General features: G+C 51.7%; 79 protein-coding genes and 1 tRNA gene (1 of these 80 running past the window's edge). 56 read left to right on the top strand and 24 right to left on the bottom strand.

Going from position 1 to position 115343, the window contains the following annotated elements:
- A protein-coding gene (locus FJM74_RS17130; RefSeq protein ID WP_187263857.1) for a glycoside hydrolase family 88/105 protein crosses the window boundary here: on the bottom strand, nt 1-1007 show its 5' portion. 163 nt of this gene lie to the left of the window's left edge; the window shows 1007 of its 1170 coding nt (coding positions 1-1007); the start codon lies at nt 1005-1007; its stop codon lies beyond the left edge, outside the window.
- A gap of 237 nt (nt 1008-1244) precedes the next feature.
- Complete coding sequence (locus FJM74_RS17125) at nt 1245-4244, bottom strand: glycoside hydrolase family 2 protein (protein ID WP_187263856.1); 3000 nt, start codon at nt 4242-4244, stop codon at nt 1245-1247.
- A gap of 599 nt (nt 4245-4843) precedes the next feature.
- Here FJM74_RS17125 and FJM74_RS17120 point away from each other — a divergent pair.
- From FJM74_RS17120 to FJM74_RS17080, 9 genes are all read left to right on the top strand, one after another.
- Nucleotides 4844-9019 carry a hybrid sensor histidine kinase/response regulator transcription factor gene (locus FJM74_RS17120; protein WP_187263855.1) on the top strand — a complete coding sequence of 1392 codons (4176 nt, stop codon included), beginning with the start codon at nt 4844-4846 and terminating at the stop codon, nt 9017-9019.
- Nucleotides 9020-9867: 848 nt separating this feature from the next.
- Complete coding sequence (locus tag FJM74_RS17115; protein WP_187263854.1) at nt 9868-12723, top strand: TIM-barrel domain-containing protein; 2856 nt, start codon at nt 9868-9870, stop codon at nt 12721-12723.
- Nucleotides 12724-13036: 313 nt separating this feature from the next.
- The gene (locus FJM74_RS17110; RefSeq protein WP_187263853.1) at nt 13037-16114 is read left to right on the top strand and encodes a SusC/RagA family TonB-linked outer membrane protein; all 3078 of its coding nucleotides are present in this window, start codon (nt 13037-13039) and stop codon (nt 16112-16114) included.
- A 19-nt stretch (nt 16115-16133) separates the two neighbouring features.
- Nucleotides 16134-17726 (top strand): RagB/SusD family nutrient uptake outer membrane protein, encoded by a 1593-nt coding sequence (locus FJM74_RS17105; RefSeq protein ID WP_187263852.1) that lies wholly within the window; start codon nt 16134-16136, stop codon nt 17724-17726.
- A 35-nt stretch (nt 17727-17761) separates the two neighbouring features.
- Nucleotides 17762-19144, top strand: coding sequence for a hypothetical protein (locus FJM74_RS17100; RefSeq protein ID WP_187263851.1), 1383 nt, complete (start codon nt 17762-17764; stop codon nt 19142-19144).
- 557 nt (nt 19145-19701) lie between these two features.
- Nucleotides 19702-22170, top strand: a complete 2469-nt coding sequence (galB, locus tag FJM74_RS17095; RefSeq protein ID WP_206684057.1) for a beta-galactosidase GalB — start codon at nt 19702-19704, stop codon at nt 22168-22170.
- Between the two features lie 469 nt (nt 22171-22639).
- Nucleotides 22640-25006 (top strand): T9SS type A sorting domain-containing protein, encoded by a 2367-nt coding sequence (locus FJM74_RS17090; protein ID WP_187263850.1) that lies wholly within the window; start codon nt 22640-22642, stop codon nt 25004-25006.
- A 1058-nt stretch (nt 25007-26064) separates the two neighbouring features.
- Complete coding sequence (locus tag FJM74_RS22700; protein ID WP_187263849.1) at nt 26065-29523, top strand: rhamnogalacturonan lyase family protein; 3459 nt, start codon at nt 26065-26067, stop codon at nt 29521-29523.
- 466 nt (nt 29524-29989) lie between these two features.
- A complete protein-coding gene (locus tag FJM74_RS17080) occupies nt 29990-32206 on the top strand; it encodes a glycoside hydrolase family 3 C-terminal domain-containing protein (RefSeq protein WP_206684056.1) in 2217 nt (738 codons plus the stop codon).
- Between the two features lie 329 nt (nt 32207-32535).
- Here the strand turns inward: FJM74_RS17080 and FJM74_RS17075 are convergent, their stop codons facing one another.
- Entirely contained in the window at nt 32536-32934 is a 399-nt protein-coding gene (locus tag FJM74_RS17075) for a hypothetical protein (RefSeq protein WP_187263848.1), read from the bottom strand.
- Nucleotides 32935-33261: 327 nt separating this feature from the next.
- Here FJM74_RS17075 and FJM74_RS17070 point away from each other — a divergent pair, with 327 nt between their 5' ends.
- Nucleotides 33262-34968: a hypothetical protein gene (locus FJM74_RS17070; protein WP_187263847.1), complete on the top strand. Its 1707-nt coding sequence runs from the start codon at nt 33262-33264 to the stop codon at nt 34966-34968.
- Between the two features lie 239 nt (nt 34969-35207).
- On the opposite strand, the gene FJM74_RS17065 is transcribed toward FJM74_RS17070, so the two are convergent.
- Nucleotides 35208-36143 carry an alpha/beta hydrolase gene (locus FJM74_RS17065; RefSeq protein WP_187263846.1) on the bottom strand — a complete coding sequence of 312 codons (936 nt, stop codon included), beginning with the start codon at nt 36141-36143 and terminating at the stop codon, nt 35208-35210.
- Nucleotides 36140-36688: an outer membrane beta-barrel protein gene (locus FJM74_RS17060; protein WP_187263845.1), complete on the bottom strand. Its 549-nt coding sequence runs from the start codon at nt 36686-36688 to the stop codon at nt 36140-36142. The genes FJM74_RS17065 and FJM74_RS17060 overlap by 4 nt, the downstream gene beginning before the upstream one ends.
- 403 nt (nt 36689-37091) lie before the next feature.
- Between FJM74_RS17060 and FJM74_RS17055 the strand changes: the two genes are divergently transcribed.
- From FJM74_RS17055 to FJM74_RS17045, 3 genes are all read left to right on the top strand, one after another.
- On the top strand, nt 37092-37718 hold the full coding sequence (locus FJM74_RS17055) for a YdcF family protein (protein WP_187263844.1): 627 nt from the start codon (nt 37092-37094) through the stop codon (nt 37716-37718).
- A gap of 170 nt (nt 37719-37888) precedes the next feature.
- Complete coding sequence (locus FJM74_RS17050; RefSeq protein ID WP_187263843.1) at nt 37889-38404, top strand: DinB family protein; 516 nt, start codon at nt 37889-37891, stop codon at nt 38402-38404.
- 397 nt (nt 38405-38801) lie between these two features.
- Nucleotides 38802-41309: a zinc-dependent metalloprotease gene (locus FJM74_RS17045; RefSeq protein ID WP_187263842.1), complete on the top strand. Its 2508-nt coding sequence runs from the start codon at nt 38802-38804 to the stop codon at nt 41307-41309.
- Between the two features lie 346 nt (nt 41310-41655).
- On the opposite strand, the gene FJM74_RS17040 is transcribed toward FJM74_RS17045, so the two are convergent.
- The 4 genes from FJM74_RS17040 to FJM74_RS17025 all read right to left on the bottom strand — a co-directional run bounded on the left by FJM74_RS17040 (nt 41656) and on the right by FJM74_RS17025 (nt 46491).
- A complete protein-coding gene (locus FJM74_RS17040; protein ID WP_187263841.1) occupies nt 41656-42651 on the bottom strand; it encodes a hypothetical protein in 996 nt (331 codons plus the stop codon).
- Between the two features lie 33 nt (nt 42652-42684).
- Nucleotides 42685-43491: a prolipoprotein diacylglyceryl transferase family protein gene (locus tag FJM74_RS17035; protein WP_187263840.1), complete on the bottom strand. Its 807-nt coding sequence runs from the start codon at nt 43489-43491 to the stop codon at nt 42685-42687.
- 71 nt (nt 43492-43562) lie between these two features.
- A complete protein-coding gene (locus tag FJM74_RS17030; RefSeq protein ID WP_187263839.1) occupies nt 43563-44645 on the bottom strand; it encodes a class I SAM-dependent methyltransferase in 1083 nt (360 codons plus the stop codon).
- A gap of 646 nt (nt 44646-45291) precedes the next feature.
- Nucleotides 45292-46491 carry a phosphoglycerate kinase gene (locus FJM74_RS17025; protein ID WP_187263838.1) on the bottom strand — a complete coding sequence of 400 codons (1200 nt, stop codon included), beginning with the start codon at nt 46489-46491 and terminating at the stop codon, nt 45292-45294.
- A gap of 677 nt (nt 46492-47168) precedes the next feature.
- Here FJM74_RS17025 and FJM74_RS17020 point away from each other — a divergent pair.
- From FJM74_RS17020 to FJM74_RS17000, 5 genes are all read left to right on the top strand, one after another.
- Complete coding sequence (locus FJM74_RS17020) at nt 47169-49871, top strand: D-alanine--D-alanine ligase family protein (protein WP_187263837.1); 2703 nt, start codon at nt 47169-47171, stop codon at nt 49869-49871.
- Between the two features lie 145 nt (nt 49872-50016).
- The gene (locus tag FJM74_RS17015) at nt 50017-50382 is read left to right on the top strand and encodes an endonuclease domain-containing protein (RefSeq protein WP_187263836.1); all 366 of its coding nucleotides are present in this window, start codon (nt 50017-50019) and stop codon (nt 50380-50382) included.
- Nucleotides 50383-50521: 139 nt separating this feature from the next.
- The gene (locus tag FJM74_RS17010; RefSeq protein WP_187263835.1) at nt 50522-51301 is read left to right on the top strand and encodes a PASTA domain-containing protein; all 780 of its coding nucleotides are present in this window, start codon (nt 50522-50524) and stop codon (nt 51299-51301) included.
- Between the two features lie 47 nt (nt 51302-51348).
- Nucleotides 51349-53178: a T9SS type A sorting domain-containing protein gene (locus tag FJM74_RS17005; RefSeq protein ID WP_187263834.1), complete on the top strand. Its 1830-nt coding sequence runs from the start codon at nt 51349-51351 to the stop codon at nt 53176-53178.
- On the top strand, nt 53175-53477 hold the full coding sequence (locus FJM74_RS17000) for a rhodanese-like domain-containing protein (RefSeq protein ID WP_187263833.1): 303 nt from the start codon (nt 53175-53177) through the stop codon (nt 53475-53477). The genes FJM74_RS17005 and FJM74_RS17000 overlap by 4 nt, the downstream gene beginning before the upstream one ends.
- A gap of 202 nt (nt 53478-53679) precedes the next feature.
- Here the strand turns inward: FJM74_RS17000 and FJM74_RS16995 are convergent, their stop codons facing one another.
- Together FJM74_RS16995 and FJM74_RS16990 are read right to left on the bottom strand one after the other, a co-directional pair.
- On the bottom strand, nt 53680-54969 hold the full coding sequence (locus tag FJM74_RS16995; protein ID WP_187263832.1) for a site-2 protease family protein: 1290 nt from the start codon (nt 54967-54969) through the stop codon (nt 53680-53682).
- The gene (locus FJM74_RS16990) at nt 54956-55588 is read right to left on the bottom strand and encodes an HAD family hydrolase (RefSeq protein WP_187263831.1); all 633 of its coding nucleotides are present in this window, start codon (nt 55586-55588) and stop codon (nt 54956-54958) included. The genes FJM74_RS16995 and FJM74_RS16990 overlap by 14 nt, the downstream gene beginning before the upstream one ends.
- A 103-nt stretch (nt 55589-55691) precedes the next feature.
- Here FJM74_RS16990 and FJM74_RS16985 point away from each other — a divergent pair.
- Nucleotides 55692-55765 (top strand) — tRNA-Ile (locus FJM74_RS16985).
- Nucleotides 55766-55880: 115 nt separating this feature from the next.
- Here the strand turns inward: FJM74_RS16985 and FJM74_RS16980 are convergent.
- Nucleotides 55881-56810, bottom strand: a complete 930-nt coding sequence (locus FJM74_RS16980) for a macrolide 2'-phosphotransferase (RefSeq protein WP_187263830.1) — start codon at nt 56808-56810, stop codon at nt 55881-55883.
- A gap of 609 nt (nt 56811-57419) precedes the next feature.
- On the opposite strand from FJM74_RS16980, the gene FJM74_RS22440 reads away from it, so the two are divergent.
- From FJM74_RS22440 to FJM74_RS16940, 9 genes are all read left to right on the top strand, one after another.
- On the top strand, nt 57420-59174 hold the full coding sequence (locus tag FJM74_RS22440) for a DUF7149 domain-containing protein (protein WP_241739221.1): 1755 nt from the start codon (nt 57420-57422) through the stop codon (nt 59172-59174).
- Between the two features lie 30 nt (nt 59175-59204).
- Entirely contained in the window at nt 59205-61253 is a 2049-nt protein-coding gene (locus tag FJM74_RS22435; RefSeq protein ID WP_317175578.1) for an Eco57I restriction-modification methylase domain-containing protein, read from the top strand.
- Nucleotides 61254-61491: 238 nt separating this feature from the next.
- Complete coding sequence (locus FJM74_RS16970; protein ID WP_317175577.1) at nt 61492-62568, top strand: DMT family transporter; 1077 nt, start codon at nt 61492-61494, stop codon at nt 62566-62568.
- An 873-nt stretch (nt 62569-63441) separates the two neighbouring features.
- Nucleotides 63442-63996 (top strand): hypothetical protein, encoded by a 555-nt coding sequence (locus tag FJM74_RS16965; protein WP_187263829.1) that lies wholly within the window; start codon nt 63442-63444, stop codon nt 63994-63996.
- A gap of 491 nt (nt 63997-64487) precedes the next feature.
- Nucleotides 64488-65489, top strand: a complete 1002-nt coding sequence (locus FJM74_RS16960) for a universal stress protein (protein ID WP_187263828.1) — start codon at nt 64488-64490, stop codon at nt 65487-65489.
- Nucleotides 65490-66294: 805 nt separating this feature from the next.
- Complete coding sequence (locus tag FJM74_RS16955) at nt 66295-67587, top strand: acetyl-CoA hydrolase/transferase family protein (protein ID WP_187263827.1); 1293 nt, start codon at nt 66295-66297, stop codon at nt 67585-67587.
- A gap of 131 nt (nt 67588-67718) precedes the next feature.
- Nucleotides 67719-68708: a 2-hydroxyacid dehydrogenase gene (locus FJM74_RS16950; protein ID WP_187263826.1), complete on the top strand. Its 990-nt coding sequence runs from the start codon at nt 67719-67721 to the stop codon at nt 68706-68708.
- Between the two features lie 431 nt (nt 68709-69139).
- Nucleotides 69140-70597 carry an L-lactate permease gene (locus FJM74_RS16945; RefSeq protein WP_187263825.1) on the top strand — a complete coding sequence of 486 codons (1458 nt, stop codon included), beginning with the start codon at nt 69140-69142 and terminating at the stop codon, nt 70595-70597.
- 270 nt (nt 70598-70867) lie between these two features.
- Complete coding sequence (locus FJM74_RS16940) at nt 70868-71761, top strand: universal stress protein (RefSeq protein ID WP_187263824.1); 894 nt, start codon at nt 70868-70870, stop codon at nt 71759-71761.
- Between the two features lie 680 nt (nt 71762-72441).
- Here the strand turns inward: FJM74_RS16940 and FJM74_RS16935 are convergent.
- Complete coding sequence (locus FJM74_RS16935; protein ID WP_187263823.1) at nt 72442-72621, bottom strand: hypothetical protein; 180 nt, start codon at nt 72619-72621, stop codon at nt 72442-72444.
- 688 nt (nt 72622-73309) lie between these two features.
- Between FJM74_RS16935 and FJM74_RS16930 the strand changes: the two genes are divergently transcribed.
- Both FJM74_RS16930 and FJM74_RS16925 read left to right on the top strand, forming a co-directional pair.
- Nucleotides 73310-74056: a ThuA domain-containing protein gene (locus tag FJM74_RS16930; protein ID WP_187263822.1), complete on the top strand. Its 747-nt coding sequence runs from the start codon at nt 73310-73312 to the stop codon at nt 74054-74056.
- A gap of 336 nt (nt 74057-74392) precedes the next feature.
- The gene (locus tag FJM74_RS16925; RefSeq protein WP_187263821.1) at nt 74393-75031 is read left to right on the top strand and encodes an SGNH/GDSL hydrolase family protein; all 639 of its coding nucleotides are present in this window, start codon (nt 74393-74395) and stop codon (nt 75029-75031) included.
- 555 nt (nt 75032-75586) lie between these two features.
- On the opposite strand, the gene FJM74_RS16920 is transcribed toward FJM74_RS16925, so the two are convergent.
- Nucleotides 75587-76186, bottom strand: coding sequence for a pseudouridine synthase (locus tag FJM74_RS16920; RefSeq protein ID WP_206684055.1), 600 nt, complete (start codon nt 76184-76186; stop codon nt 75587-75589).
- A 325-nt stretch (nt 76187-76511) separates the two neighbouring features.
- On the opposite strand from FJM74_RS16920, the gene FJM74_RS16915 reads away from it, so the two are divergent.
- Entirely contained in the window at nt 76512-76907 is a 396-nt protein-coding gene (locus FJM74_RS16915; RefSeq protein WP_187263819.1) for a response regulator, read from the top strand.
- Between the two features lie 265 nt (nt 76908-77172).
- Here FJM74_RS16915 and FJM74_RS16910 read toward each other — a convergent pair whose 3' ends face one another.
- On the bottom strand, nt 77173-79257 hold the full coding sequence (locus FJM74_RS16910; protein ID WP_187263818.1) for a VWA domain-containing protein: 2085 nt from the start codon (nt 79255-79257) through the stop codon (nt 77173-77175).
- Between the two features lie 238 nt (nt 79258-79495).
- A complete protein-coding gene (fabG, locus tag FJM74_RS16905; protein ID WP_187263817.1) occupies nt 79496-80242 on the bottom strand; it encodes a 3-oxoacyl-[acyl-carrier-protein] reductase in 747 nt (248 codons plus the stop codon).
- 335 nt (nt 80243-80577) lie between these two features.
- On the opposite strand from fabG, the gene FJM74_RS16900 reads away from it, so the two are divergent.
- Nucleotides 80578-81918: a peptidoglycan DD-metalloendopeptidase family protein gene (locus FJM74_RS16900; RefSeq protein ID WP_187263816.1), complete on the top strand. Its 1341-nt coding sequence runs from the start codon at nt 80578-80580 to the stop codon at nt 81916-81918.
- Between the two features lie 233 nt (nt 81919-82151).
- Here the strand turns inward: FJM74_RS16900 and paaD are convergent, their stop codons facing one another.
- The 4 genes from paaD to paaA all read right to left on the bottom strand — a co-directional run bounded on the left by paaD (nt 82152) and on the right by paaA (nt 85248).
- Nucleotides 82152-82637 carry a 1,2-phenylacetyl-CoA epoxidase subunit PaaD gene (gene paaD, locus FJM74_RS16895; RefSeq protein WP_187263815.1) on the bottom strand — a complete coding sequence of 162 codons (486 nt, stop codon included), beginning with the start codon at nt 82635-82637 and terminating at the stop codon, nt 82152-82154.
- A 1-nt stretch (nt 82638) separates the two neighbouring features.
- On the bottom strand, nt 82639-83394 hold the full coding sequence (paaC, locus tag FJM74_RS16890) for a 1,2-phenylacetyl-CoA epoxidase subunit PaaC (protein ID WP_187263814.1): 756 nt from the start codon (nt 83392-83394) through the stop codon (nt 82639-82641).
- A complete protein-coding gene (locus FJM74_RS16885; protein WP_187263813.1) occupies nt 83391-84029 on the bottom strand; it encodes a phenylacetic acid degradation b in 639 nt (212 codons plus the stop codon). Before FJM74_RS16885 ends, paaC begins: the two co-directional genes overlap by 4 nt.
- Before the next feature lie 232 nt (nt 84030-84261).
- Nucleotides 84262-85248 (bottom strand): 1,2-phenylacetyl-CoA epoxidase subunit PaaA, encoded by a 987-nt coding sequence (gene paaA, locus FJM74_RS16880; protein ID WP_187263812.1) that lies wholly within the window; start codon nt 85246-85248, stop codon nt 84262-84264.
- Nucleotides 85249-85938: 690 nt separating this feature from the next.
- On the opposite strand from paaA, the gene FJM74_RS16875 reads away from it, so the two are divergent.
- The 10 genes from FJM74_RS16875 (at nt 85939) to FJM74_RS16830 (ending at nt 94369) form a co-directional block, all read left to right on the top strand.
- A complete protein-coding gene (locus FJM74_RS16875) occupies nt 85939-86748 on the top strand; it encodes an enoyl-CoA hydratase/isomerase family protein (protein WP_241739220.1) in 810 nt (269 codons plus the stop codon).
- Between the two features lie 72 nt (nt 86749-86820).
- A complete protein-coding gene (locus FJM74_RS16870; protein ID WP_241739219.1) occupies nt 86821-87291 on the top strand; it encodes a sterol desaturase family protein in 471 nt (156 codons plus the stop codon).
- Entirely contained in the window at nt 87272-88156 is an 885-nt protein-coding gene (locus FJM74_RS16865; protein WP_187263810.1) for a MerR family transcriptional regulator, read from the top strand. Before FJM74_RS16870 ends, FJM74_RS16865 begins: the two co-directional genes overlap by 20 nt.
- Before the next feature lie 503 nt (nt 88157-88659).
- Nucleotides 88660-89175, top strand: a complete 516-nt coding sequence (locus tag FJM74_RS16860; protein ID WP_187263809.1) for an RNA polymerase sigma factor — start codon at nt 88660-88662, stop codon at nt 89173-89175.
- Between the two features lie 26 nt (nt 89176-89201).
- Complete coding sequence (locus FJM74_RS16855) at nt 89202-90692, top strand: phytoene desaturase family protein (RefSeq protein WP_187263808.1); 1491 nt, start codon at nt 89202-89204, stop codon at nt 90690-90692.
- A 70-nt stretch (nt 90693-90762) separates the two neighbouring features.
- Complete coding sequence (locus FJM74_RS16850) at nt 90763-91596, top strand: phytoene/squalene synthase family protein (RefSeq protein WP_187263807.1); 834 nt, start codon at nt 90763-90765, stop codon at nt 91594-91596.
- Between the two features lies 1 nt (nt 91597).
- Entirely contained in the window at nt 91598-92128 is a 531-nt protein-coding gene (locus FJM74_RS16845) for a hypothetical protein (RefSeq protein ID WP_317175576.1), read from the top strand.
- Nucleotides 92129-92827, top strand: coding sequence for a lycopene cyclase domain-containing protein (locus FJM74_RS16840; protein ID WP_187263806.1), 699 nt, complete (start codon nt 92129-92131; stop codon nt 92825-92827).
- A 6-nt stretch (nt 92828-92833) separates the two neighbouring features.
- Nucleotides 92834-93679, top strand: a complete 846-nt coding sequence (locus tag FJM74_RS16835) for a 4-hydroxy-3-methylbut-2-enyl diphosphate reductase (RefSeq protein WP_187263805.1) — start codon at nt 92834-92836, stop codon at nt 93677-93679.
- Nucleotides 93680-94369 (top strand): fatty acid desaturase, encoded by a 690-nt coding sequence (locus FJM74_RS16830; protein WP_187263804.1) that lies wholly within the window; start codon nt 93680-93682, stop codon nt 94367-94369.
- A 479-nt stretch (nt 94370-94848) separates the two neighbouring features.
- Here the strand turns inward: FJM74_RS16830 and FJM74_RS16825 are convergent, their stop codons facing one another.
- From FJM74_RS16825 to FJM74_RS16815, 3 genes are all read right to left on the bottom strand, one after another.
- Entirely contained in the window at nt 94849-95205 is a 357-nt protein-coding gene (locus tag FJM74_RS16825) for a heavy-metal-associated domain-containing protein (RefSeq protein WP_241739218.1), read from the bottom strand.
- 43 nt (nt 95206-95248) lie between these two features.
- A complete protein-coding gene (locus FJM74_RS16820) occupies nt 95249-97462 on the bottom strand; it encodes a TonB-dependent receptor (protein ID WP_187263803.1) in 2214 nt (737 codons plus the stop codon).
- 88 nt (nt 97463-97550) lie between these two features.
- Nucleotides 97551-97952: a hypothetical protein gene (locus tag FJM74_RS16815; protein ID WP_241739217.1), complete on the bottom strand. Its 402-nt coding sequence runs from the start codon at nt 97950-97952 to the stop codon at nt 97551-97553.
- A 352-nt stretch (nt 97953-98304) separates the two neighbouring features.
- Here FJM74_RS16815 and mraZ point away from each other — a divergent pair, with 352 nt between their 5' ends.
- The 6 genes from mraZ (at nt 98305) to mraY (ending at nt 105003) form a co-directional block, all read left to right on the top strand.
- Nucleotides 98305-98772, top strand: a complete 468-nt coding sequence (mraZ, locus tag FJM74_RS16810) for a division/cell wall cluster transcriptional repressor MraZ (RefSeq protein ID WP_187263802.1) — start codon at nt 98305-98307, stop codon at nt 98770-98772.
- A complete protein-coding gene (gene rsmH, locus FJM74_RS16805) occupies nt 98772-99677 on the top strand; it encodes a 16S rRNA (cytosine(1402)-N(4))-methyltransferase RsmH (protein ID WP_187263801.1) in 906 nt (301 codons plus the stop codon). Before mraZ ends, rsmH begins: the two co-directional genes overlap by 1 nt.
- 61 nt (nt 99678-99738) lie before the next feature.
- The gene (locus FJM74_RS16800; RefSeq protein ID WP_187263800.1) at nt 99739-100176 is read left to right on the top strand and encodes an FtsL-like putative cell division protein; all 438 of its coding nucleotides are present in this window, start codon (nt 99739-99741) and stop codon (nt 100174-100176) included.
- Complete coding sequence (locus tag FJM74_RS16795; protein ID WP_187263799.1) at nt 100166-102280, top strand: penicillin-binding protein; 2115 nt, start codon at nt 100166-100168, stop codon at nt 102278-102280. The genes FJM74_RS16800 and FJM74_RS16795 overlap by 11 nt, the downstream gene beginning before the upstream one ends.
- Nucleotides 102280-103743, top strand: coding sequence for a UDP-N-acetylmuramoyl-L-alanyl-D-glutamate--2,6-diaminopimelate ligase (locus FJM74_RS16790; RefSeq protein ID WP_187263798.1), 1464 nt, complete (start codon nt 102280-102282; stop codon nt 103741-103743). The genes FJM74_RS16795 and FJM74_RS16790 overlap by 1 nt, the downstream gene beginning before the upstream one ends.
- A 39-nt stretch (nt 103744-103782) precedes the next feature.
- Nucleotides 103783-105003 (top strand): phospho-N-acetylmuramoyl-pentapeptide-transferase, encoded by a 1221-nt coding sequence (mraY, locus tag FJM74_RS16785; RefSeq protein WP_187263797.1) that lies wholly within the window; start codon nt 103783-103785, stop codon nt 105001-105003.
- Here the strand turns inward: mraY and FJM74_RS16780 are convergent.
- Nucleotides 104996-105220: a hypothetical protein gene (locus tag FJM74_RS16780; RefSeq protein ID WP_187263796.1), complete on the bottom strand. Its 225-nt coding sequence runs from the start codon at nt 105218-105220 to the stop codon at nt 104996-104998. The two genes, mraY and FJM74_RS16780, sit on opposite strands and share 8 nt — an antisense overlap.
- 60 nt (nt 105221-105280) lie before the next feature.
- Here FJM74_RS16780 and murD point away from each other — a divergent pair, with 60 nt between their 5' ends.
- The 8 genes from murD (at nt 105281) to FJM74_RS16740 (ending at nt 115218) form a co-directional block, all read left to right on the top strand.
- Nucleotides 105281-106621 (top strand): UDP-N-acetylmuramoyl-L-alanine--D-glutamate ligase, encoded by a 1341-nt coding sequence (gene murD / locus FJM74_RS16775; RefSeq protein WP_187263795.1) that lies wholly within the window; start codon nt 105281-105283, stop codon nt 106619-106621.
- Nucleotides 106622-106652: 31 nt separating this feature from the next.
- The gene (locus FJM74_RS16770) at nt 106653-107807 is read left to right on the top strand and encodes an FtsW/RodA/SpoVE family cell cycle protein (protein WP_187263794.1); all 1155 of its coding nucleotides are present in this window, start codon (nt 106653-106655) and stop codon (nt 107805-107807) included.
- On the top strand, nt 107800-108912 hold the full coding sequence (gene murG, locus FJM74_RS16765) for an undecaprenyldiphospho-muramoylpentapeptide beta-N-acetylglucosaminyltransferase (RefSeq protein ID WP_187263793.1): 1113 nt from the start codon (nt 107800-107802) through the stop codon (nt 108910-108912). Before FJM74_RS16770 ends, murG begins: the two co-directional genes overlap by 8 nt.
- Before the next feature lies 1 nt (nt 108913).
- Nucleotides 108914-110323, top strand: coding sequence for a UDP-N-acetylmuramate--L-alanine ligase (gene murC, locus FJM74_RS16760; protein ID WP_187263792.1), 1410 nt, complete (start codon nt 108914-108916; stop codon nt 110321-110323).
- Nucleotides 110324-110423: 100 nt separating this feature from the next.
- A complete protein-coding gene (locus FJM74_RS16755; RefSeq protein ID WP_317175575.1) occupies nt 110424-111071 on the top strand; it encodes a cell division protein FtsQ/DivIB in 648 nt (215 codons plus the stop codon).
- A gap of 13 nt (nt 111072-111084) precedes the next feature.
- Nucleotides 111085-112404, top strand: a complete 1320-nt coding sequence (gene ftsA / locus FJM74_RS16750) for a cell division protein FtsA (protein ID WP_187263862.1) — start codon at nt 111085-111087, stop codon at nt 112402-112404.
- Between the two features lie 26 nt (nt 112405-112430).
- On the top strand, nt 112431-113951 hold the full coding sequence (gene ftsZ / locus FJM74_RS16745) for a cell division protein FtsZ (protein WP_187263790.1): 1521 nt from the start codon (nt 112431-112433) through the stop codon (nt 113949-113951).
- Between the two features lie 361 nt (nt 113952-114312).
- Nucleotides 114313-115218 carry an IS982 family transposase gene (locus FJM74_RS16740; protein WP_187263789.1) on the top strand — a complete coding sequence of 302 codons (906 nt, stop codon included), beginning with the start codon at nt 114313-114315 and terminating at the stop codon, nt 115216-115218.
- The last annotated feature ends 125 nt before the right edge of the window (nt 115219-115343 follow it).

Below are 115343 nucleotides of genomic sequence, written 5' to 3'. Positions count from 1 at the left end.
GCCATGGCATTCCAGGCTTTAGCGATAATCGGGTTGTAAACATCTGCATCAAGCAGGCCATTGTTCACGCCCCAGGCCATGCCGTAGGTAAAAAGGGCTGTTCCGGATGTTTCCTTGCCACCAAAATGCTCCGGATCTTCCAAGCTTACGTTCCAGAATCCGTCTTCGCGTTGCAGTGGCACCAGTGCCTTCATCATCTCCAGGTAGGTTTTCTGGTACTCATCGCGGTGCGGGCCATTTTTTGGCATGATATCCAAGACGCGAACCAGGGCCGCCACTACCCAGCCATTGCCTCTGGACCAGTAGATGTCTTTGCCGTTTGGCGATTGCACCGGCGGCACAAAGTCTTTGTCTCTCCACCACAGGCCGTCTGCCTGGTTGTAAAGCCCGCCACCAATCTTTGTTTTGGTAGCCATATACATGTCGTACATGCGCTGGTGGTAGATGTCGGCACTATCCGGGTAAATTTGAGCCAGCTGGGCATAAATAGGCATGGCCATCATCAGGGCGTCAATCCAATCCCAGTCGTCTACTTTGGAGCTGTTCACCATGTTGTCCATAGAGGCTTTAATGGAGCGGATGCGCTCTGGCTGCGGATCGATGTTGTAGAGTTCGATGTAGGTCTGGCCGCAGGTTTGGTAATCGGCATGGCGCACCTTGTCGCCTCCCGTCAGGCCCCAGTTGTGTTTTTGGCCCCAGTCAACGGCATAATCGTAATAGCGCTGTTGTTTATCAGCTTTGTAGAGCTCCATCAGGCCGATATAGTAGATGCCACGCGTCCAGATATTGCTTGGGCGGGTCTTGTTGGTTACGATTTCCTTGCCTGGGTCTGGCCACTTCTGCATAAAGTAGTCGTTGGTGAGCCGAAGGGTTTGAAGTACTTGGTCCTTCTCGGGCAACTTATTTTCGCCGGAAGTAGTTGATTTTTGAGAAGCACAAGCCGATCCGATTATGGCCAGCAAGCTTAGAAAGGAAATTCTCCAGTAAGAAACTGTTCTGTTTGTCATGTTATGGTTGCACGCTATTGATTGTTGAATTTCTAGTTTGTTCAATTGTTGGTTAAATAATTCTTCATGTTATTTAACCAGATTTATTCCCAGTTATAGACTGCATGATTTGATGAAGCAGTAAGGTTCAGGAAAAGCGCCTCTGATGGGTTAAGATAGAAATTATTCTAATAAAAATGGCCCTCCGGAGCCTTCTACCCTTGCTGCTGCTGCTTATGCAACATTAACATTCCGCATTTACTTCAAGGTAGAGCCTGTCAGGGGTTCGTGTGTTTCGTAGAACTCGATTTCATTTATGCCTAACGCGCCTTTTGCTTCGGTAGTGTTGCCTGCCGGCTCCTTTACACCGGTTATCTCAATAAACCCGAAGGCGTCGCCGTCGGTGTTGGCGCCAATGAGTTTTATCATTACGTTTTTGCCTGTGGTGGGCGGGAAAGTCACCGTGAAGTAGCCCAGGCTGCGAACGGAGTTGCCTTTAAAAACCTCTTTGCCGTCTATAGTGATCTGGATCGGGTAAACTCTGTTGCGCCAGTTGTTGAGCTTCATGGTGATCTCGCTTATCGGAGCGCTTCGTTCCAGTTCGTAACGTATCCAACCGGTTGAAAGCAATCCATCGTTTTCCCAGTTAGTCAGCTCATTGTCGTCGAAAGATTTGTTCGCGTCCTGCTGGTTTGTGCCTGCTGTTGCTTTTACAATGCCAACCGGTGTGCGCGACACAATGTAGGACTCGCCGACAGGCGTAGGGCCGCGGTCCAGGTAAGAGGGCAACTTGTCGCCCGGAAGCCTGGTGGCCAATCCGTTTTCCTGCTTAAATGGGTTTGACTTTACCGTGACTGTTGCTGATTTCAGCCCGGCTGCCCTCGCCTGCAATTTTATTTTGCCTGCTTTGGTCGTCGAGCGGATCAGCACCCGGTTCACGCCGCCTTCTACCGGCAAATTCTTAGAGAGGATATAGTTGTCCGGGCCCTGGGCAATGCCGCCGCGCCATTCGGCGGCACCCTCTAACTTAAAGTCTACCATGTTGAGGGCAGTAGGGCAGCGGTTGCCTTTATTGTCTACAACCTCCACTTCTACCAGCGCTAGGTCGTGGCCGTTTGCCAGTAAGCCTTCAGGCTGCTGCATTACCGTAAGCCGAAGCGCTTCTGGTTTTCCTGCTGTTACTTTCTGTGCTTCGCTTACTTTCTCGCCAGCTTCATTGTAGCTTACGGCTTTGATGGTACCGGGCTTAAAGCTGATATTCTTGAAGGTGAAGAGGAAGCGGTGGCTCTGCTCGCCTTTTCCTTTCGACTCGCCGTTGATGAACAGCTCCACGGCCTCCCCGTTCGACACTACAAAAATATCCTTCGTCACGCCAGGTTCATAGTTCCAGTGGCCCATGATATGCGTTCTGGGGTTTTCTGGTTCTACCCAGCCGTCCCACATTACCTGGTGGGCAAAGAAGCCATCTTTGGGAATGCGCATGGGGTCCACCTCGCCGCTTCTGCGGTAATTTTCTTCGCCCCGGTAGTGGGTGTTGGTATCGGAGAACACGATGTTTACACCTCCGGAACTCACCCGCTTGCCCGTGCCCGGTCGCTCGCGCCAGTAGTCGAACCAGCGGATCACGTTCTCTTTGGCATGCGAGTCCTGGTTGCGGTTGTAGTCGCTGGCATCCTGGCCTTTGTAGAGCGGACCAGCACCGTCTTTGTGGTAAGGCGGCGTAAATTCATCCCAGTACTTGCGCAGGCCTTCGTCGCGGGAGTACTCGGTGGCCCACATGGGTATGTCGGCGCTTTTGTTGATGTAGAGCATCTCGCCCCCGTACTCGGCTACCTCACTGTCCAGCATCTCGCGGGAGCCGATGGCGCGGCCGCCGTAGGGGTCATACTTATCGCGGATGGCCTTCATCTCGGCCATGTGCTCCTCGCTGATGGACTCGTTGCCCGACTCGTAGAAGATGATGCTGGGGTTGTTTTTGTTGTAGATGATGGCATCGCGCATAAGTTCGGTGCGCTGCTCCCATTGCCGGCCTTTGGCGTCTTTCTCGGCATCGCCGGCTGGCATGGCCTGTATCAAACCAACTCGGTCGCAAGATTCCACGTCCTGCTTCCAGGGCGTGATGTGCATCCAGCGCACCAGGTTGCCGTTGCTTTCTACCATCAGGCGGTTGCTGTAGTCGCTGAGCCAGGCCGGCACCGACATGCCTACGCCCGGCCACTCGTTGCTCGTGCGCTGGGCATAGCCATGCACCATGAGCACCCGATCGTTTAAGTAGAACATGCCATCTTTAAAAGCGGTTTTCCGGAAGCCGGTGCGGGTCTGCACTTCGTCCACGGGCTTGCTGTCTACTTTCAGGGTGGTGTACACGTTGTAAAGGTAGCCGTAGCCCCAGCTCCAGAAGTTCAGGTTGTCGACCTGGGCACTGGCATTTACTTTCTTCGTCTCGCCCGGAGCCAGTGTGGTTGGAGTTCCGGCAAAGGTCTTCACTTTCTTCCCGTCCAGGTCCTCTATCACCACTTCGTACTGAAACGTTTTGGCGCTGGCATGCTCATTTTTTACTTCAGACTCCGCTGTGATGGTGGCTGTTCTGGCCGGGATATCGATGTTGCGGGCGTAGATGTAGACACCGGTGGTGCCGAGGTGGGAGTAGAGCGGCAGCGTTTGGTAGAGCTTGTCCGAGATGTGCAAGTATACGTTTTTGGGGATGCCGCCATAGTTGGCGTTGAAGTTGTGGTCGCTCCACTGGTAGGTCGAGTTGGAGGATTTCTCGCGGTATTTCCAGTCGCTGTCGGTACGCACGGCTACTACGTTTACCGCCGGCGCTGGCTTTACCAACTCACTGATGTCGAAGCCCACAGCCATGGCGCCGTTTTCGTGGCGGCCGATGTGCTGGCCGTTCACGTAGAACTCGCCGCCCTGGCGCACGCCCTCGAACTCCAGGAACACTTTCTTGCCTTTGGCATCGGCCGGAAGCTTAAACTCTTTGCGGTACCAGGCTACCCCGGTGGTAAGACTATGAATATCTATCTTGTAAGCTTCGTCTTCATTCCAGGCCCAGGGGAGCGTTACCTTTCGCCAGGTAGCATCGTTAAAATTGGGAGCCTCGGCTCCGGCAGGGTCTCCTACCAGCACTTTCCAGCCGGGGTTGAAATTAAATTTGGTGCGTGGATTGGCAGAAGCGGCCGTGGCGGCGACTAAAAAAAAGATGAACAGAAGAAAAATTCCCGGTAAGAGTAGTCGCTTTTGATTCAAAGGCATTTTTAGACCCATTTTCACTTTTGGTTATTTATTAAAAATATTCACTTCCCGGTTTCTGCAACGGAAACACCTTTCTGACAGCCCCAATCAAATTATTCTAATCAAAATAGCCTTCCGAAGCCAAATAATAGACACAGGACCTTTTTAAAGAGTTTAGTGTTAAAAGTTTAGAGTTAAGAGAATATTTTTTGCATAGCCTGCAATGGCAATTCATCTTCAAATTTCCAGATTTCCAAATCAACCATTTAACAATTTAGCATCCAACAACCAGCAACCAAATTATTCGAATGGAAATGCCCTTCCGGAGGCATTGGTCGTGCTGTTCAGACTGCCCGGCTTCCCTTATTTATCAAAACTAGCCTTATTGCTCAATGTTCCTATCCTGCACTATCCTGCAAAAGACTCTGCTTGTGGCTACGCGTGTAGCGGTGCTTTCTCATTTTTCCGGGCTATGGAAAGGGAACGTCCTCATAAGCAGTGAGAAAGCGGATTGGTTGACTTTCCTATCCGGTTAATGCTTTGAAAATAAGATAACGAATGTTAATTTGTGTTTATCTGCATTTATACTTGTATATTTCCAGCAGGCCAACATGTGCGTTATGCGTTTTCTGAAGATCTTTTTGCTGGTGCTGTTATTCCCTATGCCGTTCTCAGGCCTTAAGGCGGCCCTGCCCGATCCGTTTAAATTTTCTTTACTGGATATGAACGACGGGCTGGCACATAACCAGGTCAATTGCTTCCTAAAAGACAGCAAAGGCTTTGTCTGGATTGGAACCAACGGCGGTTTAAGCCGCTACGACGGGCATCAGTTTACCAACTTCCGCCACGACTCCAAGAACCCCGCCTCGCTCTCTGAAAATGAAGTGCAAAACCTTTATGAAGGGCCTGACGGCTATCTTTGGGTTGTTTCGTATAACAGCCTTTCTATTTATAATCCCAGAACCGAGACATTTACTTCGGGAGACCTGACTGCCTTTATGCGCCGGTACGGGCTGCAAAGCACCAGCCTGGGGAGCATCTTTAAAGACAACAAAGGCTATTTCTGGTTTCTGCAGCCCGGCCAGGGACTGACGCGGTACAACCCGAAGAGCAAAAAAATACTGCGGCTGCAGCACGAACCGGGCAGAAGCAGCGGCCTGGGCAGCAATTCCATATCCGCCATGAGCCAGAGCAAGCAGGGCGACTACTGGGTGCTGCACCAAAACGGGCTGCTGGAACGCCTCAGCAGCCAGAGCCTGCAGGTGGTGGAGCGGGTAACCGATTTAGCAGAGTTGTATAAGGGAGCCACCGACAATTTCACCCTCCTCACCGACAGCGACAATGACCTCTGGATTTCCTCCGGTATCCGGAGCAGCGGTGTCTACCTTTACCAGACATTCACTAAAAAACTTCTGAATTTCAGCAAAAGCACCCCATCGCTGAGGCTGAAGTCGGATGTGGTGCGTGGGGTGGTAGAAGCCTCAGCCGGCAGCATCTGGATCGCCACCGACCATGGCGGGGTGAGCATTGTTAACAAGCAGACCATGCAGGCCGAATGCCTCCTCAGCAATATAAACGAGAAAAACGGCCTGGTCGACAACAGCGTTAATACGATCTATAAAGACAGCGATGGCATTCTCTGGCTCGGCACCTACAAAAAAGGGTTTAACATTTACCACAAAGATATGTTCCGGTTCAGGCATTTTAACAACCAGCCTGCCATAGCCGGAAGCCTGCCTTATAACGACGTGAACCGCTTTGCCGAAGACGGCCAGGGCAACCTCTGGATCGGCACCAATGGCGGCGGGCTGCTGTACTTTAACCGCACAACAGGGCAGTATACCCGGTATCTGTCAGACCCAAACGATCCGAACAGCATTGGCAGCGATGTGATTGTGAGCCTGCTGATAGACAGGCACAAGAACCTGTGGGTAGGTACCTATACCGGTGGGCTCATCAAATTCGATGGAAAGAAGTTTACCCGCTTTAACAGGCACACGTCCAACCTGACGGACGACAACATCTGGGAGATTTTTGAGGATTCGGATGGCGTGCTGTGGGTGGGCACCATGCGGCAGGGCCTGTTCCGGTACGACGGCGGCACCGGAACTTTCAGGCAGTATAGCATGCGCGACGACGGAACCGGGCTGCAATCCAATTATGTCTCGGCCTTAGCCGAAGACAAAGGCAAAAACCTGTGGATCGGGGGCAACAGCGGCATTGATGTGCGCGATAAGCGTACCGGCAAATTTACCAGATTCCGCAACGACCCTAAAAACATCCGGAGCCTGGCCAGCAACAGCATCCTGGATATTTATACCGACAGCCGCCAGAACACCTGGGTGGCCACGCCGGAGGGTTTGCTCCTGTACAGGCCCGCCGATAAATCATTTCAGTTGTTTAACCAGGAAAGCGGCCTGCCGCACAACATCATCCTGACCATTCTGGAAGACGACAAGCAGAACCTGTGGGTGAGCACGCTCCACGGCCTTTCTAATGTGGTGCTGCAGCAAGATGGAAATGGCACCCTGAAAGCATCTTTCCGGAACTACGACGAATCAGACGGATTGCAGGGGAGGACCTTTAATGAGAATGCAGCCTTTAAAACAGCCAGAGGCGAAATGATTTTTGGCGGGCCGAATGGCTTTAATATGTTTATCCCGGATGAACTGGGAAAGAACTATTCGGTTCCGAAAATGCTGTTCACCGATTTTCAGCTGTTTAACAAGAGCCTGAAGGTAGGAGAGGAGAGAGATGGCCGCGTGATCCTGGGCAGCGCACTCTCCGAAGCACCACACGTCACCCTGAAGCACAACGAAGACATCCTGACCATCGGGTTTGCCGCCCTGAGCTTTTTCCATCCGGACAAAAACAGCTACAAATATAAACTGGAAGGTTTCGACAAAGACTGGCACGAGACAAACCAGGGTACCCGGCAGGCCACCTACACCAACCTGGACCCGGGAGAGTACGAGTTTAAAGTGCTGGCCTCCAACAACGATGGCATCTGGAACAAGGAAGGCATCAGTATGAAAATTACCGTGCTGGCTCCGTTCTGGCGCACCACCACGGCGTATGTGCTGTACGGTTTGCTGGGTGTTGTGCTGCTTTATTTTATCAGGGAATATGAACTCCGGCGTAACAGGCGCAATTTCCTGCGGGAGCAGGAGCGGCGCGAGGTGGTGCAGATGCAGGAGCTTAACCTGGTCAAGATCCGGTTCTTTACCAACATCAGCCACGAGTTCAGAACGCCGCTGGCCCTGATCCTGGCGCCGCTCGAGAAACTGCTCAAAACCACTGCCGACCCCGAACAGCGCAAGCAGTTCGAGATGATGAACCGCAACTCCAGGCGGCTCCTGAACCTGGTAAACCAGCTCCTCGATTTCCGGAAACTGGAGGTGGAGGGCATACAACTGCACCTCTCCGAAGGCAACGTGATCAAGTTTGTGGAGACCTCGGTGCAATCGTTCATGGATCTTTCCGAAAAGAAAAATATTCGACTTTCCTTTCATTCTCAAACCGATGCCTGGTATGCCTCTTTTGATATGGACAAGCTGGAGAAGATCCTGTTTAACCTGCTCTCCAACGCCTTTAAATTTACGGATGAAGACGGAAAGATAGATGTGACGGTAGTTGTGCAGGAAGACAAAGTTACCCTGGGCGGTACCAAAGTGCTGGAGATACAGGTGCAGGACACCGGTATTGGCATTGCCAAAGAAAAGCAGGGAAAGGTGTTTGAGCGTTTTTTCCGGAGCGACGTGCCCACCAGCATGGTAAACCAGGGGAGCGGCATTGGATTGGCCATAACGAGCGAATTTGTGAAAATACACGGAGGCCAGATATCTTTGGAGAGCGAGCCTGGCAGCGGCAGCTGCTTTACCGTCCGGATTCCGATGCGGGAGATGGCGCCGGGCAGTACAGAGGCAGAGCCAACTATGGCCGAAGAAGAAATGGCGGTAGTCGACATGCTGACCGGAGCGCAAACAGGGGAGGAGAAGCCAGCTGCGCAAAGGCCAAAGAGCCGGCCGGTGGTGCTGCTGGTAGAGGATAACGAAGATTTCCGCTTTTACCTGAAAGACAACCTGGGCGTGCATTTCGAGATGCTGGAGGCAAAGAACGGCAAAGAAGGCTGGCAAAAGGCCCTCGCCCACCTGCCCGACCTGATCGTGAGCGACCTGATGATGCCGGAAATGGATGGCATTGCCCTGTGCACCAAGATAAAGCAGGATGCCCGCACCAGCCAGATCCCGTTTGTGATGCTGACGGCGCATAAGGCAGAGGAGTTGCAGCTAAAAGGCCTGGGCCTCGGAGCCAACGATTTCATCAGCAAGCCCTTTAATTTCGAGATCCTGCTCTCGCGCCTCCAGAACCTGATCGCCCAGCGGCGGCAATTGCAGGGCGTGTTTGAGCGGAAAATCAGTGTGGAGACCAGTGCCGTAGAAATTCAGTCGCTGGACGATAAGCTGATACAGCGCGCCATTCAGGTAGTGGAAGACAACCTCGATGACCCTGACTTTTCGGTGGAGGCCATGAGCAGGGAATTAGGCATGAGCCGGGTGCACCTCTACAAAAAGATGGTAGCCCTTACCAGCACCTCGCCCGTAGAGTTTATCCGCAAGATCAGGCTGCAGCGGGCCGCGCAGTACCTCGAGAAAAGCCAGCTGACGGTGGCCGAGGTGGCTTACAAAGTAGGCTTCAACAACCGGAAATACTTCACCAAATATTTTAAGGAGGAATACCACATCCTGCCCTCTGCCTATGCCGAGCAGCACAAGCCGGTGCAGGAAGTGGAGTGAGGGGTGTGTCTGAATCAGGATGTACAGGATTTTTAGTTTATCCTTATCCTGCCAATCCTCTAATCCTGTACATCTTGATTCAGACAAACATCCTTTCCAAAATACTGCTTCTCATGATGCTGCTCCAGCAGTACCTCTTTCAGGTAACCACCTTAACCCAGCAGCACCAGAAACAGCAGAACTCACCGGAAGGCAATTTTTATTACAATAATTTAAGTTGTGCGGTAGTTACTCTAAAGAAGGATTGCGTCGGGTAGCGACAAAGCAGATAATTTGCCAGGTGCACCGAATGAAAATAAACTGTTTGAGCGTTCAGCGAGTTCAAAATCGTCTTGATTTTTTTGGTTCTTTTTGTATCAAGACAAAAAGAACAAAGACACGGGCAATGAAACGAATTTCCTCTGCTGTCACCGAAAGAAAGCTGCTATGCTAATTTAGACTACCAAGCTAATAGCTTCTGCTTTTGCCTCTTGCCCACAAGACCCTTTCAGGATGACAAAAAGTGGGGCGGTGGAAATAGCCATTATCCATTATCGGCTGCCGCACAACTTGAGTTAGAATAATTGCTGATGGTTTGTTGCTGAAAGGTGGGTACAACACATTATCCGCGAAACAAATCATCCTGCCAATCCTAAAATCCTGTAAACCTTGATTCTGACAAATATCCCTCTCAAAAAGCCCCAAATACGCCTTTTTTCGGCTGTTAACATCCCAGCCACACAATAGAAACATTTGATACCCTGCTCAAAGCTTTCCGCTCTTTACATTTGTGTACTTATGTTAGTTAGCCCTACGCCCGGCGCAGCAGCAACTAACAGTCTAGATTACACACTGTTATTTAAAGCAGCATGAAAATAAAGTACACACTTTTAGCGATTCTGGTTTTTGCCCTCACATCTTTCCGGAACCCGGCTGTTCTCAGTTATCAGAAGCTGGCCGATGGGGTGCTGGTGAAGCTCAACAAGGAGCAGCCAGGGGATCCGCAATATGTAAAGATACGCATCGTGTCTGACAAAATTATACAGGTGGTGGCTACACCGGACAGTGAACCGGGCGAACCGAAAAGCCTGATGGTGGTGCGTGGAGAGAAGGCAACACCCGCCTGGGAGCTGAAAGAGAATAAGGAGTCGCTGACGGTACAGACCAAGGAGTTGCGCGTGGAAGTGTCGGCCAGCACAGGAGAGCTTGCTTTTTTCGATAAGAATGGCCGGGAGGTACTAAAGGAGGCGAACAACGGACACCAGCCGTTTAGTGAAGTAACCTACGGCACTACGCCCATGTACCAGCTGCACAAAGCCTTTCAGGTAGCCGACGACGAGGCATTTTACGGGCTGGGGCAGCACCAGGCAGGCCTCATGAACTACCGGGGCTGGCAGGTGGACCTGACACAGTATAACTCGGTGGCAGCCGTGCCTTTTATGGTATCGAGCAAAAACTACGGCATTCTCTGGGACAATAACTCCATCACGAAGTTTGGCGATGTCCGCCCTTACCGGCAATTGTCGGCCCTAACGCTCTATGACAAAGACCAAAAGCCCGGAGCGCTGACTGCGACGTACATCTCTGCCGAGAAATCAGGCATAGCACCTATTGTGCGGCCTGAGAAGGAGATCTATTACGAGTTCCTGCAGCAGCAGCAAGACTTTCCGGAGGGCTATTCGCTGCAGGGGGGCAAAGTGCTGTGGGAAGGTTTTGTGCAGTCGGACGAGACCGGCACGCACCGCTTCCTGATGCCCGGCTCAGGCTATGTAAAGGTGTGGCTGGATGACAAACTGCTGCTTGACAGATGGCGCGAAGCCTGGAACCCGGGCTTCTCCGTTTTTAAACACGACCTGAAGAAAGGGCAGAAATATGCCCTGAAGATAGAGTGGCTGCCCGATGGCGGGCAATCTTATATTGCGCTCCGGTATTTGCCACCTCTTCCGGCAGAAGATGTGAACAAAGTTGCTTTCGCCTCCGAGGGTGGCGATGAACTGAACTACTATTTTGTGTATGGCGAAAACCTGGATGAGGTGGTGAGCGGTTACCGAACCCTGACGGGCAAAGCACAGATCATGCCCAAGTGGGCCATGGGTTTCTGGCAGAGCCGCGAGCGCTACAAAACACAGGATGAACTGCTCAGCGTAGCCCAGGAATTTCGCAGGCGCCAGATCCCGATAGACAACATCGTACTCGACTGGTCTTACTGGGAAGAGGATCAATGGGGAAGCCAGGAATTCGACAAAAGCCGTTTCCCGGATGCGGAGGGCATGATCAAAAAGCTGCACGACCAGAACTTTAAGCTCATGATCTCGGTGTGGCCCAAGTTCTACGAAGGCATCGAGAACTACAAATTGTTCGACTCGAAAGGGCTGCTATATACGGCAAGCATTGAGCAGGGCGTTAAGGACTGGATCGGCAAAGGCTATGTGTCAACTTTTTACGATGCCTTTCATCCGGAAGGCCGCGAAATGTTCTGGCAGCTGCTCAAGAAGAACCTGCACAGCAAAGGCGTAGATGCCTGGTGGCTCGATGCCACAGAGCCCGATATTCTATCCAACACCACCATAGAGCACCGCAAGCAACTGATGGGGCCAACCTACCTGGGGCCATCAGAGAAATACTTCAACGCTTACCCGCTCATGAACGCCAAAGCCATCTTTGAAGGGCAGCGGCGGGACTTCCCTGAAGAGCGTGTGTTCATCCTGACCCGCTCGGCCTTCGGGGGCCTGCAGCGCTACGGGGCCGCCATCTGGAGCGGCGACATAGCGTCCACGTTTGAGGAACTGGGTCGCCAGATACCGGCAGGTCTAAATGCCTCGCTTTCCGGCATCCCTTACTGGACCATGGACATAGGCGGCTTTTTTGTGGAGGACAAATACGACCGGCCGGCTCCGAAAGGCGATGCCCTGGAGGAGTGGCGGGAGCTGAACACGCGCTGGTACCAGTACGGCACCTTTACACCGCTCTACCGGTCGCACGGGCAGACGCCATACCGGGAGGTCTTCAACATTGCCCCCGAAAATCATAAGGCGTACCAGTCTATTGTGTACTACAACAAGCTGCGTTACCGCCTGATGCCATACATCTATTCGCTCACTGGACAGGTGTACCACCAGGATGGCACACTTATGCGGCCGTTGGTGATGGATTTCGGGCAGGACAGGAACGTGCACAACATCGGCGACCAGTTTATGTTCGGGCCGAGCCTGCTCATTAACCCGGTGTACGAGCGCCACGCCACCACCAGAACCTTGTACCTGCCGGCAGGAAACGGCTGGTACAACCTCCACAATGGCCAGTACCAGCAGGGCGGGCAGCAGATAACCGCGCCTGCTCCTTACGAAACCATGCCCATCTATGTGAAAACCGGTGCCATCGTACCTTTCGGCCCTGACCTGCAATACACCTCCGAGAAGCCTGCCGAAACCATTACGCTCTATGTGTATGGCGGCCAGGATGGCAAGTTTGACCTGTACGAAGACGAGAACACCAATTACAATTACGAGAAAGGAGCCTTTTCCAACATCCCGATTACCTACCACGAAGCCTCCAAGCAATTAACCATCGGCAAGCGTGAAGGCAGTTTTGAGGGCATGCTCCAGAACCGCACCTTTAACATCGTGTACATCAGCCAGAACAAGCCCCGCGGGCTCAACTTCGAGGCAAAGCCGGATCAGGTGGTAAAATACACCGGGAAGGCCAAAACCGTGAAGCTCAGGTAGCAGCAAATTAATGTGCTGATGTGCTAATTATCTGATTTGAAGATGTGGAAATGGAGTTACACGCCTGGTGTTGTCCTCCTGGAAGTCAAAGACCCCGAATTTGATCCGAGAATCTTGTCAGGGAGTAGCACGCAAAGGAAGCTGTGAGAACATCCTGTACATCCTCCTTTAATCCTGAAAATCTTGATTCAGGCAAAAGAACCCTACCTCTATCATCTGGCATCTGGAAAAGCCTCGGGAGGGACATTTTCATTAGAATAATTGCGGAACAGAACCTACAATAATATTACCTAACAATTTAAGCTATCAGTATATGAAAAAAATAATTTTACTAAGCTGGCTCCTTTGTTGGTGCGGGATAGCTGTCGCCCAGCAAACGGTTAGGGGCCGCGTAACCTCACAGGACGATGGCAGCGGGTTGCCGGGTGTAAGTGTTCGTGTGAAAGACAATGCCACCGTAGGGGCCATAACCGATATAGACGGCAGTTTCGAACTACGGCTTCCTGTTGGAAACGAAACACTGGTCGTGTCCTATACTGGTTTTGTGACACAGGAAATTCAGGTAAACAACCGTAGCCAGCTCAACATCAGCCTGGCGCAGAACTCGCAGGTGCTCGATGAAGTGGTGGTGGTAGGTTACGGCGTGCAGCAGAAAAAGCTGGTCACAGGCGCTACGGCCCAGGTTAAGGGCGAAGACATCCAGAAGCAGAGCACCACCAACGCGCTGCAGGCATTACAAGGCCAGGCACCGGGTGTGCAGATCACCTCTACTTCCGGCCAGCCGGGAGAGGGCATGCGGGTGCTGATCCGGGGCTTAGGCACGATAGGCAACTCAGGTCCGCTTTATGTAGTGGATGGCGTGCTGACAACCAACATCGATTTCCTGAACCCGGCCGACATCGCCTCTATCGATGTGCTGAAAGACGCTGCCTCTGCCGCTATCTATGGCTCGCAGGCGGCAAACGGTGTGGTCCTGATCACCACCAGGCAGGGAACCGCCGGCCAGCCAGCCCGCATTACCTTCGACTCCTACTACGGTGTGCAGCATGTGGCCCGCAAAGCCAGTCTGTTAAATTCCAGGGAGTATGCCTCTATTATGAACGAAGCGGCCGTGAACTCCGGTAAGCTGCCCTACTTCACGAACCAGCAAATTGCAACCATGGGAGAGGGTACCAACTGGATGGACGAGATGTTTGTAAAGAACGCCCTAACCCAGAACTACTCACTGGGTGCGCAGGGTGGTTCCGAAAATTCAACTTACTCCACGGCCTTGTCTTACACCTCGCAGGAAGGCGTTGTGGGCGGCAAAGACCTCTCTAATTATGAGCGCTATAACTTCCGCATCAACTCAGAGCACAAACTCTACAAAGAGGTGCTTAAAATAGGCCAGCACCTCAACTTTGCCTACATCAACAACAATGGCATAGGCGTAGGCAACCAGTACAACAACTCGCTGCGCGGCGCTTTTAACACCAGCCCTTTTGTGCCGATGTTCGACGAGGATGGCAATTTTTACGACAACAGCAACTCCACCTGGAACACCGGCGAGGCCAACCCTTATGCCACCATGGTATACAACAACCAGAACCGCAGAAATAACCAGCGGCTCTTGGGTGATGCTTACCTCGTACTAGAGCCGATCAAGAACCTCCGCTTCCGGACAAGCCTGGGCCTGGATATGCATGCCAACGAAAACCAGTCCTATTCACCTATCTACAACTTGTCGGTATACTCGTTCAACCTCTTTAACAGAGTGAACCAGTCGATGGGGAAAGGCAGGACCGTGCTATTCGACAACCTGCTGAGCTACAACTTTAAGGCGGCCCAAGACCATGATTTTGAGGTGATGATAGGCTCCTCAGCCTTCCAGAACTGGAGCACCAGCATCTCGGGCACGAACCGCGACCTGATCATTTCGGACCTGCGCTATGCCTGGCTCTCGAATGCCACCAACACTTTAGGCGCTCCCTATATGAGTGTGGGCGGCGGCCCATCTCCTGAAGACAAACGGATGTCGTATTTTGGGCGGCTGAACTATAATTACAAAGAGAAGTACCTGCTCAACGCCACTTTCAGGGCAGACGCTTCTTCCAGGTTTGCCAAAGGGAACCGCTGGGGCTATTTTCCGTCCGTTTCGGCCGGTTGGATACTGACAGAAGAAGACTTCCTGACGGGCACCCAGAACTGGATGGATTATTTTAAGCTCCGTGCCAGCTGGGGCCAGGTGGGCAACCAGAACATAGATTTCTTCCAGTACCTGGCGCCGGTTGCCTTTACCAACGCCAACTATATTTTCGGACCTGAGGAAGGCGAACTTACTCCAGGTGCCTACCCTAGCCGGCTTGGCAACGAGAGCGTTAAGTGGGAAACCTCCGAGCAAACCAATATTGGTTTCGATTCCCGTTTCTTTAACGGCAAGGTAGATGTGAGCTTCGACTGGTACAACAAGGTCACCAAAGACTGGCTCATCAGGGCGCCGATTCTGGCCACGGCTGGTGCCGATGCTCCTTTTATAAACGGCGGCAACGTGCGCAACAGAGGGGTAGAGCTGGGTATCCGGTTCAACAACTCTGTAGGCGACTTTAACTACAGCCTGGGTATCAACGGTGCCTACAACAAAAACAAAGTAGGTGTTATTCCTACTGAAGATGGCATCATCCATGGCAATAACAACCTGCTGTTCAATAACTCCACTGAGTTTAATAGAGCACAGAACGGCTTCCCGATTGGCTACTTCTGGGGCTTCAAAACCGATGGTATTTTTCAGACTGAAGAAGAAGTGGCCGGCTACCGCTCTGGCGAGAACCGCGTAATTCAGCCAAATGCCAGACCCGGCGATGTGCGTTACGTGGATATTAATGGCGACGGGGTGATCAACGAGCAGGACAAAACCATGATCGGTAACCCGAACCCGGAGTACGTTTTCGGTTTTACGATGGCTGCTGATTACAAAGGCTTCGATATTTCTGTACTCACTTCTGGCGTGGCCGGCAACCAGTTGGTGCAGTCGTACCGCAACCAGGCCGACCCATATGCCAACCACTCTACTGCTATACTGGGTCGTTGGCACGGGCCGGGTTCCTCTACCACCATGCCGCGCGTAACAGAGGATGCCCGCAACTGGACCAACTTCTCGGACCTGTACCTGCACGATGGCGATTTTCTGCGCATCAGCAACGTAACGGTTGGCTACGATTTCGGCAAGTTGTTCAAGAAGAGCTACCTGAGCCAGGTGCGCATTTATGCCTCTGCCCTGAACCTCTACACCTTCACCAAATATAACGGCATGGATCCTGAGATCGGTTATTCCGAAGGTTTTTCACAGGGCATCGATTTGGGTTATTACCCACGTCCGAGAACCTACATGATGGGAGCCAATATTAGATTCTAACACATCGACAAGAAGAAAAATGAAAAAGCTAAAGATACTTGCATTGTCGTTGGGCCTGCTCTCGCTGGGGGCTTGTGGCGACGATTTTATAGACGCAGAACCACTTACTACCCTGACGGAAGCCAATTTCTACAGAACGCCTGCCGATGCCGACAGAGCCCTAGTAGGCTGCTACGATGGGCTGCAGCGTGTCTGGTCTGATGGGATCAGTTTTCCGTTAGCGTCTGAGATTTTCTCTGATAACTGCTTTGGAGGCACCGGCAACGCCGACGGGTTCGGTTACCAGGCCATCGACGAGTTCGACAGGCTGCGTTCGCCCTCTGACCAGAACCTGTTCGAAGCAAACTGGCGTGATTACTACCGTGCCATTTACCGCTGCAACATGCTGCTGAGCAAGCTCGACCAGATAGAGTGGGGGAATGATGCAGACCAGAGAAAGGTGGTGGAGTCGGAGGCCAGGTTCCTGCGTGCTTACCTGTACTTCGACATGGTGCGGCTGTGGGGAAATATTCCACTGCTAACGGCACCATCTGCCGAAAACCTGCCACAGGCTAACCCCGATGAAGTGTATAAGGTAATTGCCGAAGACCTGAAATTTGCAGCTGACAACCTGCCTGCCACCGCTTATGGTGCACAAAATCCTGCCACACGTGGCAGAGTAACCAAGTGGGCCGCTGAGGCGCTGGTGGGTCGTGTGTTTCTCTACTACACCGGCTACTATGGAAAACCCGATCTGGTAGGTGTTGTTAGCAAAGCCCAGGCATTGAACTACCTCGAAGATGTGATCAGCAATGGCGGGTTCGGGCTGGTAGAAGATTTTGCGCATCTGTGGCCTGCTGCCTCTGTAAACAACTATGCCGGAGAAGACAACAAAGAAACCGTTTTCGCCATTAAATACTCCTTCACCAGCAACTACGATGGCAACACCGATGGCAACCACTGGATGGTGATGTTTGGCATGCGGGAGCAGTTCAGCTATCCTTACGGCAATGGCTGGGGAGGTGGCACGGTTAACCCGAAGCTCTGGAACGCCTACTCTGACAACGACAGCCGCAAAGTAGCTTCCATCATCTCCATCGCCGGTGAGAACATCGACTTTAAAAATAAGAACAAGCAGCGCGAGTACACTGGCCTATATGTGAAAAAGTATGCCCCGATGGTAGATGAGGAAGGGAACAGCCTGGCGGTAAACCGAGGTGGCGCCAACTTCATGATCGGCCAGTACCAGGATTACGTGGCCATACGCTACGCCGATGTGCTGCTGATGGCTGCCGAGCTGGGAAGCCCCAGCGCCCAGACTTATTTTGACGCGGTGAGAAAGCGGGCTTATGGCAGTAATTTCAGTGCCTTGTCTGTATCGCAGGCTAACCTCATGGAAGAGCGACGGCTGGAATTTGCATTTGAAGGCATCCGCTATTGGGATCTACTCCGCCAGGGCGTAAACACCGCAGCAGGCATTATTGCAGAAACTACCACGCTGGAAAACGGCGGAGCACCTGTCACCAAAAGCATAGCCGCCAGTAAGATCATCGAGACAAAGGGCCTGCAACAGATTCCTGCTAACCAGGTAACCTTGTCGAGCAACACGCTGAAACAGAATATAGGTTGGTAACCAGGTTCAAACCAGAACCCAAAAAAGATAAGCAGATGAAACGGATAAAAATACTGTTGTATACACTGCTGGCACCCCTGTTTTTTTTAACAGCGTGCCAGGACGATAATTACGAGTTGGGCAGGATGCTCGACAAATCAGAGATCAAATTCAGAGTGGAGCAGCCCCGCAATATAGATCCAGGCGGCAATACCGTGATCCTGATCAACGAAACGCCCGGCACCCTCTCGATGTGGGATTACGGCACCGGCCGCTCCGACCGCAGAGTCGATACCGTGCGGTTTGCCTTTCAGGGCGAATATGTCATCAAGTTCTCTGCCGCTACGGCAGGTGGTATTGTGGAGATGGACCCGGTAACCATTCAGATAACCCAGGATAACTTGAACTACGTGGATGACCCGCTCTGGGCTGCCCTTTCAGGTGGCGTAGGCAGCGAAAAAACCTGGATACTGGACATAGAGGCCAAGTATTTTGATGGCCCACTCTATTTTTATGGCACCGACAATGGCTGGGAAGGCGCCTGTATGAAAGATGGCGGCGACTGCTGGAACTGGAACCCCGATTATGCCGGTAACACCTGGCTGATGGAGGCTGGTGATTATGGTACCATGACCTTCAACCTGAAAAACGGGCCTTTTGTGACCGTAGAACATAAGATGCTACCCAACCGGGGCACAGAGCGCGGCACTTACTTTCTGGATGTGAACTCCAAAACCCTCACCATGACCGATGCCACCCCACTGCACAACTCCGGCAATGATGGCTGCGTGGCAGCCTGGGGCAACATAAAACTGCTGTCGCTTACTGAAAGTGCCATGCAACTTGCGGTGTTGCGAACTTCCTGCGAAGGGCCTGCGCTACTGGTGTATAACTATGTATCGAAAGAATACAGTGATAGCTGGGTACCCGAAGAACCAGCAGAAACCGGACCCGACGAAGGCTTTGATCCTGAATTTGCACCGGGCCAACTACTTAACATGCTCACTGGCGGCGCCTCCTCCGGCCGGGTATGGAACCTCGATGCCAGCGGAAACCCCGTAGACTGGATTGTAGGCGGCAAAGGCTGGACTGAATCAGCTGCTTCTTCCAGCGACTGGGGCTGGAACACCAGCTGGGAAACAGCCGTAGCCAGTTCCTGGATTCGCTTCGACCGTTTTGGCGGCACCCAGAACTACACCCGCCACCAGAAAGGCACTACCACCACCGGCACCTTTGCCCTAAACGAGGAGACGAACGAAATTACCCTCAGCAACAACACGCTCCTGCAGAACCCTGACAGCTGGATGAACCCGACAACCAATACCCTGAAAGTGGTCAAAGCCTTCCCGGACGACTTCCAAACCAAAGGCATCTGGTTCGGCACCAGCTACGATGCCGGCAAGGACGAATGGCTGGCTTTCCATTATGTGATTCCGTAGAGCTTGAATCGCTTTGAAAGCTACTCTGCTTTGCTCGTAATTAATTCAATAATTGAAGTCATTCCGAGATTGTCGGGGAAACTATCAGGTACCAGTTTAGCCGAAATAGTTCCTTCCACTACGCTCATGACAACCGTAAGTGTTAAGCAATGGCCGCCGCCGCAGAGAAGTCTGGAAGGCTGTTTTCATTCAAATAATTTGTCTGAATCAGAATTTGCAGAATTTTAGATTGGCCAGAATGGTAAGTATTGTCTGTCGGAAATTTTCCACTGCCAGTATTCTTTCTTCATTCTGAAAATTTTAAAATTCTGCAAATTCTGATTCAGACAATAAGAGCATGTTTAAATATTCAATTTCTGAAATATTAATAGCCCTTAATATGAATTATTTAACCTGAATTGATATGGAAAATTACATTTTTCATACCTAAAAATTGCTTTAAGGGGTAGTAAACATCTGTCTTCACTAATATTTAAACATGCTCTAAATGATTTTCAAATAGTTTTAACTTTTATCTATTTTATATTATCTACAATCTAGTAGCATCTTCCAGAAAAATGCATAGAACCACCTTGTTACCAGCACCCGAACGCATAACCTTGTTTGTGGCAGTAGCCATGCTGCTTGGCATGTTTTCCTGCACATCTGCCAAGCCCGAGGGCGGGGCAGAAGCCAATGCCCGTACCCGCTCCGACTTCACCAAAGACTGGACCTTCAGCCTGGGCGAGCAGCAGGGGGCGCAGGAGCCGGAGTTTAACGATGCCGGCTGGCGCAAACTGAACCTGCCGCACGATTGGAGCATAGAAGGCAGCTTCAGCGAGAGTCACCCGGCCGGTACAGGCGGAGGGGCCCTGCCCGGCGGCATTGGCTGGTACCGCAAATCCTTTACCCTGACCGAAGACGATAAAGGCAAGGTTTTTTACATCGATTTTGATGGGGTGTACATGAACAGCGAAGTCTGGGTTAACGGGCAGCACCTGGGCAAGCGGCCTAACGGCTACATCTCCTTCCGATACGACCTCACGCCGCACCTGCAATATGGCAACACTGCCAACGTCATTGCCGTGAAGGTAGACAACTCGCAGCAACCCAACTCCCGCTGGTACTCCGGCTCCGGCATTTACCGCAATGTGTGGCTCACCAAGTTTAACCCGGTGCATGTGGCGCATTGGGGCACCTACGTTACCACGCCACATGTAAGCGAGCAGGCAGCCACGGTGGCTGTCAGCATCAAAATAAATAACCGCTCCGGCCAGAGCGGCCGGTTTGCGTTAAGCAACATTATTTACGATGCAGCCGGTAAAGAAGTAATGCGTGTAAAATCGGATGAGGTGCAATTAACCCAATCCGAAAATGAGGTGACCCAGGAGCTGACCGTCTCTAACCCAACGCTATGGTCGGTGGAGGAGCCTTACCTCTACAAAGTGGTGACGCTGGTGGAGCAGGAGGGCAAGATCGTGGACAATTACGAAACGCCATTGGGCATCCGCTACTTCAATTTCGATGTGGCCAAAGGGTTCTCGCTCAATGGCAAACCCATGAAGATACTGGGCGTTTGTAACCACCACGATTTAGGTGCCTTGGGTGCCGCCATCAATACACGGGCGCTGGAGCGGCAGCTGGAAATACTGCGGGGCATGGGCGTCAACAGCATCCGCACGGCCCACAACCCACCCGCGCCCGAACTGCTCGATCTCTGCGATAAAATGGGTATTCTGGTGATGGATGAGGTATTTGACATGTGGAAGAAGGAGAAAAGCAAGTTCGATTACAGTCACAGCTGGGACGAGTGGCACAAACGCGACCTGCAGGATTTTATCCTGCGCGACCGCAACCACCCGAGCATTATTGTCTGGAGCATTGGCAACGAGATTCCGGAGCAGTGGGGCCCCGAAGGAACACCGATTGCCACAGAACTGGCGGGCATCGTGAAAAGCCTCGACAACACCCGGCCTATTACGGCCGGCCTGAACGAGCCTTATCCCTACAACTCTATCTATAAATCTGGTGAACTGGACCTGGTGGGCTTTAACTACCACCACGAAGATTTCGAGAAGTTTCCGCAGAGCTTTCCGGGCCAGAAATTTATCGCCACCGAAACCACCTCCGCCCTCGCCACCCGCGGCAGCTACGATATGCCCTCCGACAGCATCCGCCGCTGGCCCTATAAGTGGGATGAGCCTTTTACGGACGGTAACAAGGACCTCACCGTTTCGGCCTACGACAATGTGAGCACTCCCTGGGGCTCTACCCACGAAGAGACCTGGAAACTGATCAAGAAGCACGACTACCTCTCCGGCATGTATATCTGGACCGGCTTCGATTATCTGGGAGAGCCCACACCATACGGCTGGCCCGCCCGCAGCTCTTACTTTGGGGTGGTAGACCTGGCCGGCTTCCCGAAAGACACTTACTACATGTACAAAAGCGAGTGGACCAGCGAACCGGTGCTGCACATATTCCCGCACTGGAACTGGCAACCCGGCAAAACCGTGGATGTATGGGCTTACTACAACAATGCCGACGAGGTGGAGTTGTTCCTGAACGACCAGTCGCTGGGTATTAAAAGGAAGCAGAACGACGACCTGCACGTGATGTGGCGTGTGCCCTACCAGCCCGGAACCTTAAGAGCCGTTTCCAGAAAAGGCGAGGAAGAAGTGCTGACCAAAGAAATCAGAACAGCCGGAGCAGCAGCTAAAATTGTGCTCGAGGTAGACCGGGAAAACTTACAGGCAGATGGCAAAGACCTGGCTTTTGTAACCGTCAGGATTGAGGACAAAGACGGAAACCTGGTGCCCCGCGCCGACAACCTGGTGCAGTTTAAGGTAGACGGAAAAGCCACCATCGCCGGCGTAGACAACGGCCTTCAAACCAGCATGGAACCCTTTAAAGCCGACAAGCGAAAAGCCTTTAAAGGCCTTTGCCTCGCCATCCTGCAGGCACAGGAAGAAACCGGAACTGTTAAATGCACGGTCACCTCCGAGGGGCTGGAGAGTGCCAGCGTCACGATAAAAATAACCAGGTAAGCATGCAGACGCACCTCCCGCGGGCGCTCATAACCCCAGACGCCTGGCAGCCGGGGCAGCAGCAATTAAATGCCTCTGGAGGGGCTAAATCATTAGAATAATTTAATTGCTGATCGTTAAATGGTTAATTGAAGATGTGAAGATTTGGAAATGAATTGCCAGCGCAAGCTCAGAAAACTCTTAACTCTTAACTCTTTAAAAGGTCTTGTGCCTTGAGTTGTACCACCTGATACGAGTATCGTGATACGTGATGCCTATGTCCTGTATCCTGAAAAAGCCTCGGAAGGGCCTTTTTTATTCAAATAATTGCTTCTGAACTCCTCCGGCAATACACTGTGCAACCATAGTCTTTAATTACTAATTTGGTGAAGATCCTATGAAGATAAATCTATTTATTTCAAAGCAACCAGGGCTCGCCAAATCACTTCAGAAAAGCCTGCGTCTGCTGGTACTATGCTGCTGTATGGGCATGGCTCAAGGCAGGGCCCAGTCCAGTGAAACCTACCACTGGAGAAATGTGCAGATAAACGGCGGTGGCTTTGTGACAGGCATCATCTATAACCAAACAGAGAAAGACCTGCTCTATGCCCGCACCGATGTTGGTGGGGCCTACCGCTGGAATGCCGCCACTGCTAGCTGGGTTCCGTTACTCGACCACCTGAACCGCACCGAAGAGAACTACACCGGTGTGCTCAGCCTGGCTACAGACCCTGTAGATCCGGACAGGCTGTATCTGGCTACCGGCCTTTACTCACAATCCTGGGCTGGCACTGCCGCTATTTTATCTTCTACAGACAGAGGAAACACCTGGACCAGGAGCCCGCTCTCCATAAAACTGGGCGGGAACGAAGACGGACGCTCCACTGGCGAGCGGCTGCAGGTGGACCCCAACCGGAACAGTACCCTCTTCCTGGGCACCACCACCGACGGTCTCTGGAAGAGCACCAACTACGGAGTTACCTGGGCTAAAGTCACAAGTTTTCCGGTTAGCAGCATGGCTCCGGCCGCCGGAGGCATTGCTTTCGTGTTGTTCGACAAAGGCTCCGGAACAGCCGGGGCTGCCACACAAACCATCTATGTCGGTGTTTTAAGGAAGGGAGGAGAAAACCTCTACCGTAGCACCGATGCTGGTGCCACCTGGGCGGCCGTGCCCAACCAGATAACCAATTTGATGCCTCACCAGGCAGCTTTGGCAGCAGATGGCACCCTGTACATCACCTATGCCGATGGCCCCGGGCCAAACGGGGTTACTGCAGGCGCTGTCCGGAAACTCAACACCGCCACCGGCAACTGGACCACCCTCGCCTTGCCGGCTGGTCAGGGCGGTTTTGCAGGACTGGCACTTGATCCGCAGCAACCGGGCACCCTCATGGTGTCGACCCTGAACAGGTGGTGGCCCCGCGATGAAGTGTATCGCAGCACCGATGCCGGCACTACCTGGCGTCCGCTGCTCGAAACAGCCACCTACGACCATAGCGCAGCACCTTATGCAGCCGCTTCGAACCCACACTGGCTCGCGGACCTGGCCATAGATCCCTTCAACAGCAACAAAAGTTGGTTCGTGACTGGCTACGGTGTTTTCAACAGCACCAACCTGGCAGGAGCAAATCAGCAGCAGCCTGTAAACTGGGTGTTTCAGAACAAAGGCCTGGAAGAGACAGTGCCCCTGAAGCTCATTAGTCCGCCTGCCGGAGCGCATCTGCTTAGTGCCCTGGGCGATATAGACGGTTTCCGCCACGATAACCTGGATGAATCGCCTGTGGCCGGCCGGCTTGCACCCCGCTACGGTACCAACACCTGGATAGACTTCGCTGCCAACCTACCTGCTTTTATGGTGCGCACTCATTTCCAGTCCGAGGCTCATTTCGGCGCTTTCTCTACCGATGGTGGTACCTCCTGGGCTCCTTTTGCCAGCCACCCGGCAGGCGTAACCGGAGGTGGCAATATTGCCGTTACCGCCGATGGCGCAGCCATGGTCTGGGCTCCTGCCGGCGTTTCCTCTGTGTATCAGTCGGCCAACAGGAGCGCATCCTGGGCAGTGCCGGCAGGGGCGGGCAAGGCCAACCTGAAAGTGGCTGCTGACCGTGTAAATGCCAATAAAGTGTACGCGTACGATGCCATGGCAGGGCAGGTGCTGGTGAGCACGAACAAAGGAGCGAACTTTGCGGCAGGCACCAGCGGCTTGCCTATCGTAGCCGACTGGCAGCTTTGGGCCTCCATGGTTTACCCGGCTCCGGGTGTGGAAGGCGATATCTGGCTCACCAACACAGTCAGTGGGCTTTACCGCTCCACCAACTCAGGTGGCAGCTTTGCTAAAGTGAGCAATGTGCAGGAGGCGACAAAAGTGGGCTTCGGGAAAGCAGCAGCAGGCAGTACGTATCCGGCCGTGTTTATAGTGGGGAAGGTGAACAACATCGTTGGCTTTTTCCGTTCCGACGATGCCGGGGCCACCTGGCTGCAGCTAAACGATACGCAGCACCAGTTTGGCGGAATAAACGACATCACCGGCGACCCGCGCATCTTCGGCCGTGTTTACCTCGCCACCAGCGGCAGAGGCATCGTGTACGGCGATATACAGCACACAACTTCCCTATTGGCCGATTCCCTGGAAACCGACCTGAATATTGCATACTGGCCAAACCCATTTGCGCAGGAGCTGCACCTGCAGTCCTCCCTTGCTTTTAATTACAAAATCGTGAATTTGGTCGGTCAGTTGGTAGAGGCAGGATCCTGTGCAGGGGCCTGTGAGATCGGAGCAGCCCTGCCACCCGGTATTTACCTGCTCACCTTTACACAGAAGAACCATACCCGCACCGTCCGGATCATGAAAAAATAAGAAGAGAGTGTGCTGGCAGCAGCAGAGAGTAAGTGCCTCCGGAGCTCATCTTGTAGGGAAAAATAAGGCTTCTGTTTCCTGAATTTTGGGCTGGTGCGAGCTTGCCACTCGTACTTTCATACCACTACCTTTCCAGAAGGGGCCAAAGCAGCTTGTTTTAGATCAATTCTCATAGGCTGTAGCCGTAAGGAACATTTGGTACGAGCGGCAAGCTCGCACCAGCAACCTGCTTTTCCCTACAAGATTAGCTCCGGAGGGCCTTTTTCATTTAAATAATCGGTGTGCAATAGCCTACGGATATATTGCTTCCGCGAACTCTCAGCTCGTGGTATCACTATGACGTGAATTTTCAACTCACATAGGCCACCCAAGTTTATATATAGAATTTGGGCTTCCGGCCATCACGCGTTCCTATAATTCGGGAAAAGGTATTTTCCTCCACAAACCTGATGGTAGACAGAATAACTTCACGCCTACTTCCGCAAGTTGCAAACTCACAGCAAGATCCATTTCTAATTTGGAAGGCCCCTACATTCCTTCCTCTCCCCCTGTTGCTTCTACCCAAAATGCAGAATAATTAGCTATATGACCCCTATGCCAGCTGTCGAATTTCCTGCAAAACCCTTTCTTTGAATTTTTTAGGACGTTTTATAGATATTCCGAAGCAGCAATAACATCTGTGGCGGGTATCTTGATTCAATAATATCCAGAATTAATTAAGCTATTGCCAATAAAAACTCATTAACCAGATTGTGGATAATTAGCAAGGTGTAAATCTGAGAAGCTTTTCTAAATAGATCCATCTGTTGTCGTATCTCCCTAAAAAGCAGGATAGTACAGGATAGTATAGGTAAGGGAAGTGTTTTATTTTGCTAACAAATGATCGTGAGTCTTTGCCGCTGATGGTCGTTTTAAAAAAGGCGTTGTGTAAAAAATCCTGTAAAAGACATTTTTTGCTTAACAGCCTTTTTTCTGCAAAGTAATAGGATTATTTATCAGTTTATAACGCAAGCCATATGAAAACAGAATTACAGAATCCTCTTGCTGAACCTCCATATATGAGGGGAAGGCACTTTATCAACAAAAACACCCTTGCACAATGCAGGCTTAACCGACATTTCCTGAGCCACAGGCTCGGCCTGTTACTTGTACTGCTGCTTACTGTTACGGCGGTGCAGGCACAGCGTCAGATGGAAAACCTGGGCCGTGGTGTAGTAGCGGTAAGAACATCTCCGAGCCAGGTATTCATTAGCTGGCGCTTGCTGGGCACCGACCCGGCCGATATTGCCTTCAACCTCTATCGCGGCGGAACAAAGCTGAATGATGCTCCCATAACAGGAGGCACCAACTATACCGACGAGATCAGTACAAATGAATCGTATTCGGTGCGGCCGGTATTGAATGGCGCAGAACTGGGGGCCTCTGCACCGTCTGCAGTGTGGGGGCAGCCACATTTAAGGATACCCTTACAAAGGCCTGCCGGAGGATCCACCCCCGACGGCGTAAGCTACACCTATAGCCCCAACGACTGCAGCGTGGGCGACCTGGATGGTGATGGGGAGTACGAAATTATTGTGAAATGGGATCCTTCCAACGCAAAAGACAACTCACAGGCAGGTTTTACCGGAAATGTATACCTGGATGCCTACAAAATGAACGGCACGCACCTGTGGCGCATCGATCTGGGCAAAAACATAAGAGCCGGGGCGCACTACACCCAGTTTATTGTCTACGACCTGGACGGTGACGGAAAAGCAGAACTGGCCTGCAAAACGGCCGATGGCACCATAGACGGAGCCGGTACCGTAATTGGGGACCCAAGTGTTGACTACCGTAACACTGGAGGCTATATTCTGCATGGCCCTGAGTTTTTAACAATTTTTAACGGCCAGACCGGAGCCGCGATGGCCACCACAGACTATGTGCCCGGCAGAGGGAATGTAGCCAGCTGGGGCGACAATTATGGCAACCGCGTAGATCGGTTCCTGGCTGGCGTTGGGTATTTCGATGGTCAGCGACCCAGCCTGTTGTTTACGCGCGGCTACTATACGCGTGCAGTGCTTGTGGCCTGGGATTGGCGCAATGGGCAGTTAACCCAACGCTGGGTTTTTGATAGCGACACGAACGGTAACGGTGCCTATGCAGGGCAGGGCAACCACAGCTTAAGCATAAACGATGTGGATGGCGACGGCAGGGATGAAGTGGTTTTCGGGTCTATGGCGATCGACGATAATGGCACCGGCTTATACACCACCGGCCTGGGCCACGGCGATGCTCAGCATGTAGGCGACCTGGACCCTGATCGTCCCGGGCTGGAATCGTGGACTGCACATGAGTCCCAGAGTTCTTATGATGGAAATGGTTTGTGGATGCGCGACGCCGGCACAGGCGAGAAGCTCTGGGGCGTGCCAACCACCGGCGATATTGGCCGTGCCATGACCGCCGACATCGACCCCCGGTATAAGGGTAACGAAGCCTGGGGGCCAAGAGGCGGTTTGTATACGGCACAAGGTGTGGAGATTTCTGCTGCCAGGCCAGGCAGTATGAACTTCGGTGCCTGGTGGGATGGTGACCTGCAGCGCGAACTGCTGGACGGCACAGTAATAGACAAGTGGAACTACACCAGCGGCACACAGGAAAGACTACTCTCGGCCCATGATTTTGGTGCTGAAAGAAACAACAGTACCAAAGCTAACCCAGGTTTAAGTGCCGACATCCTGGGCGACTGGCGGGAAGAGGTGATTTACCGGCACAGCAATAACAGCGAACTGCTGGTCTTCACTACCACTGCCCCTACTACCCACCGGTTTTATACTTTTATGCACGATTCGCAGTACCGGACATCCATTGCCTGGCAGAATGTGGCCTACAACCAGCCGCCTCATACCAGCTTTTATGTAGGCGAGGACATGGCAGCGCCGCCAGTTCCTGCCATTGCTTTAGCTGAGAATCCCGGCGGTGCGCTACCTGCTGTCTACCTGACGGTACGAGGAGGTGATGCTAAAGTATTCCTGGGCTGGTCAGCTAACAACTTTGTTCCCGCCAGTGTAGAGATCTATCGCAGTACAAGCCCCGATTTGGCAGCCAGTACATTGGTGGCTACTTTAGCTGGAGCAGTAAAATCGTATACTGATGGAGGCTTGACCAATGGCACAACTTATTATTACCAGATAAAAGGAACTGATGCCGAGGGAGCGGTGGTACACTCTGCCGTAGCCAGTGCTGCACCAGCTCCTGTGGTACTGCCTCCTCTTCCTGCCATGGTGGAGCTCTCTGCAGCCCCAGGCGATGGTAAGGTAGACCTTTCCTGGGTAATTAAGAACGTGGATATCCGGCAGGTAGAAATATACCGCGATACGGATTCTAACCCAAGCGGAAGGACGCGGATTGGTATAGTAAGCGCCACTACTACCAGTTACACCGACCTGACGGTTACGAACGGAACCCCTTACTGGTATTGGTTAAAAGTAATTGCCGTTGATGGCAGCACGCCTGGTTCAAATGCAGCACAGGCAACGCCACAGGGAGTAGTGGTGCCACCACCTCCCAAATCGGTTGTGCTTGCTGCCCAGGGAACCGACGGCATGGTAGACCTCAGCTGGACCGTTGAGAACATCGACAACATTACCTCCCTGGAGCTGTTCCGCGATACCGACGCTAACCCTGCCGGCAGAACACGCATTACTTCGCTAAGAGGAGACATCCGGGCCTACACAGATAGGGCAGTAGAAAATGGCGTAACCTACTGGTACTGGATTAAAATAACGGATGCAACCGGCGTAACCAATTCTAATGCCGCCGAGGCCACCCCCATGCCGCTGGATGGCGTTTACACGATAACAGCTTTGCATAGCGCCATGGCCCTGGATTTAAACGGCTCCTGCACCAGCTCCAATGGTACGGCTAATATCGTGCAGCGAATGCCTGGGGCTTCACAAAACCAGCAATGGAAACTCAGCAGCGCAGGGGAAGGATACTACACCATCACAAACGTGAGCTGCGGGCAATCAATAGGCGTAAAGGCCCAATCTCCTGATGCCGAAGGTGCCAATATTCTGCAGTGGAGCTATGGTGGCCAGGCTAATCAGCAATGGGCGTTTATCCGGTTAGATAATGGGGACTACAACATCGTAAACAAACACAGTGGCCGGTCCATTACAGTAGAAGCAGCTTCGCTGGAAGATAAAGCCAATGTGAAACAGTTTGCCTACATAGAAGCGCAGCACCAGCAGTTCCGTCTGGCGCCGGTGCTGAGCAGTGCCACCAGCGCCTCTCTTATACAGCAGCGTGAGCCATCGGTTGCAGCACTCATTTACCCGAACCCTTCTGCTGATGTATTTATGATAGAAACAGAAGGAGCTTTTGCGTACACCGTTACCGACCAGCTGGGCCGGGTAGTAGAGCGGGGAAGTGGCACCGGCTTGGTAAAAGCAGGGGCTAAACTGAAACCCGGTATATACCTCCTCAACGTTTCGGTGAATGACGAAAAGCAACATTTTACGCTTGTTAAAAATTAGGCAGTCCAATACTTTTTAGTCTCTGAGTTCACGCAACAAAGAAGACGATAGAGCTTCTTGCTGTTGGTGGTTGATACCCGCCAACAGCAAGAGGCTTTTTTCTTGTGCCTGCCCGGAGACAAGTGACTGCTTCACCTATTTTGTTTTGCTGTTTGAACTTTCGTGTTTGCAGGTTTCTGGCGAATTATTCTAATCAAAATGCCCTTCCAGAGGTTACTGCCGCTGCTGCTATTAAACCGGCAGGCAAACCTTACTGCTACCACCACCTTCTCTTTGTTATTTACATTTCCTGCCTCCAGCCTCATCAGTTAACAGCAAAAAGGCGAACAATTTCCATATCCCGGGCGGGTGTTAACATTTAGTGCTTCAATCCGAACTATATCATCCCTTGCAAATGCTTGTTATTTCTGACATTTGGGCAGGTTAATTAACCTGATTACCTGGCAAAAACATCAACCTATTCATAATGGAAAACAGAAACATAAGAAGCGCATTAACTGGTTGTTTTTCGGCTTTGGGACTGGCTGTAGTAATGGCCACCAGTTCCTGCTCCACCTCCGACAAAGCGCAGGAACTGCCAAACAAGCTGGCCCTGATGGCAAACGAGGCACAGATAGATTCGCTGATCAGCCTGATGACGCTCGAGGAGAAAATAAATATGCTGCACGGTTCTAGCTCCTTTACCTCAGGCGGGGTGGAGCGACTGGGCATTCCGGAACTCACCATGTCGGATGGACCACATGGCGTGCGGCCGGAGCATGGCCGCGACTGGAGCTTCGACAACGCCGGCAACGACTCTGCCACCTACCTGCCCACCGGTATTGCCCTGGCTGCCACCTGGAACCCGGATTTAGGGTACGAGTACGGCGCCGTGTTGGGCAGCGAAGCCAAAGCCAGGGGCAAAGACGTGATGCTGGGGCCAGGCATCAACATCATGCGCACGCCGCTCAATGGCCGCAATTTCGAGTACCTGAGCGAAGACCCCTACCTGGTGTCGCAGCTGGTGGTGGGCTATATTAAAGGGGTGCAGGACCAGGGCATTGCCGCCTGCGTTAAGCACTTTGCCGCCAACAACCAGGAAATAAAGCGGGCCGAGGTAAATGTGGAGATGAGCGAGCGGGCCCTGCGCGAACTGTATTTGCCTGGTTTTAAAGCTGCGGTAGAGGAAGGTGGCGTGCTCACCGTAATGGGCGCTTACAACAGATTCAGAGGGCAATACGCCACGCACAACGAGTACCTGGTAAACAAGATATTGAAAGGGGAGTGGGGGTTTAAAGGCCTGGTGATGAGCGATTGGGGAGCCGTGCAAAACACCATGGAGGCAGCCCTGTATGGCAATGACATTGAAATGGGAACTGACCTGCTGCAGATGCCCAACATCGATTACAGCAAATTCCTGATGGCCGACACGCTACTGAGCCTGGTAAAAAGCGGGCAGGTAGACGAGAAATTGATTGATGATAAAGTAAGGCGTATCCTGCGGGTTATGTACAGCACTAACATGATAAACGGTTCCCGCACCGAGGGAGCCTTGTCGACACGGGCGCACCAGCAAACTGCCCTGAAGGTGGCCGAAGAAGCCCTCGTGCTGCTCAAAAACGAAGGAAACCTGCTGCCCCTGAATAAAAGCACTGTAAAATCTATTGCCGTGATCGGGGCCAACGCCACCCGCAAGCAAGCCATGGGCGGCGGAAGTTCGCAGGTGCGCGCCCCCTATGAAGTAACCCCCCTGGAAGGAATAAAACGAGTAGCCGGCAGTGGAGTAGCCGTAACCTATGCCCCCGGCTTTGAGGTAACACGCCAGGAAAAAGCAAATCAGCAGCTGATAGACGAGGCAGTAAATGCCGCAAAAGGAGCCGAGGTAGTGGTGTATGTAGGTGGCTGGACGCATGGCTATACCGACAGCTGGGATGGAGGTGCCTTTGATGCCGAAGGAGCCGACAAACCGAACATGGATTTGCCGTTCGCGCAGGATCAGTTGCTCGATGCCGTACTGAAAGCGAACCCGCGCACGGTAGTGGTGCTGATCGGAGGAGGACCTTTAGATATGACCCAGTGGGTGAACCGCACCAGTAGCATTGTGCAGGCCTGGTACCCGGGCATGGAAGGCGGCACTGCGATTGCCAGAGTGCTTTTCGGTGAGGTTAACCCGTCAGGTAAACTGCCGGTTACCTACCCTAAAAAGTTGCAGGATTCGCCGGCACACGCACTGGGCGAGTATCCGGGCGACAAAGATACCCTGAATGTTGAGTACCGTGAAGACATCTTTGTAGGCTATCGCTACCACGACACTTATAAAGTTGCTCCTCAGTTCGGGTTTGGGCATGGGCTTTCGTACACCACCTTTGGCTACAGCAACCTGAAGGCCGCTAAAAATGCTGACGGCGTAGGGGTTACAATTACCCTGAAAAACACGGGCAAAGCAGCAGGTGCCGAAGTGGTGCAGCTTTATGTAAAAGACACAGAAGCAGCCGTAAAGCGCCCTGAAAAAGAGTTGAAATCCTTTAGCAAGGTTTTCCTGAAGCCGGGGGAATCGAAAGAAGTCTCGTTCACGCTGCCCAAAGAAGCTTTCCAGTATTTCGACGAAGCTAAAATGCAGTGGGTGCTGGAGCCGGGCAACTTTACCATCATGGCCGGCAGCTCTTCGCAGGACATCCGGCAGCAAGCGGAAATTGGTTTGTAAGTGAAATTAGTGATGCCACAAGTGTAGGAGAATCTGCAAGTTGTGGAAGGAAACGCCCTTTTAAATGGAATTATTGTAATGAAAACAGCCCTCCTGAGGCTCTGCTGCTGCAGCGTTTAATATTGCTGATTGGCTGTTTTGGCAGAAGGGCTTAACAATAAAGCAGGGGGTGCTGTCGCAAAGTTGCTTGCTACAGCACCCCCTGCTCATGAGTAAATGATTGATCTTACGCCATAATGTTTCCCGCGCGTCTGGAGACGAGCGCGAGAACAAGGATCAGTTTATCTTTAAATTAAGAATGGCAGCAGCTATATGATAGCTGCATCTCCTTAATGTGTCATCAGCCATTCCAGCGCCTTGTCTTTGTCGTTAAAAGTGCGGAGGGTGAAGTTTGTGGCGACCTGTTCCTGAATAAAAAGCGCCAGTTCTTCTCTGGCTGTTACATCAGAACGTATCCGGGCAAACTTCTGCAGGCGCGTGCTGTTCAACTCCATTCCAAAATCGGTCATGAGCGCTTTGTAGCTGACGGGGTCAATTTTTAGCAGCCGCTTGCGTGAGTCCATCAGGAGTCGCTTCACATCATAGTGCCTTACGGTTTCTACAATCGTGCGGAGCGCCTCCCGCACCTCCAGCAAATAAAACTCATGCATACCCGACAGGTCCGCCGTCAGGATGTCGGTGGCGGGAGCGTAATTTAGCCGGATGGCAGGACTTTCGAATAGAATCATAGGAAGGCGACAACTTAACTTACTGAACAAATATAGGGCCTTATAAATGAACGAAACTAACAAAATTGTTTAATTTATATAGAAGCCATGCCTCCGAGGCTTACAGCATTGTAGTTTTTGCTGTATTATCAGATGGCGTTAAGGCTAAAGAGTGCCCCGGATGAGCAAAATAAGGCCACAGAACAGAACGGTTCTGTTTTTGATAGGGTATACAGGAACGGTTCTAACGTTGCCTGGCGAGGCCAGCTTCGGACAAGGAAATGTTGGCAACTGTAACCTGATGATTAAAAGGGGCAGCAACTGCCTCTCCCCGAAATACACTATTGGATGAAAAGACTAATTCTGTACCTTCTGCTAACGATCCCTGCTATTTCAGTTTCAGGGCAGGGGGCGGCGCCAGCAAGCGGCATGAAGCAAACAGCCTGCACCCCCAACAAATCTGGCGACTACGATTTTTACAGCAACCTGAAAACGTGGATTCCGAGAGGCGGTGACCAACCGCTGCAAAACGCACCGCTGAAGGTGGTGCAGCTGAGTTTCAATATTTTTCAGCGGGCTGATGGCACGGGCAATTTTCAGGACACGCCCGAGGACCGGGCAGCACTGCTGCAGTATGTAGCCCGCCTGAACGAGATATACAGCAATGTAATAGCCCCCTCTGATCCTGTTGCCGGCACCGAGCCCTTGCCCAACAACGATACCCGCTTCCGGTTCGACATCGGTCCGCCGGGGCAGGAGCGTATCTTTTTTTACCAAAGCGATTCCTTATACCGAAGCCACAATTCGGCTCTGCTGCTCAAAAAAATAAAACAGACAGATCCGGAGCGCGCCAACCAACTGAACATTCTCTTTACCGATGGCTACTACATGGCCAAAGTAGACAAGATTGAGCTTACAGACGGCGGCTCCGGCTATACATCTGCCCCCAAAGTGGTTTTTACACCGCGTAGTGCCAGGGCGACTGCCGTGGTGGAGAACGGAAAAGTAACGGAGATCAAACTGATCAGTAAAGGCCTGTATTACCAGCCGGAAGTGAAGGTGAGCCTGGAAGGAGGCGGAGGCACCGGCGCCAAAGCCACCGGCACCTTAACCATGGGAGCGAATGGTTTTACCCGGTCTCCCAGCTACACCAACTTCAACGGCGATTCGTATGTGATGCTGCTCAAGCACAAGGCTTTCCCGAGCGCTACTGTTTTTGCACACGAAATGGCGCACACCCTCGACCTGCAGCACCTCTTCGAAGGCTTCTACTGCAACAGCCGCGACTACCTCGAAGATATTTATACCGAAAACTGTCCGCACAAAAACAAAGGCTGGGAAACAGACCCCTTTGCAGAGGTAGGAGACGGCGTAACCAATAATCTGATGATGTTCGCCCCGGATCATTTTACTTATATCTCGCCGATGCAGGCGGGCATCATGCACCGTGCCTCCGCCCTCGCCGATACCCGTAAATACTTGGCCGATACCTACTCTCCCGTACCCTACGCCCTCACTTCTAAAGAATTCTGGGATTTTGACATACGCCTCTACCAGGACCTGGTACTGAACCAGGGCGGCGACCTGACCATTGCCTGTGCGCTTACCATGCCGCTCCTCTCGGGTGTTACCATCAACAAAGGAGGCAGGCTGGTGCTGCAGGGGCACCTGAAAGCCTTCTCACCCGAAACCTGGCAACGCGGCATTCAGGTGAAAGACGGTGGTTTGCTGGAACTCCGAGGTACCACCATCGATAATTATCGCATTACGGTAGAGCGTGGAGGCACCCTGCACCTGCCTGCCGAAGCTCTTGTTAATTTGCAAAACAACGGACGCATTACCGTAGCGCGGGGAGGCTACGTGTGCATCAGCGATCGTGCCGAAATCAGGCTGCAAGACCAGGACCCGCAGGCGCTGAACCTGCACCGCAAAGCACGGTTTAAGATGAACCCGGCTGTAGCGGCTGGTGCAGAAGGTAGTTCCTGCGCCGGATCTGCGGAGGCTATCCAGGTTAAAGGCAACGGCAGCATCAATACCTTCCGGGGTAAGCTTTAAAGAAACCGATAGACCTCGCAGCGTGCGCAGCTCCTGCGAGCGTTTGTGCCGGGTTAAATTATTCTAATGAAAAAGGCCCTCCAGAGGCTTTGCTGCTGTTCTTACAGAGCCAGGGTTTAGATGATAGACTCCTTTTCTGCATCAGGACTTGAGTAGGTAAAAGATAAGAGTTGATGCTGTCTTCACTCACTCAAATTATAAAAACAGCACATTAAGTTGCTGCTGCCCTTGTAACTGATCTACCGTACCAGGCGGGTTGCCATATCCTCGAATACCTGTTGTTGGTTGTCGCCGTCCTGGGTGGTGATGGTGCCCTCGCGGTGCTCGAGGCGTGTGAACACGTGCAGGTTTGAGGGGATCATGCTGATGTCGACTGTTTTGCCATCGCTGGTTTTTACGCCTTTGTAGATCAGAACGGCTCCTACCGGATCGGTTACGTCGTCTTTTTCAGCTTTATACACTTTCAGGGAAGTGTTTGGAGGTAGCGTAATGCCTTTCTGCAGCTCCTTGCGCACCTTGTTCAGCAGGCTGCGGAGTTCCTTCAGGGTTTCGTAAGGGCGGAAGCGGTACCAGTACTGGGCTTCTCCTGCTGTGTGCTCTGCTTCTGTGTAGCCAATTATAGGCCCCACCACCCCAACCAACGACAGAATTTTATCGGAAGCAATAATATTCGGGTCCACAAAAAAGATATGCCGTGGCTGTATGCGGTTGTTAAAATACCCGTTGGCCAGCATCTCCAGCACCAGGGTGCAGCCGGTGGAGGAGCCCGCAAAGCTTATGTTCTGGTAGCCTGCCTGCTCCAGCCGCTCATACTCCTCCATAATGGGTTGGCGCCAGTCTTTCCAGGTGGCTTCTTTAAAAGATTGGTAGGAGCGGCCGTGGCCGCCCATGAGCACCTGCGAAATGGCAAAGTCGGTGCGGCCACCGGCCCAGGTGCGGAACTCGCTCCACTCGAAGGTAGAGGCGCTGTAGCCGTGAATGGCAATTAATACAGGTCTCTGGGCTTCGGCAGGCGTCGGGTTAGGATTGGCATAAGAGACCAGGAATTTCTCCGGCTCGTAAACAGACTGGTCGAACCGAAGCCCGCTGTCGAGCATATGGTCTTCCAGGTCAGGATCTTTATCGCACGAGATGAAGAGCAGCCCGGTCAGGAGTATGAGTAAGTATTTTTTCATGGGGCAGTCTGATTAAACATGTTCCAGGTAAAGCTAAGCTGGTAAAAAACAGGGAAAAGCGTGCCAGGGCCTTTCGTGCCATCGCCTGTAATGGCATTGTAGCCAACCGATCCTGTCACTTTCAGTGGTGGTGTAATGGGGTAGGTGAGGCCCGTCTCCAGCGAGGCGAGAGGAGAGGTGTTTGGCAGGTTATCGAAAATCTCGGCCTCATAATCAGCCCTGAAAAAACCGACATTAGCCCGCACAAAGGGCCGTAGCGAACGCTGAGGCCGGAACAGGTAGGCCCCCGATACAAAAATATTGTCCTGCTTAATGGCGTTTGACCCCATGGCCGAGCCTAAGCGGCTGCTGATGTAGTGTGCACCCACGGCCCAGCGCTCGCTGAGCGCATACTGCGCGGTCAGCCCGTTTTCGTAATACATGTCCAGGGTCTTCTGAAAGCGGATCCCTACATCCAGCGGTTTTTGCTGCCCGTGGGCAGATGCCAGAAAAAAGGGGAATAGCAGGGCCAGCAGCAAAGCCTTTGGCTTGATTTTAGGTTTCATGGAGCTAGAATTGAAGGTGAAGAAAAGGTTGATTATTCGCTGCTGCTACGGTGGTTGTGCCGCCACTGCAATATACGGTTGTAGGGCAAGTGCTGCTGTTGGTTTTGATGAAAAAGTTACCGGTAAAATCGAATATACTGCCATTTTTTGACAGGTGATACGGAAGGTGGTGCTTCACCAGAATAAAAATCAGAAATGGCTTTCTGTGCTGAGAACGAAGGGGGATAAGAAAGAACGAGGCAATGCCGGGGCGAGATGTTAAACCTGTTTATCTTCCCGAAATGCTTCGCTATCTTTAGGAGGCACGATTTTTAGGCGCAGGAATTTTTATTTCGGTTTGCACCCTCCTGCTTTTTTCAGTGCCAGGCCAAACTTACCGTTGCTAATCCGTAGAAAACAAGCTATGATAGAAGAGCTAATTATTCGCACGCTTTGTGACACGCTGCCAGCTGCGCCTGCAGATGGACATTTTCTTTATGGACAGACGCCTGACAACGAGGCTTCTGTATTTGCGGCCGCCCACCAGTTGCTGGCCAGGGAGCAGCCGGGCCGTATACTTTTTCTGGATACCGACCCTATGAGCGGCTACGGCGGCTTCAGAAACTGGAGAGAAAAGCTGTTGGACCAGGGAATACCTGACGATTCGCTGGTGCCGGTGCCGCCTGTTCCACGTGATACGGGTATCCTGCACACCCTGATTGAGGCGCAGTCGGTGGTGGCGCTTGCCAGAGAACGGCGGTTTAAGAGCCTGGTGGTAACGGCGGCCCCGTTTCAGCAGCCACGTGCGTTTATGACAGCCGTTACCGTGGCGTTGCAGCAGTACCCGGCGCTTCGCATTTATAGCTGTCCGGGGCAGGCAATGCCCTGGCAGGAGGAGGTGGTGCACTCTCAGGGTACCGTGTCGGGCACCAGGGCAGCGTTGATAGCGGGTGAGGTGGAGCGCATCCGGCTGTACCAGGCCAAAGGCGATCTGGCCTCAGTGCCGGACGTGCTGCAGTACCTCAACAGGCGCGACAAAGGCCTGCTTTGAGCAGCAGCAGAAAAGCCTCTGGAGGCACTTTTTCATTTAAATAATTTGGGTTGCTTGTTGAATTGAAGATGTGAGGATTTGGAAATGAATGGCAGGCGCGGAATTATAGAAGTAAGCAACTTTTAACTCCTGAAAGGGTCTTTTTTCATACTATAAATAACTTGTTTACTATGGCTGAAAATCAGAAACTGGAGGTGTGGCTGCGCGGGCCGCTGCCTGATATGCCTTTTTATCTGCAACCCCTGGCGCAGGCACTGCTGCAGGCCCGGGAAGAGGTAACTACCTACATGCAGGATTTTCCGGAGCAGTTGCTTTGGGAGCGGCCGGCTGGAGTTGCTGCCGTAGGGTTCCACCTGCAGCACCTGGCTGGCGTGCTCGACCGGCTGTTTACCTACGCCCGCGGCGAGACCCTGACTCCGCAGCAACTGGAGGCGCTGGCCTCAGAAGGCAAACCGATAGCGGCCCCGGATCAGGTGCAGACGCTGGTGCAGCAGTTCCATAAGCAGGTAGACAAGGCGCTGGAGCAGTTGCGTGCCACAAGCGAGGAGGCGCTGCCGGAGCCGCGAGGCGTGGGCCGGGCAAAGCTTCCTTCCACCGTTTTTGGCCTGCTGGTGCACGCCGCCGAGCATACGCAGCGCCATGTAGGGCAACTGCTGGTAACTTCAAGAATGCTGAAGGCCACCTGATCAGATGGCTATACCTCAAACCTTGCGCTCTTCCCACTAAAAAATTAGAAATGAGTGCAAAGATGCCTGGCATTATTAAAGGCCTTTAACCTTTCTGATAATCAAAAGGGAGGAGCGCCAGATTTGTAAACTGCAGTAGCAGCGGCTAAGCCTCTGGAGGGGCATTTTTATTGGAATAATTTACCTTTGACCTGAATTAGGACTTTAGAAATTTAGCTTTTTCAGGGAGCGAGGAATATGGCAGGTTGCATAGGTTGTTGATAAGTAAGGGTTTGGCAAAAAATGTACCCACATTAGCCAGAATCATGGTGTCCTGTTTAAAATATGGTTTATCTTTGAAACCGTTGCTGCTCTGTGAGCGGGCCGTGCGGCAGGCTTAATTTTAATTGTACTTCAAATGATTAAATACTACCAGATCATAAGTTTTCTTTCGCTTATCTTTCTTACCCAGACTTCCTGTTCCAGTACAAAAACTCCAGCACAGCCAACACCCGCTGTTACCCAACAGGAGCCGGACAGAATCCGGACGGTTCCGCCGGCTCAGAGAGGAGGTGCCAGAGGGTATAATGATGTGATCACAAAAGGAGCCGTCACAGACAAAGGGGTTTTCACGGTGCATAAAGTGGCCGACAAGTACTACTACGAAATACCCGATTCGCTGCTCCGGCGCGATTTCCTGTGGATAAGCCGCTTTGCCAGTTTGCCGGCAGGGCTTGGAGGTGGCTATGTAAATGCGGGCTCGTCGGTAAACGAGCAGATGGTGGAGTGGCAGAAGTTCGAGAACAAGATCCTGCTCAAAACAAAGTCCTACAGTTCCCATGCCGCCGATACGCTGCCCATCAGTCTGTCGGTGCAGGCCAACAATTACCAGCCTACCATTTTCGCCTTCGATATTGCAGCCGTAACCAAAGACTCCAGCGCCTATGTAATAGACGTGACCCGGTTTCTGCAGACCGACGTAAAAGCCTTTAGCGGCCTGAGCGCCAACATGCGGCGCGACTACAAAGTTATCCGCCTCGATGAGTCCCGGAGCTTCATCAACAGCATCAGAAGTTTTCCGCTGAACATTGAAGTGCGGCAGGACTTTACGTACGAAGCCTCTGAGCCGCCCTCCAATGCCGCCACTGGCTCTATCAGTATCCTCATGAACCAGTCGATGGTGCTGCTGCCAGCAGAGCCCATGCAGCCGCGCCTGAACGATTACCGGGTTGGGTATTTTACAGTCCGGCAAATCGATTATGGCTCCGAGGCGCACAAAGCCGATGAAAAAGCCTACATCCGCAGGTGGCGCCTGGAGCCAAAAGACGTGGAAGCCTATAAGCGGGGGGAACTGGTGGAGCCTGTTAAACCAATTGTATATTACCTCGATCCGGCTACGCCTGCCAAGCTGCGCCCCTACATTAAGGCAGGGGTGGAGCAGTGGCAAAAGGCTTTTGAGACAGCTGGTTTTAAAAATGCGATTATCGCCAGAGATCCGCCCTCACCTGAAGAAGACCCTGATTTTACGCCGGAAGACGTACGCTACTCCGTGATCCGCTACGTTGCCAGCACTACCCGCAATGCCGTAGGGCCCAGTGTGTCGGACCCCCGTTCCGGCGAAATTATCAGCAGCGACATTATCTGGTACCACAACCACCTGCGCTCTTACCGCAACCGGTACCTGCTGGAAACCGGAGCTGCCAACCCCAGTGCCCGCACCCTCGACACGCCCATAGAAGACCTGGGAGGCATGATGCTGGAGGTGATCACGCACGAAGTTGGCCATGCCCTTGGCCTGCCGCACAACATGAAAGCCAGCGCCGCCTACCCCACCGACTCGCTCCGGTCTGGCAGCTTTACGCAGCAGTATGGTATTGCCGCCACCATTATGGATTATGCCCGCTACAACTATGTGGCCCAGCCCGGAGATAAAAACATTCGGTATGTGCGTCAGTTGGGTCCCTACGACCATTATGTGATCAACTGGGGCTACCGCTACCTGCCCGATGCAACATCTGCAGAGGAGGAGATTCCCACTCTTTCGAAGTGGATTACTGAAAAAGCGGGCAACCCGATTTACCAGTTTGGCAGCGGCAGCGGTGGCCATGATCCGGATAGCCAGACAGAAGGCATCGGGGCCGACGTGATAAAGGCAAGCACCTACGGTTTACAGAATCTGAAGCGCGTAGCTCCCAGCCTCTACGACTGGACCGCCGCCCAAACCAACGACTACGACGACCTGTCGGAGCTGTACGATGAGCTGCTGGGGGTGTGGAGCCGCTACATAGGCCATGTGGTAACCAATGTGGGAGGCGTAAATGAGCAGCGCCTGAAGCCCGAGCAGAAAGGCTACATTTATACTCCAGTGCCGGTTGCAACGCAGAAAGCCTCTTTAGACTGGCTTCTGAAAAACGCCTTTACCTCGCCGGAGTGGCTGCACCAGGCACAGATCAGCCGCAACGTGCACCATGCCAGCCATGTGGAGCATGTGCGGAGCCTGCAGGTAAGGCACCTGAACAGCCTGCTCACTTCCGTAAGGCTGGCCCGCCTGATGGAGAACGAGGTGCAGCAGGTAAAATACAATGCCCTGGACATGGTGAGCCAGCTGCAGCGGGGTGTCTGGAGCGAGGTGTACAGCGGAGCCAAAATAGATATTTACCGTCGCAACCTCCAGAAGGCCTACCTAGACCGGATGAACTACCTGCTCAACGTGGAAGCAGCCACACCTGCCTCTTCTGCGAGAGGCGTAACCACACCTGTTTCTATCAATCAGTCGGATATCCGGTCGATAGTGAGAGGGGAACTGGTGAAGCTGCAGCGGCAAATTTCAACCGCACGCACCCGCCACACCAACGACCTCACCCGCTACCATTTAGATGATGCACTGGTGAGACTAAACACGATCCTGGACCCGAAGAAAAATTAAGCTGGCCAAGAAAAAGCCCTTCCTACCTCTGGCAACTTAAGGGTAGGAAGGTGAACAGATAGATCGCTAAGTACAATCAAGTAAGTTTTGTCGAGGGAGGATTAATTATTCTAATAGAAAATGCCCTATCGCGATACTTAGCACTGCTGCTGCTGCTGGTTGAACTTGTCCGGCGGAATTTTCTTGCATGTATTTAGTGGCCCTCCAATATGATTTTTGGAGAAAATGTCCTTGCAAATTAGCTTCCAAGCTGCCAGAGGCCGTGGAATAGTTGTCACGAGCGAGTATGCTAGTGTCCGGATCATTTCTAATTTCTAATTTCTAATTTTTAATTAGGCAAAGCCCCTTACCTTCTCAATACTTTTTCGTCTTTGTGGTTAAAACGGTAATGCAGGCCTAGCGAGAATTGCCTTTGCCTGTATTCCTGGCCTTGTAACCCAAAACTAGTTTCTCCCCACAGGTAAAGTGGCTCAATCACAAATTGGTTGTTTAATACAAATTGGCCACTTATAAAGTCGTTTACACCGTTGGTGCCTGCTCTTAGAAACGTGCCGTTTCTTAAGCCAAAGCCACTTCCAAGGCTTACCTGGTAGCGCAAACCCGGCAAAGGCGTGGGAAAATGGTCTGCCAGGCGTACATCGCCAAAAAGGATGCGGGTAGGTCCGATTCTGAGACGCGCCTGCGGATAAATGGGTGTTCTTTTGCCACCACTTTCCGGTATGCCCGTTCCTTCTTGCTGTAGATCTTCGGTGGTGTAAAAAAGATTGCCTACATGGAGCCCGCCACCAATTCCAAGCCATTTCGTGTCGTAATAAATAAACGGATTAACGCCTACTATAGTGGTTTTGTCAGGAGAGCGTAATACGCTGCCAGGAGTGATATTGGTTTCTTCGTGTGTGCCGGCATAGGCATTTACGCCGTAGGTTAAGTCACCTTCATTTTTCGGTTTCGTGATGGCATAGCCTGCTCCTCCCATTATATATTCCTGGTGAAAATAACTGGTGTTGCTTACCCGGCCACAACCGCTGCCTGTGCCTATGTTATGCGAATTATAATAGTCGCCTGTGCCGTAGCCAATTTTTACGGTATGGTAAGACTGTGCAGTGGCTGAGTCCTGCCTCTGCTCCGGAAATGCCTGACCCATTAAAAACACAGGTACAACCAGAATGGCAGCCGTGAGCCAGCGGTATTGCGGTACGGTAAAAGTTCTGAACACATGCATACTCATCACGGCCATGGCCGGAAGGAGCGCTGTATGGAGTGCCACAAATTCAGCATACGAAAACCAGTTTTTCAGGCTCCAGGTGGCAGCCAGCAAGCTCAGGAGTAGTGGCAGCGTCATATAAAGGGCCGGTGTAGGCGGGGGAGCTGTAAATTATGGGGGAGCATACGTTTTCTCCCGGTAAATAAATAACAGGCTCAAAAGCCCTGTGGTCAGCAGCAAAATCCACTGCATAATTTTCAGGTCTGCCACCAGGGTGCCTCCACTTGCGTGAGCGGCCGTATCTCTGTAGAATTCAATAAAAAACCGGAAGAAGCTGTACAGCACGATGGCCAGCACAAAGGCGTTGCCAGGCGGTTTTATGTGCCGCTTCACTAACAATACAATAGCTGCTACCACTACGCCGGCCACAAGTTCGTAGAGCTGCGTGGGGTGCACGGGCAGCGCAAAATACTGGCCAGGCTCGAGCAGGCCGGCCTGAAACTGGTGGTAGTGCGGCAGCGTGAGCGGCTTGTACTGAACACCCCAGCTTAGGTCTGTTACGATGCCGTGGCAGCAGCCTGCCAGCAGGCAGCCTACCCGCTGCATGCCGATAGCGAGCGGGAGCAAAACAGCAAAAGCATCCAGAGTGCTGTTGTTCAGGCGCAGTATCCGTTTCAGAAATACAAACCCTATCCCAGAAAGAAATAATCCTCCAAAGAGTACCTTGTCGAACGTAAGGGGGAGCTGCTGCCCCAGCAAAAGGGCTTTCCAGTCGGTGGGGGAGTAGGTGAATAGTTTGGTGCCGGCTATAAACAGGAACCAGGTCACGGCCATGGCCAGCACCCAGGCAACGGCGTTGAATTTTCGTTTTGCACCTTCTGCCAGGAGCCAGGCTGCCGCGAAAAGAAACACGAAAATATAAATCAGATCAAAGTAATAGTCTCCTTTGGTATCGATAACAAATACAAGGCTGCTCATAAACGATAGGGTTGATATGAATGGATTGGAACGCTGTTTGAAATCTGATTTATAAAATCCTGAGCAGCCAATTACTTTTGCACCACATACCAGTTGTTCTGAATATCGTGCGCCAGCTTATTTGTTTTTACTGACGAAAAACCTGCCCTGTGTAAATATTCTTTCGTCGTTTCTTCTCCCCACATGGCACCAAGCCCTTCCCCGTTCTGTGCCAGCGACACCGTCATGCAATGCATGCAGGAGATCGTGTACAGAAACGGACCTATGGGGTGCTTCATGTCCTCCTCCAGATGGCTCGTTCCGCTAATGTCCTGCATCAGGTACACACCATCGTTTTTCAGGGCTTTATAAATTCCTTTTAATACCTGGAATGGTTTTCCCTGGTCATGTATGGCGTCTAAGGAGGTGATCAGGTCGTATTTTGCTTGTGGTGCTTTCTGGTCGAAGTCGGAAAGGTCCTGTTCCACAAACTCCACGTTCTGCAGGCTCAAGCTGGCAGCTTCAGCTCTGGCGGTTCCTACTGCCTCTGCCGATAAGTCTAAGCCCGTGAAGTGGGATTCAGGGAAAAGTTCAGCAAGCTTGTTTATAAACCTGCCTGACCCACAGCCAACGTCCAGTACCTGAATGCCTGCTTTTAGTTTATCTGTGAGCCCGGGAACCAGCGGGAGAATATGGCTCTCCAGCGACGACAAAACAGACTGTCCGCTGTCTTCGGCCATCACATCATGGAAGCGATGGTATCTAGCATAAGGTACTCCTCCGCCTTCTTTAAAGCACTTCAGAATGTCGTCTTCCACCTCGCCCATTACGGCAATGTACTGCATAAACACGGCCATGTTGTCTGCGCCTGCCTCACGGGTAAGGTAGGCAGCATGCTCGGGCGGCAGATGAAAAGTTTTGGTTTCGGGGGAATACTCCACTACGCCGCCTGTGGTAACAGCACCGAGCCACTCTCTTACATAGCGCTCGTGCAGCCCGGCCTTCTCCGCAATTTCTTCGGAAGTGGCGTAATTGAGGGCATGCATCGTGTCGAACAGGCGGGCCCGGTGGCCGATGGAGATCATCAGAGACAGCGCGCTTTTGTTTAAAGTATCTACCATAAAATCTGCAAAAGCCTCTGCACGTGTGGTATTCAAGGTGTATTTTTCGATCATAGCACTAGCATTTTATCCTAACTTTACTTTCAACTAACTTTCCCTGTACAAATAACCAGCAGGAGTGATGCAGATGGCAACACATGACGGTGGACTGCTCAACCCTTTTTTTTAACTTGTCCTAAAATCAAATTATGCAGAACTAAAACTGAAAGCTAAGCTGAATATAAGCAAAAAAATTTAAATTTATAAAGATTTAATAAGAGTTAGTAAAGGTGTTGCAACATGGGCTTGTCAGTTTGAAATCTGCGGTGGAGGTGAAGCAGGGGTGTTATGGGGGTGCCCAGCGCAGGGAATTTGGAAAGCAGCAGCAGGAGGAGCAGAATGCTTCGGAGGTGCGTTTTTATTAGAAAAATTCTGAAGAAGTATCTGTAGTGGCTGAGTCTGGATGACAAGGCCGAGTCTTATGTATTTGTGTAAGTCATTGCTTCCCAACCACAAGATCCTAAAGGGATGACAAAAAAGGAAAATTTAGATGGAAGGAGCTTTATGTAATACAGTATTACTTGTCAGTATTTAGTAGCGAAGCTGCTAACAAGGCGGGAAATAAAAAATCCCCTGTCGCCAACGAAGGCGGCAGGGGATTTTTATCTCACAATTTAGGATGAGCTTCTAATCAGACCTTTCACAGTTATCTATCCAAGATCTAATAGTCGTCGCGCTCAATAGCGGCCACGCCTGGCAGGGTCTTGCCTTCCATGTACTCCAGCAGCGCACCACCACCCGTCGATACGTAGGAAACCTTATCGGCGTAGCCCAACTGGTTTACGGCTGCGGCAGAGTCGCCACCACCAATCAGGGAGTAGGAGCCAAGGCGGGTGGCATCTACCACGGCATCGGCAATAAACTCGGTGCCAACAGCGAAGTTCGACATCTCGAACACACCCATCGGGCCGTTCCAGAGAATGGTTTTGGAGTTCCTGATCACGTCGGCATACTGCTCGCGGGCGTTAGGGCCAATGTCGAGTCCCATCCAGTTATCCGGAATGTGGTGGCTCAGGCAGGTGTCTACGTTGGCATCGTTGCTGAAACCATCGGCTATAATGGAGTCTACCGGAATCATGATGTTCACGCCTTTCTCTTTGGCTAATTTTATCAGGCGGTTGGCCAGCTCCAGCTTGTCTATCTCCACCAGCGAAGAACCAATGTCGCCACCATCTGCTTTCACAAAGGTGTAGGACATAGCCCCGCCTATCAGCAGGTTGTCTACGCGGTCGAGCAACTGCTCTATAATCATGATCTTGTCAGAGATCTTGGCTCCTCCCATAATGGCGGTAAAAGGGCGCTCGGCTTTTTCGAGCACACGGCGGGCGTTGTCCAGCTCGGCCTGCATTACATAACCCATCACCTTGTCGTTGGGGAAATAGCGAGCTACCACAGCTGTAGAAGCGTGTTCGCGGTGAGCAGTACCGAAGGCATCGTTCACGTACACATCGCCAAGGCGGGCCAGCTTTTCAGCAAAAACAGGGTCGCCTTTCTCTTCTTCTTTATAAAAACGCAGGTTCTCGAGCAGCAGAATCTCGCCGGGCTGCAGGTCGTTTGCCAGCTGAACGGCATCATCGCCGATACAGTCGGGGGCAAACTTCACGTTGGTCTGGAACTCCTGCGAGAGGCGGTTTACCAGGTGCCGGAGCGAGAATTTCTCCTCCGGGCCCGCTTTGGGCCGCCCCAAATGCGACATTAGGATCACAGCGCCACCGTCGGCCAGAATTTTCTGGATAGTGGGTACAGCCGCCCGGATGCGGTTATCATCGGTGATGTTGTATTCCTTGTCGAGCGGTACGTTGAAGTCAACACGTACAAGTGCCTTTTTGCCGGCAAAGTTGTAGTTGTCTACTGTTCTCATAAATAGTGTTCTCTTTTTGTTTGAATTTGATCCACCTTCGGCGGGTATGCCAGGTATCAACCTTTGTATACTGCTATCGCGGATATATGGACAAATATAGCTAATTACGAATAAACAATAGGTGTGGACTGATAAAGATCATTATTTCGATCTTACTGGCTGTAAGAAAGCCGGTTGTGTTTGGCCGGATGGTTAAATTGCTAAACTGTTAAATTGCTAAATGGTTGTTTTGCCGTCTTCGCAGGTCCTTGTAGGAGAGAAGCCCCTGGTATTCTTTGAAAGATGGGCTGTCAGGCTTCGGAGCAATTATTCTAATGAAAATGCCCTTCCGGAGATTTTTTCTTCTGCTCACGCCGCTGCTTTAAACCTTCCATTTAACCTAAACAGCTCCACTTGCTCAAGTTGTTAGCATATGCTGCAAATCCTTTTATCCTGAAAATCATAAATCAGCCAATAAAGTCTGGCGTTTACCCTCCAACATCTAACCTCTAAAGGAGCCGCAGAAAACCTCCGGAGGGGCATTTTCATTAGAATAATTGCCTCCTGAGCACCCCTGATTTCTGATTTTTAATTCCGATTTTTATTTTGAGGCCAAACTATGGCACCAGCCTTGCGCGTTACAGTTGCAGCCAGTTGGTATTGGTATAGAAGTAACTAAATTTACTACCTTTGCAGGAATGAGAGTAGGAATAATCTTCGGTGGACCCTCGCGCGAGCGTGAAATCTCGTTTGCAGGAGGTCGTACAGTTTTCGATAATTTAGACAAGGTGCTGTTTGAGGCCGTGCCGGTATTTGCCGACAGCCTGGGCAACTTTATACTGCTGGACTGGCGCTTTATTTACAAAGGCACCATCCGCGACTTTTACCCCCCGGTGGAGTCGCTGCCGGAGAGTGTGCACCAACTGCAGGTATACATGGAGTCGCTGGGCGAGCTGAGCATTGCCGAGCAGGATGCCATCATTGCCAAAACGGGCAAGCGGCTGCTGCCACACGAGTTCCGCCAGCACTTCGACTTTGCCTTCCTGACGCTGCACGGCCCGCACGGTGAGGATGGCAGCATCCAGGGCATGCTGGAGTGGTACCATATTCCGTACTCTGGCTCCGGCATCCTGCCCTCAGCTATCGGCATCGACAAGGTGGCCCAGAAAGAGATGCTCCGTCAGCATGGCTTCCCCACACCGGCTTACAAAACCATCCCGTACAACCAATGGACCGACCTAGGCCGGCGCGAACCCCTTTTCGAGGAGCTTGTGTCGGAACTTGGTTTGCCGCTCGTGCTCAAGGCGCCGCACCAGGGCTCGTCTATTGGCGTGTCTATTGTGCGCGAAAACGATTTTTCTGCTTTTGAGCAGGCCGTGGAGCGCAGCTTCTTCACCAAAACCATCTATAAAAAACAGTGGCTGGCCATGAGCGAGGAGAAGCAGGTGGCCACCATGAAGCAGCTGGTCGATATCCGGGAAGGTATCGGGATGCCGGTGGTGCTAACCGATGGCTCCTGGCTCTACCATCCGGAGGAACTGCTCGGGCATATCAACAGCACTTTTAGCAGCACTTCAGCAGAAACCATCCGGTTGGCGAGTGTGGAGCGGGAGCAACTGGTGCTGGTAGAGGCCTTTGTGAAAGGCAAGGAGTTCTCCTGCATTGTGGTGCAGGACGAAGCAGGCAAACCTATTGCCCTGCCACCTACCGAGATCGTGAAAGGCAACGAGATGTTCGATTACCGGTCGAAGTACCTGCCGGGCCTGAGCCGCAAAATCACACCGATCAACCTGCCAACCGACGAGATTCAGCGCATCAGGGAAGCCTGCAGCAAGCTGTTTGTCGCCCTTGGCTTTAATGTATATGCCCGCCTCGATGGTTTTATCACCGAGGGCGGCGAACTATTCCTGAACGACCCCAACACCACCTCGGGCATGCTGCCGTCGTCGTTCTTCTTTCATCAGGCCGCTGAGATCGGGCTGAATCCGTCGCAGTTCCTGACCTACATTATCCGGACTTCGCTGGCTGAGCGCCTGAAGTCGGGCAAGGACACGGTGCTGTTCACGAAGCTGCTGCAGGACCTCGACAAAGCCATTAAAGATGAGCAGGCGCACCGCCACGACAAAATCCGGGTAGGGGTGATCATGGGAGGCTATTCTTCGGAGCGACATATTTCGGTGGAGAGTGGCCGCAACATCTACGAAAAACTTTCTTCTTCTTCGGAGTACGAGCCGCTGCCTATTTTCCTGACGGGGAGTAACCAGGCGCACCAGCTGCACACGATCCCAGTCAATATCATGCTGAAGGATAATGCCGATGATATAAAAGAGAAGATCCAGTATTTTGAGCAGGGCGGGCAGCCGCACCCGGTGCTGGCGCAGATCATGAAGGAGGCGGCCGGCATTACCCGCAAGTACACGGGCGGCACCCTAAAAGAACCGCAACGCCTGACTTACGCGCAGCTGAAGAACCTGGTAGATGTGGTGTTTATCGCGCTGCACGGCCGCCCGGGCGAAGACGGTGCCCTGCAGCAGGAGCTGGAAAAACTGCACATCCCGTACAACGGTTCCGGCATCCAGTCCTCACAGATCACCATCAACAAGTACGATACCAACGAGCTGCTGGCCCGGCATGGCGTGCCGGTGGCAAAGCACCGCATGGCCTACAAGGAGGAATGGCAGCAGGATCCGGAAGCGTTCTGCCGAGGCATTGAGGCGGAGTTCAGCTACCCGTTTATTGCCAAGCCGGCAGACGATGGCTGCAGCTCTGCTGTGAAGAAGATCAAGAACCGGGCAGAGCTGGAGGCATTTTCAAAGCTGATCTTCCGGGAGATGGAGGAGCTGGATACTGATTGCGCCCGTACCTTATCGCTCGGTTTTAAAGAAGAGTTCCCGAACAAGCAGGGATTCCTGGTAGAGACGCTGATCTCCAGAAACGGAGCCAAGCACTTCCTGGAAATTACAGGCGGCTTGCTTACCCGCTATAGCCCCGACGGCACCGTGGAGTACGAGATTTTCGAGGCTTCAGAGGCGCTGGCTGAAGGAGAAGTGCTGTCGCTGGAGGAGAAGTTCCTGGCAGGGGAGGGGCAGAACATTACCCCGGCCCGCTACGCCACCGACCCCGAGCGACGCCAGCAGATATCAGAAAAAGTAAAAGCCGACCTGAAGCGCGTGGCGCAGATTCTGCAGATAGAAGGCTACGCCCGCATCGACGCCTTTGTGCGGGTGCTGGAGAACGATGAGGTGGAGACCATCATCATCGAAGTAAACTCGCTCCCTGGCATGACCCCGGCCACCTGCATCTTCCACCAGACCGCCCTCAACGGCTACAAGCCCTACGACTTCATAGACCGTATCCTGCAGTTCGGTATTGAAAGAACCAGAATGCGGGCCGAGGTATAGTATTTGGCTGGAAACAGCAGAAGTAGCAGGCTCTGGAGGGGCTATTTAATTAGAATAATTTAATTTATGTGCTGATCTTACTAGTTCAAGAAAGTCCCCCTTGGGGGTAGGGGGATGATTACTAGCAGCATAATAGCCTCACGCGATGGCAGCAAACAACCAGTACAATAAAAAGCTAAAGCCGCTAGCCAGAGGTCTCCGCTCAGACTCAACTAAGGCTGAAGTGAGATTGTGGTGTGAATTATTAAGTAAAAGCAAATTAGGATACCCTTTTTTAAGGCAGCGACCAGTTCACAACTATATCGCTGATTTTTTATGCAAGGAGTTGAAACTGATAATTGAAGTGTATGGCTATTCACATAATTTCAAGAGTGTTGAAGACGAGGAAAGGGATAAAACATTGGAAGCGCTAGGCTTTACCACACTGCGGTTTACAGATGAAGAAGTAATGAAAGATTTACATAATGCACAAAGAGCAATTGAAGGATGGATAGTCGAAAACCAGAAGTAGAAACACTCTGAAAGGTCATCCCCCTGCCCCCTTCAAAGGGGGACAAAATTACCTGCTTCGCGGCAGTTTAAAATAAACTACAAGCTTAACATATTACTGAAGCATAAGCAGCTTCAGGCGATTCAACCCATATTATAAAATGTTAAAAGTAAGATCATTCAGGGATGTGCTGATACACCTGGCCATCATGGCCTTTTTGGTGGCAGTGATAGTGGTTGGCTTTTTTTATTGGTACCTGCCCTCTACCACCAATCATGGAGAATCGATCTCCGTGCCGAAAATTGTGGGCATGCAGCTGCCCGATGCGGAAAGGTACCTGGAAGAGCAGAACCTGCGCTACTTCGTGAACGACTCCACCTACCAGACCGACCGCAAGCCTTTCGAGATTCTGACCCAGGACCCGGCTCCGGGCGCCAAAGTAAAGGAAAACCGAAAGATCTATGTCAGCATCAACATGAAAAACCCGCCCATGATCAAGATGCCGAAACTGATCGACGGCTCGGTGATGAACGCAGAGCTGATCCTGAAAAGCTATTCGCTAAAGAAAGGGCAGGTTACTTATGTGCCTGACCTGCAGCAAAATGCCGTGTTGAAGCAGTTTGTGAATGGCAAGGAAGTAAAGCCTGGCGAGCCTGTACAGAAGGGTGCCGTGGTAGACCTGCACGTAGGCAACGGCCTGGGCAATACTGAATTCGAGATGCCGGACGTTATAGGAATGCCCGTAGACGAAGCCTCGGTGCTGCTGGTGGGGCAGGGGCTGCAGATCGGTAACATCATTTATGTGCAGGGCTCCGGCGAACCGGACGGAACTGTAGTGCGGCAGCGCCCGATCGCGCAGGTAGGTGCCAAAATACGAGTTGGGGAGATGGTGGACCTGTGGGTGGCAGGTGAAGAAGGATCTACCCCGCTTTTTGAGTAAACAGGATACAGTGCAGCTTTTAAACCAGAGGCTGCCTGAAGGAAGGTATGAGAAAAGAACTGGCGCTAATCGCTTTTTTGGTAGGTAGTTACGTGGGTGCGGCAGCGCAGGTCACGCTCGCGCCGCTGCAGCAGGAAAACCGTGCTTCAGCCGCTGACTCGCCTGCTCAGCATGCACTACAGCTACGCCTGCAGGCCAGTACGCTGCCTTTTTTCGATGATTTTGCCGCAACCGCAACTGGCCTTCCCGATCCGGACCGCTGGCAAAACGGCGGCGGCGCCTACATAAACAACCGGTATGCCCTCAACCCTGTCAGTATAGGGGTGGCTTCGCTGGATGGGGTTGATGCCGCTGGCGCGCCCTATGCACCTTCGTCTGTAGCTACGGGTGCCTCCGATACCCTCACCTCGCAACCGATCCAGCTGAACGGTTTCTCCCCGGCCGATTCGGTGTACCTGAGTTTTTACTGGCAATCCGGTGGCCTTGGCGATGTGCCGGACAGGACCTCCACCAACAGCTTTCATCTAATACTGGAGTTTAAAGATAACACAGATGCCTGGCAGCAGGTGTGGCGGCAAAATGCGGTGGGCGAGGTTACGGCCTTCGCACAGGCGTTTGTTGCCTTAGCGGAGCCCCGCTTTTTTCACGAAACGTTTCAGTTCCGCTTCCGGAACATCGGCCGCAGAACTGGCCTGGCCGATGTCTGGAACCTGGACTATGTGGAGCTCGACCGGAACCGCCGGAAGGGGCAGACCACCTCGCTGGATATTGCGCTAAGCCGCCCGGTTTCGCCGTTGCTGAAGCATTATGCCGCCATGCCGGTGCCACAGTTCCTGGAGAACCCCGAGGCTGCGCTGCGCGAGGAAGTGCTGGCGACAATCAACAACCTGGGCAACATTCCGGGGGCCATCAGCTGGCGCGGCTACATAAAACTGGCAGAGGCAAGTGCGCCTGCCGACACTTTTCTGAGGGCTCCGGGCCTGGTGCCCGGCAGTGCGCAGCAGTTTGAGGTGAGAGGCGTGCCGCGGGTAAGTAACCTGCCATTGCCGCAGGAGGCGTTTAAGCTGGTGCACGGCCTTTTCCTGGATACGCGGGAGCAGAACCCGCTGCACCGCGCCAACGACAGTGTGAGCCGTGAAACCCAGTTTGCCGATTACTACGCCTACGACGATGGTACCGCCGAGGCGGGCTTCAGCTATATCTCCTCCAGTACCTCGCAGGTAGCGCAGCGCTTCGACCTGAACCGGCCCGACCAGATTCGTGCTTTCCGGGTGTACTTTCCGCAGGTAGGCAACAGCCTGGAGGGTACTTCGCTTACGTTCAGGATCTGGAAGGATGCAGATGGCGTGCCCGGGGAATCGGTGTATCAGCAGTCTTTTCAGATTACTTATACTGAAGTTGCCAACCAGTTCTACGAGGTTGTGCTGCCAAAGCCGGTAAACGTGAACGAACGCTTTTACATTGGCTGGTCGCAACCGGGCAGGCTGTTCGTTAACATCGGCTTCGACCGCAACTCCAGTGCTGCTGGCAGGCGGTTTCTGTCGGGTGGGGTAAGCGGCTGGGTGAGCGATACCACTACCGCCGGAGCCGTGATGATGCGCCCTGTGATGACGGGGGAGGCGCTGAGCGTAGCCGAAGAAATTGCTGCGGATCCGTACTTCCTGTACCCCAACCCAACGGCAGGCGACGTGTATATTGATGGCTTGTACAGGCGAATCAGCGTATACGACATCATGGGCCGGCAGGTGCACAGCCAGGTGGCTGGTGCTGCTGGTAAACCGGTATCTTTGCGCCATCTCAAAAACGGCCTGTACACCGTGCATATCGAAACAGGTAAAGGAATTATTGTAAAAAAAATAATACTCACAAAATCATGATAACAACTGACATTACTGCCGATGAACTGAAAGAGCGCCTGAACAAAGGCGAGACACCAGTTATCATTGATGTGCGGGAGCCCTGGGAGTACGAGGAATCCCGCATTGAGGGAGCCAAAAACATCCCGCTTGGCAACCTGCCGCAGCAACTCGACGATCTGGAAGAACTGAAGGAGCAGGAAGTGATTGTGCAGTGCCGCTCCGGTGCCCGCTCAGCCAACGCCAAAGCTTTTTTGCAGCAAAACGGATTTAACCAGGTAAGAAACCTGCTGGGAGGCATACTGGCTTACCAGGGATAAGCTTGTAAAACTGAAGTTGGAACCCGCCGGGATTTAAGAACCTGGCGGGTTTCTGCGTTTCAGGAATTATTTGAATGAAAAAGGCCCTCCCGAGGCTCTGCTGCTCCTGCTGCTGTTTTTGGGAAAGGACACAATACCTTTTTGTCTGAATCAGAATGTTCAGAATAAATAACCCCTTCCATTCAAATCCTCACTCATTCACTCATTCAATAATAAAAGGAGAAGGCGTAAAGCAGAGAATAAAGATCAGGATAGCTAACAAGCCAAGTGCTTTGCGGCCAGTGGTGAGCGGGCGCTCGTCGGGGCAGGAAGGGTGAAAAATGCCCATCACCCGCGAGAGCAGCAAACCGAACAGCAGCCAGCCCGTGTACCCGTCTGTTCCCGGAAAAGCCAGCGATATAAGCACCTGCAGCGTGAGCACGAGCAGTGTTAGGTAAATGGCATAGCGGGGTCTGGGCACTGTGGGTGCCAGCACAAACACCAGGTACAGGATGTAGAGCGGCCACCACCAGATATAACCTGCCAGCGCCGGAAAAGTAGTGGCAAAGCTGTACTGCAGCATCAGCAGGGCCAGGGTGGCGGCTATGGCGTAGCGGCGGTCGGCGAGCAGCTTACTGAACGCCCAGAAGCTGAAGGCCATGTTTACGATCAGCATCTCCTCTTCCCACACCGGCTCCGAGTAAGGAGAAATCACACCCAGACCTGCATACAGGATAAAAAGGCTGAAGAAGATGGGTGACAGCTGGTTAAACCGTTTGTACCCGATAAGCCCGTACAGCACGTGCCCGCCATCGAGCTGCCCGATGGGGAGCAGGTTCAGCGCCGTGAAGAAGAGGCTAAGGTAGCCGGCAAAGAGGTAAGGGTAATGGATGATCTCGTACTGGTTAGGCACCGTGGCCCCGGCCGGCGTTACGTACTTCTCGAAAAGAATGAATAGCAGGTTCTTGCCCAGCGCAAAATTGCCAAAGGTGCCGCTGTACACATGTTGCGCATAATCCAGGCCAAACTGCTCGTATTCCGGGTGTATGGTGAAAATGTGCTCAGGTTCAGGCAGGTGCGTAAAGGCGTAGAACAGCAGGGGAAGGGCCACGGCAAAGCCAGCCAGCGGACCGGCCACCCCGATATCAAAGAACTGTCTGCGCGATTGAATGCGGCTCCTGATCCGGATAAAGGCCCCCATGGTGCCGATGCTGGAGGTAATCCCAAACCAGAGCGGTATATAATAGGGCAGCGAAACCCGGGTGCGGTAATACCTGGCCGTGAAATAGTGCCCGAACTCATGTACCGTGAGCACCCCCAGGAAAGGTAGCGAAAAATACAGCCCGCCCAGGAACTCGCTCCAATTAATAGATCCGGCTCCAAAACCCTCTGCGCTCAGAAAGAACAGCTTGCCAAACCGCCACTCCGCGCCCGCCAGCGTGGTAGTGGCCAGCGTGAGGAGGAAGAGCAGGATGTGCAGGGGGTAGTTGTGCTGCTGCCTAGACGCTAACATCCCGGAAAACCTCGTTAATCGTGAGCGGCGGCTGCAGGTGAAGCGTTTTGATGCCAACCCTGTCGGCACTTTGGATGTGCTGGAAGCTGTCGTCTATAAAAAGGGTTTCTTCTTTCTGCAGGTCGTTCTCCTTCAGGATCTGCTCAAACACGATCGCGTCCGGCTTGCGCTGCCCGATTAAATGAGAATAGTATGTTTTTTCGAAAAGCGAGTCGAGGCTCGGGATGGTGAAGCTGTGCTCTACCATGGCGTTGAAACGCTTCAGGTGGATTTCGTTGGTATTGCTCATCAAAAAGATGCGGTAGTGCTTGCCGAGCGCCAGCAGCAGGTCGATCCGCTCCTGGGGTATGTCGAGCAGCATGGCGTTCCAGGCAGTGTCTATTTCTTCGTCAGAAGCTTCCAACTGGTACGTCTCACGCAATTGCTGCCGAAACACTTCGGCAGTGCTGGCGCCCGTCTCAAACAGGTCGAACAGCTTAGACTGTGCCTGCTGGCTAAACTCAATGGTGCGGCCGGACTTGCAAAACTTTTCCAGTTCACGGATACTTTTACCGTAGTCGATGTTGATGATGACGCCGCCAAGATCGAATATGATGTTTCTGATGTTTTGTAAAATCACTGAAAAATTTTTCGTTACTATTTGAAATTTACGATACAAATATGTAGAATTGCACTCCCAAATCAAAGAAAGCGGTTTAGAAAGCGCTTTTTTAGGAGGGAACGGGCCTATAGCTCATTCGGTTAGAGCAACTGACTCATAATCAGTAGGTGGCTGGTTCGATTCCAGCTGGGCCCACGTTTGAAAAGCCCCTTGCAAGGAAAAACTTGTAAGGGGCTTTTTTTATGTACTCTCAAATTGCACCCAGGTTTTGCTCAAACTGGCACGGACCAAAAGCCCGTGCCAGTTGTAATCAGGATGCTGCATTCTCCAGCCCCAGCGCCTGCCTGGCCATGAGCAGGTAATCGTCGGTGCCGGACTCCAACACAAACAAACCGATGTTCACACCATAAGCGGCATGCCTTTGCTGAATGTGCTCAAGCATGCGGGGCCACACCTTGCCGCCGGCTTGCTGATAGGCCTGCAGTAGCTGTTTAGCCACATCTCCGCCAAAGGTTGCCAGCAGCGCTACAAAATCGATGGCCGGATCGCTAACTTCAGCTTCGGTCCAGTCGAGGAAGCCATTGACGATGCCGGTCTCGTCGGTGAGAATGTGGGCTGCCTGCAGGTCGCCGTGCACCAGGCAGGTATGCTGCGGCCAGTAGCTGTCGTCGGAGAGCCAGCTTTGCCATTGCTGCCACAGCGGCTCGGCCACACCCAGTTCCTTTTGCACGCGCAGCATCTGCGCCCTCAGGTTTTCGCGCAGCTGCTCTGGTTGGTGCACCTTTATACCGGCCTGCGCGGCCTCCTGGTTATCCAGCGCATGCAAGGCAGCCAAAGCCGGGCCCAGCGACGAGATAAATGCTTCCGGCAGGTTTTCAGGATCCAGGTTCCAGATATAGCACATTTTTTCCATATCGATGTTGGCGACGGGTGTGCCTGCCAGCCGTGGGTAGGCGATCAGCTTCGGGTCGTACACCTGCCAGTTGGGTACGGCAACCGGAAGCTTGCCTTGCAGAAATTGCAGCACCCTGTGCTCATTGTCGGCACGGGGGAGCACGTCGGGGCGGCGTGGTAGGCGCAATATCCAGGGGTGCTGGTCTTTATCGAAGGCATGGATCACCTGGAAGTCAAGGCCGGTTTCGTTGTAGGTAAAAGTATCGGGCTGCAAGGCCAGGCCATGGTGCTGCGCAAGAGCCATCAGTTCAGCCGTTGTATCGGGCGTTTTTTGCTTTTCTTTCATTATGGTGATCTCTCTAAAATATGAATTAAACTTTATTTGCCGGCACCAACTGGTGCCCCGGAGCTGCAGGGTTGTTTTCCGGAAAGTACAGGCAATAAGCTAATCGCCTCTGCACGGCAGGTGCGGAGCATAAACCCTACAGGATGGTAGGCTTAGAGGTAGATTTGCAATAACGAAGTGCTGAAATCCATAAGATAAATTGTGCTACAGCCCTAAGATAAAAAAATGTAGGGAGAAGTGAAAGACGAGCGCCTCTTCCCCCGGCGCCTCACGCCAGAGACTGGGATTTTTTAGATAGCTTTCGCTATGCCGGGTAATGGTCAGTTAATCTAGTAATGTATATATAGATACTTCATAATATGTAAGGCATCTAATTAATCAGCACATGAAGCCATTAGCACATTAAACAAATTATTCCAATCAAAAAGGCCCTCCGGAGGCGCTGCTGCTCCTGCTGCTGCCTGACCCTGGCCGGAAAAATACTCCTCTCAACTGCAAGCTCGCAGCAGAAAAAGATGTTTTAAAACCCCGCAACTTCAAACAATCTAAATTCCTAATTCCTTATTCCTAATTCATTGTTATCTTGCTGTAGAAAACAAACGGCACCCCATGCAGCACAACATCCTTCGTCCGCGCCAGGCCCTGAACAAAGCATACCTCCGGTTAAAAACAGCACGCTCCGAAATGGAAACCTTCAAGTCGGCGCTCCGCACGCTGCTCGGTAGCATTAACCTGAGCGAGAGCGAGGAACACGTAAAGAACCACCTGCGCGATTTTCTTAAAAGCTCCTTCTACAGCCGGTACGGGGTGAACACCAAAGGCAAAACCGACCTCGTGATTCATGTGGGGCCGGATACTAAAAGCCAGGCGGGGGTCATGCTGGAAGTAAAGCGGCCGGGCAACAAAGCCGATATGCCCACCACCGATAACCTGAACTGCAAGGCGATGCACGAACTGGTGCTCTATTACCTGCGGGAGCGGGTGGAGCACAGGAACCAGGACCTCAAGCAGCTGGTCATTACCAATGTGCACGAGTGGTTTGTGTTCGATGCGCTGGAGTTCGACCGCCTGTTTTACCGCAACGGGCAGCTCTTAAAAGATTTTACGGCCTGGAGCCAGGGCAAAAAATCGGGCAACAGCACGGAGTATTTTTACAAAGAGCTGGTGGCGCCCTTCATTGCCGGGCTTTCCGAAAGCATCAGCTACACCCACTTTAACCTGAAGGACTACGAGAAGCCGCTCCAGAACAAGGATCTGAAAGACGATGTAAAGCTGGTGGCGCTGTATAAACTGCTCTCGCCGGCGCACCTGCTCAAGGAGGCTTTTGCAAACGATGCCAACTCCCTCGACCCCGGCTTTTACCTGGAGTTGCTGCACATTATCGGGCTGGAGGAAGTGAAGGAGGGAGGCCGCAAACTGATTCGCCGCAAGGCCAGGCCCGATGGCGGCTCGCTGCTGGAGGCGGCTTACCAGAAGCTGAAGTCGGAGGACCTGATCTCGGGACTCGATAACCCCTACAGCTACGGCAACACCCGCGAGGAGCAGCTCTTTAACGTATCGCTGGAGCTGTGCATTACCTGGATGAACCGCATCCTGTTCCTGAAGCTGCTGGAGGCGCAACTGGCCAGTTACCACCACGGCGACAAGGCTTATGTGTTTATGAACCACGAGCACCTGCGCGAGTTCGACGACCTGAACGAGCTCTTTTTTGATGTGCTGGCCGAGCGGCCGCAAAACCGCAATGCCAACGTGCGCCATAAGTTCCGGCAAATCCCTTACCTGAACTCTTCGCTCTTCGAGACCACGGCGCTGGAGAAACGCACGCTGCGCATCTCGAACCTGAAAGACAACAGCCGCCTGGCGCTATACCCGCGCACAGTGCTGCGCGACGGCACTGGCAAACCGCTGAGCAAGTCGCAGGCCGACATGCGGACGCTGGAGTACCTGCTGCGCTTTTTGGGCAGCTACGATTTTGGGGCTGAGGGCAGGGAGGCGATACAGGAAGAAAACAAAACGCTAATAACAGCCTCGGTGCTGGGCCTGATTTTTGAGAAAATAAACGGCTACCGCGACGGCTCTTTTTATACGCCCGGCTTTATTACCATGTACATGAGCCGCGAAGCCATAAGGCGGGCGGTGGTGCAGCGCTTTAACGAACACTACAACTGGGAACTAACCGATTTCGATGCGTTGCGCTTCCGGCTGATGGCCAACCACACGCAGCAGTCGGCGCAGGAGGCGAACGGGCTGCTCAACAGCCTGCGCATCTGCGACCCGGCCGTGGGCTCGGGGCACTACCTGGTGAGTGCGCTCAACGAGCTGATCGTGATAAAGGCAGAGCTGCGCATTTTGCTCAACCGGTAGGGCAAGCCGCTGCGCTACGGCAGCATAGAGGTGCAGAACGACGAGCTGATCGTGACCGACTTTTACGGGGAGCTGTTCAGCTACACGGTGCACGAGCACCCCGGCGGGCACCGCAGCATTAACCCGCAGGTGCAGGAGCTGCAGGAAACGCTCTTCCACGAAAAACAAACCATTATCGAGAACTGCCTCTTCGGCGTAGACATTAACCCGAACTCGGTAAAGATATGCCGCCTGCGCCTCTGGATAGAGCTGCTCAAAAACGCCTATTACCAGCAACAGGATACCGCCAACTTTGCCGAGCTGCAGACGCTGCCCAACATCGACATTAACATAAAGCAGGGCAACTCGCTGCTGAGCCGCTACCCGCTCACTGCCGACCTGCAGGATGCCTTCGGCAAAAAAGGCCACAGCCTGCCCGCTTACCGGGAGGCGGTGCTGAATTACAAGCACACCAACTCCAAAGAAACCAAGAAGCAGCTGGTTGCTTTCCTGAACGAGATAAAGCAGGGCTTCCGGACCACGCTGGCCAACAACGACCCGCTGCGGCAGCGTATGGCCAAACTTCGCGGTACCATTGCCGCCATGCAGGACCCTGACCTGTTCGGAGCCGCCAAAGTAGACAAGGCAAAGCTCGCCAAAATGAAAAAGGAGCTGCAGAAACTCGAAACCGAGCGCGAGCAGATCGAAACAAACAAAGTGTACGAAGGCGCTTTTGAATGGCGCTTCGAGTTTCCGGAGGTGCTCGACGATGCCGGCAATTACCAGGGCTTCGATGTGGTGATCGGGAACCCGCCGTACATCCGGCAGGAGGAACTGGGCGACTTTAAGCTTTACCTGAAAAAGGCATTTGCCACCTTTGCCGGTACCGCCGACCTGTATGTATTTTTTGTGGAGCAGGGCATAAACCTGCTGAAAAATGGCGGGCAGTTCAGTTATATTATCCCAAACAAATGGATGCGGGCCGGCTACGGAAAATCGTTGCGGGCATGGCTCAAAAGCTACACGCTGGAGCAGCTGCTCGACTTTGGCGACCTGCCTGTTTTTGAAGAAGCTACGACGTACCCGTTAATTGTTTCGGTGGCGAAAGTTACGCCTGCCGAGGGCGCTACCTTTGTGGCGGCAGGTATACACACCCTCGATTTTGAGCAGGGGCTGGCGCATTATGTGCAGGAGCAGGGCTATACCGTGCAGGCCGACCTTTTGCCCGATACCGGCTGGAGTCTTCATAATACAGATGATATTGGCTTATTAGAAAAACTAAAAAAATCATGCAATACCTTAGAAATACATATTAAGGGCAATGTCTATAGAGGTGTTACAAGTGGTTTAGATAAAGCATTTGTAATAAATGAGAGTGAGCGGGATCGAATTCTAAAGCTTGATCCTAAAAGTTCTGAGTTGATAAAGCCGTATATTGTAGGTAAGGATGTAAGTAAAAAATACACTCCACCAATTGTAAATAAGTATGTTATTTATTCAAAATGGACCACTCCAATAGATGAATATCCGGGTGCATTAAATCATTTGATGAAGTTTGAAGAAGAGCTTAAGTGCAGACCAGAAGTACAACAAGGAAGGTTTCCTTGGTATGCAATGAGCAGGTACGCTTCAGCTTATTATGAAGAATTTTTTAAACCCAAAATTGTTTATTTGAAATTTCAGGTAAAGCCAGCCTTTACTATTGATTTGGTTAATTCGGTTCCAAACAGTGCAGTATGGTTTATACCTTTGAATGATATGGCTTTACTTGGAGTTTTAAATTCTAAGTTAGGTTGGTTACTAATTTCAAAGTTCTGCACTAAAATCCAAAATGGGTTTCAATTAATTTATCAAAACTTAAAGGATATTCCACTACCCAATTTTGAATCTCAATTAGCTATAGAAGTACAACTTTTAGTAGAGCAAGTCCTGGCTGCCAAACAGGCTGATGCTGCAGCAGACACATCGGGGCTGGAAGCGGAAATAGACCTGCTGGTGTACCGCCTCTATAACCTGACCTACGACGAAGTGCTGCTGGTGGAGCCGGAGTTTGCTTTGAGCCGGGAGGAGTATACGCAGCAGGAGCTTATAAGTCGCTAAGCAACAGGCCCGGCACCGGCAAGCCCTTCGCCTGTAAGCACCTGCTGCCCGTATGGCCGCAGAAGAGAGGCGGTGGCCCTGCACAGGTTGTTGCCTGGCAGCCTCAATTATTCCAATCAAAAAGCCCCTACGGAGCTTATTTGGGGGTGCAGCAGCTTGCCGGTGCGGGCTTGCAGCCCATCCCGTTTATCGGGGTGCAGAAGTAAAGGAGTTGCGCTTTAACAGGCTCCGACGGCACATGCCAGGAACGCAGTGCCCTGAAAGTACGGGCGGCAGGTTAGCACAGCGCCCTTTTCCGGAAGCTGCGCAGGCCGGGCAAGCGGGCCCGGAGGAACTGCCTGCGCTTTTATTTTTTTTCGGGAAGATAAACCCTCACCTTTGCACCTTACTCACCGGTACATGCGTAAACCGGCTGCCGGAATACCGCTACCCCCTGCTGCGTATGCTCTCAAAAGGTGTCATCTACATGCTGCTTTCTACGCTCTTCTTCTCGCTGATGAATGTGTGCGTGAAGTCGTTGGCGCACATTCCGGCAGCCGAGGTTATTTTGTTCCGGTCGCTGGTGTCGCTGGTAATGAGTTATGTCATGCTGCGAAGGGCCGGCGTGCCTGTGCTGGGCTCCAACCATAAGTGGCTTGTGGCCCGGGGGGCGGCAGGCGCCATTGCTCTGCTGCTTTTCTTCAACACGCTGCAGAACATACCGCTGGCCACGGCGGCCACGGTGCAGTACCTGTCGCCTATCTTTACTGCCATTCTGGGCATATTTGTGGTAAAGGAGCGGGTAAGGCCCTGGCAGTGGGTGTTTTTCCTGGTTTCGTTTGCCGGTATCCTGGTTATTAATGGCGTAGAAGTGAACGTAGATGGGTTTTACCTGTGGTTAGGGGTGTTCAGCTCTATTTTTTCAGGGTTGGCCTATGTCATTATCCGCAAGATAAACACGCAGGAGCATCCGCTGGTGATCATGTTTTATTTCCCGCTCGTGTCTATTCCGGTGGTGGGTGTTTACTGCCTGTTTTCGTGGGTAAACCCTGTGGGCTGGGATTGGGCGCTGCTGCTGCTGGTAGGGGTGCTCACACAACTCGGGCAGTACTACATGACCATGTCGTACCAGGCCGAGGAAATATCCAAGGTGGCAAACCTCAACTACATTGGCATGATTTACGCCCTCGTGCTGGGCTACGTGCTTTTCGACGAACAGTTCAGTCTGCTCACCTACTGGGGCATGGCCCTGGTGCTGCTGGGCGTCATCCTCAACATCCGCTACAAAAGCCGGCAGGCCAAATTGGACAGTGCTGCTGCTGCGTCAGAAAGTTAGCGGGACTATAAACATCGCCTTAACTTATCGGAAACAGAAGTTGCAGCGCTTCCGGACACAGGGCACATGACTTCTTAATCCTTATGTCAGCACTGTCAGCGGACAGTGAACGGAGATGTAAACAGCACAGCTGCTTTTGGTGCAGATCAGCAACCAGCAACCAGATTATTCTAACCCAAGTTGTGCGGTAGAGAGCCCTAAATAATGTGGTGCGGCTGGTAACTACGAGTCAGATACAGTTGCCAGGTGCACCGAATGACGATTTTTTGTTGGGGGTAGGGGCCCTCTACAAAGAGCGTTCAGCGAGTGGGGGTAGGGGCCCTCGACAAACAAAATCGTCTTGATTTTTTTGGTTCTTTTTGTATCAAGACAAAAAGAACAAAGACACGGGCCATGAAACAAGCTGCTTCTGCCATCAAGTCTTAACAAGTGGCTATGCTAACTTAACCCCACGCCAGTGGCCATTGCCTTAGGCTCTCGCCCACAAGATCCTTTCAGGAGGACAAAGGGACAAAGTCAGAAAGGCTCTCTACCGCACAACTTAGATTATTCTAATGAAAAAGCCCCTCCACAGGCATTTTGCACTGCTGCTGCTGCTGGTTAGGGGAAGAGATCGGGAGGCTGGTGACTGTTTTTATCAGGATCAGGCTGTTGTTAACCGATTGATGCTTACGGGCTAACACCTATTATTAGCTAATGCCGTACATATCAGAAAATGCCCTGGGTAATGTTGTGCCGCAGATCAGATTTAGATCTCCGGAAACGTAGCCAGAAATGAGCTTGCATATTACGTGTGAAAGCGACATCCTTTGCAGGCAACAACGAGTTCAAGTCTCTTCAAACATACACCTGTACCCTAAACATACATGAGCCATGGTTAACAGAATACTATCTTACCTGTACCAGTTTCGTGGTGATGGTCAGTTTCATGATCTGATGCCACTGATAAATAAGCACCGCAGCGACCTCTCGGAAGTGGAAGTAGACGATATGGCGCTCGAAGGCCTGATAGAAGTGCACCACGAATCTGCTTTTGAAAGGCCGCACGGCTCCGATGATCCCGATCCTTTTCTGGCCCGGATTACCGACAAAGGGATCTTCTTCCTGGAGGGCGACCAGAAGTTCCTGGCCATCATAGAAGCCATAGAGCACCAGCGGTTGCTGCACTTTGCCTATACTCACACCGATGGCAGGCACGAAGATATTATGCTGGCCCCCTACGTATATGGCCGCGACCCCGAAGACCGGCCCGTGGTCTGGGGCGTATTGCAAGGCACAGACCACAGGCACCACCGCTTCCTGCTCGACCATGCCATTATAGCCGATAGCCCACTCGATACCTTTGTAGTGGACCGGGAGATGATGCTAAGCCAGCCCCGAGACATAGAAGTAATTGCACGGGTCCAGTACAGCGCTGTAAACCCTTAAATAGTACTAAACTTCGTTTTCGGCATTTAAGGCTAAAACCGGACAAGGGCTTTGGCTCAACTCATCATTGCAACTAATTTCGCCATCTGGCCTGCGGTTCCGCTTAACGCGGCACCTGTGGAGCAGGTGGCGATTTTGTTTGCCTGCCGGTTTTCGGGGCAATTATCCTAATCAAAATGCTCCTCCTGACCGATCTTCTTCTGCTGCTGCTATTGCCCCTGCGGCTAAACCAATCTGCTTCGGATAACCCAGGAAATATACCATTTGTAGAAGAATTATTGTGCTGCTGCTACTACAGTAAAATCAGTCGTATCCAATTAGGATACATACAATAATTGTATGGAAGTATGAATAAATTGGCCTTAAAAGTGACGAAGATCATTTAAATGATTGATGATCATGTTGTTATAATTGGTTTGGAAGTGGTAAATTTAGAATGTTGTTCGGCAAATTGTTGCGGGACAGATGTTTAACCTTTAACTATCACAGCCATGAAAACGATTCTTGTCCCCACCGACTATTCTAAAGATGCCCACAATGCCTTTGTGTATGCGCTTGCCATTGCGCGGGCAACTCAGGCAGACATCGTCCTGTTTCACGCTTTTTATCAGCCGATCTATACCCCCGATGCGGAAGATGTAGAAGCGTTTATAGATAAACTGGAGCTGGAGAAAACACGGGAACTGGAGGTATATGCCGCTGAGATTCAGAAATGCGCCCGCAACAGTGGCCAACTGCCCGAACGCGTACTCGATACCGGCTCCATAGAAGAACCGCCACTCCTCGATTTGCTGAAGAGCCGCTACCATACCCTGGTAGGAGAGCAGCCAGAAGGGCAGGAACCGTTTAAAATTACCTGCGTGGCTAAATTTGGCCTGACCTGCTACGAAATCACAAAAGCGGCTGCCGCCTACCAGGCCGACCTGATCGTAACCGGCATGAAGGGCGTAGGTGCCATGGAAAACACGTTCCTGGGCAGAACAACCGTTGCCCTGATGCAGGAAAGCAGCGTGCCCGTACTAACTGTGCCCGGAAATGAACGCCACGTGCGCTTAAACTCCGTGGTGTTTGTAAACGACTTTACCAGACTGGCGGGGGCGGCAGGAGTGCACCTGCTCCTGCGTATGATCAAAAACTATCACAGCAAGCTGCACTTACTGCACCTGGTGGATGAGTCTTCTGCACAAGCCCTGCCAGACACCTTCACCGATAGCCTTTCTGCCGACTTGCAGCCTATTTTGTATGATATCCGAGTGCAGGAAAGAAAGACGCTCTCCGAAGGAATTCTGCAGCAGTTAGAAGAGCAGCAGGCCGATTTGCTGGTGCTGGTGCCGCAGCTTAACCCTTGCCTGCAAACGCTCCTGAGAAGAAACGCTGCCCACAAATACATTACCCAGAACTGCGTTCCGATACTGGCTTTGCCTTATTCGGACGTACTGCGCAACAACACACAGGCAGCCGGTGTGGGAAAAGTAGAAAACTCATTTGCTTAGTGCTCCTCCAGTTTGATTTTTAGAAAGGTTTGTTGCTGGTTAAGCCATTCAAAAGTTTATCTGCCATAATTTCTAATTTTGAATTTCTAATTTTTAATTTGGAGGAGCAATAGCCGCTACTGAGTAACACCACATTAGCCCTTATCTTTTCCGATCTCTGGCGCAGGAGCTTTTCTGCGCCAGAAATTGGGGAGGGAGGTGGCCTGTCATTGTTTCCTGTATTGCTGGATTGAATTTTTCCAGGAGATACGGATTAACTGATGTTACGGCAAAATTTACTGCAGATAAAAAGTCCTTCTTGGGGGTAGGGGCCCTCTTTAAAGCGCATCTTATAGGGAAAAATAAGGCTTCTATTCCCTGAATGTTGCGCTAGTGCGCGAGCTTGCCGCTCGTACTTTCATTCTAAAGACTTTTCAGAAGGGGCCATTACAGGCTGTTGAGGATGGGCGCTTATATTGCCTAGCCTTAGGGAACTTATGGTGGTACGAGCGGCAAGCTCGCGCCAGCGCCCTGAAAGCTGCTTTTTCCTATAAGATGAGCTTCAAAGCGAACCAAAATACGCACTGCCTCCTATCAGTGAGTAAAAGCGGCGGGACACCTCCAGCAATTCACAAACTTCAATCAGATAAGAAATGCCCCTTTATTGATCAATAAAGCAGCTTTTATTATATTTCTAAGGCTGAATTTATAATTTAATGAAGTTGCTTACTGATTTTTGTCAGCTGTTTGGAGGTATTCCATCATTTTAGAAGACCTGCACCGCTTCTATTTTTGTAGCAGTACAAACCTAACAGTCGTTATTCGCATGAGCTATGTGTCAGGCCAGGAAGCCGTAAAAGTGATCAAGTCCGGAGACCGGGTATTTGTGCAGGGGGGCGCCGCCACACCACATCATCTGCTGCAGAAAATGGTAGAGCGGGCCGATGAGCTGCGCGGGGTCGAACTGGTGAGTGCGAGCCTGCATGGCGATGCCACATTTACCAGAGAGGCCTATCGCGAAAGCTTTTTCATGAATTCCCTCTTTGTTTCTAAGAGCGTGCGCGATGCCGTAAACTGTGGGCAGGGCGATTATGTGCCCATGTTCCTGAGTGAGATTCCGCTGCTCTTCCGAAGAGGGGTGATGCCCATTGATGTGGCGCTGGTGCAGGTTTCGCCGCCCGACAAGCATGGCTTCTGCTCGCTCGGCACCGCCATAGATATTTCGCATACCGCCATGCAGTGCGCCCGCTATGTTATTGCGCAGGTTAACCCCCGCTTGCCACGCACCCTGGGCGATGGCATTATCCACGTGAGCCGTCTGCATGCCCTGGTACATCACCAGCAGGAGCTGCCCGAAATAGCAAAAGGAGAACCTTCGGAGATCGCAGTCAGGATTGGGCAGAACTGTGCTACGCTGGTAGAAGATGGCGCCACACTGCAGACCGGCATCGGCCAGATTCCGGATGCGGTGCTGGCGAGCCTTACCAACCACAAAGAGCTGGGCCTGCACACCGAAATGTTCTCCGATGGCGTGATCGACCTGGTCGAGAAAGGCATCATCACCAATCAGCACAAAAAATACTACAGGGGCAAGATCGTGACCGGCTTTGTGATTGGCACACGCAAACTCTACGATTTTGTGGATGATAATGCCACCGTGGAGTTCAAAGACATAGATTACGTAAACGACACGGCCATTATCCGGTCGAACCCCAAAGTTACCGCCATCAACAGCGCCATAGAAATAGACCTTACCGGCCAGGTATGCGCCGACTCTATTGGCACCTACCAGTTCTCGGGTGTAGGTGGCCAGATGGACTTTATCCGGGGGGCCGCCCTGTCAGAAGGAGGCAAGCCCATTATTGCCTTGCCATCGGTAACCAGCAAGGGCATCTCCCGCATCACGCCTTTCCTGAAAACAGGTGCCAGTGTCGTGACTACCCGCGCACACGCCCATTATATTGTTACCGAATACGGTATTGCCTTTTTGTGGGGGAAAAACCTGCGGCAGCGGGCCGAGGCGCTCATCCAGATAGCTCACCCCGACCACCGGGAAGAACTGGAGCGGGCCGCTTTTGAACGATTTAACAAGTATAGCCCTGGTTTGCAAATAGTGTAGTTCGATTTTTTTTTTTGTATTGAATAACGGCAGGGGCACACTTCGGTTTGCCTTTGCTTTGCTATTCCTGTACATTTGAGCAGGTACCGCCTGCTCTTAAAAGAACTTTCAACTAAGATATCATCCCGCGCATGAACGTTATTTTCTTCAGCTCCAAAGCATACGACAAACAATTTTTTCAGGAGGCCAACCAGCAGCACGGGTTTGCGCTGAACTTTATGGAGATGCCACTCACCACGGCCACGGCCATCCTGGCAAAAGGCCATGAGGTGGTATGCGTGTTTGTAAACGATACCGTGAGTGCCGACATCCTGCAGGTGCTGGCAGAGCAGGGAGTGAAACTGATTGCCTTGCGCAGTGCCGGTTTTAATAACGTAGATCTTAAAGCAGCGGCAGCCGTGGGAATAAAGGTGGTACGGGTGCCGGCGTATTCGCCCTTCTCGGTGGCGGAGCACACCATTGCGCTCATCCTGACCCTGAACCGCAAGACGCACCGGGCCTATAACCGCGTGAAAGAAGGAAACTTTTCGCTGAACGGGCTGATGGGTTTCGACCTGTACGGTAAAACGGCGGGCCTGATCGGGCTCGGTAAAATAGGGCTCTGCACCGCCCGTATCCTGAAAGGCTTTGGCTGCCGTGTACTGGGCTACGACATGGTAGAGACGGAGGAGCAGCGTGAAATCGGCATTGAATTCTCCAGTCTGGACAGGCTGTACCGGGAGTCGGATATCGTGTCGCTGCACTGCCCGCTTACGCCGCAAACCTACCACATTATAAACGAGGACGCCATCAGTAAAATGAAGAAAGGGGTGATGCTGATCAACACGAGCCGGGGCGCGCTGGTCGATACCAAGGCCGTGATCGTTGGGCTGAAGAGCGAGCAGATCAGCAACCTTGGCCTGGACGTGTATGAGGAAGAGGCCGACCTGTTTTTTGAAGACCTCTCGAACAAAGTTATTCAGGACGATGTGTTTATGCGCCTGCTCTCGTTCAACAACGTACTAATTACCGGGCACCAGGCCTTCTTTACCAGCAACGCCCTCCAGAGCATAGCCGAGGTGACGCTACAGAACATTGCCGATTTTGCGGCGAACCGGGAGCTTGAAAATGAGGTGCAATAGTAGCAGGCTTTTTAGTAGTTCGCGCTGGCAGTGCAGCCTTAAGGCCTGCTGTGCTGCCAGAACTCCAATTATTTAAATGAAAACAGCCCTCCGGAAGCTGCTTATGCTGCTGCTGCCGCCGGTTCATCCTGTTCATTTCTACATTCCGATATTTCTTAATGTCAGGTAAAGGCGGGCACACAAGTGCTGCACCCAATTCAAAATTAGAAGTTCAACATTAGAAAGGAGGGATTTTTGTTCTCCGGGAGATGTTTTAGCATTAAATTATTCTGAACTCCACCCTGGAGCAACACGAAGTACAGCGTCAGTCTGGTTCCTGAATAGGGAAATTTATATATTGTGATGTTCACCTCCTGTGAGCGCTTATTTCCAATTTTGAATTTTTAATTTGGCGAAGCATCAGTGCCGGACCTCCAGAAGCCAAAGCTGCTATGATCTATTTCCTGTCGTTTTTGCCGGTTGCCATTCTTGTTGCCGTGTCGCTGCTCAGGGGAGTACGGGAGGCGGTGCTGCTGGGGTTGGTGGCAACCACCGGGCTGTTCTTTTACTGGGGCGCTTCTCTTCCGCACTTTGCCGGCGTTATCAGCATTTCGCTGCTCATGAGCCTCAATATTCTGATGATTGTGTTCGGGGCGCTCTTCCTTTACAACATCATGGAAGGAACGGGCATGATCCGGCAAATCAGCCAGTCGCTCGATGAGTTGCACCCGGCGCGGGAAGTGCGGTTTTTTCTGTTAGCGATTTGCCTGACGGCGTTTTTTGAGGGAGTAGCCGGCTTTGGCACTCCGGGTGCCATTGTGCCGCTGCTGCTGATAGCGCTGGGTTTTAATGCGCTGCTCTCGGTGTCGGTGGTGCTGTTGTTCGATAACCTTTACTCCATGTTTGGAGCGGTGGGCACCCCTTTGCTTACCGGCCTGCAACTGCCGCTGCACCTCACCTGGCCCCAGGTGCAGCAGATCGGGCTGCTGGCGGCTTTAACTGGTGTGGTGGCCATGGGGGCGGTGCTGTATTTTATTTTCAGGCTGTTTGCCAGGCTGCACGGGCCGCTGCAGTATAAGGGCAAGGTGCTGGCCATGTTTTCTTTTTTTGCAGTTCCGTTCTGTGTGTTCAGCTATTTTGTGCCCGACCTGGCCACGGTGCTGGCCGCATTGGTGATGCTCATCCTCTCGGTGCTGTACCTGCGGCAGGGGCAAACAAAAATCGAATATATGCCGTGGTTGCCTTATGGCGTGCTGGCCCTGCTGCTCCTGCTGCCTAAGGTTGTCAGCCCTTTGCGGCACCTGTTGGGGTGGGAACTGGCTTTTACCGATCTGTTTGGTACCGGCCTGAATGCAGGCATCAAGCTGCTGCAGTCTCCGCTTATTCCGTTTGTAGTAGTAGGGGTAGGCGTAGCGCTTATCCGGAAAAGCGAGTCGTGGTACCTGGCAGAAGGCATGAAAAAGCTGCTGCAGGTGCTGGTGGTGCTTTTCCCGTCTATTGCCGTGGCGCAGTTAATGATCCACTCCGGAGTAGAACAGCCGTCTATGGTCAGCAATATTTCGGAGGTGCTGAGTGCTATGGGAGGTGCCTATGTTATTTTTTCGCCCTTTATCGGTATTATTGGAGCCTTTATTACTGGCAGCACCACCATCTCTAACGTAGTGTTCGGAGCATCGCAGCTGGAAACCGCCCAGGCGCTGCAGCTGGAGCCAACCGTTATTCTGGCTATGCAACTGGTAGGCGCTTCCATGGGTAACGCCATCTGTCTGTTCAATATTATCGCAGCCGCCTCTATCGCCAACCTTAAAAACTACAAAGATGTGCTGTCTGTAAACATGCTGCCTACTGTTGTGGCCGGGCTGGTGGCAGGTGCCATCGGCTGGCTACTGTTAAATGTGTTTGCTTTCTGATGGGGCAGGAGTATGTCGCAAATTCATTTTTTTCGCTGCCAGTTACCTAAATCAAATCTGGAAAAGCTGGGAGAATACCTCAGCAACTCACAAGCAAGAAACTCTCTGATTATTAATTTAGCGCTGCCCCAGGCGCTTCTGGTAAAAAATGATTTTTCTCATTTTCTGGCATGATCTTGCTCATCGCTAAGAAGAGGCAAAACTTTTATTTTTGAGATGTGAGGGCGGAACGTCTTCATACCGCTTGTTCTCCCCTATAAAGCCTTTCCTATGAAAAAGATCTTAGTGCCAACCGATTTTTCTCCCATCGCCCATCATGCATTTCTGTATGCGCTGGATATGGCGCAACAGGAAAACGCGCAGGTCATCCTGCTGCATGTATTTCATCGTCCTGTTCTTTCTCCTTTTCCTCAGGATGAGCAGGCCGTGATCCGCTGGCTGGAGAACAAGGAGCAGCGGAAACTGGAAGGATACGCAAAAGATACCTGGCAGCAGTACACCAAACAGCAAAAACAACCGGTAGATATGATAGCCATATGCCGGTATGGCTTAACCGTGCCGGAAATACTGCAGGCCTGCCACGATTACGAGGCCGACCTGGTGGTTATGGGCATGCGGGGGGGCGGGGTATTAAGCCAAGCTTTTCTGGGCAGTACCACGCTGCAGCTCATTCAGGAAAACCAGGTGCCGGTGCTGGCGGTGCCTGCCGGCAAACATTTTACGGGGCTAAAATCTGTTGTATTTGCCCTGAATCTCACCCGCTTCCCGGCCCGCAAGCTGCTAAGTCCGCTGCAGGAGTTGCTCCTGGCTTATAAGAGCAAACTGCATGTGTTGCATGTTTACAAAAGCAACATCTGCGAAGAAGAGCGTGAACTGGCATTTGAGGCCCTGAGCAAGGTAGAAAGCTATTTCCAGGACCTGTCTTACAAGCTATTCTTTAAAGAGAAGGAAGATGTGGCAGAAGGAATTCAGCAATATATTCTCGAAGAGCAGGCCGATTTGCTGGTACTCGTTCCGGCGCAGCACTCTTTCATGGATCGGTTGCTAAGCAAAAGCATTACGAGCAAATTAGCCTCGCAGGCATTTGCTCCCCTGCTGGCCTTGCCCGGCAGCCCAGTGCCAGTGGCGCACCAGCAAACAAAGGTTCTGGCAGGAGTAGTCTAGAGCTCCTCCAAATTAAAAATTAGAAATTCAAAATTAGAAATTATGGTAGGTATACTTTTGAATAGCTTAACAAGTATCGAACTTTTCTAAAAATAGAATTGGAGGAGCACTAGCAGGCTGCTTTAAAACACCAGGCCCCTGTTAAAATTCGTTTTTTAGCAGGGGCCTTGTATTTTCTGCTGCAACCGGAGCAGGAAGTGAAAACGGGCTTTTGGTGTAAATAGACTTTGTTCCCGATTCCATCAGGGGCTTCGGCATTAGAATAATCTTACTTTCCCGGATTTAAATAACACTGTTGCCGCGAGTTTAGCGGAGCATGAATAGTGGCTGGTTTTTAGCTAGCCCAAGCCTCCTGTATGCAAGTTGAAATTTTGCTTCATGTATCGGGGCAATTATGCTAATCATAATGCCCCTCCAGAGGCAATTCCTACTGCCGCTGTTGCTGCTAAAAGCCCAAAAATTTATTCTGTGGGGTATACCGGAGGAAATATCTATACAAATTCTCCCTGCCTGTGTTATACGCCCGATTGATTTTTCTTTGTTGATAGTTATATGCTCAGTTATGCTGCCCTATACTTTTTGAGTTTCAAAAAACACGCTTTTACCAAAAATTTAGGGAAAAACCTTTGCTCTGAACTTGCTGAAGTTCTGACAGGCAGCCATATATTTGGCAATTAGGGTTAGGCAATAGACAGTATCTGGGCAGATAATTTGCCCATGATGCTGTTGTAAAGGTTCAGGGGTACAAACAATCCTTCAGGAAGCCGGATCACTCCGTTTTCATGTTCAAATTGTTCGGTAAGTGTTCCTGTTACCTTCACGTAGGTTTCGTTAGGTTCGGCGTAATTCCAGGTTACCATTCGTTTATAAATTAATTTGTAATTCGCTTGTATTCAGAAGTGTATACTGATTGCGTACTACTATGTTGCAGATCATAATGGCTGTTAGTCAGGGAGTTAAGGGGGTTTCTGGCACTTGGTTGAGCTAGATTTGGCTGCTAAGGCTGGTGGCGGAGGCATGCCGGGCTGGTCCGCAACAGCCTGTAATCTGCCTGTTCTGTGCCTGCGAACCCGTATGGCCCGGTTGCAGCGCCTTGTATCTATACAGACAGCAACTGCTAGGGCCGCCAGAAAATGCATTCAATTCTGCCAGTTCCGGGTGGCGGCTACAGACAAACCTGGCCGTTTAATTTTTGCGGATAGGAGAATTAACCGGCTGTGTAAGCAGAAAAATATTTTTTTATAATGGAAATATTTCCAAATTGAGAGCCAGTGTTTCGCGCCAACCCTTGTTCTGGCCCCGTCAGCACTAAGCCCTCATCTGGCCAAGTGATCAGCGGAGCGTCGCTTGTGCCGGAACATGGAAGTCAGTCATCAGACTGGCGGAAGTAAGCTTGCGGAAATTGCTTCAAACTGAAAAGGTTGCGTGTTAACTAGAGCTAACCAAGCTGGTTGGTAAGAACACCGAACAAGGTCAAACAAAAAAGATAGGGGCACTTGTCAGATGCCTTGTATACCTAAAACAAAAGTCAAATCTCAAAAATCAGCTATGAAATTTATGATGTTTCAGTTGCTCTCTCTGTTGCTGGCAGGAGCAGCAGTGCTGCCATCCTGCCAGAAAGTGGAGCAGGGAAAAGTGGCGGAAGAGGCCGCTATCCTGGTTTTCTCAAAAACAGCTGGTTTTCGGCATAAGTCGATTGAGGCAGGCATAACAGCCATAAAAGAGTTGGCCCAGGAGCACCAGGTGCAGGTAACCGCCACCGAAGATGCCGCTTATTTTGTGGCCGACTCGCTGAAGCAGTACAAGGCGGTGGTGTTTCTGAACACAACCGGCGATGTGCTGAACCAGGCGCAGGAGCAGGCTTTTGAGCAGTATATACAGGCAGGCGGCGGCTTTGCAGGCATACACGCCGCCTCCGACACAGAGTTCGAGTGGCCCTGGTTCAACAAACTGGTTGGAGCCTATTTCCTGGATCATCCTGCTGTTCAACCTGCCGCCATCGATGTGCTGAACAAAAACCATACGTCTACCAGCCACCTCCCGGACCGGTGGGAGCGAACAGACGAATGGTATAACTTTAAAAGCATGAATCCGGATGTGCAGGTGCTGGCCAACCTGGATGAGCAGACGTACAAAGGAGGCAAAAACGGCGACCAGCATCCTATTGCCTGGTATCATACCTTCGATGGTGGCAGAGCCTTTTATACCGCCCTGGGCCACACCAACGAAAGCTACGCAGAGCCGCTGTTCCGGCAGCACATGTGGGGCGGCATCCGCTATGCCATGGGAGAATAAGGCTTGTTAGCAGCGAATGGCTATGCCAAATTAAAAATTAGAAATTAGAACAGCGGAGGCACCCTTTGACGTATCAAACAACTATAAATATTACATAGCAGCAGCTCCGGAAGGCTATTTTGATTAGAATAATTTATAGGGAAGTCTGAATTTGGAAGCACCTGCAGTTGGTATAGCCGGTGAGTTGTTGCCGATAAATTAAAGGGACATGATTTTACTGCTTTTTTGACCTTGTAAAGCTGTTAGTGTTAAGGCTGCAAATCCTAAACGGCTGATGAAAAGCGCCGGAAATACTATTATTGAAGCAGTTTTATCATAATTTCTAATTGGTGAACCATGCCGTTCTCATCATATGCTAATATACCGCTCACCCTGCTGGCCCTCGGCGACTCGTATACCATAGGGGAGGGGGTACCGGAGGCAGACCGCTGGGTGGCGCAGCTGGCAGATTTGCTTCAGGAAAGAGGAGCTGCTGTTGCCAGTCCCCTCCTTGTTGCCCGCACCGGCTGGACTACCTCCGAGCTGGCAGCCGCCATAGCCGACGCGAACCTAAGCCAGGCCTTTGACCTTGTCACGCTCCAGATCGGGGTAAATAACCAGTACCGGGGCCAATCTCTCAGCACCTACCGCACCGAGTTCGTGGACCTGCTCCAAACTGCCATCCGTTTTGCAGATCATAAGCCGGCGCAAGTGGTGGTGCTCTCGATACCAGACTGGGGCCTTACACCGTTTGCCGAGGGCCGCGACCGCCAGCGCATTGCCCAGGAAATTGACGCCTTTAATGAGGTAGCCCGGGAGGAATGTGGGAAAGCCGGAGTTGTTTTTATCGATATAACCCCGCTTACCCGCACCCACGGCTCCAACACGGAATACCTGGCTCCGGATGGCCTGCACTATGCCGGCAAAATGCACCTGGAGTGGGCCAGGCGGGCACTACCCTATGTGCAGGAGCTCCTGCAGCATCCGGGCCTGTAAATAACTGATGTTACGCGAAATTTGCAATAGGAGGAAAAGTCCCCCTTTGAAAGCGGGAAGGGGGATGTTTTACGGGCTGCAGGAAAAACATTTTTCACAGCCACAAAAGAAAAGAATTTAAAATTGTTTGATCTCAGATATAGGTCATCTCCCAACCCCCTTCATTCTCGAGGGCCCTACCCCATAGCCGTCAGGCTAAGAGAACTCTCTTTACGTCATTGCCAGGAATTCCTGCCCTGCCTGCCCTTGCTGGGTGTTTTCACCAGCAAGCAAAGCTCACTTTGAGCATAAACAGCCATCCAGGTCCTGAAGACACGGCATTATTCCTGCCGCCAGCAATTTCCCTGCTCTGTTGCCTTCAACCGCAGAAATGCCTGTTGGTGAAAACACACAACAGGGGCGGACGGAGCAGGTTTTATGGCTGATACCACCCATAGCCTGACGGCTATGGGGCCCTACCCCCAAGGGGGACAAAAAACTTATTGCGTAACCTCAGTAAATTATTCAAATCAAAATGCCCCTCCGGAGGTGTTTTCTGCTGCTGCTATAGCCGGGCTATCTTCTTCTTTTGGTCACAACAACTCCTGCCGCCAGTTTTTTTAGCTTTTCTATTTCATCCGGCCGTAGTTCCCTGTATTCGCCTGGCGCCAGCTGCTCCAGGGTGAGGGGGCCGATGGCGGGCCTGATGAGGCGGAGCGTCGGGAAACCTACGGCGGCCGTCATGCGGCGCACCTGCCGGTTCATGCCCTGGCTTATTTTAATCTCAACCCAGGACGTAGGGATACTCTGCCGGAACCGGATGGGTTTGAACCGCTCCCACACCTGCGGGGGCTCTGAAAGAAGCCGGGCTTTGGCCGGGGCCGTTTTTATGTTTTTGATATACACCCCTTTTTGCAGCTCTGCCAGCGCCTCGGCGGTGGGAATACCCTCTACCTGCACCCAGTATGTTTTCTCGACCTTAAACTTCGGGTCTGAGAGGCGGTGCTGCAGGGCTTTGTCGTCGGTGAGCAGCACCAGGCCTTCGCTGTCGAAATCGAGGCGGCCGACCGGGTAGATGCCAGGTTCGTGCACAAAGTCCTTCAGGGTTGCTCTCCCTGCCTCATCAGTGAACTGAGTCAGCACTTCGTAGGGTTTATTCAGGATGATGTATTTCAAGGTGTCAGTGCTGTTATAGAATGTAAGCCAAAAATCCGGCAAATTGTTGAAGAGAAAAAGCATTGTCAGCACCTTTTTGATGCAGTGCCCTCTAAAGTGAAATATAAGCAACGAAATATTAAAATAGCTATATGTTACTTTTGAGTGGTTTTAAATAAATTTAAAATATTGATGATCAGGATATTAAATAAGTTTTGTGATTTGATTTCTGTTTTGTTTGATGTTACCTGGCAGGGGTTTGTTTCCTTTTGTTTTTACCGGGAAAGCTGTTGTTTTGAATCATACCTTAAAACAGGTAATAAAATTTACTTAATATCCGGAAGCGATGAAAACTTTTATCATTGATGATGACCCGATAAGCTCTTTCCTGACAGAAGCGGTCCTTCAAATGGAGGATTTCTCAAAACAGATTGTCACGTTTTCGTCCGCAGAAGAGTCGCTTAATTTTCTCACAGAGAACATGGAGACAAATGTGCCGGAAGTTATTTTTCTGGACCTGAACATGCCCTCCATGAATGGCTGGCAGTTTTTGCAGGCGCTGAGTCCGCACGAATCTACCATCTCTAAAAACTGCTCCATCTTTATCCTTACTTCATCTATCGATCTGTCGGAGCAGAAAATGGCGCAGGAGCACAGCGTGGTAAAAGGTTTTATCAGCAAGCCCATCACAGAAGAGCATATCACCTCCATTAAGCGAAATTTGGCTAAAGTAGCAGCCTGAGCTCAGCAATAGCCGGCAGCACCGATCTGGCATGCATAACCTACAAAGCAGCGGGCCTGACCTAATCGTCAGGCCCGCTGCTGGTTTTAAACCAGGGCAAGTGCCCGTGTATACGTTAGATTTCACGAACGAAAGGTGCCAGGCATAGTTAGCCAGTTATAGCCGGGCGCAAAAGCAATTATGCTAATGAAAAAGCCCCTGCGGAGCTTTCTGCTGCTGCTTGCCAGAACATTGCACTTTTTACAGCCCTAAAGGCAGCGGCAGATCAGTAGCTGCCGTTGTATTTTCTTACAAACCACTCCACACAGATCAGGGCCAGAATTACAAAGAACAGCCACTTCATATCCACAATATCGTTGAGCGACTCGGAGCTGTAGATCAGGTTTTTATGGTCGGCTTTCAGGATGTCTTCTTCCAGCTGCTGCAGTTGCGCAGGGTAGTAGAGGCGGGAGCCGGTGTTGTTGCCCAGCTGGAAGAGCAGGTTATGATCGGCCACGGCATTGAGGGCTTCCAGTTGCAGCTCTTCTACCACAAACTCGCCTTTGTCCTGCTGCAACTGCCCCCCAATGCTGGCGCTGGCAGTGTAGGCATACTGCCCGCCAGACAGGGAGCCGATGTTCACCCCGGCCTGGTTCTCGCCGTTGGCAAAAGAGAACGATTTGCTGGTACCGTCTTCGGCGGTAATTTTCAGGGTGATGTTTTGCCCGTAAATCGGCTCCAGCGCCTGGTTGTACGCTTCTGCCTCGAAGTAAATTTCGTCGGCACTGGAGTATTCGTCGCGGGCAGGGTACACGTTCAGGCGCTTTTTGTTGCGAGGTGCGCTGAGCAGCTGCACCAGGTTGGTCATGAGCTTGTCGTACACTTCGGGCTTCTCATGGGCCGAGGCCTCCGAAAGTCGCCATTGCCAGGTGCCGGAGGCAAGGAGGGTGGCGTTGCGCCTGTCGTTAGCGTTTTGCACCACCAGCAGCGGCCGGTTGGTGCGTACCCGCCCCACCTGCTGGTACAATACGGTCTCAGCATTTTTAGCGAGTTGGAACTCTGCATAAGGCACGGTGGCTGGCGGATATTTCTGAAGGCGCTCTGTTGCTTCTGAGGCGAGTTTAAAGGTGCTGAAGTTCGGGTTTAGGGCACTGGTCACCTCGTCTGTGTCGCCGGAGCCGCCAATGGAGAGGCCCATGTTGAGCCGGTTAAAAGCCGAGATGTCGCTTTGTGGACCTATAATGAACAAGGCAGGAATCTGCTTCTGGCGAACCATGTTCAGCACAGCCTCACCGCCAGGGGTTTTGCCCGGCAACTGGTGCAGCACGGCCACATCGTAGTCCTGTGGCTTCAGCGTGTTCACGCCCGGCACAAAAAGCTCCGTCTCATAGTTCTCGTTCGACTCGATGGCCGCCCGGATCGCCTTAATATCGGGGTGAGGTGAGGCGGCTGCCACCAGTATTTTTATCTTGCCCTTCACCACGTCTATATAAGCGTGTTTGGTGTTGTTGAGGGTGGTGAACTCGCCTTGCAGCGGCTGTATCTCCACCTCATAATGCCTTTTGCCCAGGCCTCCGGCCAAAACCGAAAATGACACCACCTGCAGCGGTCGGTTTGGTTGCAGCGTAACCTGTTTGCGATCGAGCACTTTGCCGTTTTCTTTCAGCACAACGGAGGCGCTGTTGCCACCAAAGCCTTCGTGCTGCAGCTCTGCCTCTATCGGGAAGCGGTTGCCGCTGTAGTTTACCTTGTTGTAACGCAGTGAGGCCAGAATTACATCTTTCTTGGGTACAGTGTCGCCTATGGCAATCGGGTATATGGTGAAGTTGTAGTTGGCGTAGGTGGGGGAGGTGCCCTGGTTCACGATGCCATCGGAGAGCAGTACCACACCAGCCAGGTTCTGCCGTTCCTGTTCGTTCTGCGCCTGCCGCAGCAGTTGACTCAGGTTGGTGGCTTCCTGCCCGAAGCGGATGTCGGAGAGGTGCTGCGCCTGCTCCCCAGCTGTTTCCAGGGTTCTGATTTCGGTGTTATAGCCATTGTCCTGGAGCCTGCGCATGAGTTCCTGTAGGCCCTGCTGTGTCTGGCGCAGTTGGGCGGTGTCTGCAAAGAGGGTAACGGAGCTGGAATTGTCTACAGCAAAAACAATGGTAGGACTTAGGGTGGTGTTTTTAAGATAGCGCACCAGCGGCCCCAGCAACAGGAAACCCAGAAAGCTGACAACGGCAAACCGCAAAAAGGCGAGCCCATAGTTCAGGTTTCTGGACCAGGGAGTGCGCTTGCTGTAAAGCAGCCAGGCGTAAAGTGCGCCAACAGCCAGGCAGACCAGTATGAGCCAGGGAGAATAGGTAGTAAGGATTCTGAAGGAAGACACTTATTTTTTAATTAGAAATTAAAAATCATGAATTAGAAATTCAGCGCCAGTTAAAATTCCTGTTTGCGGTGCAAAGAGAAAACTATTAAACAGCCTGAAATAATGACACCATCTGTGAACCAGCAAGAAAAGTATAACGGACCTCTTATATGTTTAGCATGTTATACAAAGTCTTACTACGATTAAAATTCACAAATTAATTTATAATTCATAATTTTTAATTTCTAATTCACGAAGCTTAGGTCAGCATGCCCCCATCTACCTGCAGCACCTGGCCGGAGATATAAGCCGCATCATCAGAAGCGAGGAAAGCCACACAGTTGGCCACGTCGGCTGGTGTTCCGCCGCGTTTCAGCGGAATAGCCTTGCGCCACTCATCCACTACTTTCTGGTCCAGCTCGCCAGTCATTTCGGTTTCGATAAAGCCTGGGGCTACGGCGTTGCAACGGATGTTACGGGAGCCCAGCTCCAGCGCCACCGATTTGGTAAAGCCAATAATGCCTGCTTTAGAAGCTGCGTAGTTGGCCTGGCCTGCGTTTCCTTTAATGCCCACCACCGACGTAATATTGATAATGGAGCCAGTTTTGGCACGCATCATGTGCTTGGTGGCCGATTTGGTGAGGTTGAAAACAGATTTCAGGTTAGTGTTGATCACGGCGTCCCAATGCTCCACGCTCATGCGCATCAGCAGTCCGTCGCGGGTAATGCCGGCGTTGTTTACCAGGATGTCGATTTTGCCGAATTCGCTGATCACGTCTTCCACCAGTTTCTCTGCCTGGGCATTGTCTGCGGCATCGGATCGGAAGCCTTTCGCTTTCCCGCCGTGGGCAGTAAGTTCCTGCTCCAGCTGCTGTCCTTTTTCAACACTCGACAGGTAGGTGAACGCTACCTGGGCACCCATCTCCACAAACTTTTGTGCGATGGCTCGGCCAATGCCTTTAGATGCTCCTGTTACGAGAGCTACTTTTCCTTCTAATGTTTTCATAAGGGTCAAAGTTAGAAAAGATTTCTCAATTTGAAGATCTGAAAATGTGAAGATTTGGAAATGAGCGGCAAGCGAAAACTATCAAAAGTGATAAACTCATAACTTTTATCTTTTAACTGTTTAAGCGGGTCCTGCGTCTTGTGTCCTTCTTCTTCAGCAGCAGCAAGAGCTCCGGAGGGCCAAAACCATTAGAATAATTTCTGTCGTGTTTGCGGGCAACAGCTGCTGGCTGCCGGCAACTGGTTTACTTTCTGATTATTGTCTGCCTATATATTTTTAATTCTATTGTTTTACTTATATTTTAGCATCAAATTTCAACCAAAGCCACCAGTACAATGTTTAAGCGTAAAATCGGATTTTCGATCCTGATTATCAGTTCTCTATTAATTTTTTTTACAACCTGTCAGCCTTTCGACACTTTCCTTTCCAATTCTGATGAACTTACAGAAGAAACTGAGGGTTTCGCCCAGCATTCGGAAGAGCTGGAGGAGGAAGAACAAGGGCCTGCACCCATAGTATATGGCATCGCGACAGACTCGATGAGGATAGCGAAAGGCGAGGTGGAGCGGGGGCAGAACCTGTCGGTTATTCTGGCAAAGTATAACATTTCTGCTGTCACCATCGATAAGCTGGCTTCTAAGGCAAAGGGGATATTTGATGTCAGGAAGATTAACGCCAAGCAAAAATACATTGTGCTTCATGCAAAAGATTCGGCCCGTACGGCGCAGTATTTTATTTTTGAACCCAACAAAGTAGAGTATATTATATACGACCTGCGGGGCGACCTGGAGGTGAAGAAGGTAAAGCGAGAGATGGAGGTGGTAGAGAAAGCCATCTCCGGAGAAATCAGCCACTCGCTCTATGCCTCTATGTTAAAGGCCGGAGGCTCGGCGCAACTCGTTAACAACTTTGCCGATATCTATGCCTGGCGCCTGGACCTGAACCGCATCCAGCCTGGCGACAAGTTCAAACTTATTTATGAAGAAAAAGTCGTGAACGGCACCACCATCGGCTTCGGCAGGTTAAAAGCTGCTTATTTTGAGCACCAGGGCAAGCCGCTTTATGCCATCGCCTTCGACCAGAATGATAAAACCGGCTATTACGACCAGGATGGCAAAAGCCTGAAAAAAGCCTTTCTGCGGGAGCCGCTGGAGTATAGCCGCATCAGCTCCCGCTACACCATGAAACGTTTCCACCCGGTTCAGAAAAGGAACAAGCCGCACCTTGGCACCGACTTTGCCGCCCGCACCGGCACCCCGATCCGAACAGTGGGCGACGGCGTGGTAGTGGAAGCCCGGTATACGCGCGGCAATGGCAACTACGTAAAAATTAAGCATAACGGCACCTACACCACTCAATACCTGCACATGTCTAAATTCGCGAAAGGCATCAAGGCCGGCGTGCGGGTACAGCAGGGGCAGACCATCGGGTATGTAGGCAGCACTGGCCTGGCCACCGGCCCGCACCTATGCTACCGGTTCTGGAAAAACGGCAAGCAGGTAGATGGTTTAAAGGTAAAGTTGCCGGAAGCAGAGCCTGTCAGGAAAAAAGATCTGCCAACGTTCCTGACCCAAAAGGAAACGATCATACAGCAAATGGAAGCGCTTGATATTACCAGCAATAAGCCGCAGGAATTATTAGCAGTGACAGAGGGCAATAAAACTGACGACGTGTAAGTTATATAATTGTTCAATATTGGTTTTGTTAATGTGAAAGGGCAGTCAGATTGGCTGTCCTTTTTCATTTCAGCCTCTCCGTGCATGAATTATTCCAATGAATTTGCCCCTTCAGCGCATTTTACTGCCTCTGCAGATAAGGGAACGCTTACGGAGTGAAAAGTAAAGAGTTGTTCGCTCTTCTCAAATCAGGCGAATTCATCTCCACATCTTCACATCTCCAAATCTTCAAATCATAAAGGCTTAAACTGCTCGAACATCTGGTGGCAGTCGTTGCAGTAGTGCAGGGCGCGGCAGAGGGTGGGGCCGAAGGGAGAGCGCATAGTGGTGTTGGTGCTTTGGCAGTTGGGGCAGGTGGCGTACTCCAGAATGTCGAGGTCCAGAATGAGATCGTAGGTAGGGGGAGGTGCCAGGCCGAAGTTTTTGAGAGCGGCGCGGCCTTTCTCGGTGAGCTTGTTGCTGTTCCAGGGGTCATCGAACGACATCCGCACTGTGTAGCTGCTGATGCCGTGGCGGGCCAGGGTTTGCTCCACATCTTTCTTCATGTAATCCATGGCGGGGCAGCCGGCAAAGGTGGGGGTCATGTTCACGGTTACGTGGCCGTCTTCGGCTATGTCCACCCCCGTGATCACGCCCAGGTCCACGAGCGACAGAACCGGTATCTCCGGGTCCTTTACCTCCTCCAGCAGGGTCAGTATGTCTTCTTTCTGCAGCACCATGTTACCACTCAGCCGTAGGGTCTATTTTTATGACTTCGGCCATCTCGTTCAACAAGGGTTGCAGGTGTTTGGTGTGGGTGCCGTAGCGGCCGCCCAGCATAGGTGTTTGGCTGGGGATATCTGGCATGGTAAGCTCCGTGCTAGCCAGCACCTGCTGTATGCGGGTTAGCCACTCTTCTTTTATGGCCTCCTCGCCTGCATATATACCGGTGTCTATGAGCACCTGCTCATACACCGATAACTCAAACATGCCGAGCGCATAAGGCATCAGGCTGTTCAGGGAGTTCTGCAGCCTGCTAATGGCTTCTTCGGTAGAGGAGCCCAGGTTCCGGATCCAGGTGTTGGCATGGAGCACATGGTACTTGATCTCGCCCTTCAGCTTGGTGGCTACTTTGGCAATGGGTTCGTAGCCGGAGTGGCTCAGTTTCTCGAACCGAATGGCTTCGGCGTTGTCGTAGAGGAAGTGGCGGATGAGGCTGTAATCAAACTCGCCGTTTGGCAACTCCGTAAACTGGCTGTTGTGAAACTGCGTGGCGCTTCGGGAGAAGGCAAGCAGATCAGGCTCTGCCTCACCCAGCTCGTGCAGCAGGGTATAGAAGGCCAGGCTATGCCCGATCTTGTCCTGCGCCATCGACGAGAAGGCAATGTCTTCTTCCAGAATGGGGCCCAGCCCGGTCCACTCTGAGTTGCGGTGCCCCAGTATCAGTTGGTCATCGGCAATTTTGTAGAGCAGGTCTTTTATTGCTTCCTCTTTCATTTATTTAAGGCTTTTTGCTGCTTCTCCTTAAAGCTTTTTATTCTGTCAAGCACTTTGTAGGCGGCGGGCTCGCGGTATTTTTTTTCTGGCAGGGTCAGCCACATATCGCGGTCTTCCTCAGCCGACTGCAGCACGTTCTTCGATTTAACCACCCACATGTTAACGGCAGGATGTTGGGCAGCAAAGGCCTGTTTAGCTTTGTGGTAAGCTTCCTGGTACGAGGTAGCGCCTACACGCCCTATGTGTGTATGGGCTTTCCCTCGTTTTTTCAAGTGAAACACTTCGTAAGACTCCAGCGGCCAGGCAGTGTGTTCAGGTATTTCCACCTTGAAGGTGTCGTAGATGCATTCATCGTCGTTGGCGTAAGGCGACACCATGATGTGCCGGGTCTGCACCACCCACAGGCCACTGCAGGCGGACCGGCGGCTGTACTGCTCTTTAGCGAACAGGAAAGCCACATCGGCATTGGGCGCGTGCACCGGGCCTGCATAGGTAAAAGGCGTGTTGTCGCGCTTCTGGGCAAACACCTCGTACGTTTCAAACTGATCGAATGCCGCTTTAGGCTCCATAGGAGGCTGCTCCCCATCCGGCAGGTTCAAACGGTTAATTCTGGGATCTAAAGACTTCAGCGACATAATTTTAAACTTTTAAGGTTAACAATCAGAGCCACTGAGTTTAATGCTGCTTACTCGTTACTCATTTACTTTTACTCAAATCATGGATCAGGCACAGGCTCCAATAGGTTCGTGCCAATTATTCCAATGAAAATGCCCCTCCGGACCTTTTGCTGCTGCTGAAACAGGGCACGCTTAAATAGTCTATATAGCTAAGAGTTGTGTCTCTCACCCTCTCTCTCTTCCTAAAAAATCAAGCCAGTGGCCTTACGTATTTGGCGGTTGGGTTTTTTAGGGCGAGTCGTACCCAGGCTCCCCGTTCTTCGGCCATGCGTCGTACGCCCAGGCGTTCGGCATTGCAGGGGCCGTCTCCGTTTATCACCCTTCTGAACTCGTCCCAGTCGGGCTCGGTGTATTCCCATTGCCCGGTATCCTCGTTCTTTTTCAGGAGCGGGTCCGGAATGGTCAGGCCGAGTTCCAGAATTTTGGGCACGTACATGTCGAGGTACTGCTGGCGGCACTCATCGTTCGAGGCCATTTTGACTTTCCAGCGCATGAGGGTCTCGGTGTGTACGCTTAGCTTGTCGGAGGGGCCAAAAAAGGTCATGATCTGGCTCCACCAGCGGTTCAGGGCCTCCTGCACCATCTGGCGCTGTATGGACGAGCCGGTGGCCATGTACACCACCGAGTCGTGTCCGTACTTCAGGTGGAAGGCCTCTTCGGCGCAGATGCGCTCCAGCGCCCGGCAATAGGGGCCATAGGAGCCTTTGGAGTTGGCCATCTGGTTCACGATGGCCCCGGCATCTATCAGCCACGATATAATGCAGGAGTCGGCCCAGGTGTAGGTGGGGTAGTTAAAAACGTTAGAGTATTTCGATTTCCCGTTGATCAGGTCGGTGAGCATCTCCTCCCGCGATTTCCCCAGGGTCTCGGCCGCACTGTAGAGCAGCTGCGCGTGGCCCACCTCGTCCTGCACTTTGGCCATCAGGGCCAGCTTGCGCCGGAAGCCCGGTGCGCGCGTAATCCAGGTGCCTTCGGGCAGGGCGCCGATAATTTCGGAATGCGCATGCTGCTCAATCATCCGGATGAGCTGCTGGCGGTAGAGCCGGGGCATCCAGTCGTCAGGCTCAATCTTTTCACCCTGCGCAATGCGCCCCTCAAACTCGGCCATCTTTCGCGCGTCTTCTTCTTCTAATCCCTCTGCCTTTATGGCCTCAAAAGTATTTCCACCCCCATACATAAGCGCTCTGTTTTTTTGGTTCAGCTAAAAAAGCCGGACTGAAGACAGCCCGGCAATTATAGATTGTTACTAACACTTACCAAATCTGAAAAGAAGATGCAGATGTAGTTTTTTGTTGCCGCTCTTTGCTATTTTTAACTAAGATAAATCCAAGTTGATAAATAGGTGCTTCATTTGGGCTTTAGCCAGGATCGTGGCCTGAGCTGGTAATTCTCCTCTTCAGAATTAGTAAAGATAATCAAACTAACGTTAGTTAGCAACAGGTTTTGTTTTTACGAGTGATTTTTAGCTAAAGTTTTGAGGACAAGGCAATTTTTAGCATCCTTAAGCGCTATATAATTTGGTAAACAGTTTAAAAGATCCGGGTTAATTTGAAGCTTAATTTATTTGCGCTGCGTATTGACAGAGGAAGGGACTTATGCTGGTTTTATGGTGCGGTTGTTGTAGTGGTGAGGAGGCGTAATATAGCCTGAGTTCTATTTTGAACTACCAAGGTAACCAATTGGGAGTGGGAGATGTTGGATAGTCTCTGTATTTTTTGTTATTTAATGGATGTCTGCTGCTTGAGGTTGCCGGAAAAGCAAATCAGCGTAGCCGGGACAGGGCAAATGGCTGAACATGGAGAGGCCTGTTGCTGTTACCTGTTTTCGGGAAGGCCAGTGCAGGTTCATCTCAAAAACTTTCTGAATTATGACTGATACAATAAATGCTGCTGAAAAGCAAGTGATGGATTTTGTACACTACCATGTGAAGGACCGGGTGGGCTACATTACCATGGCCCGCGCTGAAAAGCGAAATGCCCTTAATTTCGAGGTGGTGCTGGAGCTGAAGCGTGCCTTTACCCGGGCCGAGGATGACGAAAACTGCAAGGTAGTCGTATTCCGGGCCGAAGGCAAGGTGTTTTGTGCCGGCGCTGACCTGGAATACCTGCAACTGCTGCAGAAATACAACTACCAGGACAACCTGGCCGACTCCACGCACCTGATGGAGCTGTTCCGGACAATTTACACCCTGAAAAAGGTGGTGATCGCGCAGGTGAACGGGCATGCCATTGGCGGCGGCTGCGGGCTGGCCACGGTCTGTGATTTTGCCTTTACGGTGCCGGAAGCCAAATTTGGCTACACCGAAGTGAAGATCGGCTTTATTCCGGCTATTGTGAAGGTGTTCCTGCTCCGTAAAATAGGGGAGGCCCGGGCCAAGCAGCTCCTGCTCACCGGTGACCTGGTAACTGCCCAGGAGGCACAGTTGTTCGGGCTGGTGAACTATGTGGTGCCTGCCGATGAGCTGGAAGAGAAAGTGTTTGCCTTCGCCCAGAAGCTTTGCACCGAAAACTCCCGCCAGTCGATGGAAGTAACCAAAGATATGATCGCGCGGGTACAGGGCAAATCTTTGGAAGATGCGCTGCAGTACGCAGCCGAAATGAATGCCGTGGCCCGCAGCAGCGAAGACTGCCAACGCGGAATTGCCGCTTTTCTGAACAAAGAACGGGTTAGCTGGTAATTATATTTTTTAATTTCTAAAACCATTTGTTCATCTTGCTGTTTGTTCGATATGCTAACCGGCATTGGAATCATGATATTGACGTTTGTAGCCATGGAGGGTGTGGCCTGGGCCATGCACAAATATGTGCTGCACGGTTTTATGTGGTTCCTGCATAAGTCGCACCATACCAGGCACCAGCACGCTTTTGAGCTGAACGACCTGTTTTTCGCCTATTACGGTATTCTGGCCATGCTTTTTTTTGTGTTCGGAGAAAGCCCGCTGGATTACCGCTTCTGGATAGGGGCAGGCATTACCCTTTATGGCGCAGCTTATTTTCTGATACACGATGTGCTGATCCATCGCAGGCTCAAAATTTTCGGCAAAACGTCCAATGCTTACCTGCGGGCCCTAAATATGGCCCACAAAGTGCACCACAAGGTGCCTGGCAAGCATGGATCCGAATCTTTTGGCATGCTTTGGGTGGCTCCCAGGTATTTTCGGTTAGCTTCTAACTCAATCAGGAAACAGAAGCAGACAAACCGTGGCTCTTTACTCTATTAAGGAACTGGAACATCTTTCAGGCATCAAGGCGCATACCATCCGTATCTGGGAGCAGCGCTACCAGATACTGGAACCCTCCAGAACCGATACCAACATCCGCTACTACGACGATGAGGACCTGAAGTGGCTGCTCAACATCTCGCTGCTCAACGAGAAAGGCATAAAAATCTCCAAGATCGCGAAAATGAGTAAAAGCGAGGTGGCGCAGATGGTGCAGCACCTCAGCGAGCAGTCCTACGAATTCGACCACCACATCAACGGGCTGATAACCTCTATGCTGGACCTGGACGAGGCGCTTTTCGACAAGGTTTTGTCTACTGCCACGCTGCAGCTCGGGTTTCAGCAGATGATGCAGGAGGTGGTGTACCCCTTCCTAAAAAAAATCGGGATTCTGTGGCAGACCGGCAATATTAGTCCGGCCCATGAGCATTTCATCAGCAACCTGATCCGGCAGAAGCTCCTGGTAGCCATAGACGGGCAGGTGGTGCGGCGCAAAGAAGGCCAGCTGACCTACATGCTCTTTTTGCCCGAGGGCGAGATGCACGAGATCGCCCTCCTGTACATGAACTACCTGCTGCGTTCTCTCCAAATCTACACGCTGTACCTGGGGCAGAGTCTTCCGTTCGAGGACCTGCAGCTGTGCTACCAGCATTTTAAAGCCGATTACCTGTGCACGGTGCTTACCTCCAGCCCGGAGCGAGGCGAGGTGCAGCACTATATCGACAATCTCTCCAAATCTTTTCCAGAGTCCACCATCTGCGTGTATGGACACCAGGTGCAGTATGATTTTCTGAGCTTTCCGGCCAACGTAAAGCGCCTTTCCTGTATGCAGGAGTTCATGGCTCTGATAAGCGAAGCACGCTGAACCTGCGGCTCATACAGCAGACTTCTGGAATTATTGTAATGAAATACCCCCTCCGGAGCTCATCTTTAAAAAGGGCACAGGGCACAGGACCAGCTTAAATAGTTAAGAGCTGGCTGCTGTTTTTAACCCAGCTGAATTCATTTCCACATTTCCACATCCTCTCATTTTCAAATTGGAAAATCAGCACATTAATTAAATTATCCTAATCAAAAAGCCCCTCCGGAGCCTTGGGCTGCTGCTCTACAAGCTGGCTTTGTTGGCATTTTACTGCTGGCAACCTTTCTTGCCAGCTCCTAATGCATTCTATTCGGATTTGTGCGCTGTGCTTTACAAATTCCTCAGTTAGGGCTGCTGGATCTTAATACAAATTCTTCGGCGGGAATAAGATGCAGCAAGCAGAAGTTAGTCTGTTTAACATTATGAAATAAAAATTAAACAAAAATGCTTGTTATTGATTAACCTGATTAATATGTTTACGTAAATATCAAAAACGTTAAACAGATATGACAGCTCTGGAATTTAGTAATCATGTGCAGCTTATGGCACAGAACATGCGTCAGGCGGCCATGCGCCTCACCCAGGACGCAGACGATGCCAAAGACCTTGTGCAGGAAACCCTGCTGAAGGCGCTGCTAAACCGGGACAAGTTCTCGCCTGGCACAAACCTGAAGGCGTGGTTGTTTACCATTATGCGCAATTCGTTCATCAACAATTATAACAAGGTGACCAAACGCAGCAGCAATTCCGATTTCGATGAGTTTCTGCACCACCTTAACAACGACGAAAATTTTACTACCCAAAACAAAGGTACCGCTACTTTCGTCATGAACGATATTCAATCTGCCATCGAGGCCTTGCAGGAAGAGCACCGTACGCCGTTTATGATGTACTATGTCGGTTATAAGTATCTGGAAATCGCGGAGACACTCAAAATTCCTATCGGTACCGTTAAAAATCGCATCTTTATTGCCCGGCAGGAGCTCAAGGCCATGCTCAAAACTTACCAGGCGGGTGCCTGAACAGACATGCTTGTTAAACTTTGTATATGATTCGGAAAAAAGTAATTGTCATCGGCTCCGGTTTCTCTGGCCTGTCGGCTGCTTCCAGCCTGGCTGCTGAAGGCTTTGATGTAACGGTGTTGGAGAAAAACAGCACACCGGGCGGCAGAGCCCGAAGCTTCGCTGCCCAGGGCTATACCTTCGATATGGGCCCCAGCTGGTATTGGATGCCCGATGTGTTCGAAGCTTATTTCCGGAACTTTGGCAAAAGCACCGCCGACTATTACCAGCTCAAGCGCCTGGACCCTTCCTATACCGTGATTTTTGGTGAAGACGATTTTATGCAGGTGCCTGCTGCCACAGATAAGCTGCGGGCCATGTTCGAGGAGCTGGAGCCAGGCAGCGGCCTTTTGCTCGACGAGTTCCTTCGGCAGGCAGCTTATAAATACAAAGTAGGCATCAATGAGCTCGTCTATAAACCCGGCAGGTCGGTGGGGGAGTTCATGAGCCTGAAACTGCTGTACGATGTGGTGCGGATGGACGTTTTTCAGTCGTTCCATAAGCATATCAGGCGTTTTTTCAGGCACCCGAAGATCATCAAGCTCATGGAGTTCCCGATCCTGTTTCTGGGTGCCCTGCCCGAGAACACGCCTGCGCTCTACAGCCTGATGAACTACGCCGACATCAGCCTTGGCACCTGGTACCCGATGGGCGGCATGTATAAGATTGTGGAAGGCATGGTGCAGCTGGCAGAGGATCAGGGTGTCCGGTTTTTGTATAACCAGGAGGTGCGGGAAATACGGGTTATAGCTGGTGTGGCTACCGGCGTAGAAACAGCCACCGATTACTATGAGGCAGACCTGGTGGTGGCCAGTGCGGACTATCATCATGTAGAGAAGCAGCTGCTGCCTGACATGTACCGGAGCTACTCCGACAAATACTGGAACGACCGCGTGATGGCACCTTCGTCGCTGATCTTTTACCTGGGCGTAAGCAAGCGGCTGCACAACCTGAACCACCATAACCTGTTTTTCGACGAAGACTTCGGGCCGCATGCCCACGAGATTTACACCGACCCTAAATGGCCCGCCAAGCCCTTGTTTTATGTGTCGGCCCCTTCTGTAACAGATGCCAGTGTGGCACCGGAAGGCTGCGAGAACCTGTTTGTGCTGATACCGGTGGCACCCGGACTTGCCGATACCGAGGAGATTCGGGAAAAATATTACCACTTGGTGATGGACCGGTTGGAGCAGCTCACAAAACAGGAGACCAGGAGCAGTGTGGTGTACAAACGCAGCTATGCCCACCAGGATTTCGAGTCGGATTACCATGCCTTTAAAGGCAATGCCTACGGACTCGCCAATACTTTAATGCAAACTGCGCTCCTCAAGCCAGGCCTGAAAAGTAAAAAAGTACACAACCTGTATTATACTGGTCAGCTGACCGTTCCCGGCCCCGGAGTGCCTCCGTCCCTTATATCGGGGCAGGTGGTGGCGAAAGAAATTGTGAAGGAACATCAGGTGGCCGTTATAGCTTAGCGACTTTTTTTGACTTTTCACCGTAAAAGCAAAAGAGCCTCATTAAAAAATCATAAAAACCAGTTTGTTCATGGAGTTATTCAACCAAACTTGCCTGAAGTGCAGCAAAGTTATTACCGAGGCCTACAGTACCTCCTTTACCTTAGGCATAAAAACCCTACACCGTAAATTCCATTTTCCGATATATGCCATCTATGGGTTTGTGCGTTTGGCCGATGAGATCGTGGACACCTTTCATGACTATGAGAAGCGGGAGCTGCTGCAGGACTTTAAAAGGCAGACCTGTGAAGCGCTGGAGAGGCGCATCAGCCTGAACCCGGTGCTGCAGGCCTTCCAGGAGGTCGTGCAACAGTACGGCATCGATAAGTGTTACATAGATGCTTTCCTGAAAAGCATGGAGATGGACCTCGATGATCAGATATACGACAGGGCTTTGTACGAGGAGTATATCTATGGATCTGCCGAGGTGGTGGGGCTCATGTGCCTGAAGGTGTTCTGTGAGGGAGATCAGGAGATGTTCGAGCGCCTGAAGAAACCCGCCTGCAGCCTGGGGGCCGCTTTTCAGAAGGTAAACTTCCTGCGCGACTTCAAAAGCGACTACGATGAGCGGGGCCGGGTGTATTTTCCGAAGGTAGATATCAAAAGTTTTAATAACTTAAGCAAAGCCGAGATAGAGGCCGATATTGTAAAAGATTTTGAGGACGCTTATAAGGGCATACTGGCTTTGCCCCGGGGAGCCCGCATGGGGGTGTACCTGGCCTATGTGTATTACCTGAAGCTTTTTAAGCGGATACAGCACCTGCCCGCAACCCATATACTGCAGGAGCGCGTAAGAATTCCCGACAATACAAAGCTGGCACTTTTGCTTGGCTCCTATGTCAGGTATAGACTAAATGTGATTTAACGTGAGAAAATTTCTACTTCTTTTCCTGTTGTGTGCAACAGGCATGGCCCTGGGTAACAATGCAAGCAATTATAATTTATCAGAGTTAAGGAAAAAGTACCTGGCCGCCAGCCAGGACAGTGATGCGGGCAAGCGTTTCTATGAGCTCATGAGCGACTATAAGGAGAAGGAGCCGGTGCTGCTGGCCTACAAAGCAGTGTCGGAGGCGACCATGGCAAAATATGTCTGGAACCCTTACCAGAAGCTGAAACACCTGCGCCAGTCGGCCGCCCTCTTCGACGAGGCGGTGCAGATGGACAGGGAAAACCCCGAGATCCATTTTCTGCGTTTCACGGTAGAGCACTACGTGCCGCGCTACCTTAACCTGAGCGGCAACCTCGCAGAAGATAAAAAAGTGATTATGGAGAGCCTTAAGGCGCATCCCAGATCAGGTATCTCCCCCGACTGGGCCCGCACCATGCGCGATTTTATGCTCTCCAAAGACCATTGCACCGAAGAAGAAAAAAAGGCCCTGCGTAACATAGCCATCTAAATGTATATCTACCTGTACCTCAATATTTTTACCATCCTGTTTCCGCTGCTGCTCTCCTTCGACAGGAAAGTGGCCTTTTTCAGGAGCTGGCCTTACCTTTTTCCGGCCATCCTGCTGAATGCCGCGTTTTTTATTTTCTGGGACGCCCTGTTCACAAGGGCCGGGATCTGGGGCTTTAACGAGGAGTACCTGGTGGGGATAAACCTTTTCGGGCTGCCGCTGGAGGAGGTGCTGTTTTTTATCACTGTCCCTTACGCCTGCGTGTTTATCTACGACGTGCTGAATGCGTATATAACCAAAGACCTGTTGCAACCGGCAGCTAAACCCATTGCCTATGTGTTGGTGCCGGTCTTGTTGCTATTGGCAGTTTTTAACTTATCCAGCCTGTACACATCCATTACGTTTGGACTGCTGGCTGTGCTCCATGTGGTGCACCTGCGGGTGTTCGGAACACGTGTTCTGGGGCGGTTTTACATGGCTTACCTGGTGCACCTGCTTCCTTTTCTGATCGTAAACGGGGTGCTTACTTATTTGCCTATCGTGTGGTATAATAACGACTACAACCTGGGCCTGCGCCTCGTTTCTATTCCGGTAGAAGACACCATGTACTCTATGCTGATGCTGTTGCTCACCATTTCTATTTACGAAGGGCTGCGGCAGCGCCAGGCCGAAAAACATTTTGAGCCACGTCTTGTTTAACCAAGTATGAAAAGCCTGCATGTCACAATCGATTCTAATTCCGGCTTCTGCTTTGGCGTGGTATATGCCATCCAGATGGCGGAAGAAATACTGGAGGAGCAGGGTTACCTCTATTGCCTGGGCGATATCGTGCATAACGATGAAGAGGTGGAGCGCCTGCAGCAGCAAGGGCTGCGCATTATAAACCATGCCACGCTCCGGGAACTCCGCAACGAAACTGTGCTCATAAGGGCGCACGGCGAGCCTCCCGAAACCTACCAGACCGCCCTGGCCAACAACCTCACTATAATTGATGCGTCGTGCCCGGTGGTGCTCAAACTCCAGAACCGGATTAAATCGTCTTACGACAAAAACGAGAAGATCTATATTTACGGCAAGCATGGGCATGCCGAGGTGATGGGGCTGCTGGGGCAGACAAACAACAATGCCGTAGTTTTTGAGAGCATAGACGAGTTGCTGCAGCATGACTTGCCAGCCCAGGTAACGCTGTATAGCCAAACCACTAAAAGCACCGATAATTTTTACAAGGTAAAGCAGGTGATGGAAGAGCAGGGGGTGGAGGTAACGGCTAACGACACCATCTGCCGGCAGGTCTCTAACCGCGACAAGGATCTACGTAAGTTTGCTGCTCAGTTCGACAAGGTTATCTTTGTGTCAGGTACGAAATCATCTAACGGGAAGGTGCTCTACCAGGTGTGCAAAGACACGAACCCGGAAACCAGGTTCGTGTCGAAGGTGGAGGAACTGCAGCCTGAGTGGTTTGCAACCGGCGACACGGTAGGGATTTGTGGGGCTACGTCTACACCGCTCTGGCTCATGGAAGAGGTGCGGGATGCCTTAGAGGGATTTTAAATGGCAGCAACAGCACAGAAAGATTCTCGGGGAATAGTTATTGCGGCGGTTATTATCACGTCCTGGTTTCTGCTGCTGGCCTACCTGCTTCAGATACCGGTTAACGCTGCCTCTCCTTTTACCTATCTGTTCGTCCTGCTGCAGACGCACCTCTACACCGGCATGTTTATTACGGCACACGATGCCATGCATGGGGTGGCCGCTCCGGGCAGGCCAGCCCTGAACAAGGCGGTCGGCACGGTAGCCGCCTTTCTGTTTGCTTACAACTGGTACCCCCGGCTCCTGCCGCGCCACCACCAGCACCACCGGCATGTGGCCACCGAGCAGGACCCCGACTACCACCACGGCTCCTTCTGGCCCTGGTACCTCAGCTTTCTGAAGCAATACATTACCTGGTGGCAAATTTTGCTGATGGCCCTTACGTTCAACGTGCTCAAATATTTCTTCCCGGTAGAGAATGTCGTGCTGTTCTGGATGCTGCCTGCTGTGCTGGCTACCTTTCAACTGTTTTATTTTGGCACCTACCAGCCGCACAAAGGAGAGCACGCGCCGCAGAACCATCACAAGTCCGGCACCCAATCCAAAAACCACCTATGGGCATTTGTGAGCTGCTATTTCTTCGGCTATCACTACGAGCATCACGAAAAGCCTTACCTGCCGTGGTGGCAGCTGTATAAGGAGAAAAGTTGATTTACCCGGAGGTGCATTTCCGCAATTATGCTAATGAAAAAGCCCCTCCGGAGCGTTTGGCTACTGCAGCTGCTGCTCCTCTAAAAAAGAAAAAGAGCGTAAGAAACAAGGCATAGGATTTTCAGGTTTTAAAGGATAGGGAAAGGCCCTCCCGAGCCACTGCAGTTCCTGCTGCAGTGGCTCGGGAGGGCCTTTTTCATTAGAATAATTTCCTCTTGTTTGCAAAGAAAAACCAGCCTAATACCAGATCAAATTTCCTTGCTTCCATCCTCTCACCCTGCTTCTCCCATTTTGTCCTCCAGGCAGTGGGCTTGCGGGCGAGAGCCTAAGGCCAGGGCTACTGGCGTTTCTTCTGAATCGATGCACCTGGCAACCTCCTCTGCCCTGTAGCTGCGGTAGGTTTTCTCTGATTAGCCAAAGCCATAGGGAACAACATAATTACGAGATGCTATTAGTGATGCCTAACCCCGGTGCTAAATTCAATGGATTCCCGCTTCTTTCTTGCAGCAGTCGTCTAGCCTGTTGTACGCCCGTTCCTGGGCCGGCTTATCATCTGCATCGTACCCAGTGGCGTTAACGGCTTTGCGGATATTATCCGTGTTCGTTTTTTTGCCGTTGTAAACCACCGTCAGCATCTGGGATTTTACATCGAGGTTAGAAGAAATTACGCCTTTCTCATAGGCCATGGCCTTTTCAATGGTCTTCTTGCACATGTCGCACACAGCAGACGTTTTTATCTGAACCGTTTCTTCGCCTTTTTTCTGAGACTGTGCCTGTGTTGACACACTTGCAAGCAACATGGTCAAGGTAAAAATAAGCGCTTTGATGTTTTTCATGGGTTGTAGATTGGTTGTTTGCGTAACAAAACTGGATTTAGGATTAGTTTATTTTGAAGCGTAAGCCAGCATAAATGATCCGGCCGGTAATGGGCCCCCAGACCATGCTGGCATCAAAGTTCGGACCAAAAGGATCGCCGGCGCCCAAAATGGGGCTTGGCTGGCGGTAGTTGAGCAGGTTTTCTCCTCCCAAATAAATGTCCCATCGTTTAAGGGCTCTGGTAATTTGTCCGTTCAATACAAAGAATTGGTCGGAGTTGCGCATGCTCAGGTCTGCGTTGTGCTGCTGCTCCATAGAGGCCAGGGGCATCAGTCCGAAATACTGGGTCGTGAGGTCGGCGCGCCATTTATCAAAGGGAGTGGCAAAGCCCAGGTTCACAAAAAACCGGTGCTGCGGAATCATGGGGCGCTGCTCCAGCTGGCCGTTATATGTCGATTTTACATCGTAATATTTATAGGCAGTTTTTACTTCCAGTCCCTTTAAGGCCTCATATTGCAGCTCTGCCTGAAAGCTGCTGGAGAAGGAGCGGCCCTTTAGGTTGTAAAAGGCGATAAGCTGAGGAGTGCTGTACATATCGGCCACCACCTGGTTCTGAAAAGTAGTGTAATAGTAATCGGTGATAAAGGCGCCCGGCCTGCCGCCCAGTTCAAAGTACTGGGTAAAGGAGCCGCCCACATTCCAGGCCTGCTCCGGCTGCAGTGCTTCCCTAAAAACAAATCTGCGGGAACTCACCAGGGCGGCCGTGTTCTCTGCCAACGGATTGGCTACCCGGAATCCTTTGCCTGCTGCCACCCGGAAGATCGTGTTAGGCGTGGCATCAAACTTCACGTTCAGCCTCGGGGTGAAAACAGTGCCATACATATTGTGAAGATCTACGCGGCTGCCCGCTACAACTGTCAGGTTTTTGCTGTTGTTATACACGTACTCCAGAAATGCCCCCGGTACCTGTTCTGTGCGGGCAAAAGAGGTGTCGCTGAGTCTTTCGCTGTAGTCGTCGTGGGTGTAGCTGAGGCCTGCTTTGTAGGTGTGGCCGGTGTGGCCGATAACCGATTGGAAAATAAGCCGTGCAGTGGTGCTGTTCTGCTCTCCGCTATAGTTCCTGCGCCCGAACAAGGAGTTGAATTTATGGTGCGCTGCAGACGTGATCAGGCCAATACTCTGGTAAGGCTTGCCCGGAAAAGTATAGGAGCTTTTGTTGTAGAAGGAGATCCTGTCTGTGCCTGACTCGGTGCCGAAATGCTGGTTCGGGCCTTCCGGTTCTCTCTTCTCATACTCCATCTGCCCGCCAAGCCGCGTCTCCTGCAGGGCATTTACGCCGAACTCCGACATCACATCTTTGTGCTCATACTTCCACTTATTATACACGTTGTACTGGGTGCCCAGCGAGAGGTCCATAAAACCATCGTTGTTGCGGTCTACGCGGTTGCCCAGGTGGTCGGTGTGGAGCATGAGCACGGTGCTCCATTTCGGTGTTACCTGCGCCGATAGGTTTAGGTTCGCATCGAATTTGGCCCGGCTGTTGCCATAAAGGTTCAGGTATAGCCGCTCCGTCTTGTCCGGGTCCTTCAGTTTCACGTTCACCTGCCCCGAAATAGATTCATAGCCATTCAGCACAGAACCCATGCCCTTTATTATATCAATAGACTCAATAAAGGTGCCCGACAGGTAATTGAGCCGGTATGGGGTGGCCAGCCCGCGGAGAGTTGGGATATTGTCGGTGGTTAAAAGGGTGTAGGCGCCATCCAGGCCAAGCATCTGTATCTGTTTCGCCCCCGATATGGCATCGGTGGTAGAAACCTCCACAGAGGCATTTGTCTCAAAGCTCTCGGCCAGGTTGCAACAGGCTGATTTCTCCAGGTCGCGATTCGTGATAAGCTGCGAGTTGGCAGGGCTTATAGCTGAGAGGCGCTGAAGCTGCCCCTCTACCACCACCTCTTTGATGTTGGTGGCTGGCTGCAGTACAACGGTTATCAGCTCTTTCCCGGCAACGCTTATTGTATCGGGTCTGTAGCCTATAAAGCTTACAACAATAGAAGCTGTGGTGGCATCGGCGTAAGACAAGCCAAAGTTTCCGTTGCCATCTGTTACGGCACCTGTGGTAGTGCCTTGCCAGATTACATTGGCCCCAACGATGGGCGTATGCTGTGGGTCTACTACCTGCCCGTGCAGGTGTTGTGAAAATGCAGGTGCCGCCATGCAAAGTAGCAGTAGCAGGGCAGCGGCTTTAAAGATGATGTAAATCCGGTTGGGAAGCATAAAATCCTGAAAAGTTAAATGGTTCTGAATACAAATGAATGGCACAGGCATAGATGCCTGCACACGCGTGGCCTGTAAACCGAAAGATTTAAATAATCAGGATATGAATAAAATGGAGGAGCTGCCGGCCTGCGCGTGGCGGCGAACTATCAGATAAAGACAGGGTGAGCGGCTTTAGGCTTCCGTCCAGGATTCGATGTAACGCAAAAGCAGGAGCGGTTAACGGGAATAAAGCCGGAGTGTCCAGCTGAAAGGTTTTCTGCGCCGATACTGGCTCCAGCTTTTCGAAGGTGAGTTCTTCTGTGCAGCAGTCATCTGCCTCGGTGCCAGCAGCAGCTTTTTGGCAACAGCTATCTGGTTGCGTCTGTTCTTCCGCAGGCTTGAAAGCAACCATATGGCAGAGTGTTTCGCTCAACGCCACACCCACCGACCCAAGCAAGATGCAGAGGGTCAGGAACAGGACAAACGTAGGACGTATGATGCCTTTCACACTTCAAATATACGAAATGCTTCCCACTTTCTCCCACATCTGCCACTTTCCTCCACTTTTGCTGTGGATTGCCTGTGTATAAACTATTTGATTACAAGTATATACCTAAATAGCTGATATACAGTGCTGTATTAGTTTTGGTCCTCGAATATTAGCAACTTTTAATGTTTCTTGCAAATTTAGTTTTCACCAAAGTGAGGAAGAAGAATGTGGATAATGTGGATAAGTGGGGTGGATAACCGTAATTTATCCACAAAGTGGTAAAAAGTGGTAGATTGTGGTTGCGGTCTTTTCCTGATTCGTTACATTTGTATACTCCTGAAAACTATAGGAGCCATTAAAGCGATGTTACATGAACTTCCTGTCTGGCGAATATGAATGCAAGATTGACCCAAAGGGAAGGTTGGTTTTACCTGCAAAGATAAAAGCCAACCTGCCGGAGGCGTCTGGCAATCATGTGGTGCTGATGCGGGGGTTCGAACCTTGCCTGGTGCTGTATCCGAAAGTGGAATGGAAATCGATTTATGATAAAGTGGCTGGCCTGAACGAGTTTAACGAGGAGTACCGGCACTTTCAGCGGAATTTCTTTCGTGGCAACACCGAAATTGAGCTGGACGGCACAGGGCGTTTTATTCTGCCCCGCACCATGGCCCGTTTTGCTGAATTAGAAAAAGAGGCAATCGTGGTGGGGCTCGGGAACAGAGTAGAGATCTGGAACCCGGACAAGTATGAGGAGTTCCTGATCAAAGACCAGCAGAGTTTTTCACAGCTTGCCCAGAAGTTCCTGGGAGACAAGCCAGCAGAGGAGGCACCGATTTAATGGAGTACCATCGTCCGGTTTTATTAGAGGAGTCGGTAGATGCTTTGGCTATCAAGCCAGATGGCATTTATGTAGATGTGACTTTTGGAGGAGGTGGTCATTCGTCTCTGATTTTAAGTAGGCTTACAACCGGTAAACTGTATTCGTTCGACCAGGACCGCGATGCGGAGGAGCAGGCAAAGAAGATCGACCATCCGGGCTTTACTTTTGTGAAGGCCAACTTCAGGGATTTGAAAAAGTACCTGCGGTTGCACCGGGTAAAGCAGATAGATGGCTTGCTGGCCGACCTCGGCGTCTCGTCGCATCAGTTCAATGTGCCGGAGCGTGGTTTTTCGACCCGATTTGAAGGCCCTCTGGATATGCGCATGGATCCTCAGGCAGGTTTGTCGGCCAGAGAGGTGGTGGCAACCTACCCGGAGGAGCAACTGCACCGGATTTTTGGCATTTACGGCGAAGTGAAAAATGCCAAAACGCTGGCTCGCCTTATTGTGGAGCGCCGCATGCGCCACCCGATCGAGACGATCAGCGATTTTAAGCAGGCTATCAGCTCCTGCACCCCGAAAGGGAAGGAGAACAAGTATCTGGCGCAGGTGTTTCAGGCCTTGCGCATAGAGGTGAACGACGAGCTGAAGGCGCTGGAAGAGATGTTGGAGCAGACAGCAGAGCTGCTAAACCCGGGAGGAAGGCTGGTCGTGATTTCCTACCACTCGCTGGAAGACAGGCTGGTGAAGAACTTTATAGCCAAAGGCAAGTTTTTCGGAGAGGTGGAAAAGGATCTGTTCGGAAACGAGATTAAACCGCTTGATGCCGTAAGCAGAAAACCTATTACGCCTTCGGAGCAGGAGTTGCTGCAGAACAGCCGATCCAGGAGCGCTAAACTGAGAGTAGCCGGAAAAAGAGAATAAAATGAATTAAATAATTGAGCTGCAGCAGCAGGAAGAATTTAGAAAAAGTTAAATATCGACTATGGCTTCTAACCTTATGACCACAAAACCGCGTGCGCCCAAAGCAAACAGGGTGCGCAGGAAGGCGGAGGAAGCACCTCAGGCGACAGTTACTCCTAAGAGGTCGGGCTTTAGTCTCTTTAAACTGCTGGAGAAATATACCAATGTCGATTTTTTGTTTGAGGAAGGGGTTCCGTTGCGGTATCTGCCACACGTGCTCTTCCTGACCGGCATTACACTTTTCTATATCGGCAACACACACTACGCCGAGAAAATCATCCGACGGATAGACAAAATTAAAGTGGAGACCGAAGACCTGCGGGCGGATTATACCACCCTGAAGGCAGATTATATGGAGGCTAGCAAGCAGTCTGTAGTGGCCGGTAATGTGGCGCCGCTGGGTCTGGTCGAGAGTTCTTCCCCACCTTATCAAGTAGAAGTAGCAGCAGATGAATATTAAGAAATCCATACTCGTGAGGGTAAGGGTAGCTTTTTTGGCTATCTGTTTGTTTGCGTGCGCCATTGTGTACAAGATCGTGCACATCCAGTTTCTGGACGATACCAACTGGAAAGCGATCTCTAAGGAACGACGCGTGCGCTATCAGCCGGTTTTTGCCACCCGCGGCAATATTTACTCCGACAACGATGTGTCGTCTGGCAACGAGAGCATACTGGCTACCTCCCTGCCTTTTTACCGCGTGGCCTTCGACCCGACCATTGCCGAGACGCAGGTGTTTAACGCCGGCGTAGACTCGCTTGCCATGCTGCTGGCCCGTTTCTACGGCGACAAGTCTGAGGACCATTACCGCCGCAGAATTAAAAACGCCCGCACCAACGGTCGCCGGTATATCCGACTGAACAGCAGGCAGATCAACTACCAGGACAAAAAGATGATGGCGCAGTGGCCGATCTTCCGGGCAGGCAAAAACCGCGGAGGCGTGATCTTCGAGAAAGTGGAGAAGCGCTTTAAGCCTTTCGGCCTGCTGGCGGAGCGCACCATCGGGTTTATCAACGTGGATAAAAATGGAGCCGGTCTGGAGTTCAGTTTTAACGATAACCTGGCCGGAACGGATGGTGAAGCCTTATTTGAGCGCATTGCCGGCGGTAATAAACCAATTTATGATGGCACAGAGGTAAAGCCGCAGCATGGCTACGACATTAAAACCACCATCGACATTAACCTGCAGGATGTGGCGGAGAATGCCCTGTACAAAGCCCTCGAAAAAACCGACGCCGATTATGGTTGCGTGATCATGATGGAGGTGAAAACAGGTGAGATCAAAGCCATCGCCAACCTTGGTAAGACCAAGGGAGGGTACATCGAAGATTATAACTATGCCGTTGGTAACCAGGGACGTACAGAGCCGGGCTCTACCTTCAAGCTGGCAGCTATGATGGCCTTGTTTGAACACACCAATTTGCAACTGACCGATACTGTCGATACCGGCAAAGGCACTTTCAGGCTGAAGGGCAGGACCATGACCGATTCCAGGATTGGCGGCTACGGCAAGATCACCGTGCAGGAGGTTTTTGAGAAATCATCGAACATTGGCGTGGCAAAGCTAACAGATGAGTATTTCGCAGAGAACCCGACTGCCTTTACAGATTACCTGAACAGGTTCGGCCTGGGCAGCACCCTGGGTTTCCAGATGGATGGCGAGGCCCGGCCTTATATCAAGAGCCCGCAGGACAGAAGCTGGAGTGCCACTTCGCTTGCTTCGATGTCTATTGGCTATGAGCTTAAACTCTCGCCACTGCAAACACTGGCCTTTTATAATGCCGTGGCCAACAATGGTGTGAAGATTCAGCCTATTATCGTGAAGGAGATCCGAAAAGCAGACAATGTGATCCAGACATTTAAGACACGGGTGCTTGACGAGAAAATATGCTCTGACGAAACCCTGAAAAAATTGCGCGCCATGATGGAGGGAGTAGTTGAGAACGGTACAGCCAGAAACATCAGAAGCAACGACTATAAAGTAGCAGGCAAGACCGGAACGGCCCGCAAGGTAAAGAACGGAAGGTACGTTAAAACTTACTCCACCTCCTTTGCCGGCTATTTTCCGGCCGATAACCCCAAATACAGCTGCATCGTGATCATCGATTCTCCCAGAGGGGTAAACGTGTATGGCGGCGACGTGGCGGCTCCTGTGTTTAAGGAACTGGCTGACAAAGCCTATGCCCGCGACCTGGCCATGCACAAGCCGCTGCTGGCACGGGTGGTGCCCAATAAAGAGAGTCTGCCCAACATCAGGTCGGGGAGCTACGATGATCTGAGCCTGATCTGCAACAAGATCGGCATCAGCAGCCACTCCCAGTCGCCAGACGAGGACTGGGTGCACGTGGAGACGCGGCAGCGCTCCCTGGTTTTTAAACCAAACCCCGTCAACAATGCAACGGTGCCTGATGTGACCGGCATGACCCTGCGCGATGCGCTTTACATTCTGGAGAATCAGCGGCTGCGCGTAAAGGTGGAGGGAACTGGTAAGCGGGTGCAGCGGCAATCGCTGGCTCCCGGAACTGCCATAGATAAGGATGGTCAGATCGTAATCGTGATGAGTTGATGCGGGTGTTGCAGGACATAATAGCGCAGGTACAGGCCCTTGAAACAAGAGGGCCTCTCGACGTTCAGGTGGAACGCATTTCCTTCGACTCACGCCAGGTAAAGGAGGGCGTGGTGTTCGTGGCTGTGCACGGTGCGCAGTCAGACGGGCACGACTTTATATCCAAAGCGGTAGAGGCGAAGGCTGTTGCCGTTGTCTGTGAAGTGTTGCCGGAGCAGTTGGCAGCAGCTACTACTTATGTGCTGGTAAAGGATTCAGCGAAGGCGCTGGGGCAGATGGCTGCTGCGTTTCACGATCATCCTTCCAGAAAATTAAAGCTGGTCGGTGTAACAGGTACCAACGGTAAAACAACCTCGGTTACCTTGCTACACAAGCTGTTCCGGGAGTTGGGCTATCATGTGGGGCTATTGTCTACGGTGCAGAATCAGATCGATGAGACGGTGCTACCGGCCACGCATACCACGCCGGATGCGGTGTCGTTGAACGCGCTGCTCGGTCAGATGGTGAAAGCGGGCTGTGCTTATTGTTTTATGGAAGTGAGCTCGCATGCCATAGTGCAGCAGCGGGTGGCGGGGCTGGAGTTTGCCGGTGGGGTGTTTACCAATATCACCCACGATCACCTGGACTACCACAAGACCTTCGACGCGTACATCAAGGCCAAAAAATCGTTCTTTGACAATTTGCCTGCCGGTGCTTTTGCCCTGGTTAACAGCGACGACAAACGCGGTGCCGTGATGGTGCAGAATACGAAGGCCCGAGTGCATTACTACTCCCTGCGAAAAGTTACGGAGTTTAAGGCTAAAGTTATAGATAATACGTTGCAGGGGCTGCACCTGGAAATAGACGGGCATGAGATATGGTGCAAGCTGATCGGTTTTTTTAACGCCTATAATCTGCTGAGTGCTTATGCTGTGGCCGTTTTGCTGGAAGAGGATCCGGTGGAGGCGCTCACGGTGCTTTCCAGCCTGAACTCTGCTTCGGGCCGATTTGATTATATCGTTTCTGATACGCAGATAACGGGCATCGTGGATTATGCCCATACGCCCGATGCGCTGGAAAATGTGCTGAACACGATCCAGCAGATCCGCAACCCGAACCAGCAGGTGATAACGGTGGTGGGCTGTGGCGGGAACCGCGATGCCGCCAAGCGCCCTCTGATGGCAGATCTGGCTTGTCGGCTGAGCGACAAGGTGGTGCTGACCTCCGATAACCCGCGCTTTGAGGAGCCGCAGGCCATCCTGGAGGAGATGCAGAAAGGAGTGAAGCCGCTGGATTATAAAAAAACGCTCTCGGTGCTGGATCGCCGCGAGGCCATCCGAACAGCCTGCATGCTGGCTTCCAGCAACGATATTGTGCTGGTGGCGGGCAAGGGGCATGAAACTTACCAGGAGATAAAAGGAGTAAAGTACCCGTTCGACGATAAGCAGGTACTGCAGGAAACATTTCAGCAACTAGGAAAATAAACAACCGAAACTTAATAAAGCAACACCCAAAACAATTACATGCTCTATTACCTCTTTACATACCTCGATCGTGAGTTTGATGTCCTGGGAGCAGGTGTATTCCAGTACATTTCCTTCAGGGCGGGTATGGCAACCATCGTGTCGTTGCTGATTGCCATGATATTTGGTGGCAGGCTGATAAAAGTGCTGCAGCGCAAGCAGGTAGGCGAAAGTATCCGCGACCTGGGGCTGGAAGGGCAGCTGGAGAAGAAAGGTACCCCTACCATGGGTGGCCTCATCATCCTGCTGGCGATCCTGGTGCCGACGCTGCTCTTTGCCCGGCTCGATAACGTGTATGTGCTGCTGATGCTGGTGTCTACGGTCTGGCTCGGGCTGATCGGTTTCCTGGATGACTATATCAAAGTATTCAAGAAAAATAAAGAGGGCCTGGCCGGCAGGTTCAAGATTTTAGGGCAGGTTGGCCTGGGAATTATCGTGGGGCTCACGCTCTATTTTAACGACGATGTGGTGGTGCGGCAGTACCTGTTTTCTGATGGCAGCGTCTCCGCCGTAAACGCCTCTACCAGGTGGATAGACGTGAAGTCGATGATCACAACGATCCCGTTCCGGAAGAACAATGAGCTGGACTACTGCAACCTCTTTTCGTTTGCAGGGCCTGCCTTTCAGGACTGGACCTGCTACCTCTACATACCGTTTGTGATTCTGGTGATCACGGCCGTATCGAACGGGGCCAATATTACCGACGGGATAGACGGGCTGGCAGCAGGAACGTCGGCTATTATAGGCATGACGCTGGCCATTTTTACCTATGTTTCCGGCAACACCATTTTTGCCGATTACCTGGACATCATGTTTATCCCGAACTCCGGGGAACTGGCCATTTTTTGTCTGGCCTTTGTGGGGGCCTGCGTCGGGTTTTTGTGGTACAACTCGTACCCGGCCCAGGTATTTATGGGCGACACGGGTAGCCTGGCCATAGGCGGCATTATAGCGGTGCTGGCCCTGATCGTGCGAAAAGAGTTGCTGATACCAATTCTGTGCGGCATCTTCCTGATAGAGAACCTGTCGGTGATGCTGCAGGTGAGCTACTTTAAGTATACCAAAAAGAAGTACGGCGAGGGCCGCCGCATCTTTAAAATGGCGCCTCTGCACCACCATTACCAAAAGAATGGTTACCACGAGTCTAAGATTGTGTCGAGGTTCTGGATCATGGGCATTATGCTCGCCATCCTGAGCCTGGCCACCCTGAAACTCAGGTAGTGAGAAGGTAAAATTGAAGAAGATTAAGTGATTGAACAATAGAGTGGAAGAGGGGCAGCAGCAGTTGGAATGCCTCCGGAGGGCCAATTTGATTAGAATAATTTGGCCCCGCAGCAGCAACAGCAGCGCCATAGTCCCGTAAAGGCAGGGTTTGTTCCAATAATTTAAACGGAGCAGCGGCATCAGCGGCAAAAAGGCAAGAGAGGGGCTGTTTCATTAGAATAATTTGAATGTAGCCGCCAAACAGATACAAGACACCCAATACTAAAAACAAACTATGAAATTAGCCATACTGGGAGCAGGTGAGAGTGGGGTTGGTGCTGCTATGCTGGCAAAAGCAAAGGGACTCGACGTGTTCGTGTCGGATATGGGGCCGATAAAGCAGGCCTACAAGGAAAAGCTTACGGTGGCCGGAATCGATTTTGAAGAAGGACAGCATAGCGAAGCACGCATCCTGGAGGCCAGGGAGATCATCAAAAGCCCAGGCATACCGGACAAAGCACCTTTGCTGCAGGAGGCGAAGAAACGAGGGATACAGGTAATTTCAGAGATAGAGTTTGCCGGCCGCTACACCGATGCCAAGTTTATCTGCATCACGGGCACCAACGGTAAAACCACCACCACGCTGCTCACTTACCACCTGCTCAAGAGCGCGGGCCTGAACGTGGGACTGGCCGGAAACATAGGCGAAAGCCTGGCGGAGAAAGTAGTGGAGAACAAGCACGACCATTACGTGGTGGAGCTGAGCAGCTTTCAGCTCGATAACATGTACCAGTTCAAGGCGCATATCGGGGTGCTGCTGAACATTACGCCAGACCACCTCGACCGCTATGAGTACAGCATGGAGAAGTACGCCGCCTCTAAGCTGAGGGTGGCGCAGAACATGATGGGTTCCGACTTTTTCGTGTTCAACGCCGACGATGAGCACATCGCCAGTGCATTTCATTCGGAGGCTTTTGGCGGTACGACTATTCCTTTTTCGTTGCAGGGTGCCGAAAGCGCCAAAGTAACTTACAAGGGAAACGAGGTAAACGTCGCGGTGCAGTTTTACGAAGGCAAAGTAGATGCAACAGCATCGCCGCTGATCGGGAAGCACAACCAGTACAACACCATGGCAGCCGTAACAGTGGCCAAGCTCATGGGCGTGGAAGATGAGACTATTGCAGCGGCGCTGGCCACCTTTAAAAATGCCGAGCACCGGCTGCAGCAGGTAGGGGAGGCCAAGGGCGTAACCTATATCAACGACTCCAAAGCCACCAACGTGGAAGCCGTGTGGTATGCGCTGGATGGCATTAAGCAGCCCATTATCTGGATTGCAGGCGGCGTGGACAAAGGCAATGACTACAGCGTGCTGCAGGAGCTGGCAAAGGAGAAGGTAAAAGTGCTGATATGCCTGGGAACGGATAACGATAAGCTGCAGGAGGCTTTTAAGCGGATTGTGCCGGTTATGGCCGAAACAACTTCTGTCGATTATGCCGTGCGCTTAAGCCGCTCACTGGCCGAGCCGGGCGATGTGGTGTTGCTCTCCCCGGCTTGTGCAAGCTTTGATCTGTTTAACAATTATGAGCACCGGGGGCAGCGGTTTAAGGAGGCTGTAGAGAAAATAGTTTTGAAATAGTAGTGCGTGAACTTTTAGCCAAAGAGTGGACATGGTAAAGCAGTGGTTGCAGCAGAACCTGAAAGGAGATGCTGTACTTTGGGGGATAGTATTTTGCTTTTCATTGATAAGCGTGGCTGTGGTATATTCCTCTACCGGAACGCTGGCTTACAAGCAGCAGGAAGGAAACACAGAATACTACCTGGTCAGGCATTCGGCCCTTATCCTGATAGGGCTGGGCTTTATGTGGGCGGCGCACAAAATCAACTACCGCTACTACTCCAAGCTTTCGCTGCTCGCCCTGATCCTGTCGGTGCCCCTGCTGATCATCACCTATTTCTATGGCTCCAACATAAACGAAGCTTCCCGCTGGCTAACCATTCCGGTAATCAAACAGACCTTTCAGCCTTCGGATTTGGCCAAACTGGCTCTGATCTCTTACCTGGCCAGCATGCTGTCGAAGCGGCAAATGATGCTCGACAGTGTAAAGCATACACTGGGGCCTATCTTCGCCTGGACTATTGCCATTTGCAGTCTTATCGCTTTGTCGAACACCTCCACGGCGGTGCTTCTCTTCATCACCTGCCTGTTGCTGATGTTTATCGGGCGTGTGTCCATCAAGTCGATGGCAGTGGTGGTGGTGGCGGGCCTGCTACTTGGCACCATAGCGCTGGCGGCAGGGCAACGTATGGGAACGGCCACTAACCGAGTAAAAGACTGGCTCGACCCTACAGAGATCCCGTTTCAGCTGGAGCAGTCTTACATCGCCATCGCCACCGGAGGCGTAGTGGGCAAAGGCCCTGGCAACAGCGACCAGCGCGATATATTGCCGCACCCGTACTCCGACTTCATTTACTCTATCATCCTGGAAGAATACGGTTTGATAGGAGGCGTCTGTGTTTTGATGCTCTACCTCGCGCTGCTCTATAGAGGGCTTGTTACGGTAAGCAGAAGTAACGGCGCTTTTGGCGGGTTGCTCTCAGCAGGGCTCAGTTTTAGCCTGGTGATGCAGGGCATGATTAACATGGGAGTGGCTGTAGGGCTCGGTCCGGTAACAGGGCTGCCTTTGCCGCTCTTAAGTATGGGAGGAACCTCCCTTATTTTTACAGGTATTTCGCTCGGTATTATTTTGAGCGTGAGCCGTGGCGAGAGTGCCATAACGCAGGCAGCTGTAAGCGATAATCTAAAAAAGCCGGTAAATGTCTGATCGGAAAAGACCATATCGTGTAATTATCAGCGGGGGCGGCACAGGCGGGCATATTTACCCGGCCGTGGCCATTGCCAACCAGCTGAAGGCGGTGAGTCCTGCGGCGGAGATCCTGTTTGTAGGAGCCAAAGGCCGGATGGAGATGACGCGGGTGCCGGAGGCAGGTTATAAGATCGTTGGCCTCTGGATCAGCGGGCTGCAGCGCCGGCTCACGCTGGACAATCTGTCGTTTCCGCTGAAAGTGCTGTCGAGTGTGCGGCAATCGCATAAGATACTGAAAGAGTTTAAGCCCGATGCGGTGGTAGGAGTAGGCGGTTATGCCAGCGGCCCCTTGCTGTACGCTGCCACGGCACGCAAGATTCCGTCCCTCATTCAGGAGCAGAATTCTTATGCGGGCATCACCAATAAACTGCTGGCCAGGCGGGTGAGCAAAGTGTGTGTGGCCTACCCGAATATGGAAGCTTTTTTCCCGGCAGAGAAGCTGGTGCTAACCGGCAACCCGGTCCGCAACGACATTATGGACAGCCATGCCAAACGGCAGGAGGCCCTGGAGCATTTCGGGCTGAAGCCAACGCACAAAACAATACTGGTAATAGGCGGCAGCCTTGGCGCCCGCACCCTTAACCAGAGCATAGCGGCTGGTCTGGAGAAGATTGCCGCAGCCGGTTACCAGCTTATCTGGCAGACAGGCAAAGCCTTTTTTGCGGAGGCGCAGGAGGCTGAAAGGCCCTATCAGGACAAAGGAATAAAAGCCTTTGAGTTTATCAGGCGGATGGACCTGGCGTATGCTGTTGCCGATGTCGTGATTTCCCGGGCAGGGGCACTTTCTATCTCGGAGTTGTGCCTGGCAGCCAAACCGGCCATTCTGGTGCCTTCGCCCAATGTGGCAGAAGATCACCAGACCAAAAATGCCATGGCCCTGGTGCAGCAGGAGGCGGCCCTGCTGGTGCGCGATGCCGACGCCAGAGCAGCAGTAGTAGCGGCAGCCCTGCAGTTGGCAGCCAATGAGCAGGAGCAGCAGCGCCTGGCAACCAATATCCGGAAGCTGGCCAGGCCCAACGCCGCCTCCGACATAGTGAACGAATTAATCAGCTTGATTAAATAAAATGAAACTGGAAAACTATAAGTACATCTACTTCCTTGGTATCGGCGGCATCGGCATGAGTGCGATCGCCCGTTGGTTTCATGCCAAAGGTTTTCCGGTTTGGGGTTATGACAAGACGCGCACGCCGCTTACAGAGGCCCTGGAGCAGGAAGGCATTGTGGTGCACTACACCGACCATGTAAACCAACTGCCGGAGGAAGTGCAGCAGCATAAGGAGGAGACACTGGTGATCCTGACGCCGGCCATACCGGCAGACCATACGGAGTGGGCTTACCTGCGGGAGCAGGGCTATACCATTAAAAAGCGGTCGGAGGTGCTGGGAATTATAACTGCCTCTGCCTTTACCATTGCGGTGGCGGGTACGCATGGCAAGACCACCACATCCTCTATCGTGGCGCACCTGCTCCACAGCGCGGGTGAAGATTGCTCTGCTTTTTTGGGAGGCATTGCTACGAACTTCAACTCAAACCTGCTGATCGGGAGTGGCTCAGGTGCAAAAGAGACAGTGGTGGTAGAGGCCGATGAATTCGACCGTTCGTTCCTGACGCTCTTTCCGGACATTGCCATCGTGACCTCTGCCGACCCGGATCACCTGGATATCTATGGCGATAAGGAGGAGCTGGTACGCACGTTCCAAAAGTTTATCGGGCAGGTAAAGCCGGGCGGTACCCTCATTATTCATGACAGCCTTGATCCGAAGCTGGCGGAGAGTGTGCAGCCAGGTGTGCAGGTCATAAAATATGGGCTGGACGCAAAGCAGGCGCATGTAAAGGCGCTGACGATAGAGGGCCGCTGGTTTAAGTTTGATGCCGTGACACCTCTGGGTGCTGTAGCCGGATTACAGCTGGGGCTACCGGGGTTCCATAATGTGGAGAATACCCTGGCAGCGATAGTGGTGGCGCAACTGCTGGAAGTAAGTGCAGCAGAGATCAGCAAAGGCGTGGCTGCTTACACAGGAGTAAAGCGCCGCTTCGAATTTGTGTATGAGGGAGAGGGAAAAATTTTCATAGACGACTATGCGCATCACCCCCGGGAGATCGACGCTTTCATGACCTCGCTTCGTGCACTTTACCCAGATAAGAAACTGAAAATTATTTTTCAACCGCACCTCTATAGCCGTACCCGCGACTTCGCAAATGAGTTTGCAAAGAGCCTGAGCATGGCAGATGAGCTGGTGCTTTTAGATATTTACCCGGCGCGGGAGTTGCCTATCGCAGGCATAACGTCTGACACCATACTTTCTAAAGTTGATTGCAAGAAAAAGACCTTGCTGAGCAAAGAACGGTTTTTGAATGATTTTCCGAAAAACCTTGATTTTGACGTGCTGGCTACAGTGGGAGCCGGAGATATTGATACACTTGTTCAGCCTTTAAAAAATTTATTAAAAAATAGGAGGGATGGGCTTGAATAGTAAATTAAAATCTTTAATTTTTGCAGCTTGTAGCATCGTTTCCGTTGGCGCACTGGCGGGTTTTGCATCTACGAAGCAGAATGTGAAGACCTGCAAAAAAGTGACGATAAACATTGACAATGAATATAACAATTACTTTATTGGTGATAAAGAAGTAAGGGACCTGCTGACGCGCGAAGGGGAGCGAAATCTGGAAGGGCTGCCGAATCAGCAAATCGACCTGAAGAACCTGGAGAAGCGCATTGAGGCCCATAGTTTTGTGAAACAAGCAGATGTATACAGGGGCCTCGACGGCAATATTCAGGTACATGTAAAGCAGAACCGGCCTATTGCCAGAATTATACGACCAGAACAGGATGTTTACATCGATGCCGAGGGAAACACGCTCCCTCTATCCGACAGATATACCGCTCGTGTTATCCCTATTACCAAGTCAGCTATAATTAAGTCTTTAGATAATGGTTTCTTTCAGGATTCGACCGGCAAAGCGTATCTTGCGCTGGTGCTGCACATTGAGCAGAGCGAGTTCTGGAAAGCACAGTTAGCCCAGATGCATATCGATGCCCGGGGCATGGTTTCCTTTTTGCCTCAGGTGGGGGAGCATACCATCGAGTTTGGGAGGCCAGACCAGGTGAATGAGAAGTTTAAGAAGTTAATGGTCTTTTATAAAGAGGTGCTGCCTGTAATGGGCTGGGACAAATATAAAAGAGTAAATGTAGCGTTTGAAGATCAGATTATTTGTGAATAATATAAACCAGGATATGCAAAGCGACAAAATAGTAGTAGGCTTGGACATCGGCACAACCAAAGTTTGCGCACTTGTGGGTCGGAAAAATGAGTTTGGGAAGCTGGAGATTTTAGGGATGGGCAAAGCCCAGTCTGAAGGGGTAGTACGTGGCATCGTCAGCAACATTGATAAAACTGTAGATGCGATCAGAAAGGCCATCCGGCAGGCCGAGGAGCAGTCAGGCATCAACATTGGCGTCGTAAACGTGGGCATTGCCGGGCAGCACATCAAAAGCCTGCAGCACAATGGCAGCATTACCCGACAGGTCACCGACAATGAAATAACCGTGGACGACGTGAACCGCCTGACCAACGACATGTACCGGTTGGTGACACCACCCGGAAGCGAGATCATCCATGTAATGCCCCAGGAGTACAAAGTGGATTACGAAGAAGGCATTGTAGACCCGGTGGGCATGTCCGGGGTGCGGCTGGAGGGCAACTTCCACATCATCACGGCCCAGTCCAATGCCATCAATAACATCAACAAATGCATCAGCCGTGCCGGCCTGGAGATAGATAACCTGATACTGGAGCCACTGGCCTCTTGCTTGTCGGTGCTGAGCGAGGAGGAGAAAGAAGCTGGCGTAGCCCTGGTCGATATCGGCGGCGGCACCACAGACTTAGCCATCTTTAAAGACAATATAATCCGGCACACGGCAGTTTTACCTTTCGGAGGAAACATCATCACGTCCGACATTAAGCAGGGCTGCATGGTGATGCAAAACCAGGCAGAGCAGCTGAAAGTAAAGTTCGGCAAAGCCATAGCAGACGAAGCCTCCGAAAACGAGATTGTGTCTATACCGGGTCTGCGCGACCGCACGCCAAAGGAAATTTCTTTGAAAAACCTTGCTTATATCATAGAAGCAAGAATGGAAGAAATTGTTGAACTCGTTTACGCAGAAATTGTTAGATCAGGATATGCAAAAAGTCTGGCAGCAGGGATTGTAATTACCGGTGGTGGCGCCCAGCTACAGAATCTGATGCAACTGGTGGAGTATATCACTGGCATGGATACCCGGATCGGGTACCCGAACGAACACTTAGGCAAGTCGAAGATTGATGCGGTAAAGAGCCCCATGTACGCTACCACGGTAGGTCTGGTACTGGCCGGCTACCAACCAATCGACAAGCCTGCTTCCCACTACGAGAAGGTTCCTCAGCAAGAGGAGTATCAGAAGCCAGTACAGAAGAACAGCTCCAGCACTAGCAGCAGTAGCAGCAGCGGGGGAGGCTTGTTCCAGAAACTGAAAGGCTTCTTATCGGATGATATTGACAATAAACAAAGTTATTAACCCATAATTGAGCAGGAGAAAATAGCATGACTTCAATGTACAGTTTTGACTTGCCGTCTAACGATAAGTCCATCATCAAGGTGATTGGTGTCGGGGGCGGAGGCAGCAATGCCGTAAACCACATGTATAACCAAGGCATCAAAGATGTTGAATTTATAATTTGTAATACTGATGCCCAGGCCCTTAAAAGCAGCGGCGTTCCGAATAAACTGGCTATAGGCCAGAATCTGACAGAAGGTCTTGGAGCGGGCGCCAACCCTGAAAAAGGAAAGCAGGCCGCGCTGGAGAGCAAAGAAGAAATTCGGGAGATGCTGAGCGCAGACACCAAGATGGTGTTTATCACGGCTGGTATGGGTGGTGGTACAGGTACGGGTGCTGCCCCTGTCATAGCAAAAGTTGCCAAAGAACTTGGCATCCTGACGGTAGGTATTGTAACCGCACCTTTCGTGTTCGAAGGGAAAAAGAAAAAAATTGCCGCCGAGAACGGCGTAAAGGAGCTTAGCGAGAACTGCGACACTATTCTGGTGATCCTCAACGACAAGCTGCGCGAGATGTTCGGCAACCTGACCATTCGCGAAGCATTTGCTAAAGCAGATAACGTGCTGACCACTGCTGCCAAATCTATTGCGGAGATTATTACCGTGACAGCTGAGGTAAACGTTGACTTTGAAGACGTTAAAACGGTTATGAAAGACTCTGGTGCTGCGGTGATGGGTTCTGCAACAACGGAGGGCGAAGGCCGTGCCTTGCGTGCTGCCGAAGAAGCGCTTTCTTCTCCTTTGCTCAACAACACCGACATTCATGGCGCTCAGAAAATACTGCTCTCTATTATGTCTGGTGAGCAGGCGGAGCTTGAAATGGATGAGCTGACCGAAATCACCGAGTACATCCAGGACAAAGCCGGCCAGGAAGCTGAGGTTATCTTCGGGCATGGTATTGACTCTAACCTGGGGCAGAGCATTCGGGTAACTGTTATCGCTACTGGCTTTGCCAAGAGCGCCGAGGAAATGCTGGAGCCAAAAAAAACGGTTTTTGACCTCAACAGCCAGAAGCAAATCGTAACTGAGCCTGCCAGGCAAGAGACTCCGGCTTTCGTGCCACCAACTTCTGCACCTGTGGCGGCTCCGACCCCTACGGCTTACCAGGAGCCTGCTCCTCAGCCACAACCACAGCAGCAGCAGTATGATGTGCGCCGCCCAATTGAGCAGCCTAAGCGCATCGTGCACGAACTGGAATCTGGTCATCAGAGCAACTTCAGCAATAACTCAGAGGCCGATGCCAGAGCGCTGGAATTAGAGCGCATCGCGCAACAGCGGGAGCTGATGCAGCGCAAGGCCGAGGAAAGACGTGAGCGCCTGCGTATGCTGAGCACTGAGATCACCTCTGAGGCGATAAAAGAAAAGCTGGAAGTACCGGCTTACCTGCGCCGCAATGTGTCGCTGGATCGTGTAGCGCACTCTTCTGAGCGTACTGTTTCCCGCTTTAACCTGAACGACGACAACGAAATTTTAGGCGATAACCGCTTTCTGCATGATAATGTAGACTAAGTAACCCAACCCTTCCTGCTCATAAACCAAACGGCCTGCAAGTTTATCTTGCAGGCCGTTTGGGTTTTTTGTTGAGGCAGTATTATATAAACCACTTTGCCTTTCAGGGATTACCTAATTCTTTTACAATTGTTCTAATGAAAAAGGCCTTCCAGAGGCTTTTTCAGACAGGGGATACAGGACGTAAGACACAGGATTTTTAGAGTGAAGCATTGATCTGTGTTTCACATTTCATCTTCAATTTCTTAATAAAACGTGAACTCGGGAATTAGCTACTGTAAAAAGGGGCTTTTAAATAAAACAAGAAGGCTACAGGGTCGGTAGAAATATTGTCAGATGTTTCACCTAAACCTCTAGCCTTATGTGTTTTGTGATAGATACTGAAAAAATAGTAGAAGTGTTTTGCTTCATCGACGATTTCTGCCAAGAAGTGGCGGCCTATTTTGCTAGCCACCCACTGCCCAAAGGACTCTCCCTTCGGACTGGTGCAGGCAGGAAGCCATCGCTCTCGGATAGTGAGGTGCTCACTATCCTGGTGCTCTACCATCACTCAGGCTTCAAGTGCTTTGAGTACTTCTATGAGCGTTTGATTCTGGGAGAGCTGTACAGCTACTTCCCCAGAGCCGTTTCCTATACCCAATTCCTCTCCCTAATGAGTCAGGCCTGCTTCCATGCCTTTCTCCTGGCCCAGTACCGCTGCAGCCTTTCTGCCCGCAGTGGCCATTACTACATCGACTCCAAGAAGCTGTCCGTCTGCGACAACCGCAGGATTCACCAGCACCGCGTCTTTGACGGCATCGCCCAGAGAGGCAAGTCCTCCACCGGCTGGTTCTTTGGCCTCAAGCTGCACCTGGTGACAAATGAAGACAAGCAACTGATAAGCTTCCTACTCACGCCAGCCAATGTAGCAGACAACAACAAGCAGGTGCTCTCCTGCATGCTCACAGGCCTCAGGGGCAAGTGCTATGGAGACAAAGGCTACTTGACTGCCATGCTCGAGCAACTCCTCGAAAAGGGACTGCACCTGGTCAGCAAGATCAGAAAGAACATGAAGAACATGCTCCTGTCCCTCTCCGACAAGCTCAACCTGCGGAAGCGAGGCACGATCGAAGCTGTCAATGATATCCTCATGAGCGTCTGCGATATTGACCATACCCGACACAGAAATCCGCTCAACGCGCTGGTGCACATCCTCTCCGGACTTACTGCCTATACCTTCCTGGATCAGAAAAAAAGCAGATTCAGCCCGGCCAGAATCAATGCCTAATTCCCGAGTTCACGTTAATAAACCATTATACAGTTTAACAACCAGCAACCAACAACCAAATTATTCTAATGAAAAAGGTCTTCCGAAGGTTACTTGGGTTTGCTGCTACAGTAGATGTTTAGGTG

The organism is Pontibacter beigongshangensis (assembly GCF_014332515.1).
Taxonomy (GTDB): domain Bacteria; phylum Bacteroidota; class Bacteroidia; order Cytophagales; family Hymenobacteraceae; genus Pontibacter; species Pontibacter beigongshangensis.
Note: the sequence above shows the minus strand (reverse complement) of the source record. Positions and strands in the feature narration are given on the sequence as shown.

Bases quoted from the DNA above. Each gene is read 5' to 3' on its own strand.
- FJM74_RS17125 (WP_187263856.1), bottom strand. From the start codon at position 4,244: ATGCCTTTGAATCAAAAGCGACTACTCTTACCGGGAATTTTTCTTCTG.
- FJM74_RS17120 (WP_187263855.1), top strand. From the start codon at position 4,844: ATGCGTTTTCTGAAGATCTTTTTGCTGGTGCTGTTATTCCCTATGCCG.
- FJM74_RS17115 (WP_187263854.1), top strand. From the start codon at position 9,868: ATGAAAATAAAGTACACACTTTTAGCGATTCTGGTTTTTGCCCTCACA.
- FJM74_RS17110 (WP_187263853.1), top strand. From the start codon at position 13,037: ATGAAAAAAATAATTTTACTAAGCTGGCTCCTTTGTTGGTGCGGGATA.
- FJM74_RS17105 (WP_187263852.1), top strand. From the start codon at position 16,134: ATGAAAAAGCTAAAGATACTTGCATTGTCGTTGGGCCTGCTCTCGCTG.
- FJM74_RS17100 (WP_187263851.1), top strand. From the start codon at position 17,762: ATGAAACGGATAAAAATACTGTTGTATACACTGCTGGCACCCCTGTTT.
- galB (WP_206684057.1), top strand. From the start codon at position 19,702: ATGCATAGAACCACCTTGTTACCAGCACCCGAACGCATAACCTTGTTT.
- FJM74_RS17090 (WP_187263850.1), top strand. From the start codon at position 22,640: ATGGCTCAAGGCAGGGCCCAGTCCAGTGAAACCTACCACTGGAGAAAT.
- FJM74_RS22700 (WP_187263849.1), top strand. From the start codon at position 26,065: ATGAGGGGAAGGCACTTTATCAACAAAAACACCCTTGCACAATGCAGG.
- FJM74_RS17080 (WP_206684056.1), top strand. From the start codon at position 29,990: ATGGAAAACAGAAACATAAGAAGCGCATTAACTGGTTGTTTTTCGGCT.
- FJM74_RS17075 (WP_187263848.1), bottom strand. From the start codon at position 32,934: ATGATTCTATTCGAAAGTCCTGCCATCCGGCTAAATTACGCTCCCGCC.
- FJM74_RS17070 (WP_187263847.1), top strand. From the start codon at position 33,262: ATGAAAAGACTAATTCTGTACCTTCTGCTAACGATCCCTGCTATTTCA.
- FJM74_RS17065 (WP_187263846.1), bottom strand. From the start codon at position 36,143: ATGAAAAAATACTTACTCATACTCCTGACCGGGCTGCTCTTCATCTCG.
- FJM74_RS17060 (WP_187263845.1), bottom strand. From the start codon at position 36,688: ATGAAACCTAAAATCAAGCCAAAGGCTTTGCTGCTGGCCCTGCTATTC.
- FJM74_RS17055 (WP_187263844.1), top strand. From the start codon at position 37,092: ATGATAGAAGAGCTAATTATTCGCACGCTTTGTGACACGCTGCCAGCT.
- FJM74_RS17050 (WP_187263843.1), top strand. From the start codon at position 37,889: ATGGCTGAAAATCAGAAACTGGAGGTGTGGCTGCGCGGGCCGCTGCCT.
- FJM74_RS17045 (WP_187263842.1), top strand. From the start codon at position 38,802: ATGATTAAATACTACCAGATCATAAGTTTTCTTTCGCTTATCTTTCTT.
- FJM74_RS17040 (WP_187263841.1), bottom strand. From the start codon at position 42,651: ATGACGCTGCCACTACTCCTGAGCTTGCTGGCTGCCACCTGGAGCCTG.
- FJM74_RS17035 (WP_187263840.1), bottom strand. From the start codon at position 43,491: ATGAGCAGCCTTGTATTTGTTATCGATACCAAAGGAGACTATTACTTT.
- FJM74_RS17030 (WP_187263839.1), bottom strand. From the start codon at position 44,645: ATGATCGAAAAATACACCTTGAATACCACACGTGCAGAGGCTTTTGCA.
- FJM74_RS17025 (WP_187263838.1), bottom strand. From the start codon at position 46,491: ATGAGAACAGTAGACAACTACAACTTTGCCGGCAAAAAGGCACTTGTA.
- FJM74_RS17020 (WP_187263837.1), top strand. From the start codon at position 47,169: ATGAGAGTAGGAATAATCTTCGGTGGACCCTCGCGCGAGCGTGAAATC.
- FJM74_RS17015 (WP_187263836.1), top strand. From the start codon at position 50,017: ATGGCAGCAAACAACCAGTACAATAAAAAGCTAAAGCCGCTAGCCAGA.
- FJM74_RS17010 (WP_187263835.1), top strand. From the start codon at position 50,522: ATGTTAAAAGTAAGATCATTCAGGGATGTGCTGATACACCTGGCCATC.
- FJM74_RS17005 (WP_187263834.1), top strand. From the start codon at position 51,349: ATGAGAAAAGAACTGGCGCTAATCGCTTTTTTGGTAGGTAGTTACGTG.
- FJM74_RS17000 (WP_187263833.1), top strand. From the start codon at position 53,175: ATGATAACAACTGACATTACTGCCGATGAACTGAAAGAGCGCCTGAAC.
- FJM74_RS16995 (WP_187263832.1), bottom strand. From the start codon at position 54,969: ATGTTAGCGTCTAGGCAGCAGCACAACTACCCCCTGCACATCCTGCTC.
- FJM74_RS16980 (WP_187263830.1), bottom strand. From the start codon at position 56,810: ATGAAAGAAAAGCAAAAAACGCCCGATACAACGGCTGAACTGATGGCT.
- FJM74_RS22440 (WP_241739221.1), top strand. From the start codon at position 57,420: ATGCAGCACAACATCCTTCGTCCGCGCCAGGCCCTGAACAAAGCATAC.
- FJM74_RS16970 (WP_317175577.1), top strand. From the start codon at position 61,492: ATGCCAGGAACGCAGTGCCCTGAAAGTACGGGCGGCAGGTTAGCACAG.
- FJM74_RS16965 (WP_187263829.1), top strand. From the start codon at position 63,442: ATGGTTAACAGAATACTATCTTACCTGTACCAGTTTCGTGGTGATGGT.
- FJM74_RS16960 (WP_187263828.1), top strand. From the start codon at position 64,488: ATGAAAACGATTCTTGTCCCCACCGACTATTCTAAAGATGCCCACAAT.
- FJM74_RS16955 (WP_187263827.1), top strand. From the start codon at position 66,295: ATGAGCTATGTGTCAGGCCAGGAAGCCGTAAAAGTGATCAAGTCCGGA.
- FJM74_RS16950 (WP_187263826.1), top strand. From the start codon at position 67,719: ATGAACGTTATTTTCTTCAGCTCCAAAGCATACGACAAACAATTTTTT.
- FJM74_RS16945 (WP_187263825.1), top strand. From the start codon at position 69,140: ATGATCTATTTCCTGTCGTTTTTGCCGGTTGCCATTCTTGTTGCCGTG.
- FJM74_RS16940 (WP_187263824.1), top strand. From the start codon at position 70,868: ATGAAAAAGATCTTAGTGCCAACCGATTTTTCTCCCATCGCCCATCAT.
- FJM74_RS16935 (WP_187263823.1), bottom strand. From the start codon at position 72,621: ATGGTAACCTGGAATTACGCCGAACCTAACGAAACCTACGTGAAGGTA.
- FJM74_RS16930 (WP_187263822.1), top strand. From the start codon at position 73,310: ATGAAATTTATGATGTTTCAGTTGCTCTCTCTGTTGCTGGCAGGAGCA.
- FJM74_RS16925 (WP_187263821.1), top strand. From the start codon at position 74,393: ATGCCGTTCTCATCATATGCTAATATACCGCTCACCCTGCTGGCCCTC.
- FJM74_RS16915 (WP_187263819.1), top strand. From the start codon at position 76,512: ATGAAAACTTTTATCATTGATGATGACCCGATAAGCTCTTTCCTGACA.
- fabG (WP_187263817.1), bottom strand. From the start codon at position 80,242: ATGAAAACATTAGAAGGAAAAGTAGCTCTCGTAACAGGAGCATCTAAA.
- FJM74_RS16900 (WP_187263816.1), top strand. From the start codon at position 80,578: ATGTTTAAGCGTAAAATCGGATTTTCGATCCTGATTATCAGTTCTCTA.
- paaD (WP_187263815.1), bottom strand. From the start codon at position 82,637: ATGGTGCTGCAGAAAGAAGACATACTGACCCTGCTGGAGGAGGTAAAG.
- paaC (WP_187263814.1), bottom strand. From the start codon at position 83,394: ATGAAAGAGGAAGCAATAAAAGACCTGCTCTACAAAATTGCCGATGAC.
- FJM74_RS16885 (WP_187263813.1), bottom strand. From the start codon at position 84,029: ATGTCGCTGAAGTCTTTAGATCCCAGAATTAACCGTTTGAACCTGCCG.
- paaA (WP_187263812.1), bottom strand. From the start codon at position 85,248: ATGTATGGGGGTGGAAATACTTTTGAGGCCATAAAGGCAGAGGGATTA.
- FJM74_RS16875 (WP_241739220.1), top strand. From the start codon at position 85,939: ATGACTGATACAATAAATGCTGCTGAAAAGCAAGTGATGGATTTTGTA.
- FJM74_RS16870 (WP_241739219.1), top strand. From the start codon at position 86,821: ATGATATTGACGTTTGTAGCCATGGAGGGTGTGGCCTGGGCCATGCAC.
- FJM74_RS16860 (WP_187263809.1), top strand. From the start codon at position 88,660: ATGACAGCTCTGGAATTTAGTAATCATGTGCAGCTTATGGCACAGAAC.
- FJM74_RS16855 (WP_187263808.1), top strand. From the start codon at position 89,202: ATGATTCGGAAAAAAGTAATTGTCATCGGCTCCGGTTTCTCTGGCCTG.
- FJM74_RS16850 (WP_187263807.1), top strand. From the start codon at position 90,763: ATGGAGTTATTCAACCAAACTTGCCTGAAGTGCAGCAAAGTTATTACC.
- FJM74_RS16840 (WP_187263806.1), top strand. From the start codon at position 92,129: ATGTATATCTACCTGTACCTCAATATTTTTACCATCCTGTTTCCGCTG.
- FJM74_RS16835 (WP_187263805.1), top strand. From the start codon at position 92,834: ATGAAAAGCCTGCATGTCACAATCGATTCTAATTCCGGCTTCTGCTTT.
- FJM74_RS16830 (WP_187263804.1), top strand. From the start codon at position 93,680: ATGGCAGCAACAGCACAGAAAGATTCTCGGGGAATAGTTATTGCGGCG.
- FJM74_RS16825 (WP_241739218.1), bottom strand. From the start codon at position 95,205: ATGAAAAACATCAAAGCGCTTATTTTTACCTTGACCATGTTGCTTGCA.
- FJM74_RS16820 (WP_187263803.1), bottom strand. From the start codon at position 97,462: ATGCTTCCCAACCGGATTTACATCATCTTTAAAGCCGCTGCCCTGCTA.
- mraZ (WP_187263802.1), top strand. From the start codon at position 98,305: ATGAACTTCCTGTCTGGCGAATATGAATGCAAGATTGACCCAAAGGGA.
- rsmH (WP_187263801.1), top strand. From the start codon at position 98,772: ATGGAGTACCATCGTCCGGTTTTATTAGAGGAGTCGGTAGATGCTTTG.
- FJM74_RS16800 (WP_187263800.1), top strand. From the start codon at position 99,739: ATGGCTTCTAACCTTATGACCACAAAACCGCGTGCGCCCAAAGCAAAC.
- FJM74_RS16795 (WP_187263799.1), top strand. From the start codon at position 100,166: ATGAATATTAAGAAATCCATACTCGTGAGGGTAAGGGTAGCTTTTTTG.
- FJM74_RS16790 (WP_187263798.1), top strand. From the start codon at position 102,280: ATGCGGGTGTTGCAGGACATAATAGCGCAGGTACAGGCCCTTGAAACA.
- mraY (WP_187263797.1), top strand. From the start codon at position 103,783: ATGCTCTATTACCTCTTTACATACCTCGATCGTGAGTTTGATGTCCTG.
- FJM74_RS16780 (WP_187263796.1), bottom strand. From the start codon at position 105,220: ATGAAACAGCCCCTCTCTTGCCTTTTTGCCGCTGATGCCGCTGCTCCG.
- murD (WP_187263795.1), top strand. From the start codon at position 105,281: ATGAAATTAGCCATACTGGGAGCAGGTGAGAGTGGGGTTGGTGCTGCT.
- FJM74_RS16770 (WP_187263794.1), top strand. From the start codon at position 106,653: ATGGTAAAGCAGTGGTTGCAGCAGAACCTGAAAGGAGATGCTGTACTT.
- murG (WP_187263793.1), top strand. From the start codon at position 107,800: ATGTCTGATCGGAAAAGACCATATCGTGTAATTATCAGCGGGGGCGGC.
- murC (WP_187263792.1), top strand. From the start codon at position 108,914: ATGAAACTGGAAAACTATAAGTACATCTACTTCCTTGGTATCGGCGGC.
- ftsA (WP_187263862.1), top strand. From the start codon at position 111,085: ATGCAAAGCGACAAAATAGTAGTAGGCTTGGACATCGGCACAACCAAA.
- ftsZ (WP_187263790.1), top strand. From the start codon at position 112,431: ATGACTTCAATGTACAGTTTTGACTTGCCGTCTAACGATAAGTCCATC.
- FJM74_RS16740 (WP_187263789.1), top strand. From the start codon at position 114,313: ATGTGTTTTGTGATAGATACTGAAAAAATAGTAGAAGTGTTTTGCTTC.